This window comes from Anaerobacillus arseniciselenatis (assembly GCF_001865995.1).
Taxonomy (GTDB): Bacteria; Bacillota; Bacilli; order Bacillales; family Anaerobacillaceae; genus Anaerobacillus; species Anaerobacillus arseniciselenatis.
This window is the reverse complement of sequence record NZ_MLQQ01000001.1, coordinates 1-115,343: the sequence shown is the minus strand read 5'-3', so window position 1 is coordinate 115,343 and position 115,343 is coordinate 1. Positions and strand designations below refer to the sequence as shown.

Annotated in this window: 133 protein-coding genes, 1 rRNA gene and 3 other annotated features; of the genes, 49 read left to right on the top strand and 85 right to left on the bottom strand. The window is 36.9% G+C overall.

From position 1 onward, the window contains the following. Positions 1 to 90 precede the first annotated feature (90 nt). Complete coding sequence (locus BKP35_RS00650; protein WP_071311461.1) at positions 91 to 813, top strand: HAD family hydrolase; 723 nt, start codon at positions 91 to 93, stop codon at positions 811 to 813. 150 nt (positions 814 to 963) lie between these two features. Next, on the top strand, positions 964 to 1,329 hold the full coding sequence (locus BKP35_RS00645; RefSeq protein WP_071311460.1) for a group I truncated hemoglobin: 366 nt from the start codon (positions 964 to 966) through the stop codon (positions 1,327 to 1,329). Positions 1,330 to 1,953: 624 nt separating this feature from the next. On the opposite strand, the gene BKP35_RS00640 is transcribed toward BKP35_RS00645, so the two are convergent. Continuing rightward, positions 1,954 to 2,433, bottom strand: a complete 480-nt coding sequence (locus tag BKP35_RS00640; RefSeq protein WP_071311459.1) for a hypothetical protein — start codon at positions 2,431 to 2,433, stop codon at positions 1,954 to 1,956. 156 nt (positions 2,434 to 2,589) lie between these two features. On the opposite strand from BKP35_RS00640, the gene BKP35_RS19280 reads away from it, so the two are divergent. The 7 genes from BKP35_RS19280 to BKP35_RS00605 all read left to right on the top strand — a co-directional run bounded on the left by BKP35_RS19280 (position 2,590) and on the right by BKP35_RS00605 (position 9,354). Continuing rightward, complete coding sequence (locus tag BKP35_RS19280) at positions 2,590 to 2,751, top strand: hypothetical protein (protein WP_169819109.1); 162 nt, start codon at positions 2,590 to 2,592, stop codon at positions 2,749 to 2,751. Positions 2,752 to 3,151: 400 nt separating this feature from the next. Beyond that, the gene (locus tag BKP35_RS00635; protein ID WP_071311458.1) at positions 3,152 to 4,864 is read left to right on the top strand and encodes a DUF2207 domain-containing protein; all 1,713 of its coding nucleotides are present in this window, start codon (positions 3,152 to 3,154) and stop codon (positions 4,862 to 4,864) included. A 228-nt stretch (positions 4,865 to 5,092) separates the two neighbouring features. After that, positions 5,093 to 5,422 carry a chaperone CsaA gene (gene csaA / locus BKP35_RS00625; RefSeq protein ID WP_071312194.1) on the top strand — a complete coding sequence of 110 codons (330 nt, stop codon included), beginning with the start codon at positions 5,093 to 5,095 and terminating at the stop codon, positions 5,420 to 5,422. Between the two features lie 394 nt (positions 5,423 to 5,816). After that, the gene (locus BKP35_RS00620) at positions 5,817 to 6,278 is read left to right on the top strand and encodes a helix-turn-helix transcriptional regulator (RefSeq protein WP_071311456.1); all 462 of its coding nucleotides are present in this window, start codon (positions 5,817 to 5,819) and stop codon (positions 6,276 to 6,278) included. A gap of 99 nt (positions 6,279 to 6,377) precedes the next feature. Further along, positions 6,378 to 7,547 (top strand): PstS family phosphate ABC transporter substrate-binding protein, encoded by a 1,170-nt coding sequence (locus BKP35_RS00615; RefSeq protein ID WP_139192783.1) that lies wholly within the window; start codon positions 6,378 to 6,380, stop codon positions 7,545 to 7,547. 163 nt (positions 7,548 to 7,710) lie between these two features. Beyond that, entirely contained in the window at positions 7,711 to 7,983 is a 273-nt protein-coding gene (locus tag BKP35_RS00610; RefSeq protein ID WP_169819108.1) for a hypothetical protein, read from the top strand. A gap of 360 nt (positions 7,984 to 8,343) precedes the next feature. Then, entirely contained in the window at positions 8,344 to 9,354 is a 1,011-nt protein-coding gene (locus BKP35_RS00605) for an Rpn family recombination-promoting nuclease/putative transposase (protein ID WP_071311453.1), read from the top strand. Between the two features lie 183 nt (positions 9,355 to 9,537). Here the strand turns inward: BKP35_RS00605 and BKP35_RS00600 are convergent, their stop codons facing one another. From BKP35_RS00600 to BKP35_RS00585, 4 genes are all read right to left on the bottom strand, one after another. Then, the gene (locus tag BKP35_RS00600; protein ID WP_071311452.1) at positions 9,538 to 10,488 is read right to left on the bottom strand and encodes an L-threonine 3-dehydrogenase; all 951 of its coding nucleotides are present in this window, start codon (positions 10,486 to 10,488) and stop codon (positions 9,538 to 9,540) included. Between the two features lie 269 nt (positions 10,489 to 10,757). Beyond that, a complete protein-coding gene (locus BKP35_RS00595) occupies positions 10,758 to 11,945 on the bottom strand; it encodes a glycine C-acetyltransferase (RefSeq protein WP_071311451.1) in 1,188 nt (395 codons plus the stop codon). A gap of 464 nt (positions 11,946 to 12,409) precedes the next feature. Further along, complete coding sequence (locus tag BKP35_RS00590) at positions 12,410 to 13,087, bottom strand: NAD(P)H-dependent oxidoreductase (protein WP_071311450.1); 678 nt, start codon at positions 13,085 to 13,087, stop codon at positions 12,410 to 12,412. 171 nt (positions 13,088 to 13,258) lie between these two features. Further along, positions 13,259 to 14,581: a polysaccharide biosynthesis protein gene (locus BKP35_RS00585; protein ID WP_071311449.1), complete on the bottom strand. Its 1,323-nt coding sequence runs from the start codon at positions 14,579 to 14,581 to the stop codon at positions 13,259 to 13,261. Between the two features lie 259 nt (positions 14,582 to 14,840). Here BKP35_RS00585 and BKP35_RS00580 point away from each other — a divergent pair, with 259 nt between their 5' ends. Then, positions 14,841 to 16,193, top strand: a complete 1,353-nt coding sequence (locus BKP35_RS00580; protein ID WP_071312193.1) for an aspartate aminotransferase family protein — start codon at positions 14,841 to 14,843, stop codon at positions 16,191 to 16,193. Between the two features lie 542 nt (positions 16,194 to 16,735). Then, positions 16,736 to 17,905, top strand: a complete 1,170-nt coding sequence (locus tag BKP35_RS00575; protein WP_071311448.1) for a glucose-1-phosphate adenylyltransferase — start codon at positions 16,736 to 16,738, stop codon at positions 17,903 to 17,905. An 819-nt stretch (positions 17,906 to 18,724) separates the two neighbouring features. Here BKP35_RS00575 and htpX read toward each other — a convergent pair. Then, positions 18,725 to 19,639, bottom strand: a complete 915-nt coding sequence (gene htpX, locus BKP35_RS00570) for a protease HtpX (protein ID WP_071311447.1) — start codon at positions 19,637 to 19,639, stop codon at positions 18,725 to 18,727. Positions 19,640 to 19,960: 321 nt separating this feature from the next. Between htpX and BKP35_RS00565 the strand changes: the two genes are divergently transcribed. Together BKP35_RS00565 and BKP35_RS00560 are read left to right on the top strand one after the other, a co-directional pair. Beyond that, positions 19,961 to 20,320, top strand: a complete 360-nt coding sequence (locus tag BKP35_RS00565; protein ID WP_071311446.1) for an ArsR/SmtB family transcription factor — start codon at positions 19,961 to 19,963, stop codon at positions 20,318 to 20,320. Further along, positions 20,321 to 22,432, top strand: a complete 2,112-nt coding sequence (locus BKP35_RS00560; protein WP_084031384.1) for a heavy metal translocating P-type ATPase — start codon at positions 20,321 to 20,323, stop codon at positions 22,430 to 22,432. Between the two features lie 285 nt (positions 22,433 to 22,717). Here the strand turns inward: BKP35_RS00560 and BKP35_RS00555 are convergent, their stop codons facing one another. Further along, complete coding sequence (locus BKP35_RS00555) at positions 22,718 to 23,116, bottom strand: secondary thiamine-phosphate synthase enzyme YjbQ (RefSeq protein ID WP_071311445.1); 399 nt, start codon at positions 23,114 to 23,116, stop codon at positions 22,718 to 22,720. Positions 23,117 to 23,365: 249 nt separating this feature from the next. Between BKP35_RS00555 and BKP35_RS19275 the strand changes: the two genes are divergently transcribed. The 11 genes from BKP35_RS19275 (at position 23,366) to BKP35_RS00505 (ending at position 36,155) form a co-directional block, all read left to right on the top strand. Then, positions 23,366 to 23,527 (top strand): hypothetical protein, encoded by a 162-nt coding sequence (locus BKP35_RS19275; RefSeq protein ID WP_169819107.1) that lies wholly within the window; start codon positions 23,366 to 23,368, stop codon positions 23,525 to 23,527. A 265-nt stretch (positions 23,528 to 23,792) separates the two neighbouring features. Continuing rightward, positions 23,793 to 25,829 (top strand): transglycosylase domain-containing protein, encoded by a 2,037-nt coding sequence (locus BKP35_RS00550; RefSeq protein WP_071311444.1) that lies wholly within the window; start codon positions 23,793 to 23,795, stop codon positions 25,827 to 25,829. 282 nt (positions 25,830 to 26,111) lie between these two features. Beyond that, a complete protein-coding gene (locus BKP35_RS00545; protein WP_071311443.1) occupies positions 26,112 to 26,846 on the top strand; it encodes a DUF2161 domain-containing phosphodiesterase in 735 nt (244 codons plus the stop codon). A gap of 99 nt (positions 26,847 to 26,945) precedes the next feature. Continuing rightward, positions 26,946 to 27,329 carry a GIY-YIG nuclease family protein gene (locus BKP35_RS00540; protein WP_071311442.1) on the top strand — a complete coding sequence of 128 codons (384 nt, stop codon included), beginning with the start codon at positions 26,946 to 26,948 and terminating at the stop codon, positions 27,327 to 27,329. 126 nt (positions 27,330 to 27,455) lie between these two features. After that, positions 27,456 to 27,950, top strand: coding sequence for a L,D-transpeptidase family protein (locus BKP35_RS00535; protein ID WP_071311441.1), 495 nt, complete (start codon positions 27,456 to 27,458; stop codon positions 27,948 to 27,950). A gap of 84 nt (positions 27,951 to 28,034) precedes the next feature. Further along, positions 28,035 to 28,727, top strand: a complete 693-nt coding sequence (locus BKP35_RS00530) for a DUF4386 family protein (protein ID WP_071311440.1) — start codon at positions 28,035 to 28,037, stop codon at positions 28,725 to 28,727. Positions 28,728 to 28,862: 135 nt separating this feature from the next. Then, positions 28,863 to 30,644 (top strand): glycerophosphodiester phosphodiesterase family protein, encoded by a 1,782-nt coding sequence (locus BKP35_RS00525; protein ID WP_071311439.1) that lies wholly within the window; start codon positions 28,863 to 28,865, stop codon positions 30,642 to 30,644. 865 nt (positions 30,645 to 31,509) lie between these two features. Then, the gene (locus tag BKP35_RS00520) at positions 31,510 to 32,013 is read left to right on the top strand and encodes a DoxX family membrane protein (RefSeq protein WP_071311438.1); all 504 of its coding nucleotides are present in this window, start codon (positions 31,510 to 31,512) and stop codon (positions 32,011 to 32,013) included. Positions 32,014 to 32,323: 310 nt separating this feature from the next. Further along, positions 32,324 to 33,298 (top strand): peptide-methionine (S)-S-oxide reductase MsrA, encoded by a 975-nt coding sequence (gene msrA, locus BKP35_RS00515; RefSeq protein WP_071311437.1) that lies wholly within the window; start codon positions 32,324 to 32,326, stop codon positions 33,296 to 33,298. A gap of 183 nt (positions 33,299 to 33,481) precedes the next feature. After that, complete coding sequence (locus tag BKP35_RS00510; protein WP_071311436.1) at positions 33,482 to 35,155, top strand: ribonuclease J; 1,674 nt, start codon at positions 33,482 to 33,484, stop codon at positions 35,153 to 35,155. Between the two features lie 412 nt (positions 35,156 to 35,567). After that, positions 35,568 to 36,155, top strand: a complete 588-nt coding sequence (locus BKP35_RS00505; protein ID WP_169819106.1) for a hypothetical protein — start codon at positions 35,568 to 35,570, stop codon at positions 36,153 to 36,155. 109 nt (positions 36,156 to 36,264) lie between these two features. On the opposite strand, the gene BKP35_RS00500 is transcribed toward BKP35_RS00505, so the two are convergent. Continuing rightward, positions 36,265 to 37,164: a hypothetical protein gene (locus BKP35_RS00500; RefSeq protein ID WP_071311434.1), complete on the bottom strand. Its 900-nt coding sequence runs from the start codon at positions 37,162 to 37,164 to the stop codon at positions 36,265 to 36,267. Further along, positions 37,154 to 37,681 (bottom strand): RNA polymerase sigma factor, encoded by a 528-nt coding sequence (locus tag BKP35_RS00495; protein WP_071311433.1) that lies wholly within the window; start codon positions 37,679 to 37,681, stop codon positions 37,154 to 37,156. The genes BKP35_RS00500 and BKP35_RS00495 overlap by 11 nt, the downstream gene beginning before the upstream one ends. Positions 37,682 to 38,133: 452 nt before the next feature. Between BKP35_RS00495 and BKP35_RS00490 the strand changes: the two genes are divergently transcribed. From BKP35_RS00490 to BKP35_RS00480, 3 genes are all read left to right on the top strand, one after another. Beyond that, complete coding sequence (locus BKP35_RS00490; RefSeq protein ID WP_071311432.1) at positions 38,134 to 38,586, top strand: hypothetical protein; 453 nt, start codon at positions 38,134 to 38,136, stop codon at positions 38,584 to 38,586. A 116-nt stretch (positions 38,587 to 38,702) separates the two neighbouring features. Beyond that, positions 38,703 to 39,389 carry a DUF998 domain-containing protein gene (locus BKP35_RS00485; protein ID WP_084031438.1) on the top strand — a complete coding sequence of 229 codons (687 nt, stop codon included), beginning with the start codon at positions 38,703 to 38,705 and terminating at the stop codon, positions 39,387 to 39,389. Next, complete coding sequence (locus tag BKP35_RS00480; RefSeq protein ID WP_071311431.1) at positions 39,370 to 40,215, top strand: MBL fold metallo-hydrolase; 846 nt, start codon at positions 39,370 to 39,372, stop codon at positions 40,213 to 40,215. Before BKP35_RS00485 ends, BKP35_RS00480 begins: the two co-directional genes overlap by 20 nt. 230 nt (positions 40,216 to 40,445) lie before the next feature. On the opposite strand, the gene BKP35_RS19270 is transcribed toward BKP35_RS00480, so the two are convergent. Then, positions 40,446 to 40,610 (bottom strand): hypothetical protein, encoded by a 165-nt coding sequence (locus BKP35_RS19270; RefSeq protein ID WP_169819105.1) that lies wholly within the window; start codon positions 40,608 to 40,610, stop codon positions 40,446 to 40,448. A gap of 289 nt (positions 40,611 to 40,899) precedes the next feature. Here BKP35_RS19270 and BKP35_RS00475 point away from each other — a divergent pair, with 289 nt between their 5' ends. From BKP35_RS00475 to BKP35_RS00400, 20 genes are all read left to right on the top strand, one after another. Beyond that, positions 40,900 to 41,349, top strand: a complete 450-nt coding sequence (locus BKP35_RS00475) for an RDD family protein (protein WP_071311430.1) — start codon at positions 40,900 to 40,902, stop codon at positions 41,347 to 41,349. Between the two features lie 141 nt (positions 41,350 to 41,490). Then, complete coding sequence (locus BKP35_RS00470; protein ID WP_245741815.1) at positions 41,491 to 42,255, top strand: sulfite exporter TauE/SafE family protein; 765 nt, start codon at positions 41,491 to 41,493, stop codon at positions 42,253 to 42,255. A gap of 112 nt (positions 42,256 to 42,367) precedes the next feature. Beyond that, positions 42,368 to 42,634, top strand: a complete 267-nt coding sequence (locus BKP35_RS00465; RefSeq protein ID WP_071311428.1) for a DUF4190 domain-containing protein — start codon at positions 42,368 to 42,370, stop codon at positions 42,632 to 42,634. A 54-nt stretch (positions 42,635 to 42,688) separates the two neighbouring features. Beyond that, positions 42,689 to 43,309, top strand: coding sequence for a hypothetical protein (locus tag BKP35_RS00460; RefSeq protein ID WP_071311427.1), 621 nt, complete (start codon positions 42,689 to 42,691; stop codon positions 43,307 to 43,309). An 86-nt stretch (positions 43,310 to 43,395) separates the two neighbouring features. Next, positions 43,396 to 43,815, top strand: a complete 420-nt coding sequence (locus BKP35_RS00455) for a hypothetical protein (protein WP_071311426.1) — start codon at positions 43,396 to 43,398, stop codon at positions 43,813 to 43,815. Between the two features lie 391 nt (positions 43,816 to 44,206). Continuing rightward, entirely contained in the window at positions 44,207 to 44,812 is a 606-nt protein-coding gene (locus BKP35_RS00450) for a DUF4304 domain-containing protein (RefSeq protein WP_071311425.1), read from the top strand. Positions 44,813 to 44,935: 123 nt separating this feature from the next. Beyond that, positions 44,936 to 45,520: a hypothetical protein gene (locus BKP35_RS00445; RefSeq protein ID WP_071311424.1), complete on the top strand. Its 585-nt coding sequence runs from the start codon at positions 44,936 to 44,938 to the stop codon at positions 45,518 to 45,520. Positions 45,521 to 45,679: 159 nt separating this feature from the next. After that, complete coding sequence (locus tag BKP35_RS20025; protein ID WP_281244165.1) at positions 45,680 to 45,811, top strand: hypothetical protein; 132 nt, start codon at positions 45,680 to 45,682, stop codon at positions 45,809 to 45,811. 54 nt (positions 45,812 to 45,865) lie between these two features. Beyond that, positions 45,866 to 46,066 carry a hypothetical protein gene (locus tag BKP35_RS00440; protein ID WP_071311423.1) on the top strand — a complete coding sequence of 67 codons (201 nt, stop codon included), beginning with the start codon at positions 45,866 to 45,868 and terminating at the stop codon, positions 46,064 to 46,066. A gap of 221 nt (positions 46,067 to 46,287) precedes the next feature. Continuing rightward, positions 46,288 to 46,947 (top strand): hypothetical protein, encoded by a 660-nt coding sequence (locus tag BKP35_RS00435; RefSeq protein ID WP_071311422.1) that lies wholly within the window; start codon positions 46,288 to 46,290, stop codon positions 46,945 to 46,947. A gap of 126 nt (positions 46,948 to 47,073) precedes the next feature. Next, the gene (locus BKP35_RS00430) at positions 47,074 to 47,466 is read left to right on the top strand and encodes a hypothetical protein (RefSeq protein ID WP_071311421.1); all 393 of its coding nucleotides are present in this window, start codon (positions 47,074 to 47,076) and stop codon (positions 47,464 to 47,466) included. 209 nt (positions 47,467 to 47,675) lie between these two features. Continuing rightward, positions 47,676 to 48,008, top strand: a complete 333-nt coding sequence (locus BKP35_RS00425) for a hypothetical protein (protein WP_071311420.1) — start codon at positions 47,676 to 47,678, stop codon at positions 48,006 to 48,008. 63 nt (positions 48,009 to 48,071) lie between these two features. Then, positions 48,072 to 48,236 (top strand): hypothetical protein, encoded by a 165-nt coding sequence (locus BKP35_RS19265; RefSeq protein WP_169819104.1) that lies wholly within the window; start codon positions 48,072 to 48,074, stop codon positions 48,234 to 48,236. Positions 48,237 to 48,349: 113 nt separating this feature from the next. Then, the gene (locus BKP35_RS19260) at positions 48,350 to 48,514 is read left to right on the top strand and encodes a hypothetical protein (RefSeq protein WP_169819103.1); all 165 of its coding nucleotides are present in this window, start codon (positions 48,350 to 48,352) and stop codon (positions 48,512 to 48,514) included. A gap of 42 nt (positions 48,515 to 48,556) precedes the next feature. Then, positions 48,557 to 48,844 carry a TIGR04104 family putative zinc finger protein gene (locus BKP35_RS20230; RefSeq protein WP_071311419.1) on the top strand — a complete coding sequence of 96 codons (288 nt, stop codon included), beginning with the start codon at positions 48,557 to 48,559 and terminating at the stop codon, positions 48,842 to 48,844. A gap of 98 nt (positions 48,845 to 48,942) precedes the next feature. Continuing rightward, a complete protein-coding gene (locus tag BKP35_RS20225; RefSeq protein ID WP_169819102.1) occupies positions 48,943 to 49,320 on the top strand; it encodes a TIGR04104 family putative zinc finger protein in 378 nt (125 codons plus the stop codon). Positions 49,321 to 49,685: 365 nt separating this feature from the next. Then, complete coding sequence (locus BKP35_RS00415; protein ID WP_071311418.1) at positions 49,686 to 50,084, top strand: hypothetical protein; 399 nt, start codon at positions 49,686 to 49,688, stop codon at positions 50,082 to 50,084. Positions 50,085 to 50,426: 342 nt separating this feature from the next. Next, the gene (locus BKP35_RS00410; RefSeq protein ID WP_245741814.1) at positions 50,427 to 50,954 is read left to right on the top strand and encodes an RNA polymerase sigma factor; all 528 of its coding nucleotides are present in this window, start codon (positions 50,427 to 50,429) and stop codon (positions 50,952 to 50,954) included. After that, complete coding sequence (locus BKP35_RS00405) at positions 50,941 to 51,729, top strand: hypothetical protein (protein WP_071311416.1); 789 nt, start codon at positions 50,941 to 50,943, stop codon at positions 51,727 to 51,729. The genes BKP35_RS00410 and BKP35_RS00405 overlap by 14 nt, the downstream gene beginning before the upstream one ends. Before the next feature lie 12 nt (positions 51,730 to 51,741). Further along, positions 51,742 to 52,251, top strand: coding sequence for an RDD family protein (locus BKP35_RS00400; protein ID WP_071311415.1), 510 nt, complete (start codon positions 51,742 to 51,744; stop codon positions 52,249 to 52,251). Positions 52,252 to 52,378: 127 nt separating this feature from the next. After that, positions 52,379 to 52,711: a sequence feature (16S ribosomal RNA rRNA prediction is too short), on the bottom strand. A 439-nt stretch (positions 52,712 to 53,150) separates the two neighbouring features. Here BKP35_RS00400 and BKP35_RS00395 read toward each other — a convergent pair. Continuing rightward, the gene (locus BKP35_RS00395; RefSeq protein ID WP_071311414.1) at positions 53,151 to 53,381 is read right to left on the bottom strand and encodes a hypothetical protein; all 231 of its coding nucleotides are present in this window, start codon (positions 53,379 to 53,381) and stop codon (positions 53,151 to 53,153) included. Positions 53,382 to 53,531: 150 nt separating this feature from the next. Between BKP35_RS00395 and pdaB the strand changes: the two genes are divergently transcribed. Beyond that, on the top strand, positions 53,532 to 54,290 hold the full coding sequence (gene pdaB, locus BKP35_RS00390) for a polysaccharide deacetylase family sporulation protein PdaB (protein WP_071311413.1): 759 nt from the start codon (positions 53,532 to 53,534) through the stop codon (positions 54,288 to 54,290). A gap of 261 nt (positions 54,291 to 54,551) precedes the next feature. Here pdaB and BKP35_RS00385 read toward each other — a convergent pair whose 3' ends face one another. Next, positions 54,552 to 55,160 carry a KinB-signaling pathway activation protein gene (locus tag BKP35_RS00385; RefSeq protein ID WP_071311412.1) on the bottom strand — a complete coding sequence of 203 codons (609 nt, stop codon included), beginning with the start codon at positions 55,158 to 55,160 and terminating at the stop codon, positions 54,552 to 54,554. Between the two features lie 180 nt (positions 55,161 to 55,340). Here BKP35_RS00385 and gerD point away from each other — a divergent pair, with 180 nt between their 5' ends. Beyond that, positions 55,341 to 55,952: a spore germination lipoprotein GerD gene (gene gerD, locus BKP35_RS00380; RefSeq protein WP_139192781.1), complete on the top strand. Its 612-nt coding sequence runs from the start codon at positions 55,341 to 55,343 to the stop codon at positions 55,950 to 55,952. 96 nt (positions 55,953 to 56,048) lie between these two features. Here gerD and BKP35_RS00375 read toward each other — a convergent pair whose 3' ends face one another. The 73 genes from BKP35_RS00375 to rrf all read right to left on the bottom strand — a co-directional run bounded on the left by BKP35_RS00375 (position 56,049) and on the right by rrf (position 115,009). After that, complete coding sequence (locus BKP35_RS00375) at positions 56,049 to 57,104, bottom strand: Mrp/NBP35 family ATP-binding protein (protein ID WP_071311411.1); 1,056 nt, start codon at positions 57,102 to 57,104, stop codon at positions 56,049 to 56,051. Between the two features lie 170 nt (positions 57,105 to 57,274). Continuing rightward, positions 57,275 to 57,991, bottom strand: a complete 717-nt coding sequence (cwlD, locus tag BKP35_RS00370; RefSeq protein WP_071311410.1) for an N-acetylmuramoyl-L-alanine amidase CwlD — start codon at positions 57,989 to 57,991, stop codon at positions 57,275 to 57,277. 62 nt (positions 57,992 to 58,053) lie between these two features. Beyond that, positions 58,054 to 58,488, bottom strand: a complete 435-nt coding sequence (locus tag BKP35_RS00365; RefSeq protein ID WP_071311409.1) for a DUF2521 family protein — start codon at positions 58,486 to 58,488, stop codon at positions 58,054 to 58,056. Between the two features lie 237 nt (positions 58,489 to 58,725). Beyond that, entirely contained in the window at positions 58,726 to 59,118 is a 393-nt protein-coding gene (gene rpsI / locus BKP35_RS00360; protein WP_071311408.1) for a 30S ribosomal protein S9, read from the bottom strand. 19 nt (positions 59,119 to 59,137) lie between these two features. Further along, on the bottom strand, positions 59,138 to 59,575 hold the full coding sequence (gene rplM, locus BKP35_RS00355; protein WP_071311407.1) for a 50S ribosomal protein L13: 438 nt from the start codon (positions 59,573 to 59,575) through the stop codon (positions 59,138 to 59,140). 160 nt (positions 59,576 to 59,735) lie between these two features. Then, entirely contained in the window at positions 59,736 to 60,479 is a 744-nt protein-coding gene (gene truA, locus BKP35_RS00350; RefSeq protein ID WP_071311406.1) for a tRNA pseudouridine(38-40) synthase TruA, read from the bottom strand. A gap of 88 nt (positions 60,480 to 60,567) precedes the next feature. Next, positions 60,568 to 61,365, bottom strand: a complete 798-nt coding sequence (locus BKP35_RS00345) for an energy-coupling factor transporter transmembrane component T family protein (protein ID WP_071311405.1) — start codon at positions 61,363 to 61,365, stop codon at positions 60,568 to 60,570. 1 nt (position 61,366) lies between these two features. Further along, positions 61,367 to 62,233, bottom strand: coding sequence for an energy-coupling factor ABC transporter ATP-binding protein (locus tag BKP35_RS00340; protein WP_071311404.1), 867 nt, complete (start codon positions 62,231 to 62,233; stop codon positions 61,367 to 61,369). Then, positions 62,209 to 63,054 carry an energy-coupling factor ABC transporter ATP-binding protein gene (locus BKP35_RS00335; RefSeq protein WP_071312190.1) on the bottom strand — a complete coding sequence of 282 codons (846 nt, stop codon included), beginning with the start codon at positions 63,052 to 63,054 and terminating at the stop codon, positions 62,209 to 62,211. The genes BKP35_RS00340 and BKP35_RS00335 overlap by 25 nt, the downstream gene beginning before the upstream one ends. A gap of 376 nt (positions 63,055 to 63,430) precedes the next feature. Beyond that, on the bottom strand, positions 63,431 to 63,793 hold the full coding sequence (gene rplQ / locus BKP35_RS00330; RefSeq protein WP_071311403.1) for a 50S ribosomal protein L17: 363 nt from the start codon (positions 63,791 to 63,793) through the stop codon (positions 63,431 to 63,433). A 132-nt stretch (positions 63,794 to 63,925) separates the two neighbouring features. Then, positions 63,926 to 64,870: a DNA-directed RNA polymerase subunit alpha gene (locus BKP35_RS00325; protein WP_071311402.1), complete on the bottom strand. Its 945-nt coding sequence runs from the start codon at positions 64,868 to 64,870 to the stop codon at positions 63,926 to 63,928. 198 nt (positions 64,871 to 65,068) lie between these two features. Further along, positions 65,069 to 65,461 carry a 30S ribosomal protein S11 gene (gene rpsK, locus BKP35_RS00320; RefSeq protein WP_071311401.1) on the bottom strand — a complete coding sequence of 131 codons (393 nt, stop codon included), beginning with the start codon at positions 65,459 to 65,461 and terminating at the stop codon, positions 65,069 to 65,071. Positions 65,462 to 65,479: 18 nt separating this feature from the next. Beyond that, a complete protein-coding gene (gene rpsM / locus BKP35_RS00315; protein WP_071311400.1) occupies positions 65,480 to 65,845 on the bottom strand; it encodes a 30S ribosomal protein S13 in 366 nt (121 codons plus the stop codon). 22 nt (positions 65,846 to 65,867) lie between these two features. Continuing rightward, entirely contained in the window at positions 65,868 to 65,981 is a 114-nt protein-coding gene (rpmJ, locus tag BKP35_RS00310; protein ID WP_003322638.1) for a 50S ribosomal protein L36, read from the bottom strand. 198 nt (positions 65,982 to 66,179) lie between these two features. Beyond that, positions 66,180 to 66,398, bottom strand: a complete 219-nt coding sequence (gene infA / locus BKP35_RS00305) for a translation initiation factor IF-1 (protein WP_010896341.1) — start codon at positions 66,396 to 66,398, stop codon at positions 66,180 to 66,182. Between the two features lie 4 nt (positions 66,399 to 66,402). Then, on the bottom strand, positions 66,403 to 66,708 hold the full coding sequence (locus tag BKP35_RS00300; protein ID WP_071311399.1) for a KOW domain-containing RNA-binding protein: 306 nt from the start codon (positions 66,706 to 66,708) through the stop codon (positions 66,403 to 66,405). Positions 66,709 to 66,724: 16 nt separating this feature from the next. Further along, positions 66,725 to 67,471: a type I methionyl aminopeptidase gene (gene map, locus BKP35_RS00295; protein WP_071311398.1), complete on the bottom strand. Its 747-nt coding sequence runs from the start codon at positions 67,469 to 67,471 to the stop codon at positions 66,725 to 66,727. Further along, complete coding sequence (locus BKP35_RS00290; RefSeq protein WP_071311397.1) at positions 67,468 to 68,121, bottom strand: adenylate kinase; 654 nt, start codon at positions 68,119 to 68,121, stop codon at positions 67,468 to 67,470. Before BKP35_RS00290 ends, map begins: the two co-directional genes overlap by 4 nt. Positions 68,122 to 68,192: 71 nt before the next feature. Further along, a complete protein-coding gene (gene secY, locus BKP35_RS00285) occupies positions 68,193 to 69,485 on the bottom strand; it encodes a preprotein translocase subunit SecY (protein WP_071311396.1) in 1,293 nt (430 codons plus the stop codon). Then, the gene (rplO, locus tag BKP35_RS00280; protein ID WP_071311395.1) at positions 69,485 to 69,925 is read right to left on the bottom strand and encodes a 50S ribosomal protein L15; all 441 of its coding nucleotides are present in this window, start codon (positions 69,923 to 69,925) and stop codon (positions 69,485 to 69,487) included. Before rplO ends, secY begins: the two co-directional genes overlap by 1 nt. A 26-nt stretch (positions 69,926 to 69,951) precedes the next feature. Further along, the gene (gene rpmD, locus BKP35_RS00275) at positions 69,952 to 70,140 is read right to left on the bottom strand and encodes a 50S ribosomal protein L30 (RefSeq protein ID WP_071311394.1); all 189 of its coding nucleotides are present in this window, start codon (positions 70,138 to 70,140) and stop codon (positions 69,952 to 69,954) included. A gap of 13 nt (positions 70,141 to 70,153) precedes the next feature. Beyond that, positions 70,154 to 70,654, bottom strand: a complete 501-nt coding sequence (gene rpsE / locus BKP35_RS00270; protein WP_139192780.1) for a 30S ribosomal protein S5 — start codon at positions 70,652 to 70,654, stop codon at positions 70,154 to 70,156. Between the two features lie 17 nt (positions 70,655 to 70,671). Further along, a complete protein-coding gene (rplR, locus tag BKP35_RS00265; RefSeq protein WP_071311392.1) occupies positions 70,672 to 71,034 on the bottom strand; it encodes a 50S ribosomal protein L18 in 363 nt (120 codons plus the stop codon). A 31-nt stretch (positions 71,035 to 71,065) separates the two neighbouring features. Beyond that, on the bottom strand, positions 71,066 to 71,602 hold the full coding sequence (gene rplF, locus BKP35_RS00260) for a 50S ribosomal protein L6 (RefSeq protein ID WP_071311391.1): 537 nt from the start codon (positions 71,600 to 71,602) through the stop codon (positions 71,066 to 71,068). Between the two features lie 30 nt (positions 71,603 to 71,632). Next, positions 71,633 to 72,031, bottom strand: coding sequence for a 30S ribosomal protein S8 (rpsH, locus tag BKP35_RS00255; RefSeq protein WP_071311390.1), 399 nt, complete (start codon positions 72,029 to 72,031; stop codon positions 71,633 to 71,635). Positions 72,032 to 72,060: 29 nt separating this feature from the next. Further along, positions 72,061 to 72,246, bottom strand: coding sequence for a 30S ribosomal protein S14 (rpsN, locus tag BKP35_RS00250; RefSeq protein WP_011064535.1), 186 nt, complete (start codon positions 72,244 to 72,246; stop codon positions 72,061 to 72,063). A gap of 31 nt (positions 72,247 to 72,277) precedes the next feature. After that, positions 72,278 to 72,817, bottom strand: coding sequence for a 50S ribosomal protein L5 (gene rplE / locus BKP35_RS00245; protein ID WP_071311389.1), 540 nt, complete (start codon positions 72,815 to 72,817; stop codon positions 72,278 to 72,280). A gap of 25 nt (positions 72,818 to 72,842) precedes the next feature. Then, on the bottom strand, positions 72,843 to 73,154 hold the full coding sequence (gene rplX / locus BKP35_RS00240) for a 50S ribosomal protein L24 (protein ID WP_071312189.1): 312 nt from the start codon (positions 73,152 to 73,154) through the stop codon (positions 72,843 to 72,845). Between the two features lie 95 nt (positions 73,155 to 73,249). Next, positions 73,250 to 73,618 carry a 50S ribosomal protein L14 gene (gene rplN / locus BKP35_RS00235; RefSeq protein WP_071311388.1) on the bottom strand — a complete coding sequence of 123 codons (369 nt, stop codon included), beginning with the start codon at positions 73,616 to 73,618 and terminating at the stop codon, positions 73,250 to 73,252. Between the two features lie 43 nt (positions 73,619 to 73,661). Then, a complete protein-coding gene (rpsQ, locus tag BKP35_RS00230; protein ID WP_071311387.1) occupies positions 73,662 to 73,925 on the bottom strand; it encodes a 30S ribosomal protein S17 in 264 nt (87 codons plus the stop codon). 20 nt (positions 73,926 to 73,945) lie between these two features. Next, complete coding sequence (rpmC, locus tag BKP35_RS00225; protein WP_071307874.1) at positions 73,946 to 74,149, bottom strand: 50S ribosomal protein L29; 204 nt, start codon at positions 74,147 to 74,149, stop codon at positions 73,946 to 73,948. Beyond that, positions 74,139 to 74,573 carry a 50S ribosomal protein L16 gene (gene rplP / locus BKP35_RS00220; RefSeq protein WP_071311386.1) on the bottom strand — a complete coding sequence of 145 codons (435 nt, stop codon included), beginning with the start codon at positions 74,571 to 74,573 and terminating at the stop codon, positions 74,139 to 74,141. Before rplP ends, rpmC begins: the two co-directional genes overlap by 11 nt. 2 nt (positions 74,574 to 74,575) lie before the next feature. Further along, positions 74,576 to 75,235 (bottom strand): 30S ribosomal protein S3, encoded by a 660-nt coding sequence (gene rpsC / locus BKP35_RS00215; RefSeq protein ID WP_071311385.1) that lies wholly within the window; start codon positions 75,233 to 75,235, stop codon positions 74,576 to 74,578. Positions 75,236 to 75,238: 3 nt separating this feature from the next. Continuing rightward, a complete protein-coding gene (gene rplV, locus BKP35_RS00210; protein WP_071311384.1) occupies positions 75,239 to 75,580 on the bottom strand; it encodes a 50S ribosomal protein L22 in 342 nt (113 codons plus the stop codon). A gap of 20 nt (positions 75,581 to 75,600) precedes the next feature. Next, entirely contained in the window at positions 75,601 to 75,879 is a 279-nt protein-coding gene (gene rpsS, locus BKP35_RS00205) for a 30S ribosomal protein S19 (RefSeq protein ID WP_071311383.1), read from the bottom strand. A 57-nt stretch (positions 75,880 to 75,936) separates the two neighbouring features. Further along, entirely contained in the window at positions 75,937 to 76,767 is an 831-nt protein-coding gene (rplB, locus tag BKP35_RS00200; protein ID WP_071311382.1) for a 50S ribosomal protein L2, read from the bottom strand. 26 nt (positions 76,768 to 76,793) lie between these two features. Further along, positions 76,794 to 77,084, bottom strand: a complete 291-nt coding sequence (gene rplW, locus BKP35_RS00195; protein ID WP_071311381.1) for a 50S ribosomal protein L23 — start codon at positions 77,082 to 77,084, stop codon at positions 76,794 to 76,796. After that, positions 77,084 to 77,707 (bottom strand): 50S ribosomal protein L4, encoded by a 624-nt coding sequence (rplD, locus tag BKP35_RS00190; protein WP_071311380.1) that lies wholly within the window; start codon positions 77,705 to 77,707, stop codon positions 77,084 to 77,086. Before rplD ends, rplW begins: the two co-directional genes overlap by 1 nt. A gap of 27 nt (positions 77,708 to 77,734) precedes the next feature. Continuing rightward, positions 77,735 to 78,364 carry a 50S ribosomal protein L3 gene (gene rplC, locus BKP35_RS00185; protein ID WP_071311379.1) on the bottom strand — a complete coding sequence of 210 codons (630 nt, stop codon included), beginning with the start codon at positions 78,362 to 78,364 and terminating at the stop codon, positions 77,735 to 77,737. Between the two features lie 68 nt (positions 78,365 to 78,432). After that, positions 78,433 to 78,741: a 30S ribosomal protein S10 gene (gene rpsJ / locus BKP35_RS00180; RefSeq protein WP_071311378.1), complete on the bottom strand. Its 309-nt coding sequence runs from the start codon at positions 78,739 to 78,741 to the stop codon at positions 78,433 to 78,435. A gap of 708 nt (positions 78,742 to 79,449) precedes the next feature. Then, on the bottom strand, positions 79,450 to 80,640 hold the full coding sequence (tuf, locus tag BKP35_RS00175; protein ID WP_071311377.1) for an elongation factor Tu: 1,191 nt from the start codon (positions 80,638 to 80,640) through the stop codon (positions 79,450 to 79,452). Between the two features lie 121 nt (positions 80,641 to 80,761). Beyond that, on the bottom strand, positions 80,762 to 82,840 hold the full coding sequence (gene fusA, locus BKP35_RS00170; RefSeq protein WP_071311376.1) for an elongation factor G: 2,079 nt from the start codon (positions 82,838 to 82,840) through the stop codon (positions 80,762 to 80,764). A 137-nt stretch (positions 82,841 to 82,977) separates the two neighbouring features. Further along, positions 82,978 to 83,448 carry a 30S ribosomal protein S7 gene (gene rpsG / locus BKP35_RS00165; protein WP_071311375.1) on the bottom strand — a complete coding sequence of 157 codons (471 nt, stop codon included), beginning with the start codon at positions 83,446 to 83,448 and terminating at the stop codon, positions 82,978 to 82,980. Between the two features lie 50 nt (positions 83,449 to 83,498). Further along, complete coding sequence (gene rpsL / locus BKP35_RS00160; RefSeq protein ID WP_071311374.1) at positions 83,499 to 83,921, bottom strand: 30S ribosomal protein S12; 423 nt, start codon at positions 83,919 to 83,921, stop codon at positions 83,499 to 83,501. Positions 83,922 to 84,029: 108 nt separating this feature from the next. Next, complete coding sequence (locus BKP35_RS00155; protein ID WP_071311373.1) at positions 84,030 to 84,278, bottom strand: 50S ribosomal protein L7ae-like protein; 249 nt, start codon at positions 84,276 to 84,278, stop codon at positions 84,030 to 84,032. Positions 84,279 to 84,356: 78 nt separating this feature from the next. Then, complete coding sequence (rpoC, locus tag BKP35_RS00150; protein WP_071311372.1) at positions 84,357 to 87,980, bottom strand: DNA-directed RNA polymerase subunit beta'; 3,624 nt, start codon at positions 87,978 to 87,980, stop codon at positions 84,357 to 84,359. A 39-nt stretch (positions 87,981 to 88,019) separates the two neighbouring features. Further along, positions 88,020 to 91,562, bottom strand: coding sequence for a DNA-directed RNA polymerase subunit beta (gene rpoB, locus BKP35_RS00145; protein ID WP_071311371.1), 3,543 nt, complete (start codon positions 91,560 to 91,562; stop codon positions 88,020 to 88,022). A gap of 428 nt (positions 91,563 to 91,990) precedes the next feature. After that, positions 91,991 to 92,593 carry a class I SAM-dependent methyltransferase gene (locus tag BKP35_RS00140; RefSeq protein WP_071311370.1) on the bottom strand — a complete coding sequence of 201 codons (603 nt, stop codon included), beginning with the start codon at positions 92,591 to 92,593 and terminating at the stop codon, positions 91,991 to 91,993. A 163-nt stretch (positions 92,594 to 92,756) separates the two neighbouring features. Beyond that, positions 92,757 to 93,119 (bottom strand): 50S ribosomal protein L7/L12, encoded by a 363-nt coding sequence (gene rplL / locus BKP35_RS00135; protein ID WP_071311369.1) that lies wholly within the window; start codon positions 93,117 to 93,119, stop codon positions 92,757 to 92,759. Between the two features lie 57 nt (positions 93,120 to 93,176). Continuing rightward, on the bottom strand, positions 93,177 to 93,674 hold the full coding sequence (rplJ, locus tag BKP35_RS00130; RefSeq protein WP_211274576.1) for a 50S ribosomal protein L10: 498 nt from the start codon (positions 93,672 to 93,674) through the stop codon (positions 93,177 to 93,179). Positions 93,675 to 93,724: 50 nt separating this feature from the next. Beyond that, positions 93,725 to 93,861: a sequence feature (ribosomal protein L10 leader region), on the bottom strand. A gap of 43 nt (positions 93,862 to 93,904) precedes the next feature. Next, the gene (gene rplA / locus BKP35_RS00125) at positions 93,905 to 94,645 is read right to left on the bottom strand and encodes a 50S ribosomal protein L1 (protein ID WP_281244164.1); all 741 of its coding nucleotides are present in this window, start codon (positions 94,643 to 94,645) and stop codon (positions 93,905 to 93,907) included. A gap of 208 nt (positions 94,646 to 94,853) precedes the next feature. After that, positions 94,854 to 95,279 carry a 50S ribosomal protein L11 gene (rplK, locus tag BKP35_RS00120; protein WP_071311366.1) on the bottom strand — a complete coding sequence of 142 codons (426 nt, stop codon included), beginning with the start codon at positions 95,277 to 95,279 and terminating at the stop codon, positions 94,854 to 94,856. A gap of 155 nt (positions 95,280 to 95,434) precedes the next feature. After that, positions 95,435 to 95,968: a transcription termination/antitermination protein NusG gene (gene nusG, locus BKP35_RS00115; protein WP_071311365.1), complete on the bottom strand. Its 534-nt coding sequence runs from the start codon at positions 95,966 to 95,968 to the stop codon at positions 95,435 to 95,437. 32 nt (positions 95,969 to 96,000) lie between these two features. After that, positions 96,001 to 96,195 carry a preprotein translocase subunit SecE gene (secE, locus tag BKP35_RS00110; RefSeq protein ID WP_071311364.1) on the bottom strand — a complete coding sequence of 65 codons (195 nt, stop codon included), beginning with the start codon at positions 96,193 to 96,195 and terminating at the stop codon, positions 96,001 to 96,003. A 166-nt stretch (positions 96,196 to 96,361) separates the two neighbouring features. Beyond that, positions 96,362 to 96,511, bottom strand: a complete 150-nt coding sequence (gene rpmG, locus BKP35_RS00105) for a 50S ribosomal protein L33 (protein WP_071311363.1) — start codon at positions 96,509 to 96,511, stop codon at positions 96,362 to 96,364. Between the two features lie 258 nt (positions 96,512 to 96,769). Further along, a complete protein-coding gene (gene sigH / locus BKP35_RS00100; RefSeq protein WP_071312188.1) occupies positions 96,770 to 97,420 on the bottom strand; it encodes an RNA polymerase sporulation sigma factor SigH in 651 nt (216 codons plus the stop codon). Positions 97,421 to 97,664: 244 nt separating this feature from the next. After that, complete coding sequence (locus BKP35_RS00095; protein WP_071311362.1) at positions 97,665 to 98,177, bottom strand: NYN domain-containing protein; 513 nt, start codon at positions 98,175 to 98,177, stop codon at positions 97,665 to 97,667. Beyond that, a complete protein-coding gene (gene rlmB, locus BKP35_RS00090; RefSeq protein WP_071311361.1) occupies positions 98,178 to 98,927 on the bottom strand; it encodes a 23S rRNA (guanosine(2251)-2'-O)-methyltransferase RlmB in 750 nt (249 codons plus the stop codon). After that, a complete protein-coding gene (locus tag BKP35_RS00085) occupies positions 98,924 to 99,346 on the bottom strand; it encodes a Mini-ribonuclease 3 (RefSeq protein ID WP_420534779.1) in 423 nt (140 codons plus the stop codon). The genes rlmB and BKP35_RS00085 overlap by 4 nt, the downstream gene beginning before the upstream one ends. A 5-nt stretch (positions 99,347 to 99,351) precedes the next feature. Further along, positions 99,352 to 100,752: a cysteine--tRNA ligase gene (gene cysS / locus BKP35_RS00080; RefSeq protein WP_071311360.1), complete on the bottom strand. Its 1,401-nt coding sequence runs from the start codon at positions 100,750 to 100,752 to the stop codon at positions 99,352 to 99,354. Positions 100,753 to 100,917: 165 nt separating this feature from the next. Then, a complete protein-coding gene (gene cysE / locus BKP35_RS00075; protein ID WP_071311359.1) occupies positions 100,918 to 101,553 on the bottom strand; it encodes a serine O-acetyltransferase in 636 nt (211 codons plus the stop codon). A 62-nt stretch (positions 101,554 to 101,615) separates the two neighbouring features. Next, positions 101,616 to 101,907 (bottom strand) — a binding site (T-box leader). 11 nt (positions 101,908 to 101,918) lie between these two features. Continuing rightward, a complete protein-coding gene (gene gltX, locus BKP35_RS00070) occupies positions 101,919 to 103,373 on the bottom strand; it encodes a glutamate--tRNA ligase (protein ID WP_071311358.1) in 1,455 nt (484 codons plus the stop codon). Between the two features lie 108 nt (positions 103,374 to 103,481). Further along, positions 103,482 to 103,964 carry a 2-C-methyl-D-erythritol 2,4-cyclodiphosphate synthase gene (gene ispF, locus BKP35_RS00065; RefSeq protein WP_071311357.1) on the bottom strand — a complete coding sequence of 161 codons (483 nt, stop codon included), beginning with the start codon at positions 103,962 to 103,964 and terminating at the stop codon, positions 103,482 to 103,484. Next, a complete protein-coding gene (ispD, locus tag BKP35_RS00060) occupies positions 103,961 to 104,653 on the bottom strand; it encodes a 2-C-methyl-D-erythritol 4-phosphate cytidylyltransferase (RefSeq protein WP_071311356.1) in 693 nt (230 codons plus the stop codon). Before ispD ends, ispF begins: the two co-directional genes overlap by 4 nt. A gap of 120 nt (positions 104,654 to 104,773) precedes the next feature. After that, the gene (locus BKP35_RS00055; protein WP_071311355.1) at positions 104,774 to 105,862 is read right to left on the bottom strand and encodes a PIN/TRAM domain-containing protein; all 1,089 of its coding nucleotides are present in this window, start codon (positions 105,860 to 105,862) and stop codon (positions 104,774 to 104,776) included. Between the two features lie 201 nt (positions 105,863 to 106,063). Then, positions 106,064 to 107,140, bottom strand: coding sequence for a DNA integrity scanning diadenylate cyclase DisA (gene disA / locus BKP35_RS00050; RefSeq protein WP_420534795.1), 1,077 nt, complete (start codon positions 107,138 to 107,140; stop codon positions 106,064 to 106,066). A gap of 1 nt (position 107,141) precedes the next feature. After that, entirely contained in the window at positions 107,142 to 108,515 is a 1,374-nt protein-coding gene (gene radA / locus BKP35_RS00045) for a DNA repair protein RadA (RefSeq protein ID WP_071311353.1), read from the bottom strand. 400 nt (positions 108,516 to 108,915) lie between these two features. Beyond that, the gene (clpC, locus tag BKP35_RS00035) at positions 108,916 to 111,339 is read right to left on the bottom strand and encodes an ATP-dependent protease ATP-binding subunit ClpC (RefSeq protein WP_071311351.1); all 2,424 of its coding nucleotides are present in this window, start codon (positions 111,337 to 111,339) and stop codon (positions 108,916 to 108,918) included. A gap of 20 nt (positions 111,340 to 111,359) precedes the next feature. Next, on the bottom strand, positions 111,360 to 112,436 hold the full coding sequence (locus tag BKP35_RS00030; protein WP_071311350.1) for a protein-arginine kinase McsB: 1,077 nt from the start codon (positions 112,434 to 112,436) through the stop codon (positions 111,360 to 111,362). Then, positions 112,436 to 112,969 (bottom strand): protein-arginine kinase activator protein McsA, encoded by a 534-nt coding sequence (locus tag BKP35_RS00025; protein WP_071311349.1) that lies wholly within the window; start codon positions 112,967 to 112,969, stop codon positions 112,436 to 112,438. The genes BKP35_RS00030 and BKP35_RS00025 overlap by 1 nt, the downstream gene beginning before the upstream one ends. 27 nt (positions 112,970 to 112,996) lie before the next feature. Continuing rightward, positions 112,997 to 113,464 carry a CtsR family transcriptional regulator gene (locus BKP35_RS00020; protein WP_071311348.1) on the bottom strand — a complete coding sequence of 156 codons (468 nt, stop codon included), beginning with the start codon at positions 113,462 to 113,464 and terminating at the stop codon, positions 112,997 to 112,999. Between the two features lie 126 nt (positions 113,465 to 113,590). Continuing rightward, the gene (locus BKP35_RS00015; protein ID WP_245741813.1) at positions 113,591 to 114,310 is read right to left on the bottom strand and encodes an MgtC/SapB family protein; all 720 of its coding nucleotides are present in this window, start codon (positions 114,308 to 114,310) and stop codon (positions 113,591 to 113,593) included. A gap of 583 nt (positions 114,311 to 114,893) precedes the next feature. After that, a 5S ribosomal RNA gene (gene rrf, locus BKP35_RS00010) occupies positions 114,894 to 115,009 on the bottom strand. Between the last annotated feature and the right edge of the window lie 334 nt (positions 115,010 to 115,343).

Genomic DNA, 115,343 nt, shown 5'->3' with positions numbered 1-115,343 from the left:
ACAACTACTTATAGAAACTTAATGGCAATAATATTGAATGATGAAATTCATTAATGTACAAAATTTTAAAAATATGTGAGGCGTTGAAGAATGATTAAAGTGATTTTGTTTGATTTAGATGGAACTTTACTTCCAATGGATACGGATGATTTTGTAAAATATTATTTAAAAGAGCTAGGCCCGAGAGTCGCACATATTATGGATCCTAATGAATTTATAAAAGCGCTTTGGGCCGGAACTGAAGCTATGCTTCGTAATTTAGAGCCTGACAAGACGAATGAACAAGTTTTTGAAGAAACATTTTTGTCTTTAGCAAAGGTACAAAAAGAAGATATTTGGCCGACACTTGATGATTTTTACGAAAAAGTGTTTCCGACGTTCTCTCATCTTTGTACGCCATCGCCGTTGTCTAAAAAAATTGCTGAAGAAGCGATTAACCAAGGGTATCGCGTCGCAGTAGCGACAAACCCTGTTTTTCCGAAGGCGGCGATTTACGAGCGAATTAAGTGGGCGGGTGTTTCAGATATTCCATTTGAAATCATTACCGTGTACGAAGAAAATTCATTTACGAAGCCGCATCGTGAGTATTATCAAAATTTATGTGATCGTCTCGGTGTTAAGCCAGAAGAATGCTTGATGATCGGTAACGATAAACAAGAAGACATGTCAGCTGCTCAAATTGGTATGAAAACTTTTTTAGTTGAAGGTTGGGTCATTGACCGAGGTGAACCACAATACCGAATTGATGATCAAGGAACGTTAGAAGAGTTATACGGAAAGTTGAAGAACGAAGAAGGATTGTTTGTTAAGTAGGAAATCAATTAATGCGTTGTACAATAATAGGCACCATGTATGAAAAAATATAGTATCAATACCTAAAGCTAGTTCTGATTTGTAGAATATAAATTCACACCGTGACAAACAACTATATTGTAAGATTAAATAGTAAGGGAGCTCACGTGAATGTCAGAACAAACACTTTATGAAAAATTAGGTGGAGAAGAAGCGATCGCGAAAGTCGTTGATTATTTTTACTCAGAATTAGTTTTAAAAGATCCCACCGTCCAACATTTTTTTGAAAATACGGATATGGAAAAACAGCGACAACACCAAACGAAATTTATCAGTTTTGCCTTAGGGGGACCTAATCAATATTCTGGAACTTCAATGGCAAAAGCACATGAAGGGATGAATATACAGCCTGAACACTTTAATGCAATTGCCAAGCATCTCGGTAATGCGCTTGCTCATTTCGGTGTTCAAGAAAGAGATATCGAACAAGCTTTAGCTAAAGTTGCTTCATTGAAAGATGATATTTTGTATAAATGAGTGAATTTCATAATTACCAAAAAAGAGCCACATCAGGCAATATATAGTTCGCGAATGAATGGTTTTAACGCAACTATATATTGATCTTAGTGGCGAGAATAATGAATGATGAAATTCATTAAAATAAATTTCCTTTAAATAAAGAATGAACTACATCATAAAAATTAGTCCGCGCCTAAAAGCTGGGTGTGGGCTATTTTAACGCTTTCCTTAAATTAATTCAAAGAAAAGAAGAGCTAGTCAATGCATGATTGACTAACTCTTCGTACCTTACCCATTCATCATATTGCGGTCGTATCGATTACTGTTTCCCACAGACACCTCATTTCAGTCATGTTAATAACATTCTTGAAATTCCAGGACCTTCTGCAAGCTAACCACCTCATTTAAGGTATAATCGAAAAACCTTCCTGTTTAATGTTATATATTTTAACATCATCTAGACGATGGGAAAGGGGTTGTGAGGACTTTGTCGTCCTCAATAAATATGATTACCAAACGTGAACGAAAGTATTTATGAAATTTGTTAAAATGGTTACTCCATATTTTGTGAAGTATATGATTTTTAGTAAAGATATTTATATTACGTGCACAAGCTTTTAACGGTGGGCGAAGAAAAAAACGCTACTTTCGCTTTTCCATGGGCTGGATTTCGACAATTTCTAACTCAGTAAAATCTCGATCATATGAGCGAACAACTAATTGCCCGAAGTAAATTTCATTAATCGCCCCTTCATCGTTGTATCCAATATATTCCATGTGTATGTTCGTATCAAAAGTTGCTTCATCAACATCTTCATATTTAACGGAAATGTATTGTAAATATCCTTCATTAAAAATTGGATCGGTAAATACATCGTAATAACGGATGACGACGTCCTCAGTGATTAGTTTTGGTATATTTAGTTCTTCAAAGCCACGGAAAAATTGCTCGATTTTTTCGTTGTCTTCATTACTCAAGTTTTCAGAATAATTTTCTTCAATAATTTCAAAAATGAAATCTGTCGTATAGTCTTCCACCTCATTATCATCAATAAAAAAGAATGAAGCTACGAAAATAGAACCCATGATTAATATGAAAAGTATGAGAGCAAAATGCTTCAATAAAACATCCCCTTAAACATTATTTAGAGAATAATTATAGCATAATCATACATTTATTGTCCTTACTACTGCCTCCTGTAAAAAGCGTATAAAAAAGCATTATTAAATAAACGATATCATATAAGCAATTCACTAATAAGTAAAGGAGCAAAGAGGATGGTAAATCAAAATTTTGAGAAATTTAATGAGATTCAACAAAAGCATAAATCAGAATATCTTGGTGGAGAAAAACGTGATCGAAATAAATTAACGAATAACAAAAACACAGGAATAAATGCTGGTGCCGAAGGAAGAAAAATTAATAATTTTAAGGATTGAAGATGTAATGTTTGATCGAGGCAGCCAGCCTTAAATCGAGGTGACTTATATGGAAATTTCAAAAAAGCAATATTGCAAGAATTGTAAAGAAGAAACCTCCCATACCATTAGAGAAGATGCCCTTGAAATTGAATACCATTGCAATAAATGTCAACGTGAAGAGCAAGTAGTTAAAACTTTTTTTTGAGTTTTGATCAATACTTCACATGGTGTCAGACACCCCTCGTGGACAAAATGCGAAAATGTCCACGAGGGGTGGACACTTTTCTTTAGAAACAGTGAGTTTAAACCGCCACCACATTTATCTCGCACTTTTCATATAAAAGTAAACTTTAATTCTTTTTGAAACCTTTAACATTGTTTTTACGTAAGTGTAAGATATGAAAGGTTGGTGTAATGTATGAAAAACTACATATTTTTTTTGATAATGATTATGGCTATTTTCTTTATTCCTACACATGTCGCCGCCGTCGATTTTACAATTACAGATGTAAATATTGACGCCTTTTTACAAGATGATGGGGATGTACACGTTCATGAAACGCATACGTATGCGTTTAAAGGCGAGTTTGGTGGAATTATACGGGTGTTGATACCGAAAGAAAGAACGGAAATCGTTAAACTTGAAGCCTTCGAGGGTGACAAGCGATTACAGATTGAAACAGACGGATTTGAGCACCGCATTCACCGCGCTGGAAATGATGAGACGATTACTGTAGATATTTTTTATACGATTAAAAACGGTGTTGACGTCTATGCTGATGTAGCTGAGTTTTTCTGGGCATTTTTTGATAAGAGTAATGAATCGACGTATGAAAATATAACGATCAATGTTTTTCCACCTAAAATGGCGTCAGATGTCATAGCTTTTGGTTATTATGAAGCTTTTGAAAAAGAAAACATCCAAAGCGATGGATCGGTCACATACAATTTAGGCTTAGTTCGTAAAAATCGGAACGGTGACATACGTGTAGCCTATGAAGCCGCACTTTTTCCTCAAGCTACAGTAACGTCTAATCGAGAAATGCGTGAGGAAATTTTAGCAGAAAACGAAAAGTTAATAAATACAGCCATTGTCCGAGCGGAGCGAAAAAAATTGTTAAGTACGATTGGAAACGGGTTGTTACCAACGATGATTTTTATATTTTTATTTTTAGTTGGAAGAAAGATTTCAAGGGCAAAACGTAGAAAAGAAGAAGTTAAACGTGATATCGATGCTGCTAATCAAATCATTCCGAAGCAAACGCTATCTATACCGACAACTATATTTTTCACGAACCATCACCAGCTTTCAGCTCAGTCGATGGCTGCAGCTTTGCTAGACTTAGTTCGTAAAGGATATGTTCGAAATGATGAAGAAAAACGTTTTTATTTATTACATCGTAATGACTTACTCAAGCATGAGGCCATTTTAGTAGAATGGTTATTTGATGAAATCGGTGAAAATGGAGAGTTTAGTTTTGAGGATTTAGCTACTTACACGAATAATGAAGAACATCATGAAACGTATCAGTCGTATCAAGCTAAGTGGGAAGAGGCCGTTAAAGCTGAAATGGATGATGCAAACCTTTATGCGAAAGTTGATAAATTTCGATTAGTTACTGGACTGAGTTGTACGATTATTTTAACGCCATTTTTAATTTTATTTCCAATTTTTGATTTAATCGTCGCATTTATAGTTTCACTAGCATTGGTCCCTGCGTTTGTAGTAATAACGCTTATTTCCGAAAGAACGTTTGAAGGCGAGAAAATTACGTATGAGTGGCGCACCTTTAGAGAAAATTTTAAAAATATAGCCACTGATGCTTGGCAATCTTTGACTGAAGATGATAAAATGCGTGCCTTTATTTACGGGCTAGGTATGAATGAAAAGAACATTCAAAAGAAAAATGAATCATTGATCAATGCTTTTAAAGTTACTAGCAAATCGAAGGAGTATGAACCTTCAACTGTATATTCCATTGATCCTACGTGGCTTGTGATCGCTGCGGTAGCTGCATCGAATTTTGAGTCGGCGAATACTAGTGCTAGTTTGAGTAGCAGTGCTTCCTCTACTACTCCTGGAATTGGGGGAGGACCTAGTGGGGCAGGCGGTGGTTCAGGAGGTTTTTAAAAGAATAGTCTTGAAGGTGCGGGCAAAGTTTTTGAATATAGCTGTGAGGAGAAACTGTAGAGGGTTCGCGTTTCTACAGTACGTAATATATAGTTTGCGAATGGTTTTGACGCAACTATATATTGATCTTAGTGGTGAGAATAATGAATTATGAAATTCATTGAAAATATGATATATTTAATTTTATTAATGGGAAATCGTCCCAATAAACGAGAAGGAGTGTTTCTTTTGGCAACGATCGAAGACTTTTTAAAACTTGATATTCGAGTTGGGACAGTTATGGAAGCAGAAGAGTTTCCTGAAGCAAAAGTTCCTGCGCTAAAATTAAAAATTGATTTTGGCGAAGTCGGTATAAAGCAATCAAGTGCACAAATCACAAAACGTTATGAACCAGAAACTTTAGTCGGCAAACAAGTTGTAGCGGTAACAAACTTTCCACCGCGGCGAATTGCCGGATTTAATAGTGAAGTTTTAGTTATTGGTGGCATACCTGAAAAAGGCGATGTTGTATTGCTTGCACCAGATAGCGAATTACCTAACGGAACACCGATTGCTTAATCGATGTCTATAAGAATTTTGAACAGCAAATCTTTGGTTTGCTGTTTTTTGTCGTTAAAAAGATACTGACGAGAGGGTGTGTGCAAAAAAAATTAGAATGATCGCAAGAAAAATAGGTAGGATCGCAAATAAAATTGTAGAACCGCAAAATAACTGGGAGTAACTTGAGAAAAAGTAGCGCGCACAATAATGTGCGCAAATAAATTGGGAAAATCGCAAACAAACAGGCGACATTCGCATGTAAAAATATAATAATCGCAAGAAAATAGCGATTAACTCAAGATAATGTAGTACGCACAAAAAACTTGGAAAATATCACTTGTAAAATTTAAATGAAAAGTGTAAATTTACACTATAAAGATAAATTTACCAAAAAAAGATATCGGAGGTGCCTATGGATAAAGACAAACTTATTGAGTTGGTATCTAAAAAGATGAAACTAATCCGCACGGAATATGGTTATACGCAAGATAAAATGGCTGATATTTTAGGAGTTTCCAAGAAAACACTCGTTCAAATAGAAAAAGAACGGACCCAGGCTAGTTGGTCAAATGTTATTGCAGTGTGTGTATTGTTTAGACATAGCGAAGTTTTACAAGCAGCATTAAGTAGTGATCCGATAGAAATTGTTGAAACAATCGCCCATGATCGTGTTTCAAGTCCAAAACAAAAAACGTTGGGGGGGAAAGTGTGGTGGAAAGAGGTATTAAAAAAAGACGGCTACCGCATCCAACAAAATTTAGTTAGTCAGCATTTTAGGATCGTAGATAATGAAGATTATCGTTGGTTTAGTTCTTTTAATAAAGAGGAAACGATTGCTCGGTTAGAGGAGTTGTCGTTGAAGAATAGCCACTAGCAGTGAGGGGACTAGAACCATCTCAATGTCCCAATGAACTTATAAAGATTCACGTTAGAACAATAAAATATTTTCACAATAGAATGAAAAATGGGGGGAATGATCGTGGGAGTTGGGGAAAAAGTTATTTCAACTATATTTTTAACAATATCTTTAGTATTCATCGGTTTTATTGCAGCTGTATACGCGTCATTGATGGGGGCGGTAAAGTTTTATACACCATTCGTTATTATCGTTACCGTTGCAGTTATCATATTTAGCATTATGCGCATTTTTAAGCTTGGTTACCCGCGTATCCTTAGAATAAGTGTGATCAGTTTTACTTCGCTATGTATTATTGCGGTTGCCACTTACGAAATTAATCAGGCGTATCACAATAGTTTTGAAACGTTAAATGATGCCGAAGTGAATTTGCGAGAGTATGCTCCTTTTTCTGAAGACTCAAAACTAGTTTCATTGCCTGAAACTGCAACATTAAAAATGGAAGGTCAATTGCCAGTTTTAGATGGTGCGACTGCGCTCTATCCTGTCTATGGTGCATTTGTAGAAGCGACTTATCCAGAAAAAAACTATGATTTTTATCGAAGCGAAGTGATGTGCAGTAAGACCGATCAAGCTTATGAAAAACTTATTAACGGAGACGCAGATATTATTTTTGCTGCCGGCCCATCAAAAAGGCAAATAGACCTAGCTAAAAAGCGAGGTGTTGAGTTAAAACTAACTCCAATCGGTCGAGAAGCGTTTGTATTTTTTGTTAACTCAAGAAATTCTGTGGAAGGGTTAACTATTGAGCAAATTCAAGGTATTTATTCAGGCGAAGTCACTAATTGGAGTGAGGTCGGTGGAAATAGTGCTTCCATTCGTGCGTTTCAGCGACCGGATGATAGTGGAAGTCAAACGGCGTTACAGAATTTGATGGAAGGTAAAACGTTGATGACGCCACTTAAAGAGGATGTTGTCGCTGGAATGGGTGGCATTATTGAACAAACGGCGCAGTATCGTAACTATAACAATGCCTTAGGATATTCTTTTCGCTACTTTTCGACGGATATGATTGAAAATGATGAAATTAGACACTTGAAAATTAATGGCGTTCCTCCTAGTGTGGAAACGATTCGAACAGGTGAATATCCGTTGGCAGCAGAGTTTTACGCAATAACCGCGGGAAGTGATAATCCAAATATTGATGCCTTTATCGAATGGATTTTATCACCACAAGGACAATATATCATTGAAGAAACTGGTTATGTTCCCCTTAATCTCAATTAGACACCAATACACAGAGGCTAAAACGATTCGTTAAAGGCATAATAAAGGAGGTATTTTTATTAAATATTTATGGTTAATACTCACTTTGATTCCCGTACCATTTTTGTTCCACCTCTATGAAACTATGCAACATCTAAGAGGTGAAGAAGCTTCTCTCTTGGTAGTGACTACAATCTTGTTAGTCCATGTAATTATTGTAGGTATATTATCTAGAAGTATTAAATTCTTGTATATTCTTCTTGTAAACCTTGTTACGATTATTATATCTGTGCTATTAGGAGTAGGATTTATAACAGCACCAAACCCTTCATGGTTCAATCCGTTTGGAATGGAATTAGTTATCGTATTCACTGGAATTTTATTGTGGATAGGGCACTTAATCGTTCGTGTAATATCAAACATGGTCTATCGAAAAAAGATAACTCTTGATCAGTAATCCTTTTTTGGTAATTATGAAATTCACTCAATTGAATAATTCATAATTATTTTTTTAGAAAAAACAGAACATACGTTTTCTTTTCGCTCTAATTTTGTTATAATAATTTTAAATATAAAAAGGCAGAATGGGGGAGGCTTAGATGATTGATTAGTTAACAACCACTTTTTACAACTTGAAAATTACATCTTCGGTGAACACACTCCATTTATAACCTCTAAGTAATATAACATGACCCCAGAGTTAAAACCTAAATATTTCAAAACGGCAAACTCTAATGCTTTATCGTAGCTTTAATTTTCAAATAGTCCAAAGTTTATTTAGTGTGTTGAATTTCAGGAAAAAGAAAGGTGATGAATAATGAATATTAACGAATTAATGGATCTAAAAATTGATTATGCGTTTAAGCAGTTATTTGGTAATCCTAAAAATAAAAGAATTACTATTGAGTTTTTAAATGCAATGTTAGAACGCACCGATCGAGAAAAAATTTCAGACGTCCAATTTGAAAACACCCTTTTGAGCAAAGAGCATCTTGAAGATAAGGAATCGAGACTAGATATATTAGCACGCACCACGAATGATGAACTAATTAATATAGAAATTCAGTTTAATAATAAATTCAATATGGTTAAAAGGAGTATATATTATTGGGCAAGAGTTTTTAGTGATCAGCTTCAAAAAGGACAAGGCTACATAAATTTAAGGCCAGTGATCATGATAAATATTGTGAATTATAATTTGTTTCGAAGAGAAACGAAAAAATTTCATACGACATTTCATTTATATGAAGATAAGGATGCTTTCCAACTAACTAACGATATGGAATTTCACTTTGTAGAAATTCCTAAATTACTGGTACAATGGAAGCAAGAAAGATTAAATCCAAGAGATGATTTGTTAGCTAGGTGGCTATTATTATTGGGAACTGTTGATAAAAAAGAAAAGAAAGCTTACAAAGATATTTTATCTGAACTGGAGGCGATTGCTTTGAAAGATGAAGTTTTACGAGATGCTTTGTATAGTTGGGAAGAATTAAGTGCTGATAGGCAGAAGCGATACGAATACGAAGCGCGTTTAAAAAAATACCTTGATGAAATATCGTTTATAGAAGAACAAGAATATCGATACAAGCAAGGGATGGAAAAGGCGCTTAAAGATGGAATGGAAAAAGGTATTGAACAAGGGCTACAAAAAGGAATGCAACAAGGCATTGAACAAGGCATTGAAAAAGGAAAACAACAAGGTGAGAAAGAAGCATTGAAAAAAGTAGCTTTAGGCTTGAGTGAAGAGGGAGTGCCGCTTGAAATGATTGTCAAACTAACAGGTTTGACGAAAGAAGAAGTCGAGCAACTCGTCAAGAATAAATAAACTAAATATATTATTTAAAATGGGGCTGTCCTAATACATAGTGTCAGACACCGTTAGGCACTAAATATAGACGGATAATAAGAAATTAACCGTCTATATTTAGTAAGTATTGCCTGGTGTCAGACACTTATAGGACACCCCTATTTTTCTGTCTACGTCATTCATAAAGTTCTCGTGTTTAAATTACACAGTCACAGGTTTTCTTAATTTCGCTAACATATCAACAGTCATTTTTGAAAGATCATATTCAGCTTTGAAACCCCATTCTTGGTTTGCTGCTGAGCAGTCGATGCAGTTTGGCCAGCTGTCAGCGATCGCCTGTCTAACTGGGTCAACATCATAATCCATGACAAAGTTAGGAATATGCTTTTTAATTTCAGCGGCAATTTGTTCAGGCTCAAAGCTCATTGCCGTTACGTTGAAGGAGTTACGGTGGATCAACTTCGAAGGATCTGCCTCCATTAATTGAATAATGCCATTAAGAGCATCAGGCATATACATCATATCCATATAAGTGCCTTTATCAATATACGATGTGTAGCGGCCATTTTCGATCGCTTTGTAATAAATGTCAACGGCATAATCTGTCGTTCCGCCACCAGGAGGAGTTGCATACGAAATTAATCCTGGGAAACGAAGCCCGCGAGTGTCGACACCGAATTTTTGATAGTAATAATCACATAGTAACTCCCCTGACACTTTATTGACGCCATACATCGTTGTCGGGCGTTGGATCGTGTCTTGTGGTGTTTGATCTTTCGGTGTCGATGGACCGAACGCACCGATTGAACTTGGTGTGAAAAATTGACAATTTTCCTCTCTAGCTACTTCAAGAGCATTTACGAGTCCACCCATGTTTAAGTTCCAGGCAAGAAGTGGTTTAGCTTCAGCTGTTGCTGACAATAGAGCTGCTAAATGGATAATCGTGTCGACTTCGTATTTTTTCGCTAACTGTGACATTGCTTCGCCGTCGGTAACGTCTAAGATTTCAAACTGACCAGAATGAACAACTTCACTGTCATTTTTACGGATGTCTGTAGCAATAACATTTTTCGCACCGTAAATGTCTCTCATTTTTAATGTTAACTCAGAACCGATTTGTCCTAAAGCCCCAGTTACTAATATTTTTTTCATATACAAAACCCCCTATTTTTCTCTCAGTGTAAATGACTTTAAAAAATTAAGAAGTTACATCAATGAATTTCATAATTCATTATTCTCGCCATTAAGATCAATATATAGTTGCGTCAAAACCATTCGCAAACTATATATTGCGTGATATGGCTCATTTTTGGTAATTATGAAATTCACTCACATGTTAGCTTATATTTTTTCAACATAATCAATTGAAAAAATTAATAAGTACTTTATATGCGTCTTATCTATTTTTTTGAACGCGCAGTTTAAATAACTCCTAATTCTTTTCCTATCTTCTTATAAATAGCAATTGCATTATCGAGCATTTCTTTCGTATGAGCCGCTGTTGGCATGTTACGAACACGCCCTGTTCCTTGTGGGACAGTAGGGAATACGATTGATTTTGCATAAACACCTTCGTCATACAATCTCTTACTAAATTGTTGCGTCAGTTTCTCATCGCCGATTATGCAAGGTGTGATTGGTGTTTCGCTATCACCAATATTAAAGCCAAGCTCTTTTAAGCCTTTCTTTAAATAGTCGCCGTTTTCCCAAAGGCGGTCATGAAGTTCTGTGCTTTCCATTAAAATTTCAATCGCTCTTTTAGCAGCTTCGACATCTGCAGGTGGTAGAGCCGTTGAGAATAAGAATGGACGACTTCTCACTTTTAACCATTCAATAAGATCTTTCTTTCCAGCAACATAGCCACCAACAACGCCAATTGCTTTAGATAAGGTTCCGATTTGGAAATCAACTTTATCAGAAAGGCCGAAGTGTTTGACCGTTCCAGCACCTTTTCCTAAAACTCCAGAGCCATGAGCATCGTCGACATACGTAATTAAATCAAATTCCTCAGCAATTTCAACGATTTCAGGAAGCCTCGCAATGTCTCCGTCCATTGAAAAAACGCCGTCAGTAATGACCATAATTTTATTATAAAGTCCTGATTCTTTCGCTTCTTTTGCTTTTGCTCGTAAATCATCCATGTCAGAGTGATTTACGCGAATGATTTTCGCTTTTGATAGACGGCAACCGTCGATGATCGAAGCGTGATTTAGTTCATCAGAAAGAATCGCATCATTTTTGTCCATCACTGCAGATATAGCAGCCATATTACAGTTAAATCCTGATTGATAAGCGATCGCTGCTTCGGTATGTTTAAATTTAGCAATTGTTTCTTCAAGCTTTGTGTGTAACTCTAACGTACCGTTGATGGTACGAACAGCACCTGCACCCACCCCGAATTCTTCAATTGCTTTGTTAGCTACATCTTTTAATCTTTCATCTGTAGCTAACCCTAAGTAATTGTTAGATGATAAGTTAATTAGTTCTTTTCCATCAATTTTAATAATTGGTCCATTTGCACTTTGTAGTGGGTCAATGACATTAAATAAGCCTTTTTCTTTTAAATCATTAAGATTTTCTGTTAAAAAACGATCTAATACTTTTGACACAACATTTCCTCCTTAGTTCTCAAATGAAAACGCTTTTGTGAGCCTCGAAAAGATAAATGTCCACCTGAGACGGACACTTGATTGGTGCTCAATTGCAAGATATCAACGTTCTATAAAACCATATTAACATAGATTTTATAATTTGTTTACCTAGAAAATACATTATTGTTTTTTGAGCTTTAAAAAGATGGATGTCCATGTCAGATGGACAGATTGGGTAAAAGTGATTTATGCTTAGTTTTATCCTAAAATAGTAGTGTTAACAACTTTTTTCTAAATAAAAGGTGACGAGTAAACTTTGTTTATCCGCCAAAAACGTGCAAACAAAAAAGGGGACTGTCCCAAAATAAATGTCAGACACCGTTAGTCAACGAAATATAAACAGATAATAAATCTATACGTCTATATTTAGTAGTAACGCGTGGTGATCTGGCACTAATGGGACAGCCCTACTAGATCTTTTGTTATTTTATCCATTGAACGACTTGATTGATGTCTTTTCTCGTTTTGGGGCGTGGTTCCTCGGCTCGATAACCGAAGGCGACCATTACCGAAATGTCAAAGTGGCCGTTTTCAAGAAGGCCTTCTTCCTTGAAAAGGTTGTGCACGCCATGGTAATCAAATCCTTCAATCGGGCAAGAGTCGATACCAATTTGAGCTGCAGCTGTCATCATATTACCTAAAGCAATATACGTCTGTTTACTAGCCCAGTCGAAGGCGGTCCGCTCACTATCTAAAATATGTAATCCATCTTCTTGGAACTTTTTATAGCGACTTTGGATTTCTGGGATTATCTCGTCAGGAAACTTCTTAACTTCTTTTAGATGGTTGGCAATGTACTCGGAATCATATTTTGTATCTTGTTTCGTCCGAGCAAAAATTGCCACAAAGTGACTTGCGGTAGGCAGTTGGCCTTGAGCCCCCCAAGCAACTTCTTTTAACTTATTTCGCAATTCCTCATTTTGGATAACAACAAACTTCCACGCTTCAATGCCGATCGAACTCGGCGAAAGTCTAGCCGTTTCTAAAATGAAATTAAAATCATCCTCACTAATTTTTTTCGAAGGGTCGAACTTTTTGGTTGCATGTCTAAAATAAAAGGCATCTAAAATTTGTTGTTTGACAGTTTCTTTATTATTCATTACGGTCACTCCTTACTTTTTCATAGGTTCACATTGCAAACTAAATAAAGATACAACCATACTTTACCAATGTCGAGCCTTTCTATCAACAATTGTAATCACTACTTACTAAAGATGGTGACAGGACGTCTCCTTGTTCGTTTTCGTGCTTTGTTTTATTGTTTTAAAATATTATGCGACGCGAAGGTCACGTAACGCTAGCGAGATTTGAATTTTATGGCAAACGGTAACGTAATGCATTAATGTTAATAAAACTATACCAGTGTTCATTCCGATAATAATACCGTGCATTTGTAATGACGGCATCGACCCAAGATAGAACATCATCAAAAATGAAATAAACGTAGACCACACCGCGTGATAGAGTGCATCTTTTGCTAGGCCTAAGCCGATTAAATACGCCTGTAGTGGGATAACGAAAAAATAAAATAAAAAATAAGGCACTAACAGTTGCAAGTAAACGATGGCTGGTGAATCTTTGAAAAAAAGTCCGGTTAAAGGTTCGGCGAAAAAATAAAAAATGAGTACAGAAGGAAGTCCGTAGGCAAAGGTCATTTGCATCACTTTGACGAGTAACTGCTGTAATTTCATATAATCATTTTTTGCATACGCTTCAGCAACCGTTGGGATAAGCACAACTAGTAGTGAATAGGCAATAAAAGCTGGGAAAAAACCGATCGAAAAGGCAACACCAGCTAATTTTCCGAACTGTTCTGTGGCCGTTATTTCTGTTAAACCAGCATTCATTAATGTAGCTTTAATTAAAAACGGCTTCACCGCAAAAGTGATCGAATGGAAAATTCTTACTCCTGTCATCGGGAGTGAAACATTTAATAAACTTTTTCTTACGGTAGCGCCATCCATATGTGTGCTGGGACCGAACTTATTTGACTTCAGCTGAATAAAGAATAAAGTGGCAAGAAAGGCAAAAACGACGAATTCACTAGCAATTAATGTACATAATGCTATAAGTAGGGCAATTTCTTGTTCAAATTGAAAAAGTTGATAGATAAAAACTAGTAAAATTAATTGCAATGCTCTTCTTAAAAAATTTGAAAATGCGATTTTTCCCATCTGTTGGGACCCCATAAAATATCCCCGGAATACAGCAGAAAAAGAAATAATCGGGATAAGTATATAAACGAGTAATTTAACATAAGGGTGGTAACGGTCGAATACAGGTATAAATGGCAGTGTGATCACTGCGACCACTAAAAAGGTTACCGTGATAACTGTTGCAAGTCCAACTGCATGAAGTAACATACTTCGGTGGAATCGCTTGTCTTTTTCGGCAACAAACTTCGAGACCGAAATCGGCAATTCCATACTTGCTAAAACAGCAATGAGCATGATCGTAGGTAGGATCGACATGTACAACCCTAATCCTTTTTCCCCTAACTCTCGCGCTAAAACAATGTTTATCACTAGTTCAAGGCTTTCGCCAATAAAAGCAGCGATCGCTAATAAAATGACCCCACGAAAAAATAATTTCATAACATTTACCCCTAACTATCATAAAAGTTAATTAAGAGTATGAGACAAGTTTAAAGAATATGTATAGTTTAAGGTGTCTGACACCGCCCGTGGACATTTAGCTAATTTGTCCACGAGTGGTGGACAAAAAGCAAAGGCTAACAATTTTTTGGAAAATTACTTATTTATAGCGATTTTTTTACGCTTCTCCATCGAATTTGTTCTAAAAATAAATCACTCATCACATGATGTTGTAAAAGGGAAAAAAGGAGGCGTTGAAATGAAAAAAAATAAACAACAAGAAGCAAAAGCAAAAGATGAAAAATATATATGGCATTCGATGAAGCCGTACAACCCTGAGGGTACGATGGTCGTCACGAAAGCAAAAGGGGCTTGGATCACGGACATTGATGGAAACCAATATTTAGATGGGATGTCAGGACTATGGTGTGTAAACGTCGGGCACGGAAGAGAAGAACTAGCAGAGGCTGCTTATGAGCAATTAAAAGATATGGCGTATTTTCCACTTACTCAAAGTCATCTCCCGGCGATTAAATTAGCAGAAAAATTAAATGAAATGCTTGGCGGCGAATACGTCATCTTTTTTTCAAATAGTGGTTCAGAAGCGAATGAAACGGCGTTTAAGATTGCCCGACAATATCATCAACAAAAAGGGGATCATCACCGTTATAAGTTCGTTTCAAGGTATCGCGCTTATCACGGAAATTCATTAGGGTCTTTAGCTGCTACAGGGCAAGCGCAACGAAAAATCAAATACGAACCTCTAGCAACCGGTTTTATTCATGTAGCTCCACCTGATAGTTACCGTTCGACCGATCAAGATGAGTGCCCACCTCATGAGCTACAATCGGTGCAAAATGTTGATCAGGTCATGACTTGGGAGTTAAGTGAGACGATTGCTGGGATTATTATGGAGCCAATCATTACCGGAGGTGGAGTCCTCCTTCCGCCAGATGGCTACATGAAAGCGATCAAAGAAGTTTGCGAGAAGCATGGAACTCTACTCATTGTGGATGAAGTTATTTGTGGTTTTGGGAGAACTGGGAAGCCGTTCGGATTTATGAACTACGATGTGAAACCAGATATTATAACAATGGCGAAAGGAATTACGAGCGCGTATTTACCATTATCGGCAACTGCTGTTAAAAAAGAAATCTATGAAGCTTTTAAAGGCGAAGAGGAATATGATTACTTAAGGCATATTAATACATTTGGTGGAACACCTGCCGCCTGCGCGGTCGCCCTTAAAAATCTTGAAATCTTAGAAACAGAAAATTTATACGAGCGCTCAAGAATGCTTGGTGAAAAGCTATTAAATCAATTACAACCACTCGTGCAATCACACCCGTATGTAGGTGATGTTCGCGGAAAAGGATTATTACTAGGAATTGAGCTTGTGAAAGACAAAAAGACGAAAGAACCAATAGATGTGCCCGTTATTAATCAAGTTATTGCCTCTTGTAAAAAGGACGGACTTATTATCGGCAAAAACGGCGCCACAGTCGCAGGCTTCAACAATGTGCTAACACTTGCCCCCCCTTTAAATATCGAAGAAAAAGATTTAGAGTTCATTGTAACTTCATTAAAAAAGGCACTACTAGAAATCGTGTAAAAGATGGAAAGCACTTGTCAACTAGGAGACTAGTTGCAAGTGCTTTTTGTTGGTTTGTTGGTTAGTTGTTTGGAGAGCGCTTGGTTTTTACATAAAAGAAATCATGAATGAAATGTGAACATAATTTTGACGAATGAGAAAAATCTTTTAGATGTTTTTTGACAAAAACCTTTTAGAAATCAACAAGAACTTCACGCTTTGTCGCGGTAAATAGAGAGAAAAGATAAACTTTTGTCAAAGTAGCTCGTTAATCGTCAGAATATTTTCATTAGAGAAATCAAAGAGCTGTGATAACATAAATCTCGTTATAGTTTTTATTTATGCTTTAGAAAATTACAACTTTAAATTAGTAAAATCTCATACATACGTCTAATGATGGGGCGATATGTTTTAATGTGAAAAAGAGCAGGAGGAAAATCATGAATCAGGAAAATGTAAGTGTGGATGAGAGTATAGACGATTTCGATGACGAAATCTTTTATAAATTATGGGAAGATGATCGATTATAATTCAAATTACTAACAACAACTTAGGAGGGTATAATGAAAAGAAAACAATGTGTAGCAATGTTATTAGCAGGCGGTAGAGGAACAAGGTTACAGCAATTAACGGATGAGAACGCAAAACCTGCTGTTCCATTCGGTGGAAAATATCGTATTATTGATTTTACTTTGAGCAATTGTCGTAATTCGGGCATCGATACTGTTGGAGTTTTAACACAATATCAGCCACACATATTACAAAACTATCTCGGTAGAGGAGATGCGTGGGATCTATATCAACGAAACGGCGGTTTGACCATTTTACCACCATACCAATGTAAACATACTGACCGGTGGTACGACGGTACGGCACATGCGATTTTTCAAAACCTCCATTTTATTGAACAGTACGATCCCGAGCACGTATTAGTCATTTCCGGTGATCACATATATAAAATGGATTATAATAAAATGCTCGAGCAGCATATAGCAACGAATGCGGATGCTACGATTTCAGTCATGGGAGTACCATGGAAAGAAGCAAGTAGATTTGGAATTATGAATATTGATGAGATTAGTAACCGTATCGTTGAATTCGAAGAAAAGCCACAATTTCCAAGTTCTAATCTAGCATCAATGGGGATTTATATTTTTAAATGGAGTGTTTTAAAAGAATTTTTAGAACGAGAAGAAAAAAATGATTTCTCCTCGAAAGATTTCGGTAAAGATATTATCCCCGCGATGCTCATAAACAATCAATCACTATATTCTTATAAATTTAATGGCTACTGGAAAGATGTCGGAACGCTTGAAAGTTATTGGGAAGCGAATATGGACTTATTAAATAAAGAAACTAATATCTTTTTTACGAATAAAGAGTGGGAAATTTCCACGGTGGAAAATAGTTGTCCTCCGCAATATCTTGATCGCGACGCAGTTGTTAAACAATCATTAACGAGTGGTGGTAATGAAATTTATGGTACCGTCGACCATTCCGTTCTTTTTGGTGATGTAAAAATCGGTAGAGGGTCGTTCGTTAAAAATTCAGTGGTTTTACCAGGAGCAACCATAGGTGAAAATGTCAAAATTGAGAATGCAATTGTTGGTGAAGGGGTTTTTATTCCTGATAACTATTCAGTGCCTAGTGCTGCTACGAAGGAAATTACGCTCATTGGCGAGACGGTCGAAGTGGAGCGTATGTCACTTTCGTCACTTTCCGGTGTTTATTAGATTTTCAAAAACGATAGTGTTTTAATCTTTACTAGCCAAGAGTAGATAAAATTGAAAACGATCAGGGGATTAATTTTAATCAGAATTGATCACCTTTTTTATAAAGGCTCTTTTCGTAAACTTTGTGGCTATTGCCACAAAATACTGTTTTAATATTTAGTATTTTGTTGATTATTCAGTTTAGAGATTAGAAAAGATGCCACCCAAACCTTTTGCAATGTAAAACATACGCTTGAACACAAGGATTGATGCACCAAAATTACAGCATCTGTAAAATTCGCGTATCAATACATGTATTGACGCACAAATGATTTCTCTCCCTAGTTCAAAACCAGAGAAGAGTAATCAAAACACCGGAATGATTACTCTTCTGAGTTTGAGACCAGAGAAGAGAAATCAAAACACTCGAATGATTACTCTTCTCGACTTAAAACCAGAGAAGAGTAATCAAAACGCCGGAATGATTACTCTTCTGAGTTCAAAACAGGAGAAGAGAAATCAAAACGCCGGAATGATTACTCTTCTGAGTTCAAAACCAGAGAAGAGTAATCCAGTGTTAGAAAGAGCGCATTTCTACTGTACAGTCTCCCGTAATACGAAGCAACACGATACTGCGCGCTTCCCCCACACTGTACACCATTCCCATTCTGCTCCATAAATAATGTAATAAGTTTACGATTAGAGGGGGGGACTTACCCACTATAATAAACTCCTATAGTTATAATAAAAGAGAGGTGCAAATTTGCACCTCTCTTTCACACTTTCTACGAAAAACCGAAGTGTATAAATGTAGCATGGTTTTCCGTTTCAATTATCAAATTAACGCTGTTCTAAGCGTGCAATTCGGTCATCTAAATCAGGGTGAGAAGAGAACAGCTTCATCATGCCGCCTTTACCGCTGATCTTCATTGTTTGAATTGCTGAATCGTCAGTATGGTTACTAACGTTTGCACGATCGACGTGCGCTTTCAACGAACGAAGAGCATGAGCCATTTTATCACGGCCTGCTAAATCCGCACCACCTTGGTCAGCATGGTATTCGCGGTAACGAGAGAAGGCCATAACGACAATACTTCCAAGGATTGAGAACAAAATTTGGAAAATGATAATCGCTGCAAATTGAACGATAAATCTCATTTCTTCACGAACGAAGCGTGATACAAGAATCGCTGCAATTCTTGAGAAAAAGACAACGAATGTATTAACAACACCTTGTAATAGCGTCATTGTAACCATATCGCCGTTAGCAACGTGAGCTACTTCATGGGCGATAACACCCTCTACAGCAGCATCATCCATATTGTTTAATAGACCAGATGAAACAGCTACGAGTGAACGTTTTTTTGAAGGACCAGTCGCAAAAGCATTAACCTCAGGAGACTGATAAATTCCGACTTCAGGCATGTGAGCAAGTCCTGCTGCACGTGATAAGCGATGAACCTTTTCAACGACAGAGCGTTCATGTGCAGATAGAGGACCATCTGGGTCTAGTACTTTTACTTTCATCATCTTTTTAGCCATCCATCTAGACATTCCTAAAGAGATAAACGACCCAGCAAAACCAACTAATAAACTAAATACCCCTAGGGAAACAAAATCAATCCCTAAACCAGCACTCCCGTCTTCAAATGACCCACTAATTCCAGTGTAATGTGTGATTAGCGACCAGACGATGATAATCGTCGTCATGACGAGAATATTTGTTAAAATAAAAAATAATATTCTTTTTCCCACTTGATTAACCTCCATTTTCATAAAGCATACTTTACTATTTTACCACGATACTATTTTAATAGAAAAGTATTTTGATTGGAATTCTTTTATTGTGTTCCAATTTATGAAAAGAGGAATGCCAATTTAATGAATTTTATCATTCAAAACCTGGTTAGCAAAAAGGCAGGCGTTGGCAGCTTACTATTATAAACACCTATCTCGGTGTTTTTTTAGTATTTTTGCCTAAATTTCATTATCATTCAAATTTATATTTGAATGTATACAAGCGATAATGATAAACTAGAATCAAACGTTCATTTGAATGAAAGAGGGTTGAGAATAGTGAGTAAAATTGATACTTGTGACATTTATTGTTTTGATGCAGACAAAGTAGAGCAAATTACAGAGGAATTAAATAATGAAGATTTATTAGGCGTTTCGCAATTGTTTAAGGCGTTAGCAGATGAGAAACGTGCAAAAGTTGCTTACGCGTTATGTCTCGAAGAAGAGCTATGCGTTTGTGATATTGCTACCATTATTGGGGCTACTGTTGCGACAGCTTCACATCATTTACGAACACTGCACAAGCGAGGCTTAGTAAAATATCGAAAAGAAGGTAAATTAGCTTTTTACTCATTAGATGATGATCATGTGAAACAACTTATTTTAATTGCTTTAGAGCATCACCAGGAGATGATTTAAATGGGGAACGAACAAGAGAAAACATATCGCGTTGAAGGATTTACTTGAGCAAGCTGTGCGAAAAAGTTCGAGACGAACGTAAAACACCTGGATGGTGTTTTGGACGCAAAAGTAAATTTTGGAGCAGCTAAAATTACGGTATACGGAGAAGCGACCCTCAATGAGTTAGAGAAAGCTGGTGCCTTTGAAAATTTAAAGCTTTACGCTGAGCAAGAGAAAATCGAGCGAACCCCATTTTGGAAACAAAAAGCAAACTTTAAAGTGTATATCGCTGCACTTATTTTAATGATAAGTTTTTTTCTCCGCCTTCATTACGGTGAGGGTCATATCATCCCGACAGTAGGATACGCAGCGGCGATTTTAATCGGTGGTTATTCCTTATTTATTAAAGGTTTTAAAAATTTAATTCGCCTAAATTTTGATATGGCAACATTAATGACGGTGGCCATTTTAGGAGCGGCAGCCATTGGCGAATGGGGAGAAGGAGCAGTTATTGTCATCCTTTTTGCGATTAGTGAAGCATTAGAGCGTTATTCAATGGATAAAGCGCGACAATCGATTGAATCGTTAATGGATATTGCTCCGAAAGAAGCACTAGTCCGGCGTGGAAATAAAGAGTTCATCGTCTCGGTTGACGATATTCAAGTTAACGACATTATGATCGTGAAACCAGGACAGAAGTTAGCGATGGATGGTGATGTCATTGAAGGCGTATCAACGATCAATCAAGCGGCAATTACGGGTGAAAGTGTTCCCGTGACTAAAACGACGGGTGATGAAGTGTTTGCCGGGACATTGAACTGTGAAGGCTTGCTAGAAGTTAAAGTAACAAAGCGGGTAGAAGATACAACTTTATCAAAAATCATTCATTTAGTAGAAGAAGCACAAGCAGAACGGGCACCAACGCAACAATTCATAGATCGCTTTGCGAAATACTATACGCCTGCAATTATCATTTTTGCCTTTTTACTCGTGGTGGTCCCACCTTTATTTTTCGGGGGAGTCTGGAGTGAATGGATTTACCGTGGGCTAGCAGTACTCGTCGTCGGTTGTCCGTGTGCCTTAGTCATTTCTACTCCAGTATCGATTGTTACCGCGATTGGGAACGCAGCAAAACATGGAGTACTCATTAAAGGTGGCATTCATTTAGAAGAAGCAGGTACCTTAAAAGTAATTGCCTTTGATAAAACCGGAACATTAACAAAAGGAGTTCCTGCGGTCACTGATATTATCTCATTTGGAAAAAATGAGCGAGAGTTACTGGCGATCACGGCGGCGATAGAAAAGGGCTCTGAGCATCCACTAGCTTCTGCGATTGTAAAAAAAGCAGATGAGAGCGACATAAGAATAGATGATTTTTCGGTTCAACAGTTTCAATCACTGACAGGTAACGGGGTTAAGGCTAAAGTAAATAATGAGCTTTATTATGTCGCAAGTCCAACCTTTATTGAACAATTACATGGCGAAATGGACAGAGCTAAAAAACAAAAGATGATTGAGCTTCAATTAGAAGGAAAAACAGTCATTGCGTTGGCATCGGAAAATGAAATCCTTTCATTATTCGCAATCGCCGATGAAGTGAGAGAAACATCGCAAGAAGTTATTCAAAAACTTTATCAAACGGGGATTGAAAAAACAGTAATGCTGACAGGGGATAACCAACGAACTGCTAAAACCATCGGCGATAAAGTTGGTGTTACTGACGTAAAAGCGGATTTATTACCTGAAGACAAATTAAAGATGGTTAAGGAACTTAAATCAAAGCATCAAAGTGTCGCGATGGTAGGCGATGGAGTGAATGACGCCCCGGCCCTTGCAGCTTCAACTTTAGGAGTTGCGATGGGGGGAGCAGGTACAGATACAGCATTAGAAACCGCTGATATTGCGTTAATGTCTGATGATTTAAGTAAATTACCTTATACGATTAAGTTGAGCCGAAGAACATTAGCGATTATAAAACAAAACATTACGTTTTCATTAGCCATTAAAGCATTGGCACTACTATTGATCGTTCCAGGTTGGCTAACGTTATGGTTAGCGATTTTTGCAGATATGGGTGCAACATTACTAGTAACGTTAAATAGTTTACGATTGTTGCGGGTAAAAGAGTAGTAGATTTTAGTAAGGGTTTAGTAACACAGTGATTGATGCCAGTATATTACAAATTCTGTAATATAGGAGTAACAAAACGGAGAGTAAAGCATAGGAATGTGCGCGCTCTAACTGAGGGACACATCTACAAAAGGTCACGCAAGATTTTCTTACGTGACCTTTACCTGTCTAGTTTCTACTAAAAGAAGGAACAAGAACTTCGAAAAATCAACTAGGAGACAAACTGCTAAGGACACGCAAAACCTTCTTGTACACACATTTTTCTTATCGAAGCACCTTTAGAGTTTATGATATGAATTTCACATAAAAAGTACGATTCCGCGGGCCGTCAAATTCGCAAAAATAAATTCCTTGCCACGTGCCGAGAAGTAAACTTCCATCGGCAATAATTACGTGCTGTGATGGACCTACCGTACTTGCTTTCATATGGGCCGCTGTGTTGCCTTCTAGGTGCCGATCTGATTTTTGATCCCAAGGATACACTTCATCAAAACGCCGAAGCATGTCGCGTTTCACATCGGGATCGGCATTTTCGTTAATCGTAATCCCAGCCGTTGTATGAGGACAATACACTATTGCAGCGCCGTTTGTAATTTTATTTTCATTAATAAATTGTTGTACTTCATGTGTGACATCTAGCATCTCATCACGAGAATTTGTTTGTAAAGTAAATTTTTTTAGCATCGGTTTCTTCCTTTCTTTGTTTTTCCAAAAAAGTAGTAATTGAATTTTAGCATAGTGGAGCACTATCTGGAAGCAGGAGGGGAGACGTTTCCCGGGAAAGCGCAGGAAAGAACATTTTCCAACATAGTTATTCGACAAATCGATCAGTCATTCATTTCTAGTCTAATCGTAGGGATTCTAATCTTTTTATGAACCATCTTCGCAAAGAAAACATAAAAATAAACAAATGATTTTAAGAGGTGTATACCTATGACTAATCATGCGTCATTAGAAATAGTCGAAGAGGTTATTCAAAGGCGTTTTAATGAAATTTTAGAACATAATGAGAAGGAAAATTTCGATAAGCTCCCTGGACTAGTTGAAAGCTTAAAAATTATTAAAGAGGTCAATAGCGCTCGCAAAAATAAATAATTTAAGCGCCTTTAAATCCTTACTGTTAACAGAAATACTGACGGTAAGGATTTTTTTATTTTTCTAAAAAGTTAAGTAACACCCCCTCTAAAATAATGAACTACATACGTACAGTTCTTTTAGCATGTGTTTTTTTGTTTTTTTCACAAAAAAATTTATAAGAGTGATCGTTAGATAATATAAGAAAACCGAGATTTTGCATGCATTTGCGATAAACCAAGTTTTTCAAATATTATTACTGCGATTAAAGGAAGGTGCTTACACCATGAACGTATTGAATAAGGTGCGTCGGTTAGTTATACCAATATTAATGCTAGTTGTCGTTTTAATGATAGGTGTGGCGATTACTTTAACTAAGTATGTCACCGATGCTTCAAAGTTAGATCTTAGTAAGTTAGAAGAGCCGTTGCCAAAGCCTACGGTTATTATTGATAAAAATAGCGAGGTTGTTTCTGAACTGTCCTCGGCAAGGTTTACGTATGTGCAATTATCTGACATACCTGAAGAAGTCATTCATGCGATTGTTGCTGTTGAAGATCAACGCTTTTTTGACCATTCGGGCGTTGATGTTCGAGGGATTGCAAGATCAGCTTGGCGAAACTATCGAGCGGGTTCCGTTGTTCAAGGCGGGAGTACAATTACTCAGCAGTTAGCGAAAAATTTATTCCTTACTTCAGATCGTACTTACAGCCGAAAGTTTCAGGAGGTTGTTACGGCCTACAGAATTGAACGTGAATATAGTAAAGAAACCATTCTCGAATTGTACTTAAATCAAATTTATTTTGGAGAAGGGACGTGGGGGATTCAAGATGCGGCGAACATTTATTTTGGAAAAGACGTTCAAGACATCACTTTAACGGAAGCAGCTCTTTTGGCGGCATTACCGAAAGCACCGACTCACTATTCACCATTTCAAAATGAGGAGAAAGCGAAACAGCGTCGTGATCTTGTACTCAACTTACTTTACAATCAAGATTACTTGAGTAAAAGTGAATACGAACAAGCGATCAACGAAAAAGTTCATTTGCGAGATTGGGAGCTTGAAGGATTAAGAGGGAAATATCCTAGTTACGTAGATTATGTCATTGAAGAAGCGATTAGTTATGGTTTTAGTGAAGAAGAAATTTTAACGGGTGGTTTGAATATTTTCACCCATTTAGATCCAGCTGTGCAAGAGGCGATCGAAACCGCTTATACGACGGATGAATTGTTTCCAGTAAATAGTGGTGACGAACTTGTCCAAAGTGCATCAGTCGTTGTCGATCCTTATAGTGGTGGTGTTCGTGGCCTTGTCGGCTATCGTGGTAATCATGTGTATCGCGGTTTTAACCGAGCGACACAGTTAGAGCGACAGCCCGGTTCTGCGATTAAACCTTTGGCAGCTTTTGCCCCAGCGTTAGAAAGTGGCATTTCGGCAAATGTCCAGATCGTTGATAGAAGACTAGATTTTAACGGTTATTCACCTAAAAATTTTAATGACCGTTACCAAGGGAGAGTGTCTTTTTATGATGCGTTAGTTCACTCGATTAACGTTCCAGCCGTTGTATTGTTGAATGAAATTGGAATTAGTGCAGGTTTTGAATTTTTACAAAAGTCGGGGATCCCTTTACATCAAGAAGACCGAAACTTAAGTTTAGCTCTCGGTGGCTTAACGAACGGGGTGTCGCCGTTACAAATGGCACAAGCATTTAGTATGTTTCCTAACTTAGGAACGGTAAACGAAGCCCACGCGATTAAAAGAGTAACTTCTAGCTCTGGTGAAATATTATTTGAAGCAAAGCGAGAGAAAGTTCAAGTGATGAAACCAGAAAATGCATATACAATGACACAAATAATGATGGGCGTTGTTGAAGAAGGTACGGGGAGAAATGCAGCCTTAAATCGACCGACTGCCGGGAAGACAGGTACAACTCAATTGCCGTCAACTTCTGCTTTTCAAGGAGTATCAGGGGCGAGAGATGCCTGGTTTGTTGGTTATACTCCGGAGTTAGTGACCGCCGTTTGGGTTGGGTATGACAAACTTGATCCAAACCATGTGATGTCATCGACAGGCGGAAACCATCCAGCGAAAATTTTCCAAGCAATTATGTCAGAGGCTTTACAAAATACAGAAGTACGACCATTTCAAAAACCTGTGAATTATCAAGATGATTTTAAAAATAACCAAAGCAAAGAAAAAGAACAGAAAGAAAAAGAAAAAGAAAAGAACGAAAAAGAGCTGAAAGAAAAAGCCAAAGATGATAGGCCAGGAAAAGGTAAAGGAAGAAACCAAAACAGAGGTAGAGGCAACTCGAGAAATTAATATTTATTATTTTCAGCACAGGAGGCTGGGACAAAACAAAGTGTCAGACACCGCTAGACACTGAATATAGACATAAAATAAATCTTTACGTCTATATTTAGTAGGATCCACGTGGTGTCAGACACTTTTGTCCCAGCCTCTTTAAACTATTTAATAAGGTAAAGAAGGATTTTTAGGAATTTATTTGAATTATTTAATGATCAGCTAACGGCTAGTGCGAAAACTGGAAAACCGTTAGTATAAGGTTAAGCGATAATTAAAACTGGATGGTGTTTTATTTTTATGACCGAAAAAAAGAAATTATATGAATCAGATTTGTATGAACCGATTCAAAAATATTTTATAAAAGATGGCTATGAAGTTTACGGAGAGGTAAAAGGTTGTGATATAGCAGCAGTGAAAGATGATGAATTAGTCGTTATTGAACTAAAACTTACCCTAAGTGTTGATCTTCTCGTGCAAGCAACGAAAAGGCAGCGTCTAACCGACCTCGTCTACATAGCAATCCCAAGACCGAAGTATAGTTTACGATCGAAGCGTTGGAATGACCTTTGCCATTTAATAAGAAGGTTAGAGCTAGGGTTTATTACAGTTTCGATGACAGGGAAACGAAAAAGAACGGATATCATTTTTCACCCTACCCCATTTGACCGAAAAAAAAGTATCCGTCAAAACAAACGAAAAAAAGAAACGGTATTAAAAGAAATCGATGGGCGTAGCGCTGATTTTAATGTAGGGGGTAGCAGTCGGAAGAAAATAATGACCGCCTATAAAGAGAACTGTATCCAAATTGCTTGTTACCTAGAAAAGATCGGTCCGTTATCTCCGAAAGCACTAAGGGATATGGGAACGGGAACGAAAACATCTTCCATCTTAACTAAAAACTTTTATCAATGGTTTGATCGAATTAAAAGAGGGACGTATGTCATTAGTGAAAAAGGGAAACAAGAGCTTGAAGAGTATCCTGATCTTGTAGAATATTATTTAGAAAAGATTACTAACATAGACAAGGATTGAAGTATAAGAGGATGTTCGAAAATAAATAAAAAGAGAACATTGACAAGGTGAATTGATGAAAGAATTAACGATGAAAATATTTAAAAGGATTAAACTTTTATGACGAACCCAATAAACATTGAAGCAGATCATACGCTTTATTCGATAAAAACGATTATGAACGAAGACACGCCGGACATTACGATAGGAAAGTTAGGTACATTTACTTTCCAAAAAGGGATTTATGTCTATGTCGGCAGTGCGAAAAGAAATATTCAATCACGAATTGAAAGGCACATTATTATAGAGAAAAAACAGCGCTGGCATTTTGATTACTTACGACCTTTTGTTGAGATCGTTGAGATTGAAACGTATTCGGGAGATGAAGGAGAATGCCGGCTATTTCATAGGTTAATGAAAGAGAATAAAGCTAGTATTCCTGTTCGGGGCTTCGGCTCATCCGATTGTAAGTGTCGAGCACATTTGTTTTATTTTCATAATTGACCATGTCAATGGGCTTTTCGCAATTGAAGGTTTTCATTTTATTCCACATAGCAGACGTTCTATTCTTTTCTCATAGAATCTCCAATATACATATAACAGATATATGAACTAGGAGGAGATCAACAAATGTATGAACATGTCGTATTGCCAGGTGAAACGTTATGGGGGATTTCTGAGAACTATCGTGTTCCTTTTCAAACGTTAGTTAATGCTAACCTAATAGCAAATCCAGATCTACTTTTTGTAGGACAACGTATTATTATACCAGGGTTGCCTAATCCCGTGACAATTCCATATTCAATCAATGTTTCGATTTCCAATCGCACGTTAACATTGTTTCAAAATGATATAATGATCAAAACGTATCCGATAGCGGTCGGCCGTATTTTGCATGAAACACCGTTAGGAGATTATGTCATCATAAATAAGGCGCCTAATCCTGGGGGACCATTCGGAACGATGTGGATGTCACTTTCAAAAAAACATTATGGTATCCACGGAACCAATGACCCTTCATCAATAGGGCGAGCGGTTTCGAGAGGATGTATAAGAATGTTTAACCATGATGTTGAGGAGCTGGCGAGTATCGTTCCGATTGGTACACGAGTGCGAATTCGTTAAAAGTTTTGGTATCTAATTGTAGAAAAATAGAAAATGGAACCAGCACCTTAAGCCATTGATGAGGTTATTAGGAGGAGGAATAACTTGAACAGTCATTCGTTATCGAAAAAAACATACTTTGCCATGATCTTAGGGGGAACGTTATTTACTATTGTTATTCTGTTATGGCCGATTTTTATGGTTTTGTCAAAAACGACTGGGAATTTACATGATCAACTTTTATCCATTGCTGACAATCCAAGTATGTATATGATTAATTTTGTCATTGCTTCCTTTATTGCACCAGCAACTTCTTTTATAATGATTACCCTTGCGCTATTTATTAAAACGAAAAAGGAAACGCCAATCCTTAATATATTTGGAGTTTTTCTATTAGCTCCATATGTAACTTTGGTTAGTATTGCTTATGCGTCTCAATATACTCTGTTGCAAAGTTACCTCAATGACGCGAATTTTTCCGAGGCTAGTCTATGGTTTTTTGAGAATTCAAATTCAGTTTCTTATTTCTTAAATCAGTTAGGATACACTTTTTTTGCCTTAAGTGCACTACTCATAGGATTTAAACTGTTATTTGAACAAGGTATCCCAAAAGCGGTAGGCGTATTGTTATGGTTATCTGGCTTTTTATCTATAGTAGCCTTTATTGGTTTAACAATGAAAAACGAAATATTAAATTTAAGTACGATTATAAGCGGACTAACAATGGTGCCTATAGGAATTATAGTAATCATCTGGGGAGTTAAACTCGCTCGTCATAAGGAGATATCATATGAATAGAGGAGAAATACCATCCTGTTATTATTCAAGGAGAATATTTTTTAAAGTAAACGTTTCCCCTTTTTAATGATAAAATGTTTTAGTATGAAAATTATTGGGGAAATATTAGTATCGACGATATGGCTAGGTGATTAAATGTTTGACGTTGTAAAATATAGTCTGGATGATTTTAAAGTTTCATATAAAAAATATCTTTCTTTTGCACTACTATATATGCTTTTGACGAGCTTTCTTTTTGTTCCACTTATTTCATTTCTTTTTAATCGGATGTTAAGGATCTTAGGAACGGGATCGCTTTTAAATGCAGAAGTATATACGATTGCGCTTAGCCCAATAGGGGTGATTACGTTAATTTCGATTAGCTTTCTCGCTGTGGTTGTTTTATTGATCGAATTTGGAGTAATGATTTTAATTGCAGCACAAAGGTATTTTTCAAAAACTATTTTCGTGTCTGATGCTTTTGTAACAACGTTGAGGAAATTACCACGGTTAGTTGGATTCGGATTTTTTCAAGTAATTGTTCTTACGTTACTTTTTATCCCATTTATTGAGTTTGCTACGTTCCCTGCTTTGTTAGATTTTAATCTTCCTATTTTTTTAACAAATGTAGTTTATGACGCGTCGTATTTTTCGATTTTTCAATTTTTAGCGATCCTTTTAATAGCACTTTTCGTTTTAATAAGGTACATCTTTACGCTTCATTATATTTTTATAGAAGAGCGTACGATCATAGAAGCAATGAAATGTAGTTGGAATCTTACAAAATACAATAAGTTGCAAATTATTTTAAATTTACTTCTTCTTAATGTAATGATTTTTGTCGTTAGTTTCTTGTTGGTGACCTTACTTTCTTATATTCCTACAGTCGCCGAAACGGCATTATTCGGAAATATCATAAAAGATTATCTCATTACATTTGCTAGTTATATGATGATTTTGTTTTCGCTTCTTTTAATACCGATCAACATCATTATCATCACGAGATTATTTTACGAGTTTAATAAAAATCAAGGTGATGTCGTATTTAATAAGTTAACCATATACAGTAATCATAGGTTGATGACATTTGAAAACGGGATTGTTCGTTTTTTTACAAGGAGAAAATATACGCTGGCTTCAGTCGTTTTTGTTTTTATTACGGGAATGTTTTTTATCAACGACACGTTAAATGATAATATCGTTTATTTACAATGGAATGTTCAAGTTGCGGCACACAGAGGAGACGCGTACAATGCACCGGAAAATTCGATGAGCAGCATTAAGTCAGCGATTGAAAAAGGCGTAGATGCCGTCGAATTCGATGTGATGCTCTCAAAAGATGACGTCGTAATTTTACATCACGATGATACGCTACAACGGGTCGCAGATATTCCCGAACGCGTTCAAGATTTAACGTATGACGAGTTGTCTAAAATTGATATTGGACGTATGTTTTCAGAAGAGTTTATCGGGGAGCGAATTCCAACCTTAGACGAGGTGTTTGAAGAGTTTAAAGAAGAGAATGTTACCTTTATTGTCGATTTAAAGCCGGGAGACTCCAGTGGAAATCTTGCGAGGGAAGTCGTTCGAATCATCGAAAAATACGAAATGGAAGACAAAGCTTACGTTCAAGCGTTCGACTATCCGTCATTGCAAGTCGTTCGAAAGCTAAATAGCAATATAAAAATCGGACAAATTTTATATTTGTCAGCCGGTAACTTAGCTGATTTAGATGTTGATTTTTATACAATTCGCCAAACAATGCTTACTGAACGGTTTATTAACAATGCCCGAGCACAAAACCGCGAAGTTTGGGTCTGGACCGTCAATATCGAAAGGAACATGCGAGAAGTTTTGAAGTACGATATCGACGGAATCATCACCGGCTATCCAGAAAGGGCACAAAATGTATTGGGAATTAATTTTGGTCAGGAGTAGGAAGGTATCGGGCACGTATAGTGGTACGCTTTAAACTTGGTGGAAGCTCTAAAAGCGAGGATGCCCGCACCTTAAAAGAAGAGGTACGCACAGAACTTAGGTAAAATAATGTAGGGTAGCGATTTTAACAGATTGTTTTAGGGAAACCTAGGTTTCCCTAAATAACAGAATATACCTGTATCAAATTGTCTTTGTCATTGCTATAATTTTTTATACAATACAATGAATTTCATAATTCATTATTCTTTCCACTATGATCAATATATAGTAGCGTTAAAACCATTCGTGAACTATATATTGCTTGATGTGGCTCATTTTTGGTAATTATGAAATTCACTCACTAATATATTTAATAACTTTTCTGGAGGTAGTAGGTATGTTCGAAGTTATCTTTCAGTTAGAAGGTCCGCTATTATCTTTATTGAGATTGTTGATTGCTTAGAGATTTTATCGAAATAGTAATAATATAAAGGAGATAATGCCCTATATTGAATGGGGGATTATCTTTTTTTTTACAGTATGTTTTTGGTGCTCTTCCGTTGCTGGCTGCAATGGGGGACGGATTGTACATAAAAAGCACTGTCACAATTTATTCAAGGAAAGGTAACAGAGTTGTCACTATTTGCTCATTCATTCACAAGGTAATGTAATATAATAAAAGTAAGTTAGATAGCGCTAACTAACACAAACAAACAAAACAATAAACTATTAAATTAGTGAATTTCATCATTCAATATTTTCCCCATTAAGTATTATCTGTAGTTCCGTTAAACCGCTCGCAACTACAGATAGATTGATATGGCTCAATTTAGGTAATTATGAAATTCACTCATTAGTAAAAATAAAAACCAGGAGTGATGAGCTTATGTTTATGAACTTTTTAAGAAATAACGTATATGCAGCAGGTATTTTAACATTTTTAAGAATATATTTAGGTTGGCAATGGTTAACTGCGGGATGGGGAAAAGTAACAGGTGATCCATTTAATGCAGGTGGATATTTAAATGGTGTTGTCAATAACGAAACAGTGATGGAAACTTATCCAAGGTATCACGCATTTATTGAAAATTTCGCACTTCCAAATGCAGACTTGTTTAGCATTATGGTTGCATGGGGTGAGTTACTAGTAGGACTGGGCTTAATTTTAGGAGTGCTCACAACAGCTGCAGTGTTCTTCGGTGTCGTTATGAACTTCTCATTCATGTTTGCAGGCACAGTTTCAACAAACCCTTGGATGTTATTACTGTCAATGTTCGTTTTAACAGCAGGATATAACGCAGGGAAATTCGGTGGTGACCGTTGGGTAATTCCTTATTTACGACAAATGGTTGCAAGTAAGTTCAAGAAAAACCAAGCAGATGCAGCATAACTTAATAAAAAGAAAGCTAATGTTGCCGAACCGAAGGATACACGTTCATTTAATTGAATGTGTATCCTTTTTTGTTGGATGGTTAGCTGGTTGGTTGCTTGGCTAGTTGGTTGCTTGGCTAGTTGGTTTGTTGGTTTGGGAATCCTCCCCACATAAGAACAAGTCTATCCATCTATCATACAAAACCCTCATGACGGCGCCGTCACCAATCAACTATCATAAAGTTCGAATTTTTGTAAATCGATAGTTAATAAAATATAATGTTTAGTATCATTCAATTTGATCGAAAAAATAACCGAGGTGACGTTAGATGAATAAACATTTAGAAAAAGCAACGTTTGCAGGAGGATGCTTCTGGTGTATGGTGAAGCCGTTTGATGAATTTCCTGGGATCCATGAAGTTGTATCAGGGTACTCTGGTGGGTCGACTGAAAATCCGTCATATGAAGAGGTAGTATCCGGTACCACCGGGCATCGGGAAGTGATTCAAATTACGTTTGATCCAACGGTTTTTCCTTATAAAAAATTATTAGAAATTTTTTGGCGCAATATTGATCCAACCGATGAAGGTGGTCAGTTTTTTGACCGTGGTGAACAATATAAAACGGCGATCTACTATCATAATGAAGACCAAAAAAAGTTAGCCGAAGAGTCGAAGCGAGCTCTTGAGGCAAGCAACAAATTTTCAAAACCGATCGTAACTGATATTTTGCCGGCAACGCCATTTTACCGAGCCGAAGAAAAACATCAAGACTATTATAAAAAAAATTCTTTCCATTATAAAAAGTATTACGAAGGGTCTGGCCGAAAAGACTTTACGGAAAGCAAGTGGAGAGTAGAAAAGGACCTTAACAAGCTGAAGTCCGAGCTTTCACCGGTGCAATTTGAAGTGACACAAAATAATGGGACGGAAAAACCGTTTGCCAATGAGTTTCACGACCATGACGAGGAAGGAATTTATGTTGATATTGTTTCTGGAGAACCTCTTTTCAGTTCGAAAGATAAATATGATGCGGGATGTGGTTGGCCGAGTTTTACACGACCGATTAGCCACTATCATATTACCGACAAATTAGATAAAGCTCACGGCATGATCCGTACAGAAGTGCGCAGCAAATACGGTGACTCCCACCTTGGTCATGTTTTTAATGATGGTCCGAGAGAAGAAGGGGGTCTCAGATATTGTATTAACTCTGCAGCTTTACGGTTTATTCCGAAACAAGATTTACAAAAAGAAGGTTATGGTGAATATGAAGTGATGTTTAAAGAGGAGGCGTCTGAATGATCCTTAATTTGCAAACTGAAACTGTAGAAACAGCAACGTTTGGAATGGGGTGATTTTGGGGTCCCTGATCAACTGAGTTGGTAAAAATGTTAGGTATGTTGCTCGTTCGCCAAATCCCCTCTCATAAAGAAAACCCGTAAAAGCCATACTACTAATAATATTTAAATTGTGGGAGGGTTTGACTTGAGTGCTAAAAATAATGGATTATCGATTTTTGCTTTAGGTGGCTTAAATGAAATCGGAAAAAATATGTATGCGATCCAATATGAAAATGATATTATCATCATCGATTGTGGTAACAAGTTCCCGGATGAAAGCTTATTAGGAATTGATTTAATCATTCCTGATATTTCCTATTTAGTTGAAAATAAAGATAAGATTAGAGCTTTAATAATTACCCATGGTCATGAAGATCATATAGGTGGAACACCATTTTTCTTAAAAAAATTAAATGTACCTGTTTATGCGACTCGTTTTACGTTAGGGCTAATTGAATTAAAATTAAAGGAACATAAATTGCTAAGGGAATCTGAACTTGTTGAAATTAATCCAGACTCCAACTTAACATTTGGTGATATTAAGGTAGACTTTTTCAAAGTCAATCACAGTATTCCAGATTGCCTAGGGATTGTTTTTAACACACCTGAAGGGAATATCGTACATACCGGTGACTTTAAGTTTGATTTAACCCCTGCAAATGATGAATACTCTGATATTCATAAAATGGCGGAAATCGGTAAGCGTGGTGTCTTACTTCTTTTATCAGAAAGTACAAATGCAGAGCGACCAGGATTGACGCCGTCAGAACAAATGGTAGGAGAACATGTGGAAGAGGCCTTTAAAAAAGCGACACGCAAAGTAATTCTCTCTACGTTTGCTTCAAATATCAATCGTGTGCAGCAAGTCGTCGATGCGTGTAAAGTAACGAACCGCAAGCTCGCGCTACTTGGAAGAAGCATGGTTAATGTCGTTCAAGTCGCGATGGAACGTGGCTATTTAGAGGTTCCTGATGGAATGTTGATTGATCAAGATGAGATTGACGCCATGGATCCTCAGAATGTAGCTATACTTTGTACAGGAAGTCAAGGAGAACCGATGGCTGCGCTTTCCCGATTGTCGACCGGAAGTTTTCGAGGAGTTGAAGTATTAGCGGATGATATGGTGATTTTTGCAGCAGGACCGATCCCTGGAAATGAAAAAGGTGTTTCGAAAATCATTGATAATTTATTTGCACTTGGAGCAAAAGTGATTTACGGATCAGGAAGTTCATCTGGAATGCATGTATCAGGTCACGGCTATCAAGAAGATTTAAAACTCATGTTGACATTAATGAGGCCGAAATATTTCATTCCGATTCACGGGGAATACCGCATGTTGTACCATCACCGTATGTTAGCGGAATCGGTTGGCGTTGAGCAAGGTAATACATTTATTATGAAAAATGGCGATGTTGTTGATATAGAAAACGAGGTTGCCCGCCAAACACGAAAAATCCATGCTGGTAATACGTATGTTGATGGGGTTGGCGTCGGTGATGTTGGAGAGATCGTGTTAAGAGATCGTAAGCAATTGTCTGAAGACGGCATGCTCGTAAGTGTTTTAACGATTAGTAAAGCTGAAGGAAAATTAGTTTCTGGACCGGACACAATTTCACGTGGCTTCGTTTATGGTGGAGATTCCGACGATTTAATCAAAAATGTAAATCGCATAATGACAAAAACGACGAACGAGTTATTAGAAGCGAATGAAACAAAGTGGAATGTGATGAAAAACAGTATTAAAAAATCGGTAGGGCAATATATTTTCCAAAATACGCGGAAAAAGCCGATGATTTTGCCGATTATTATTGAGATTTAAAAATTGGTTGAGAATTACAAAAAAAAGCACGGTCGAGTCGATCGTGCTTTTTTGGATCGATAAGGCGTTGATCGTAAAATTTTTAGAAGATTTTTCGAATTTTCGGCTAAAAGGAGAAATACTAAAGTAGAATGGAAGTATAATAACGAAGGAATTTGTCGAAGGTAAAGAAATTTATACGGATCCTCTAAAACATGCACAATCGTTAACGGTCTTAAAAAGAAGTCACTTATTGAAAACCATTGGTGTTACTTTTTTTGCGGGTATATTATTTTGGTTACAACTAAAAATGCTAAAAAATAATACTATTAGTATTTTTCTTGATAATATAGTTCTACTACAGCTAGTCCTATTTATGTTTTTCTTCTACATTGTATTAAAAATGTATCACGGAGTTTTTTATCTATCAAGATTGAGTAGCAAACTGAAAAGCGGCTATCAGTTTCAAAGAAATAAAGTGACAAAAATAAAGTTTAATAAACTTAGGCTAAAAAGTTTTTTAATGATTACTTTAGGTGTTTTTATACCAGTTATGGATTTACTGTTCTATGGTTCTTATAAACCCATCCCTGAAGAGGAGATTTCGGTTGTAAAGCTATCGGACATTTTAGAAGGGGAGAATTATGAAGATGTTCGATATTCTCAAAACGGAGGTCAATTTTATAAGGAAGGTTCAAGCTTTTTAGTTCCGAGACAATTTGAGTTACGGCAAAGTGCAGAAATTGCACAGGATCCTCTTTATAAACCATCGATTTGGGCAGAACGCTATGAAGTAAGGACTGAAAGTATTGCAAATGCGTTTGTATCCACTTTCGTCAAAGAACGTCAGTATCATGGGGTGTACGAACGAAAGTCTAACCAAAATTTAGATGAACTTTGGACGATCGAGCAGGATGATTTTACATCTTTTATTGCTAGGGACGGAAAAGACGTGTATGTTGTTGATTATTGGGGGATAGAGCCTATTGACACCTTACTTCAGTATAGTGTTGATTTTTGATTTGCTAATTATAGGTCTATAAAAAAATATAAAAACCGGTCCGGCACGAGCAAACGTAACGTCGCCCATGCCGAATCGGCTTTCTAATTATAATTTTTCAATTATTAGCTTATTCATTTTCGTTGATACGGAACACTTTTTGTTCCTCACCGTACATGTCAATCGTTGCTTGATCACTATAAAATTTAACCCAGATGCCTTCACCTTCTTTAAAATAGAAAGTTTTTTCATCATCAATAACGACCGGGTATAACATATACGTTTGTCCTTCGACAGTTACTTCTTCTTTAGATTGTTGCTCATCGTAAGTGAAGAAGGTTTCTTCGATAGGTTCGGCTTCGTCAAGTAAATATTCGATCATCGCTTCTTTCCAGTTATCTAAATGAAGGATTGATTCAATTCTTTCGTAGTCAGCGTCATCAACGACACTGCGGATGATTGTGACCTCGTCTTCTTTTACAGCAAAGAGTTCGTATCTAGTAACGGCGTGTGCTTGATGACCGTAAGCTAACACATAATCGGTGTTTTCACTTTGATAAAACTCTCTTGCTTCACTTAAATAGCTCGGATGATAGAGGTTGTAATCTGAAAAAACATCGTATTTTTGAAGTGGGTTAACGACGTATTCATCTGGATCTTGTTTTTGATCGTCTGATTTTTCATTGCCAGTTTCATCTTTTTTTTGATCAGTAGCGTCTTCTTCTCTTTCGTTAGGTTCGTCTCCAGTAATTTCAGTTTGGTCATAATCCGGTTGAGGCTCGTCACCGACGATATCTAATGTCTCTTCGTTAAGCGAAGTAATAATAAAGAATGCTGCGACAGCTGCAATTGCAACTCCTCCAATACTTGCGGCAAATCGTTTCATGAAAAATCCTCTCCTTTGTTTTTCTTCATATTTCTGACTAAATTCCGTAATTGCTTCGTGCATTTCCCGTTTTTTCTCGTCATTTAAACTAGGTTTTGGCATTTGCTCCAGTTTTTTATCAAAATCATCATGATTATTTTTCACTAAAAACGCCTCCTAGCTCGTGTTCTAACTGTTTTTGTAATGCTTTTTTTGCTCGATGATAAGTAGAGCGGACTTTATTTTCACTCCAGTTTAAAATTGACGATGTTTCGGTTACTGTGAGGTCTTTGATTCCTCTTAAAATTATTACGTCACGATAATTTGGTTTTAACGATTGGATCGCTTCATATAGCTTCTGATTTTCTTCACTCTCTTGAAAGAGTGTATCTGGTGTTTCCTCGGTAACTGGTTCCTGGTTTGCGTCAAAGGTTAAGTAGCTTTTCCATTTGTTTCTGCTTCTTTTTCTTAATTCGTCCAATGCGACATTACGAGCGATGGAAAAAAGCCAAGTTTTAGGTTGAGCATTTCCGTTAAAGGAATCTAGGCCTTTGATTGCTCGAATGAAAACCTCTTGTACCAAATCTTCCACGTCGGTAGAACCCATTCTATAAATTAAAAATTGATAAACATCATCACTATAGTCGTGAAACCAATCAGAGATGATTTGTTGGTTGGACATATAATTTGCCTCCGTTTTTTGTCGTTCTATATAATTAGACGATATGTTTCTCGATTTATCGCACTTTTTTAACAAAAATTATTTATGATTTTACTTTATTAATGAATTTCATAATTCAATATTTCCGCCACTACGATCAATATATAGTTGCGTCAAAACCATTCGCAAACTATATATTGCGTGATGTGGCTCATTTATGGTAATTATGAAATTCACTCTTATAAATGCCCGAAAAAAATCATTTCCATTAATGAATTTCATTATTTAACATTTTAGACATTAAGGTTTTTATATGTAGTTGCGTTAATTCGTTCGTAACTACATATAGTTTGATATGAATCAATTTAGGTTATTATGAAATTCACTCCCATAAGTGAAAAAATGGTTCTTTCCTATTTTAACAGTACATTGTATGATGATAGATGAAAAGCTTAGTAGAGTGAGGGACTTTCATGAAAAAAATCATATTGAGTTTAATCATACTTGGTTTTATTAGTGTAGCAGGATATTACGGCTACAACCATGCTATTAGCTATACATCTGATCAAATGATTGAACATGTTGTGAATGATTTGTTAGATGAACAAATCGTTGAACAACTTTTAAGTGATCCGAAAATTGAGGAGCTTGTTCAAGAATTGGTGTCTCAAGAAAGTAAAAAAACGAGTTCAGAAAAGTTAGAGGAACTACCTTTTACAACAAAAGAAGAAGGTGTAAAAGTAGTATTGAGTAAATTTTCGATTGGAGAAATTACAGCGATCGCTAGTCAAGCTCAAAGTGGTTTAACTGTAGAGCAACAAATGGAAATTGCCGATCAATTTACTGAGCGTTTAACTGAAGAGGAAATAGAAGCATTAATGATTATTGGAGTTGCGGAACTTATGAAGGAATTTAATAATAGATGAGAGGTGCAAACAATCCATTCACAAAGCAAATCGCATGAGTTTTCCGAAGAAAATCACATGCGATTTTTTGTTGTTATGTGAATGAAAATGGAGGGGATAAATTGTTTAGTTTGCGGTTGAAAAGAAAAAAACTAATAAATTGGCTTTGTTTATCGGGAGTAATAAGTTTCGTATTTTACATATTGCATGATGTTGTCGGTGCGATGTATTATCCAGGCTATAATTGGATGAGTCAAGCAGTAAGTGATTTAACTGCGATAAATTCACCATCATTTACTGTAGCAAATGGATTATCTTCTATATACGCATTATTTGCATGTTTGAGTAGTGTATTAGTTTGTCTCATTATTCAAGGTAAAGGAAATAAGTTTTTGCGTCTTGGAATCTATCTTTTTGCAGTAATGAATTGGGTTTCAGCAATTGGATATTCTCTTTTTCCACTATCGGAAAGCGGGTATGGTGGGACTTTTCAAGATATTATGCATGTATTTGTCATAACAACACTCGTCGTCATTTTGTCGATCTTATCACTCGTTTTGATTATAATAGGTGTATTAAAGCATGATAAACAATATAAATCGTTGGCGGTTTTCGCTATGGTTTCATTAGGCATGATGTTTGTTGGTCCTATTGGCATGGTGCTTGTACCACTTGAATATTTCGGAATAGTAGAGCGTTTCAGTGTTTATAGTGCGGTCGTGTTTACCGCTATTTTAGGACTGTATGGTTTTTTCTTTATCGATAGAATTGAAGCCAAAAATAATAAAAAGGGGAGAGATAATCATGTTAAATCAATTAAGTAATTCTATCTATTATTTATCGAACTTAAATGAGAAAGAAAGGCCGACATTAGGGTTAGTTTGTGGTGAAAAATATAGTCTAGTAATAGATGCTGGAAACTCAGTTCAACACGCTAAAGAATTTTTACAAGAAATAGAGGCTTTAAATGTACCGCCAGTCAAATATTTGGTCATTACTCATGCGCATTGGGATCATTTTTTAGGGATGAATGAATATGGAGCTACTATTATCGTTAATAGCCTGACAAATCAGATGCTTAATGAATGGCGAGGCTACTCTTTTGATGATGCTTCCCTTAAAAAATACGTAGATTCTAATAAAATAGCTCCGTTGTGTATGGAAATTATAAAGAATGAAATAACAAATAGAAATTCTTTTAAGTTAACCTCAGCAGATATAATTTTTGAAAAGTCTCTTACGATTGACTTGGGGGGTAAAGTATGTGTGCTTGAAAAAATTAAAAGTACTCACACTGATGATTCAACGATCATTTATATCCCTGATGAAAAAGTCGTTTTTTTAGGAGATAGTGCATATGGGACAACGACAAACTCTTTATTTCATTACAAACAATCGCTATTATTACCAATGATAGAAGATATTCAAAAATATGATGCTGATCATTTTCTGCTAGGTCATGAATCCATTTGTGACAAAGATGAAATGGATTTGTACTGGAAAGAGCTCATCTCAGCAAGTACGGCCACCGAATCTACATCATTGGAGATGGCGCTAAAATGTTTTGAGAGAGAGAATAATAGGAGCGCAAATGATAATGAACGTTTCTTTATAAAAGCATTTGTGAACGACCAAATAATAAATTCTTAATAGAAATAGACGAAATCTCTAGTGGGAAATTGTCGTTGGTTATTTGGCAGGCTTCGATTGATCATACCAGGTTCATGTAGAGTAAAAGATTTATTTTTAGGTATCTCTATTGATGAAAAATGTTCAAAAAAATAAATAAAAAGAAATGTTGAGGGACATACAAGGATGTTAGCCCTAGGATTAAACATTTCGTTTTATTTAAGAATTACTAACAAATGATAAATTAAAGGCTATTTCTTATTTACGCCTTTATCTAAGCTATCAATATGAACAAGAATTGTTTTATGAGCACTATCAAAGCTACTTTCGACTAATTCACAGCCACCATTGCTGTATATCCAAAGAATTTTGTATTCTTTACCTTCAAAATACACAATATCACCTATTTGAAACATTAACCCTCCTGTAAAGACCTAGGGCTAACGGTAATAACTATAAAGTAAATAACAATAATTAGATACAGGTCTAAAGACCTATGTGATGTATATTTCAACTATTAGTAGAAATTTTATTGGTACGTTTTTAAATATAATATACAAACGGAGTCGATAGCAGAACAGGAAAGATTATCAGCGTATAGCATAAGTAATAAAGGTTTAAACCTGATTAAATTTCGTAACATAAAATTGGAAAAATGTGTTATCATTAAATGTACATCATGATTTCAATATGAGGGGGCATTTGATGTTAACAAGTAATCCCGCTGGGTTTTGGATTCGTTTTTTTGCACTTATTTTGGATGGGATTTTTATGTTTATAGTGATAGGAATTATTGCTACGATTGTTTATGGACAGTTTTACATTGAAAGGTTTACGGTCCTCGATACTTTCGATTTTTTATACCATTTGTTATTGCCAGTATTTTGGTACGGTTATACGGTAGGTAAAAAAGTGCTCGGGGTACGTATTGCACGGCTGGACGGTGAAAAGGTAGGTTTAGGAACGATGTTGATGAGAAATGTTGTGGCAGGTCTCGTTTATGCTTTAACCTTTGGAATTGCTGTCATTGTTAGTGCCTTTATGGTGGGGTTACGAGAAGATTCACGTTCTGTGCATGATTTTATTGCGGGAACATATGTGACGTACAATCCTCCTGAAGAACTAGATAATGTATATGGAAACGACCATTATTAAAATAGAGCGTGATAAGTTTTCGGAAAAGAGTTTATTGGGTGAGCGATTTTGTTTGTATTCGCACGCCCATTTTTATTTTTCGTTATTAAGAATGTTGGTGTTGCTGAAGTATTAGATTTATAATTTAATAGATTGTTATAAATGTTTATTAGAGAAAGAGGATTAATTTTTATGCCATATGAATTGTTGTTAATTGTGATCATTATTTTGATCGGTAGTTTTATTCAAGGGGTTAGTGGCTTTGGCTTTGGACTTTTTGCGATGGGGTTTTTGCCGCTTTTTTTTACTGTAAAGGAAAGTGCTTTATTTGTGATGTCGTTGGCGGTTGTCGTCTCGGCTTGCATTATTGCAAGAAACTATAAACATATCGTGTTGAAGGCGGTATTAATACTTTTAGGGGCATCACTTGCCGGAAGGGTTATATCGTTTTTTATTTTAAATGCCTTTGGTGAGATGGATGTTATGAAAAAGTTATTAGGTTTGTTTTTAATTGCGATGGTGATTTATCTTTTCTTTAATAAAAAAGAGCCGTCAGAAGCGATGATGAAAAGACCGATCATACCACTTATTTTCGGATTTTTCGGCGGTTTTATAGGTGGAATTTTTGCAGTTGGTGGACCGTTTTTCGTGTTTTATTTTTTGCTAGTTTTTAAAGATAAATATAAATATAGTGCCAATTTACAAGCTGTGTTTTTTGTGAATAATGCCTTTTCATTAATGCTGCATGGATTTAATGGCGATTTTAACTCTGAGTTTCTTCTTTACTTTTTAGTCGGAGTTGTAACTGTCGTTATTGGATCAAATATTGGGATGAAAATGTTTGATAAGCTACCGCGAGAGACGATTAAAAAGTTTGCGATGTATGTTGTATTAGTTGCGGGGTTAAATTTAATTATTTTCTCGTAAGTGGCCGCTAGCAAATGTTTTTTCTTAAATGGTTACGTTCGAAATGTTATACTAGTTAATGAATTTCATCATTCGATATTTTTAGAAAAATCCCAAAAAAGGAGAAATTTAAATGGCTGAACAACGTCAAACAAATCGCTTAGCGATCATCGCTCTAACACTTGGAATTCTAGCTATATTTTTACCACTGATGGGACTGCCGCTAGGTCTTATTGGTATTATACTTGCTTTAATTGCTAAAAAAGATATCGAAACTAAAAATCAAGCTGGAAGAGGGTTTGCGGTCGCAGGACTTATTTGTAGTTCTGCCGGGATCCTCATTCAACTCATTATAGTTATCATTAGCTTTTTGTCTTTTTTCACAGCACCAGTTGGATAGAATAATCCACTTGTAAAGTTTGACACCAGTTCAAATATTGAGAGGGGTTTGGTCGTGAAAAAAATAGGATTGTTGTTTTTGATTGTTTTATTTGGTGTAATGGTAGGTTGCATCACTAAAGCAGATGTACCGCCTCACGAAGAAGTGGAACGTAAGGCAGAAGAAGTTTTAGGAGTGAACATCTACATCCCAGAACATCCGAAATACGTTATTGGGACATCTGCGATTGGTTACGGTCGTGATCTAAGTAATATTGAAGAATTAAAACGTGGAAAACCGAACAGCATAAGTGTCGAGTTTTTTATCGAAACTGATGATAGAATGGATTTCACCGAGGAAATGATTGCTGAAGTTGAGGAAGCAAATCTCATTGAGTTTATTCATAACGAACAATTTGATGCAGGGAGCATCATTAGCCTTTCCGTTGTTTTAAATTTAAATAAAGAACCAATGTATTTTAAAGAAATTGAGATCGAGGGGAAAACGGTCAACTATGAACATGTGGAGGCTGATGAGAGTGTCTATGAATCTTTGGATTTAGATCCTAATGACGTTGCTATGTTCTTCGTCATATTTGACGACTTTGCTTATGATATCATTTATAGATTAAAAGATGGCAACACATTTGACGATGCGAAACAATTCGTGTCCTCTATCATAAAAGAATTAAATTAATAGAACGATAGCAGCATGGGCTTTGACTTTAGCGACGGCCTTTCAAAGAATATTGAAATCCAGGGGATACGGGGGAAGTTTTAAAAATGAAGTATTTTTTTATGACATTTATTATATTATTTTTAGTCGGTTGCCAAACTGAAAACAGTCCGTTAGATGCGCTAACTGAAATCTACGAAAATGACGGTTACGCAGAAGTTTTGGATGTTTATGAAACGGTTGACGTAGATGAAGGTCGAGTTCTTATTGTTTTCCATGGAGAGTTAAATGGGAAAACCGAAACTTATGTAGCTTATATCATCAAGGAAAGTGGAGTTTGGCAAGTAAATAGTGCGACGAATATTGGTTTGCCAACGAACGGACATTTAAACGGTGGTTTTGGAACCGATGATTTTTCCGCGGGCTATTTTGTTGGTGAACGGCCACAGAACATCGTTAACGAAGATAATGTAGTAATTGCTGAATTAGAAAATAGTGATTATAAAATTTGGATTGAAGTAAACTAAGGTAGCGTTTCATACGGAAACAACGCACAATATATTAAAATTGGAAAAAACTTTAATGGTCCCGTTTTTGAAAGAGGTTGCTGGCAGTACATGTTAAGTGTTGATAGTAGAGTATCTGATCAAGTAATTCCTGAGGTAGTGGTCGAGAACACAAACAAAGAAAATGTAGTTTAATTTGCCTGTCAAATTGTTCGTTAATTTGGTGGGCGTTTTTATTGATAAAAACACAAAAACTTACAAGGGAATTGGTTTTTTATGTTAATATTACAAGGAGTATAACGATAGGTTTGTGAATATTTTCACTTAAACTAACGAAGCAGGATAGTGGAACAAGCTTTATGGAGAAAATAGGTTTAATTAAACTAATATACATTCAAAATGAGGTGGTAAATTGGCTAACCTACAAAAAGAATTAGACCAAATAATAAAAGACGCTATTACCCCCTTAATAAAAACAAAGGGTTTTAAAAAACAAGGGAGAAATTTTTTTAAAGATTTAGGGAAAATTGGATGGTGCTTCAATATTCAATCAAGTTTATATAGCCATCAAGAAAATGTGAATTTTACATTTAACGTAGGAATATTTGTCCCTAGTGCTTATGAAATTTACTATAATGAGCCAATACCTAAGTTCCCTAAAGAATATCATTGTATTGTCCGTAAAAGGATAAGTGAGTTAAAAGATGTTTCTAAGGAAGCGTGGTATTCATATAACGAAAATGTCATCAGTGATAAACTCTTTAAACAGTTGAAAGCAGATATGGAAGGTTATATATTACCGTTTTTCAATATTGATACTATCGATGAACTAATCAACTTTATGTTGGATGGTGAAAGGTGGGGACCACAAGGAAAAGCAATGTTAATTATTATTTTGAAACAAAATGGTTTCGAACAAAAAGCACAGACCCTTTTTGATGAACAGTTCCAATATTCAAATGAACAATATAAAGAGTATCTAAAGGGTTTAGCTAATAGAATTGGATTGGCTTATTGAAGTAACGGATGAGATAGCACAAGAAGTTATCGCTGCTCTTGTTGCACAAACGAAGCAGAATACCTGAACAAGGATAAACAAAATATTAGCATTAGAAACAATTTTATTGGAGGGCTATATTTGATGACTGATAATCTTTTTCAAAAAATTGTTACAAACACTGAAATTGTCGATACACTTTCAAAATACTATGATTTTGAAATAGTAGACCCTGCTACAAACTCGAATGATTACTTTTTCAAAGCTGATGAGGAAATTACTGTAATAGCGGAAGATGCCTCTGGTGGTGTTTTTGCTTTGTTCCATTCTCGGGATGATGATTCATTACCTGTTGTATATATTAGTTCCGAAGGGCAAGCAGGGAAAGTTGGCAGAAACTTCGAGGAATTCCTTAAAATAATGATTGTATGTCCTTATTGGAGAGACTTACTAAAGTTCTCGAATGATGGACAATTATCCGAAATGATAAAGGCTCAACCATTTTTAGTAGATGACACCTTAGAAGATTTCCCCGAAATCATAAGCGTTAAAGATAAGGTTTTATCCGCACTATCTTTAAATGACGTTGTTAATCCAGTTGAAATGCTACACAAATCAATAGTTTCAGAGCCTCGTGTTAGCATTTTTTCTCTTGAAGATGAGAAATTTGAGTCACTATTTAATTCGTTTGTGGTCACAGATAATCCTTTATGGAAAAGGAAAATGTAATTATAAAAAACAGCGTGGCTTTCTTATTCAAGTAACGGAGAGCGATAGCATAATAAAGGTTATCGCCATTTCTTTGTAGAAGTAAAAACTAGCGGTGTAAAGCTGTGAGTATTTTGAAACGTCAACTACTTTGTATAACTGACGGAAAGGGACGATAATATGGAATTTGTTATAGCATTTGGAGTTTTTGTAATAGCAATTTCTTGTCTATCTATTGATGGGAAATTGAGAAAAAACATCGAACAAAACCAAGAAATAATAGAGTTATTAAAAAAGGTTAAAGAAAAATAAGTATCAGTAGCTATTGCACTAACGAGAGCTTTTATTCACAGAAGGGATGGCATTATGGAAAAGGAAAAACTTATAAAATTATTAATTAATGAAAAGATTGATGATGCTACCCGTGATGACTGTGCCATTTACCTTGCCAAGTTCATTGATGATGAAGTTGTTTCAACATTAATTAATGTTGCTAATGATTTAAGAATTGAAGAAATGATAAGAGCAAGTTGTGGTGAAACATTAGCTGAAATTTGGTTGAAATGAATAAAATAAATTACGATGTTCTTAATAGCCTTGAAGAACCTGCTCGTACAGAAGTTCTTGGGTATTTTAAACATAATAAGCCTGAATGGTATTTAGAATTTGAAAAGCGTTATTAAGCTAACGGGTGGCTTTTCTACAATAAGTTGAGACGCAGTTCGCAAAGTTTGAAAGGAGAGATAAAGGCAGCGGAAACAAACTTTTTCTACTAGGGAGTTGTTGAAATGATTGAAAACAAGAAATATTTTTATTGGTCGATAGGTATCATCTTAGTTGTGATTTTCCTCAACTTACCATACCCACATACTCGACCGTTAGCCGAGACTGTTTTGGTGAGCTTAAATGTCCCTTATCGTTTTTTTGGAGGATTTCATTATGTGGGGATTTTTTCGCTCCTTCTTGTCATTATTAGTTTGTTCCTACTGTCTAACTCTTTGAAAAAGTATAGAGGGCGTTTTGTTCTCATCGCATTTGTGGTTATGATGGGTGGACCAGTCTTTTTAGTTAGTATCTATCAACAAACAGTCGCAACTGGTATTCATGCAGTTTCTTATGATCGCCAGGCAAGTAATTGTAATTTTACGATAATTGATGATGAAACATTAGTAGGCTCTTGTAAGCTTCCGTTTGTAAATCATAGTAGAAAGCCAGTTGAATTCACAGTAGAGTTTTATGATCGTTTTCGTTTTGAGGATGACCCTCAAATGCTCACTCTAATGAATCATCACGGGCTACATGAAGTTACTCTTTCTGGGAAGCAAAGAAAAACTGTTTATGTAGAAACCGAAATTGATATCTCAACATTGGAAAACCATATTTGGGGCGGAACAGCTAACGGCGTTGACATCATTCTGAAGTCTGGGAAAAGTAAAAGAGAGTTATAAAATAGTAAACTAGTCAAGGAAAAACCGCTTGTGAAGAAAACTAGTTAAACAAACGGGTGCTTTAGTGAAACAGGCTGTAACAGTCGTTGTGTACGAACGAACAGTTTAGTTTAGGGGAGGGATAATTTGTTATATGTAATTTTTTCTATAGAAATTCCCGATGAAATTTTTCTCTTTTTTATGATTGTTATATTTATAATTTTTGTGATTTATCGTTTTATGAAAAGAAATATCCAATGTGTGAATTGTGAGCAGCAATTTGCGAAAAAAGACATTAGGAGCCCTTTTAGTAAAAAATCGACATTATGTAAAACCTGTGGAACAGAGCATCAGGTAGAAAAGAAATTTATGGATATTATGTTTATCATTTTATTTATTAATTTACCTAGCGTATATGTAATTCCATTATTTGATTTAGATAGATTTTTTAGCTTTTGGGTTTCAATGTTAAGTTCATTATTGTTATTCTTTATCATATTTTATTTCTTTCCTTTTTCAATTAAGAAGAAATCGATGTGATTACAGCCAACCTAAATGTACCACTATTGACGTTCTACAAGTAACGGTGAGCGATTCTTTAATAAAGGATCGCTATTTTTTTACCAAAATAAAGGAAATTAATGTTAATATTGAAATATATTTAACGGTTGATCAACAAACGAAGCAGTGATACTTCAAGAAGGAGTAATTTCTAATAATTAGATTTTCGATAGTAAATAACGAAAGAGGTGAAAAAAATTAATAAACAAATTAGTATTATTAAATTAGCTGTATTATTGATTATTTTAATGCCAATTATGTACGGGATTAGCTATTTATATGAACATACTGGAAGTGCTGGAATAACAATGAGTATGATGACAGAGGAAAAAATTTTAGTTGACGACAAGCATTACATTATTTTAAGAAGCGAAAATGACCCTAATTACAAAATGAAAATTGAAGTACCAGCAACGACTTGGAGTCTTGTAGAAGAAAATGGAAAGTATACAATTAGATACTATAAAAGACTATTTGATAATCATTATAAACTCAAAACCATTGACCATGAAAAGGACTAATTAATTTATCTTACTTTTCACTAACGATAAGCGTTAGTGGAAAAGTGAACGGAGTGTTGTTAAATGAGCCTGGGACGTTATCTCCTTTTTGCGGTGCCTATTTATTTTCTGGTTTTTATCTTTATTGGTTTATTTGTTGAAAATCACACTTTGTACTCTATTTTATTAGGATTAGGTTCAGGTTTAATGTTCTTAATCGGTATGAAGATGAATGTCAATCGTTTATAGTAAACAGTAAAAAACTTTACCGTAACTTAAGCATGTGAAGTACTGTACCTAAACTAACGAGAGTTTAGTGAAATATGTCGCAGTTGTTGTAAGAAATATGGGAGGGAAAATAATTGGAATTAAATATATTAACCTTAGTACTACTATTTTCGATAGGTTTGGGTATAGGTTGGTTGTACAAAATTAGTAAGTATTCCGAATACCAAGTTGAACAAAACAAAAAAATTATTAATTTATTAGAACAACTTACGAACAAACAAAACAATAATGGTGAATGACATTCTTCAACTAACGGGTGGCTTTAATGGAGGAGATAGAATATGAAACTACAAAAATGTAATGTGTGTATGCATCAATTTGGGTGGAAAAAAACTTATAAATCGGTATTTTTCAAGGGATGGGAAATGCAATGTAGTAAATGCGAAACACACTATGTATTAGATTTACGTTCCAAGTGGATTTTCTATTTTACACCCTCTCTTGTAATTATAGCATTAAATAATTTATTCTCCTTTGATTTTTACATTACTCTTTTTGGGACTTTTTTTTCATTAATTCTCATTTCATTTCTCTTTCCATATGTGATGAAGTTTAGTCCAGATATTTAAAAGTTTTTTTACATAATATTTTCTTCAACTAAATGTGAGCTTTACATAAATAACAGAGTTATGAATTCATAAAAACTAATTTACTTGGTTTTATAAAGGTGGTTGGGGAAATTAAACTCAATAAATGCAAAGAGTGTAATCATAAATTTGAATGGAAAAAAATCTATGTATCTCTTTGGTCCAATAGTTGGACCGAAAAATTTATTAAATGCAGTAAATGTGGAACCAAGCATATCTTAACTCCTCGTTCAAGATATGCTCCATCAGCTTTCATACTGTTACTTCCGTTGATGTTATCTAACTTAATAAGAAATTATTATCAAATTCCATTTACGATATTTAATGCTTTTATTATTGTATCTACAGGTCTCATTTTTATAATTTTAGTGTCATTAATCGTTCCATTTTTTGTGAGGTATGAAAGATTAAAAAATATTAATATTGATTTGGAATGTGAAACAAAGCACTTAAAGTAACGGAGGCAAGAGTTTAACAAGCTGTCGCTGCTGTTTCGGTGCTAACGAGCAGGAGTGTAAAAAATGATTTTATAGAGGAGAATGATAATGTTAAGTAATATAGGGCTTCCAGGTTTGATGTTAATTTTATTTATATTAGCAGTAATTGTGGGCGGTATCTCTTTATTTTTTTATTTACTATTTAAAATTGCTAAGAAATAGCATTGTGAAAAAGCACACTTAAAGTAACGAGTGCTTTAGTTGAGGAACTGTTGTAATCGCAGGTCCTACTGTTGAAGTAAAAAGCAGGTTAATTAAACAAGCTCTACTTCTCTTTACGCTAATAATTGAATATAAATTAGTAGGAAATAAAGGGAGGGTATGAATTGAAAAGTTTCTTAATACTTATGCTTATAACAATTGCGTTATCTGCTTGTAATAGTGGGCAACAATTGAAGATGGATGAAGAGGGACAACTTTATATAGGAAGTCCAACCGCTTATGAGATTTTATCCAAGAACAAAAAAGAAGATATTTTCCTTATGAATGAAGTGGTTTACGTTAATGCTGAAAAAATTGATTGGGTAAAAAAAAAAAAGTTGACATTGGGAAATGTAGTTTTAGAAATAGTGAGACAATCAAGTGATGGCGAAGATTTCACAGAAGGTACAGCAACAAAATTACCCGTAGGAACAAAAATCTATAAGCCAATTGAAAAAGGTGATATATATATCGCCATTGTAGAGGGAAGAGAAATAAGATATTTGGGTTTACGTGAAGGATAAGAAGTTTCTTATTGAAGTAACGAAAGCGATTGTGTAACAGGCTGGGACAGTCGTTGTGTCGCTAACGAAGCAGTTTAGTAAAAATTTTGAGTTGCAATGTGCAACTCTTTTTTTATTGCTGTACGTTAAAAAATTTTAATAATAGAAATGCATCACTCGTTTATATTTTTATTAGACTATTTGTTCTAGGGTATTAGAGAATTGTTTTAAAAATAAGTGGTAACCTCATGAGTAACGAAAAAAAATAAAATAAAGTGAAACTTTTTAGATACTTGATCGTCTTTAAAGAAACAATTTTTTATCTAAGACAATAATATGTTGTCCTACAAAGAGGTGAGCAACGTGGATGAGGACTTAAAAAAACAAAAAATTCAAGAATGGTATCAATTATATAGCGATGACATTTATCGTTTTGTTTTGATGATGATTGGTGATCATGATCAGGCTAAGGATTTAACTCATGATACTTACTTAAAGGCTTACAACAGTTTCGAATATTTTCAAGGTGTAACAAGTGACAAAAATTGGTTATATCGGATCGCTCGTAATGTAACGATTGATTATATGCGAAAAAAGAAACCGATTCGTTTTATGATCGAATCATTTTCAACGTTTCCATCCGAGGAGAATTGCCCTGAAAAGATTATGGAACTGGGAGAAAACGAAGAACAACTGTATCGTTGTTTAAAAAAATTGAAACGCTCTTATCAAGATGTCATCATTTTAAGGAAAATTAAAGAGCTCTCGATTCAAGAAACTGCGGAAGTTCTTGAGTGGAACGAAACAAAAGTGAAAAATACACTATTTAGAGGGTTAGCAGCGTTAAAGCAACAAATGGTTAAGGAGGGATATAACCATGAAACCATATAACGATCAAAGTGAATTTGACCGAACTTTTCAACGCCTTGATACCACCAAATTTAACGAGAACGAGAAAAAGGAGGTATTTTCAACGATTATGCATAGTTTAGATCACTCAAAAAGAAAACGAAGGCATACAAATATTTTTAATCACGTATTTTCAACAGTATTCGTAGCATTGTTTGTACTGATTGGAGGATACTTTTTAGTAACTGAAGTCATTTTCGATGGACAACCGAATCAAGGTGCAGTTTATGAAGAAAGAGATGAGTTGGAACAAATTTTAAGTCAGGAATTAAATTCAAACGTATATGTACCTTGGCATGAAGATTTCCCAGCGAAAACAGGTATTGTTAAATACTCGACTGTTTTTCAAGATAATACTCCTACAAAAGGAGAACCAATAAGTGCAACTGTTTATTATTTTGTAGAACAAAATGATGATAATCAATTAACGAAAGAAGAAACATTGCATTTTGAAGAAAGAAACCGAAGCGAAGTTGTTTTTGGAAGTTTATACAGTGAATCCGCTATGGTCACTGTCGATATTTTTACAGGATCAGCACCAAGCATGGAAGATGCCGTGGAAATTAATATTGAAGGCAAAGAGGTACTATACAGCTATATTGAGAGAGAGCCGAATGATACGGCTTGGTTTGCGTTAGAATTTAACGACGTTTGGTATGTTTTCTTGCACAAGTTAGAGGAAGTCACTACGGAAGATGATGCGATGAATTTTGTAGAAAACTTTATTCAACGGCTGAATACATTGGTTATAAATTAGGAGGGGATTATTTTGGATCAAAAGTGGATCGAGAAAATGTTGGACGAGAAACATTATGCAGGGATAGTTAGTCGCTTAGTCGCATTCTTTTATGACCTGGTGGCTTTAGTAGTTACATTTATTGTCGTAGGAAATGTAATGACAATGTGGCTGGTTGTACAAAGTAACTCCCCAATGACAGAAGATGTTTCACCAATGGGAGCACTTAGTGGCGTAAATTTAACAGAGCTTAGGGCTTATATTTATGAACACGAATTTCATCTTATGGTGATTAATTGGATCGTTATAGTCCTAGCTTTGTTGTTAATTCAATATATTTTCCCGATGTTCAAAAGACAAACGATAGGTATGAAAATACTTGGTTTATATTTAAAAGACGAGAAGGCACAAGACATTACGAAAAAACAATATTTAAAAAGGGAATTATTTAAGCTAATTATGTTCCCGACGATCTTTCAAATGTTTGGGAAGGAAAAGAGACCTCTTTATGATCGAAGAGCGAAAGTTTATTTATTGAAGTAGAAAAGTTAAATAGGAATTTACGGGTTATCGCTCTTCTCTTGTTGAAGTAACGGAAGCGCGCGACAAGTTCTGTTATAAACGCTTTCCAGCGTGAAAATACAGGAAGTTTACTAGAAAAACTTCAACTTTACAACTGAGGATTGGAATGAAGGAACCAAGTTTCCTGAAACAATCCCATCAAGACAGTGTGGCCGATCACCCTCTCAGGTCGGCTACGCATCGTCGCCTTGGTAAGCCGTTACCTTACCAACTAGCTAATGCGCCGCGGGCCCATCCCGTAGTGTTAGGTAAACCCAACTTTTACTTTAGAACCATGAAGCTCCAAAGATTATCCGGTATTAGCTTCGGTTTCCCGAAGTTATCCCAGTCTACAGGGCAGGTTGCCCACGTGTTACTCACCCGTCCGCCGCTAAGTTTTAAAAGCAAGCTTTTAAAACTCCGCTCGACTTGCATGTATTAGGCACGCCGCCAGCGTTCGTCCTGAGCCAGGATCAAACTCTCCATAAAAGTGTTTGATAAAGCTCAAAATAAAACATTGACGAGATTTTTATATCTCTTTTAAAGTTTCAGACCTCACTATCAAGTGCTGTCTTCCACCTTTCTTAATCCGCTTGGCTGTGTGTTCAGTTTTCAAAGGACGATTTAATTTCATTCCGTTTCCGGAACGTCGTTGTTACTTTTTTGCAACAAGAATTATATAATAACACCTTATCTCTTGTCAGTCAACAACTTTTTAAAAAATCTTTAAATGTTTACATCGCTCAACAGCGACTTAATTAATGTAACATTTATAAACTTTTAAGTCAATATGTTTTTGAAGTTTTTTTAATTACGTCTCTGTCTGAACAGCGACAAATAATAATATAACAAAATATCAACTTAGTGTCAATAATTTATTTTCACACTTTTTGGGAGCGCTGATTTTTATTCCTAATATATTTATAACACTCATTTGGTGATGCGAAACGCTTATATAAACCAAAAATTATTTTGTACCTTTCTTCCATAGCTCTTTTTACAATCCCATCAATTCTTGAATCTGTTAAATCTAATAGTAACTCCTCTAATTCTCTTTTTAACATATATTCAATTTCTTGCGATTCTTTATAATTTAGCATGACTCCTAACATACAAATCGTCCTTTCAGTTATTGAATAATGAATGAGCGTACAAAAGTTATCTACTCTTGTGAAATTATTTTCTAATTTCACGTAATTTATTCATATCATCTCTAAAAAAGGCATACATATAATGCAAATAAATGGACAAGGAGGTTTAGTATGAACTTTATATGGATTTGGAACGGAAAGAGAATTAAGCAATATATGATTGTTGTAATTGCGGCCTTTTTTACCGCTGGGATCTTGTTTGTGGAAAGAAGTCAAGTTACTGTTTTTTCACCATCAACTGAAACTTCAGCTATTTATAAAGCGGAAATAAAAGAAAAGAAAGTTGCTCTTACGTTTAATATTAGTTGGGGAGAAGAGAAAGCAATACCTATTTTAGATGTACTTAAAGAAAAGGATATAAATAATGCTACTTTCTTTTTATCAGCGTCCTGGGCAGAAAGGCACCCTGATATTGTTGAAAGAATCGTTAAAGACGGACATGAAATTGGCAGTCACGGTTATCGATATGAAAATTACCCTGGCTGGGACGACGATAAAGTTCGTAAAGATATCCAAAGAGCTCACCAAACACTTTACGATTTAACCAACAAAGCGCCAACACTTCTCCGCCCGCCTAACGGTAATTTTGATAAGAGAGTTTTAGAAATTGCTGAAGCGCAAAAGTATAAATTAATCCACTGGAGTGTAAACTCTCACGACTATAGTAACCCAGGCACTGACCAAATCGTAAGCAATGTAATGGACAATGTCAGTGGTGGGGATATTGTTTTATTCCATGCTTCCGATACAGTAAAGCAAACACATAAAGCATTACCTACTATAATCAATCAGCTCAAAAGCAAAGGTTATAAGTTCGTATCTGTATCTGAATTAATCGCAAATACAGACACGAAAAGTGAAGAAATTTAAATAGATGTAAACGAACATGATTTTTCACTGTATGTCAATGAATTTCATAATTCATTATTCTCCCCACTAAGGTCAATATATAATTGCGTCAAAACCATTCTCAAACTATATATTGCGTGATAGCTCATTTTTGGTAATTATGAAATTCACTCATGTAAGTTTAACTTATAAATTCTTCAAAAAAGGTTAGTTTCTACTTAAATTAACGTAATGAGCGAATCGCTTTTCATTACATTATTTTAGTAAAAACTAACCTCTGTTTTATTTGCTTTCCTTTTTTGATATAAGACGGTGCAAAATTAGTAACTGCCAAGTATTAGCTACAATAATTGGTGTTAAGTACACCCATAACCATTTTGGATCATTTACACGTAAAGCAGGTAACCATTCCACCGTTGTTACAACAATAAGGAAAAATAACGCTGGAATAAATGCTCCAAAATTCGTTTGTTTACTTTTAATGTAAGCAATAACTAAACCATAGATAAGTAAAAACAATGGAACTAACGTATACCCTAAAAACGTTTCTCCCTCTGTCGCAAAGGCTGTATAACGGAAATACACAAGACCTTGAAGAACAAAGGCAACTAAAACTATTTGAATCATACTCCACGTTTTCGCAGTTTTAAAAACTCCTAAAGCAAATCGGTGAACCGTTAAATAAGCAAAGAACCCCATCTGGCTTATTAAACTCCACATCGCACCGATACCAAATAACCATACTAACACGAGAATAAAATCAACAAACTCTCCTGCCATTAAACCTTCCCAATATGTTTGAAAATCTAATAATATACCTACAATAAGGCCACTAGTAGCACCTATTAATAACGTTGAAAAAAATAAAAAAACTACCTTTCTTGAATTCACGCTAAGGTTTCCTCCATCTAATATAATTTTCGAATTGATTGTATCAATATAGTAATTAAAAAGCTAGTAATCAGCTTAGCCTATCTATTCATTATTTTTTCAATTCCAACAATACAATGGATAAACTTTGCTCTTTTGTATCATATTAAAACTGAAATGATACGGAAAGGGGCGAATACCTTGAAAAGCTTTATGAAGCTCCTCTTATTAGTAACTATAATTTTAATGGCTAGCTGTGCCACAGTAGAGGATCAAGGAAATCAACCTGACTATGAGAGCACTAAACAGATGATGGTTGATATGCTAAAAACTGATGAAGGTAAAGAAGCAATTCAGGAGATTTTAAAGGATGATGAGGTTAGACAAGAATTAGTTATGGACCAAGCTTTTGTTAAAGAAACGATTCAACAAGTATTAACATCTGAACAAGGTAAAGAATTTTGGGAAGAGGTCATGGAGGACCCTGAGTTCGCGAAAGCTTTCGCCGAAAGTATTCAAGAACAAAACCAAATATTATTAAAAAGTTTAATGAAAGATCCAGAATATCAAGAGATGATGATGGATATTTTACAAGACCCAGAAATGGAAGAAGCCGCTCTCGATTTGATGAAAAGTAAAGAATATCGTCAGCAAGTTATGAATATTATGGCAGATGCGTTTGAAAGTCCTTATTTTAAAGCACGTGTCAATGAAATTTTAGGTAAAGTCGCTAGTGAACAAATGGAAAAAGAGGCAGAGGATGACGAAGACGAGGAAGAGGACGACGATGAAGAAGAAAATGGAGAAGAATAATAATTAAAAGAGGCTTAAGCAAGAAGGGGCTGTCCCAAAGTGTCCAACACTTATGGGACAGCCCCTTTACTGAGCTAGCCTCTTTTTTCACATTTACTACTTATCAATTTTATCAATGACCTTTTGTGCCATTTTCATATAAATTTCTCCGATTGAATGTTCAGGAGCGTAAATCGATGGTGCAAAATCTTCTTCGTCAATTTCAGGTTGTCCAAGTGGAATTTGTGCTAAAATATCTGTTTTTAATTCTTTTGCTAAGCGCTCTCCTCCACCTTGGCCAAAAACAAACTCTTTTTCACCAGTTAATTGGCTTTTGAAGTAAGCCATATTTTCAACGACACCTAAAATTTCATGATCCGTCTTTAATGCCATTACCCCCGCTCTTGCAGCAACGAATGCTGCTGTCGGATGTGGAGTTGTGACAATAATCTCCTTACTGCTAGGAAGCATTTGGTGAACATCTAATGCTACATCACCTGTCCCTGGTGGTAAGTCTAAGATTAAATAATCTAGATCTTCATCCCACTCTACTTGAGTAAAGAAGTTATTCAACATTTTACCTAGCATTGGTCCACGCCAAATGATCGGCGAGTTATCTTGAACAAAGAAGCCCATTGAGATTACTTGAACGCCAAAGCGCTCTACAGGGAAAATTCTCTCTCCTTGAACTTTCGGCTTCTCTTCAATTCCCATCATATCCGGAACACTAAAACCATAAATGTCGGCATCAATTATACCAACCTTTTTCCCTAAACGTGCTAATGACGTAGCTAAGTTTACAGATACTGTTGATTTGCCTACGCCCCCTTTACCACTTGTAACAGCAATAAATGTCGTTTTAACACCTTCGTCTAATAAAGACTTAGGTTGACTTCCTGGAGCTTGTCCTCCATGTTTAGCAACTTCCTCATCTGTCATCTGTTCGAAACGCAAACCAACAGATTCTGCCCCTGCGCCTTTAACCGCATTTACAAGCTGTTGTTGCATCATCATTTGTTCTTGTGTTCCAACTTGAGTAATTGCGACCTTTAAGCTTACTAAATTTTCTTTAATGTTTATTTCTCTTATACCATCAATTTCAACAATGCTTTTATTTACAAACGGTTCTTTTACGTCTTTTAAAGCATCTAATATTTTTTCTTGAGTAAGCAAAGTAAACACCACCTTTATGTATTCGATTACATCTGTTAGTATAACACAGATCACTAAAATTGATTGAATATGTGCCTATGAAATTTATCCCTATACAAGAAAAGCGCAAGCACCTTGGTAAGCCCTGAAAAGCGTCGGCGCCTTGTATAAATAAAAAAGCACCCTCTGTTTTAAGAAGAAGGTGCTGGTTCATTAGTAAAATAACGTAATATTCCTTGGTAAATTGACGCAGCTACTTTTTGTTGATAAGCTTCGGTATTTAATAATTCAGCTTCAGTAGGATTAGACAAAAATCCAACTTCAACTAATGCTCCTGGGATTTGCGCATGTTTTAATAAATAAACACTGCCGATCGGTTTCGCTAACCGATTAGTGTTTTCTAAATTGTCCCGAATCTCTTCTTGAATAAATCTTGCTAATTCTTCATTTTCGGCCGTTGTTCTATTGTAAAATGTTTGCGCGCCCGCCCAACGAGGTGACGGGATCGCATTAAGGTGAAGGGTTACAAATATATCTGCACCAGTATCATTAACGAGTTGAACTCTTCTTTTTAAATCTTGAATTTTTCTATTTCTAACACCCTTAGTTGTTGCATCCGCCAAATCCTTATCTTCTTCTCTAGACATGATGACTAGAGCACCTGATTGCTGTAGGTAATCCCTCAAAATTAAGCTAATATCTAAAGCAACGTCTTTTTCTAAAAGGCCACCTTTTGAGCTGGCTCCACCATCTATACCACCATGCCCCGGATCAACAACGATGATCTTCCCTGATAACGGAAGCGACCAAGTCGACCCAGAGTCTGTACTTATAAATTGATATTGAATAATAAATAATAATAGCACAAAACCAACCGCAAAAGCGCCACCCTTCAACCACTTGCTCATAGCTTTCCCTCCTATCGTCTCCATACATTATATTTGGACAAGGAGGAAAATATGAACGTTATTTAGTGTAACTTCATACGGTAACGCTTTTCACCTTCTTGAAAGCCTTTTTCCCACCAATAATGAATAAAACTTTCACACAAATGATAAAAATGATCATCATGACCATTTTTAAAAACCCAACCAGAAAGCTGGTTATATAAATGATGTATATGCTCATCGTATTCTTGCTTACAACGCTTACGAACCAGTAATTCAGACTCGCCAAAATAGCCAAAACGGCTAAATTCAGCACCTAATAAGTAGGCATCAATAGCAAAATCAACACATGCATCTTCTACAAAACCACTACCTATTTTTTGGTTTTCGAAAATTGAAGGGAAATGGTTATGAACATTGCCTCTTATCGCCGATAAAGAAAGCTTTCGTAAAACTTGTCGCTCAAAATTCCATTGCTTTTTTCTTCTACGATCTTCAAATGTTGTGATCACATTCATTACATCGTCCCTCCTTTTTGTTGTTAGTTTCAAGCAAGAAGGGTTTGTTAATGCTATGGAAATAGCGACTTAAAAGGTAAAAAAATACAAAAATACTATAGCGACACCCCGCCACTATCTAACGTAAAAGTTCGAGCGTGGGTATCCTAACAAACTAGCCACTAACCACCAAACCAACTTTCAAACAAAAAAGACCCCCAAAGCATAGAGCTTTGAGAGCCTTGAAACGTAATGGTATTAACGTTTTGAGAACTGAGGTGCACGACGTGCTGCTTTAAGACCGTATTTTTTACGCTCTTTCATACGTGCATCACGAGTTAAGAAGCCAGCACGCTTTAATGTCGCGCGGAATTCTGGATCTGCTCCTAAAAGTGCACGAGCTACTCCATGACGGATAGCGCCCGCTTGTCCAGTGTATCCACCACCGTCAACGTTTACTAATACGTCATACTTTCCTACAGTTTCAGTTTCTACAAGTGGTTGTTTAACGATAAGCTTTAATGTTTCTAATCCGAAATACTCGTCTAAGTCGCGACCGTTGATCACGATACGTCCATCACCAGGAACTAAACGTACACGTGCAACAGAGTGCTTACGACGACCAGTACCGTAATATTGTACTTGTGCCAAAGAAAACCCTCCTTATATATTAACCGCGAAGTGTGTAAACTTCTGGTTTTTGAGCTTGGTGTGGATGTTCACTACCAGCATATACATGTAATTTCATACCTTGCTTACGTCCTAAAGTGTTTTTAGGAAGCATTCCTTTAATCGCTAACTCAAGCATTTGAGTTGGACGATTTGTGCGCATTTCAAGCGCAGTTCTTTGCTTTAATCCACCAGGGTGGTTAGAATGACGGTAGTAAATCTTATCCGTTAACTTCTTACCAGTTAAATGAATTTTTTCAGCATTAATAATAATTACGTTATCACCTGTATCCACGTGGGGAGTAAACGTTGGTTTATTTTTACCACGAAGGATAGAGGCCACTTCACTAGCTAAACGACCTAAAGTTTGACCTTCAGCGTCGATAACATACCATTTACGATCAGTTTCGTTTGGCTTTGCCATATATGTCGTACGCATGCTTTGTTTCCCTCCTAAAGCTTTCACATTCAAAATTAATATTTTTTCTTTCAACGTGTCTAAAGTAACATTCTACAACCCGGGGCTAGTGGGTTTTAGAAATACCATAGATCATCTTATAACATCTAGAGCACAATGTCAACAAAATGTTACACTAGGATCAGTTGTTATAATTTACTTGCCATAAAAATAAGCCATGACCAGGTGCCGTATGACCAGCACGCTCTCTGTCTTTACTACTTAATACGGCAACAATATCTTCTGAATTTCTTCTTCCCCTACCGACTTCAAGTAGTGTTCCGACTAGGATCCTTATCATATTACGTAAAAAACCATCGCCTACAAAGCGAAACTCTAGTTCATCTTCGTGTTCAATAATATCAATAGAATAAATCGTTCTCACTTTGTCTTCTTTGTCGGTCTTAGCTGAGCAAAAAGACGTAAAATCATGAGTGCCTAAACAATGATTGGCAGCCTTAACCATGTTTTCAACAGATATTTGATAAGGATAAAAATAACGGTAGTGTCGTCGGAAAATATCTATTCGTCTCCCCCGTTGTACGAAATATCGATATTCTTTACTAACAACATCGAACCGGGCATGGAAATCGTCGTTAGCTTCAATTATTTCTATCACAGAGATATCAGCGGGAAGGACCGTTTGAAGGGCATTATGCCATCGTTCCAACGGAATTTGAAGTGGTGTATCAAAATGAAACACTTGTCCTTTTGCATGGACTAACGTATCTGTCCTTCCTGAAGCGTATATTTTTATTTCTGAGCCTTTATGAAGCTTTTTTAAGCCATTTTCAATTTCTGCTTGAACCGTTCGTCCTTTAGGTTGAATTTGAAATCCATTAAAAAAGGTGCCATCATACGCTATTTTACATTTAATTCTTTTCACTTCTACACAATCCTCTCAAGAAAAGCGTAAGCGCCTTAGTGGCTAGGCGTGAAACTAGACCACTTTTTTAAATAAACGCTTACTTAAATTATGACCTTAAAAAAAGTAAGATAAAACCAATTGTAGTGATTGTTAGTACGGCCATAGTATCTTTTTTCATCCATACAAGTTCTCTCAGTTTCGTCCGTCCTTCACCACCCCGATACCCTCTTGCCTCCATCGCTGTGGCTAAATCTTCGGCACGGCGAAACGACTGCATAAACAGTGGAACTAACAAAGGGACAATCGCTTTTATACGCCTTGTAATGGGGCCCCCTGTAAAGTCAACTCCTCTAGCCATTTGTGCCTTCATTATTTTTTCGGTTTCTTGTAATAAAGTAGGAATAAACCGTAAAGATATTGACATCATTAACGCTAATTCATGGACTGGTACATTAAATCTTCGTAATGGACCAAAAATACTTTCTAAGCCATCTGTCATTTGAATCGGTGCTGTCGTTAATGTTAATAAGGTTGTCATCATAATTAATAACAATAATCTAAACGCAATAAATAACCCTTGTATAATTCCGCCTAAATAAACTTCAAACCAACCGATCGCAAATAATAATTCGCCTTCTTTTGTAAAGAAGGCATGAAGAATAAACATTGCAATAACTAACAAAAAAACCGGCTTCATTCCTTTATAAATATAATTTGGAGAGACGTTAGAAACAAGCATTGCCACTAAAACAGCTAGAAATAATATTAAATACGTCAACCAATTATTAGCTAAAAAAACAATTAGAACGAATAAAAATGTTGCTGTTAATTTACTACGAGGATCAAGGTCATGGATAAAAGAATTCCCTGCTACATATTGTCCGATGATTATATTTTGAAACACGTTATATAGTCTCCTTCTTTAATAACATCGTAATTGTATCTACTAAGGCTTCTTTCGTAAAAATATTTTTAGGTAACTCCGTCTTGAAGCTTTCCTCAATCATCATTGCTAATTGTAGCGTTTCTGGAACATTAAGACCTATTTTTTTAAGTTGCTCCGGAAACTTAAATATTTCTTCTGGAGGTCCTTGCATAACGAGAGACCCCTTGTCCATCACCACGACTAAATCTGCATATGCCGCCGCAAATTCCATAGAATGTGTGACTAAGACCGTCGTTAAACTTTCTAATTTATGTAAAGAAGTGAATAACTCCATCATCTGACGCCGCCCAATCGGATCTAGCCCTGCTGTAGGCTCGTCCAATACGAGAACCTTGGGGTGATTTACTAAAACTCCAGCAATTGCGACACGTCGTTTTTGCCCCCCACTAAGGTCAAACGGTGACTTCTGTAGTAGCTCCTGATCGAGTTTTACTAACGGTAGTATGTCACGTACTTTCCTAAAAGCTTCCTCTTTCGTACACCCAAAGTTTAGTGGTCCAAATGCAATATCCTTTTCTACTGTTTCATCAAAAAGTTGGTGTTCTGGGTATTGAAAGACCATACCGACTAATTGACGCAATTTATTAAGTTGTTTATTTTTTTTATTAGCCTCAATGAAGAAATCACCTATTTGAATAGAACCTTTTGTTGGCTTTAATAGTCCATTTAAATGTTGAGCCATTGTTGACTTCCCTGAGCCTGTGTGACCTATAATGGCAACAAACTGTCCTGACTTAATATGTAGATTAATATTATTTAATGCTTGATGTTCAAATGGAGTATTAGGCATATAAACATGCTCTAAGTTTTTAATCTTAATTTCCATAACTCATTCACCAAATCTTCCTTTGTTAAGCATGCATTCGATAATTGATAACCTTTACTTTTTAATTGCTTTTGGACTTCAAGAGAAAAAGGTAATTCTAACCCTGCCCCTATGATCTCTTCGGTCTGTTGAAATATATATCGCGGTGTACCATGAATTTTGATATTTCCTCTATTCATAACGAAAACTATATCAGAGTTTACCGCTTCTTCTAAATCATGGGTGATATTAATTACAGTTATCCCGTCTTCTTTTTTGAGCATTCTAACTGTTTCTAATACTTCTTGCCTTCCTATTGGATCTAGCATTGATGTAGCCTCATCTAGAATAATGATCGATGGGCGCATTGCAAGTATTCCAGCAATTGCTATCCGCTGTTTTTGACCTCCAGACAAACGGTGTGGTTCGTATTCGGTATACCTCTCCATATTTACACGTTTAAGTGCCCATTCAATTCTTGCTACCATTTCTTTAGGTGGAATACCGATGTTTTCGAGACCGAAAGCAACATCATCTCTTACGGTTGTTGCAACCATCTGGTTATCAGGATTTTGGAACACCATGCCAACTCTTTTTCGAACTTCCCATATATTTTCTTCGTTAACCGTATCTAAACCTTCAACCAAAACAACATTTGATTCATTAGGAATAAGAAGCGCATTTAAGAATTTTGCTAAGGTCGATTTACCAGACCCATTATGACCAACAATCGATACCCATTCGCCTTCATGTATAGTCAAATCAACATTACTTAAAACCTCGTCACCGTCTTCGTCATATTTAAAAGATAAACCGTTAATTTGAATTAACTCTTTCTTCATCGAGTCACCTTCTTGTTTAATGTAGAATTTACAATTTAAAATTAAAAAACCGTCACCATCTAAGATGAAAAAGGTAGACACTTTCCCTCACTTCGCTTTGACCTTCTAGCAAATCTCAGAGGCTCGTTCACGAAAGTGTCCACCTTTTTTAATACAAAACGCCGAAGCGATACTACCAAATAATTTTAAATTATGCATTGTATCTTCTCTTTCGAGGGGTTGCTCTCAATAATTCTACATTTTAAATTGTAAATTGTACATTGTCTTCGGAGCATTACTTAATAACTCAACACTCTTCACTCAAAATTCAAAACTAAATAAAAAAGGACGAGACTAAAGAATTTATCTTTGTCTTGCCCTTTAATAGATGTAGTTATTAAACTAGCTCGATGATAACCATTGGTGCACCGTCTCCACGACGTGGTCCAAGTTTTAAAATACGAGTGTATCCACCTTGTCTTTCTTCATAACGTGGTGCAATGTCAGCAAATAGCTTTTGAATTGCATCTTGACCTGATTCTTGATCAGCTACTTCACGACGAACAAATGAAGCCACTTGACGTCTAGCATGAAGATCGCCACGCTTACCTAGTGTAATCATTTTTTCAACGATTGAACGAAGCTCCTTCGCTTTCGCTTCTGTCGTTTCGATTCTTTCGTTAATGATTAAGTCAGTTGCTAAATCACGAAACAATGCCTTTCTAGCAGAGCTATCACGGCCTAATTTTGCGTATGCCATTAGAGATTCCCTCCTTTTTTATTTGAAGTAAGAAGAGATATCGTGCTGTTGTAACTCTTCTGTTCAAGTTATATATATTTTATTAGACAATTCTCAAGCATTTATGAGTATCTATCTATTAGTGAGTAGTGACTACTCTTCCATTCGAAGACCGAGTCCTAGTTCTCCAAGCTTTTCTTGTACTTCTTCTAAAGATTTACGTCCAAGGTTACGAACTTTCATCATATCTTCTTCGGTTTTGTGTGTTAATTCTTGTACAGTATTAATACCTGCACGCTTTAGGCAGTTGTATGAACGAACAGACAAATCTAGTTCTTCTATCGTCATCTCAAGGACTTTTTCTTTCTGATCCTCTTCTTTTTCCACCATTATTTCAGCATTTTGTGCTTGGTCAGTTAAACCTACAAAGATATTTAAATGCTCTGTTAAAATCTTTGCGCCAATAGATACAGCTTCTTCCGGACGAATACTTCCATCAGTCCATACGTCAAGGGTTAGTTTATCATAGTTGGTCACTTGACCTACACGAGTATTTTCCACTTGATAGTTCACTCTAGATACAGGTGTGTAAATAGAATCAATTGGAATTACTCCAATAGGCATGTCTTCTTTCTTATTCCCATCAGCTGGAGCATATCCACGACCACGACTAGCAGTTAAACGCATATGGAAATGAGCACCCTTTGAAAGAGTTGCAATATGCAAATCTGGGTTTAGAATATCAACATCACTATCATGAGTAATATCTGCTGCTGTAACTACGCCTTCACCTTGAACATCTATCTCTAATGTTTTTTCTTCATCAGAGTAAATTTTAAGAGAAAGCTGCTTTAAATTTAGAATGATTGAAGTTACATCTTCTACGACACCTTCAATGGTGGAGAACTCATGGAGTACTCCATCAACTTGGACTGCTGTTACAGCTGCACCTGGTAATGATGATAATAAAATACGACGTAAAGAATTCCCTAAAGTCGTACCATATCCACGTTCAAGTGGCTCAACAACAAATTTGCCATATTTAGCATCGTCACTGATTTCAACCGTTTCTATCTTTGGTTTTTCAATTTCTATCATTAAACAAACCCTCCTTCAAAACGTCGAAACTCCGGCTGACTCCTCGTGTCCAACCGGAATTCCCCATTAGGTAGTTCTGAGCCGTTCATACCTAATTGAGTCAACTACTGTAAGAACCGTACTATAATTAGTTTGAAAATAACTCTTACACATTATTGACAATTCAAGGAAATCTATACAATATTTCGATTTCTTTTTTTATACGCGACGACGTTTTGGTGGACGGCAGCCATTATGTGGAACTGGAGTAACGTCACGAATCATGCTTACTTCAAGTCCAACTGCTTGTAATGAACGGATAGCTGCTTCACGGCCAGCGCCTGGTCCTTTTACAGAAACCTCAATTGACTTCATACCGTGTTCCATTGCTGCTTTCCCAGCAGTTTCTGCTGCCATTTGTGCAGCAAATGGTGTTGATTTACGAGACCCTTTAAATCCTAAACCACCAGAACTTGCCCAAGAAATTGCGTTTCCTTGTGTGTCTGTGATTGTCACGATTGTATTGTTAAAAGTTGAACGGATGTGTGCTACACCAGTTTCAATATTTTTACGGGCGCGACGTTTAGGACGAGTAGTTTTGCCTTTAGCCATTCTATGCTACCTCCTTTACTATTTCTTTTTGTTTGCTACAGTACGACGAGGTCCTTTTCGTGTACGAGCGTTATTTTTCGAATTTTGACCACGAACAGGTAAACCACGACGATGACGAATACCACGATATGATCCAATTTCAATTAAACGTTTAATGTTTAAAGAAATTTCACGGCGAAGGTCACCTTCTACTTTGAAACCATCGACGATCTCACGGATTTTACCTAATTCTTCTTCTGTTAGATCACGAACACGAGTATCTTCTGAAACGCCTGCTTCTGCAAGAATTTTTGAAGCTGTTGTTCTACCGATCCCGAATACGTATGTTAAAGACACAACCACGCGCTTATCACGAGGAATGTCTACACCAGCTATACGTGCCATTTAAACCTGCACCTCCTTATTGTTAACCTTGTTTTTGTTTATGCTTAGGGTTTTCGCAAATAACCATTACCGTACCTTTACGACGGATAACTTTGCACTTTTCACAAATCGGTTTGACTGATGGTCTTACCTTCATGTTTTTTACCTCCCTATTACTACGGAGTGCCTTCACGTTTTTAATATGACGTTCAAAAGTTCCGGGAACGATAGTCTGCGAATTTCTTTGTCAACTCGCTGCTCCGTTACTCACGTATGGTTTTATACGTTCCGTTACTCGCAGCTTCGTTTCCGTGAAATTCTTGCCTCTCGTTGTCCTCATTTTTGAACACTTATTTTATTTATATCGATACGTGATACGCCCACGTGTTAAGTCATACGGTGACAATTCAACAGTTACTTTGTCTCCTGGTAATATACGAATGAAATGCATACGAATTTTACCTGAAACATGAGCTAGTATTTTATGTCCATTTTCAAGTTCTACTCGGAACATGGCATTGGGTAGCGGCTCTATAACCGTACCTTCTACCTCGATTACATCTTCTTTGGCCATGAATTTACTCTCCTTCCATCAGTAAATTATTTTCGTTTATAAACGTGGAAATTGCATAACGCAACTTCGCATTGGTTACACGTCCAGTTTGTTCAATACTATTTTTAACCTCGGGGGATACAAACTCATAAAGTTGTAGGTGGCTGACGTTTTTCTTCTTTGAACGATCCACTTTTCTTTTATCACCATCGGCAATATATACAAAACGGGAACCTTCAATTCCAATGATACATGCAACACCACCAGCATCTCTACCTTTTAATATCCGTACCATTTGACCGACTTGCGGTACCGAAAGGGGATCCATCATAATTAGTCACCATCACCTAGGCTTTCGTTAAAATTTCATACCCTGTGTCCACAATTGCAATAGTATGTTCAAAGTGAGCACACATTTTTCCATCAGTAGTTACAACCGTCCAATTATCAGGAAGAGTACGTACGTATCTTTTTCCTGCATTAATCATTGGTTCAATTGCCAATACCATTCCAGGTTTTAACCTTGGCCCTTTACCAGGTGGTCCAAAGTGTGGAATTTGAGGATCTTCATGTAAGTTTTGACCAACCCCGTGGCCAACATACTCACGAACAACGGAGAAGCCGTTTGACTCAACATATGTTTGGATCGCATTAGATATATTCGACAACCTTTCACCAGGTTTTGCTTCTGCTAAACCTCTGTATAAAGATTCTTCAGTAACATCCATTAGCTTTTGGTTTTCTTCCGAAATATCACCAACTGCATACGTCCATGCCGAATCTCCATGATAACCATTATATTGAGCTCCAATGTCAATACTAATGATATCACCGTCTTTTAAAACTCGTTCTCCTGGAATTCCATGCACCAATTCTTCATTTACTGATGCGCAAATACTTCCGGTAAATCCATTATAGCCTTTAAAAGATGGAATCGCATCATGCTGTCTAATAAACTTTTCAGCAATTGAGTCTAATTCCTTCGTAGTAATACCTGGCTTTATAAATTTCGTTAATTCTTGATGGGTTAGTGCAACGATCTTACCGGCAACACGCATAATGTCTAATTCTCGAGGCGTCTTACATATAATCATGCATTAATCCCTTTCAGTAATTGATCTATATCTTCAAACACTTTACCAATATCTTGGTTACCATTAACTCGTTTTAAATATCCTTTTTCAGAATAGAAATCAAATAATGGTTGTGCTTGTTTTAAATTAACTTCTAAACGATTAGCAACTGTTTCTGGCTTATCGTCGTCACGCTGAATTAATTGACTACCGTCCTTATCACAAATACCTTCCACTTTTGGTGGATTAAACTTCATGTGATAAGAAGCTCCAGATGTAGGAGAAACCCAACGTCCAGTTAAACGTTCAAAAAGCTCATCTTTCGGTACTTCAATATAAAGTACAGCGTCAAGTTGGCGCCCCATTGAAGATAACATTTCTTCTAGTGCTTCTGCTTGTGCAACAGTTCTTGGAAATCCATCAAGTAAAAAGCCTTTTTTACAATCTTCTTCACTTAATCTTTCTCGAACGATACCGATCGTTACCTCATCAGGAACAAGATTTCCAGCATCCATAAATGCTTTTGCTTTTAATCCTAAGTCGGTACCACCTTTAATCGCTGCACGAAACATGTCTCCAGTAGAAATGTGCGGAACGTGATAATTATCAACAATTTTTTCAGCTTGAGTACCTTTACCAGTACCCGGAAGACCCATTAAAATAAGGTTCATTCAAATCCCCTCCATCGTCCTTTTATTTACAACTTGGGCATATGGGAAGGTATTGCTCCCCAATGCCTACATTACTTAATAAATCCTTTATAGTGTCGTTTAATTAATTGACTTTCAATTTGTTTCATCGTATCTAATGCTACACCAACAACAATTAACAATCCAGTACCGCCAATTTGAACTGCCGGTGGTAAGTTCGTTAGTGCTGTAAAGAACACTGGGATGATCGAAATTGTCGCTAAGAAGATAGCACCAACAAATGTTAAACGATACAAAATTCTAGTTAAGTAAACTTGAGTTGTTTTACCGGGACGAATGCCAGGGACATAGCCACCTTGCTTTTTGAGGTTTTCTGCCATCTGCTCTGGATTAACTTGGATGAACGTATAAAAATACGTAAACCCGATGATTAAGCCCGCATAGACAAGCATCCCAAACGGTTGAGTATAATCAAAGTTTGCTGTGATCCAACTAGCTACTGCACTATCATCACCGATAAATCCAGCCACAGTTGGTGGAAATATAAACAATGATAAAGCGAAGATAACTGGTATAACCCCAGCAGCGTTAACTTTTAATGGTAAGTGTGTAGAACCGCCACCTTGTGGCTTTCCTGCAACTAAACGTTTTGCATATTGTACTGGTATTTTTCTCAATGCTTGTTGCACAAAGATCACACCAACAACAATCGCCAACATTACGAGAATTAATAATACGACCGTTACAATCGCTAGGAATAATTGCTCGCCAGCTGTTTCAATTTGAGTTGCGTACACTTGGTTTACTGCATTAGGGATACCTGCTGCAATCCCTGCAAAAATGAGTATTGAAATGCCGTTCCCTACGCCCTTTGCAGTGATTTGTTCACCTAGCCACATTAAAAAGGCTGTTCCTGCAGTTAACACTAATGCAATAAAAATATATTTTGCGACACTCGGATTTGGAATCAAGCCTGGAATGAGTCGGTTAAATCCGATAGACATTCCTATCGCTTGCACAAAGCCTAGTAGAATTGTTCCATAACGGGTAAACTGAGCTAATTTACGTCTTCCCGCTTCTCCTTGTTTTGCCCATTCTGCAAACTTTGGTACGACATCCATTTGTAAAAGTTGCACAATGATGGATGCAGTAATGTATGGCATAATCCCCATAGCGAAAATCGAGAAATTCTCAAGGGCGCCACCACCAAACGTATTTAAGAAACCGAAAGCGTTCATTTGATCCTGAAATTGTAATACTTCTGCATTAGCTCCAGGGACAGGTATAAATGTTCCGATCCTAAATACTATGAGCATTAGCAGGGTGAAAAAGACTTTTCGTCGCAAATCACCCACACGCAAAATATTGGAGATCGTTTGAAACATTAAATCACCTCAGTTTTTCCGCCAGCAGCTTCAATCGCTTCTACTGCAGAAGCAGAGAATTTGTTAGCCTTCACAGTAAGCTTTCTTTCAAGCTTACCATTACCGAGGATCTTAATTCCGTCCTTTGCATTACTTACAGTACCTGTTTCAATAAGTAACTCTGGAGTTACTTCAGTACCATCTTCGAAACGATTTAACTGATCAAGGTTAAGAATCGCAAACTCTTTACGAGTTGGGTTCGTAAAACCACGTTTAGGTAAACGACGGTATAATGGGTTTTGACCACCCTCAAAACCTGGACGAGTCCCACCACCAGAACGAGAGTTTTGACCTTTATGTCCGCGTCCAGCAGTTTTTCCGTTACCAGAAGCAATACCACGTCCTACACGATTACGTGTTTTCCTTGAGCCTTCAGCAGGCTTCAGTTCGTGAAGTTTCATGTGAGCACCTCCTCAATCTATAAAAATTAAGCTTCAATTTCTTTAACAGTTACTAAATGAGATACTTTATTAATCATACCGCGAGTAGCAGCATTGTCATTTTGTACAACTGTTTGATGCATTTTACGTAAACCTAAAGTGTTAACAGTAACACGTTGATCCTCAGGGCGACCAATTAAGCTTCTAGTGAGGGTAATTTCTAATTTCTTAGCCATTTAAGTTCCCTCCTTATCCTAATAGTTCTTCTACGGATTTTCCGCGTAATTTTGCAACATCTTCAGCTCTTTTTAAGTTTTTAAGTCCAGTAACAGTTGCACGAACCATATTAATAGGGTTGTTTGAACCTAAAGACTTAGATAAGATGTCACCAACACCAGCAAGTTCTAGTACTGCACGAACTGGACCACCAGCGATTACTCCAGTACCTTCACTAGCAGGTTTTAATAATACGTTACCAGCACCGAAGTGACCGATGATTTGGTGTGGAATTGTAGTACCTACGATCGGCACTGCAACTAAATTTTTCTTTGCATCTTCAATTCCTTTACGAATTGCTTCTGGCACTTCTTGAGCTTTACCCATTCCAAAGCCAACGTGACCATTTTTATCTCCAACTACAACCAATGCAGCAAAGCGGAAACGACGTCCACCTTTAACAACTTTCGCTACACGGTTGACCGCTACTACTTTTTCTTCTAGTTCCAAAGTATTTGGGTCAATGCGCATTATTTTCCCTCCTTTGTTCTTTAGAATTGCAATCCAGCTTCTCTGGCTGCGTCTGCTAATTCTTTAACACGCCCATGGTATAAGTATCCTCCACGGTCAAATACAACTGTTTCAAAACCTTTTTCTTTAGCACGTTTTGCAACTAACTCGCCAACTTTTTGTGCTGCTTCAATATTTCCGCCGTTTTCAAGATTAAGTTCTTTATCTAAGCTATTAGCACTAGCTACAGTTACACCTGCAACATCATCAATTAATTGTGCATAGATATGCTTAGAAGAACGGAATACATTTAAACGAGGACGTTCAGCAGTTCCAGTGATTGAGCGGCGAACATGTGCATGTCTCTTTTTACGTGCCAGATTTTTACTTGGCTTCGTAATCATTGAACGTCAGTCCTTTCCGTTATCTTATCTATTACTTACCAGTTTTTCCTTCTTTACGACGAACATACTCACCTTCATAACGAATACCTTTTCCTTTGTATGGTTCAGGTAAACGTACAGAACGGATATTTGATGCTAGTGCACCAACACGTTCTTTGTCGATCCCTTTAACGATAACCTTAGTGTTAGCAGGAACTTCTACTTCAAGGCCCGCTTCAGGTTCGATTTCTACTGGGTGAGAATATCCTACATTAAGAACTAGTTTAGTACCTTGCTTTGATGCACGATACCCAACCCCGATAAGTTCTAATGCTCTTTCATAACCTTTCGTTACACCTTCAACCATGTTGTTGATGATACTACGAGTAGTACCGTGTAGCGAACGGTGTTCTTTATTATCAGAAGGACGCTCAACTGTAAGAGTATTTTCTTCTACTTTTACAACCATGTCAGGGTGAATTTCACGAGCAAGCTCACCTTTAGGTCCTTTTACAGTAATATTATTTTCAGCTAATGTAATAGTTACACCAGATGGGATTTCAATTGGTTTATTACCAATACGAGACATTCATTACACCTCCGTTTCTTATCAATCTTCTTACCAAACGTATGCTAGGATTTCTCCGCCTACTTGTTGTTGACGTGCTTCTTTATCAGTAAGAATTCCGTTAGAAGTAGATACGAGAGCAATTCCTAAACCACCAAGAACACGAGGTACTTCAGTAGCTTTTGCATATACACGTAAGCCTGGCTTACTGATACGCTTTAAACCTGTGATTACACGCTCATTGTTCGCACCGTACTTTAAGAAAATGCGGATAATACCTTGCTTGTTATCTTCAATAAACTCAACATCGCGAACGAATCCTTCACGCTTAAGGATTTCAGCGACTTCTTTTTTCAAGTTTGATGCAGGTAGCTCAAGCTTTTCGTGACGAACAGTGTTCGCATTACGAATTCTAGTAAGCATGTCTGCAATAGGATCTGTCATGACCATCTATTTTACCTCCTTCCCGTACTTGGAAATTACCAGCTTGCTTTTTTAACGCCAGGGATTTGACCTTTATATGCTAATTCACGGAAACAAATCCGACATAATTTGAATTTACGAATGACTGAGTGAGGACGACCACAACGTTCGCAACGAGTATACTCTTGCACTTTGAACTTTTGAGGGCGCTTCTGCTTTGCAATCATAGACTTTTTCGCCAAAGTTTTCACTCCTTCTTCTAATATTTATCGATTATTTTTGAAATGGCATACCCATTTGAGTTAGTAACTCACGAGCTTCTTCATCAGAATTTGCTGTTGTAACAACAACGATATCCATTCCGCGTACTTTATCAACTTTATCGTAATCGATTTCTGGGAAGATTAATTGTTCTTTAACACCTAAAGTGTAGTTTCCACGACCGTCAAATGCTTTTTTAGAAATTCCACGGAAGTCACGTACACGCGGTAAAGATACTGCGATTAATTTATCTAAGAACTGATACATACGCTCGCCACGAAGTGTTACCTTCGCACCAATCGGCATACCTTCACGAAGCTTAAAGCCAGCGATCGACTTTTTAGCTTTTGTGATAAGTGGTTTTTGACCAGTAATTTGAGTTAGTTCTTCTACTGCTTTATCTAAAGCTTTCGCGTTAGAAACGGCATCACCAACACCCATATTTACAACGATTTTTTCGATCTTTGGTACAGCCATAACAGAGCTGTAGTTAAATTTCTCTACAAGAGAAGGGACGATCTCGTTTTGGTACTTTTCTTTTAAACGATTCATGTGATTGACCTCCTTTCAGACCTGACTACTTATCTAATGCTTCGCCAGATTTTTTTGCAATACGTACTTTTTTACCGTTCTCTACTTTATATCCTACACGTGTAGGTTCACCTGTTTTTGGATCGATAGGCATAACGTTAGATGAAGCAATTGGCGCTTCTTGGTTTAAGATGCCACCTTGTGGGTTCGCTTGTGATGGTTTCGCATGCTTTTTCACCATGTTTACTCCCTCAACAAGTACACGACCTTTACTTGGGAATGCTTCTAAAATAACGCCTTGTTTACCTTTATCTTTTCCAGAGATCACTTTTACAGTGTCACCTTTTTTAACATGCATTTTAGGTGTTGACATAATCGCACCTCCTTAAAAGGCAATAAATTTCTATATAAAATCCGTCCTTAAATTTTCAAAATAAGCGTCGAATTTCTTTATTAAAGAACTTCTGGAGCTAGTGAAACGATCTTCATGAATTGTCTTTCACGTAATTCACGAGCAACAGGTCCGAAGATACGAGTTCCACGTGGACTCTTATCGTCCTTAATAATTACTGCTGCATTTTCATCAAATTTGATATATGAACCGTCATTACGACGCGCACCACTCTTTGAACGAACAATTACAGCTCTAACAACGTCACCTTTCTTGACAACGCCTCCTGGTGTTGCTTGTTTCACCGAGCAAACAATTACATCACCGATATTAGCTGTTTTGCGGCCTGAACCACCTAATACTTTAATACATAGCACTTCACGTGCTCCTGAGTTATCAGCTACTTTTAAACGAGATTCTTGTTGAATCATGCGATCTTACCTCCCTTCGGAAACAATACCAGATCTATCTTTATTAGATAATAACTGCTTCTTCTACGATTTCTACTAAACGGAAACGCTTATCTTTCGATAACGGACGAGTTTCCATGATTTTTACGATATCGTTGATTTTTGCAGCGTTGTTTTCATCATGTGCTTTAAACTTTTTAGAGTACTTAACACGTTTGCCGTACAACTTATCAGTTTTGTAAGTTTCTACTACTACCGTAATTGTTTTATCCATTTTATCAGATACAACTTTACCAGTATATTCCTTACGTCGATTACGCTCAGTCATTGTGGAAACCTCCTTTCAATTTATTCGTTAGTTATTCCTAGCTCTCTCTCACGCAATACTGTTTTTGCACGAGCTATTGCTTTACGAACTTCACGAATGCGGGCTGGATTGTCTAACTGTCCAGTCGCTAATTGAAAGCGTAGGTTGAATAACTCTTCTTTAAGTGACTTTGCTTTCTGTTCGATCTCGGCAGTGGTTAAGTTACGAATCTCATTAGCTTTCATTTGCGTCACCACCCACTTCTTCGCGTTTTACAAATTTACATTTTACAGGTAATTTATGAGAAGCTAAACGTAACGCTTCACGAGCTACTTCTTCAGAAACCCCAGCAATTTCAAACATAACTTTTCCAGGTTTAACAACTGCTACCCATCCTTCAGGAGCACCTTTACCGGAACCCATTCGCACCTCAAGAGGTTTTGCAGTGTAAGGCTTTGATGGGAAAATTTTAATCCAAACTTTACCGCCACGTTTCATGTAACGAGTCATCGCAATACGAGCAGATTCGATTTGACGGTTTGTGATCCATGAAGCTTCTGTAGCTTGAAGACCAAACTCACCAAAATGTACTGTAGTTCCACCTTTTGCACGTCCGCGCATTTTTCCTCGATGTTCACGACGGTATTTAACACGTTTAGGCAATAACATAATTATTTTCCTCCTTCCTCTTTTTTCGTTCCTTTCGTTGGAAGGACTTCACCACGATAAATCCAGATTTTAATTCCTAGTTTACCATAAGTAGTGTCAGCTTCTGCTGTTCCGTAATCAATATCAGCACGTAAAGTGTGAAGTGGAACAGTTCCTTCGTTATAATGTTCAGAACGAGCGATATCCGCGCCACCTAAGCGACCAGATACTTCAGTTTTAATTCCTTTAGCTCCAGCGCGCATAGTGCGTTGGATTGCTTGTTTCATTGCACGACGGAATGAAATACGATTTTCTAATTGACGAGCGATATTTTCTGCTACTAATTTAGCGTCCATATCTGCTTGTTTGATTTCAAAAATATTAATATGAACTCGCTTGTTTGTTAGTTGGTTTAATGCTTTACGTAAAGCTTCAACTTCCGAACCACCTTTACCAATAACCATTCCAGGCTTGGCAGTATGAACAGTTACGTTCACGCGGTTAGCAGCGCGTTCGATTTCAATTTTAGATACAGATGCATCTTTAAGGCGCTTCTCAATATATTCACGGATTTTGATATCTTCGTGTAATAGATCAGCATAGTCCTTTTCAGCGTACCATTTTGACTCCCAGTCACGGATTACTCCGACACGAAGTCCGATAGGATTTACTTTTTGACCCACGCTTTATCCCTCCTTCTTTTCTGAAACAACGATAGTAATATGACTAGTGCGTTTGTTTATTCTACTTGCACGTCCCATAGCACGAGGACGAAATCTTTTTAATGTTACTCCCTCATCAACAAATGCTTCACTGATAACTAAGTTATTAACGTCCATTTCATAGTTATGTTCTGCATTTGCAATTGCAGAGTTCAACAGCTTTTCAACGACTGGAGAAGCTGTTTTTGGTGTGTGGCGAAGGATCGCTATCGCTTCACCGACTTGCTTGCCCCGAATTAAGTCTACAACTAGACGTACTTTACGAGGAGCAATACGCACTTGTTTAGCAACTGCTTTTGCTTGCATATAGAGTACCTCCTCTCCTATTAGCGTCTTGTTTTTTTGTCATCTGCAGCATGGCCTTTATAAGTTCTAGACGGTGCAAATTCACCTAACTTATGACCAACCATATCTTCAGAGATGTATACCGGTACATGTTTACGACCATCATATACAGCGATTGTGTGTCCGATAAATTCTGGGAAGATTGTTGAGCGACGTGACCAAGATTTAATCACTTTCTTGTCACCTGTTTCGTTTGCTACAACAACTTTTTTCATCAAGTGATCATCGACAAAAGGTCCCTTTTTTAAGCTACGACCCATGAGTGTACCTCCCTTCGTGATTGACCTACGGCTCCATTGAACCGTAGCGCAACCCCGTTATTTTTTACGACGACGTACGATGTACTTGTCGGAATGTTTGTTTTTCTTACGAGTTTTGTATCCAAGAGTTGGTTTACCCCATGGAGACATTGGTGATTTACGTCCGATTGGCGAACGGCCTTCACCACCACCGTGTGGGTGATCGTTAGGGTTCATTACAGATCCACGAACTGTAGGTCTTTTACCTAACCAACGAGAACGTCCAGCTTTACCAATGTTCACAAGTTCATGTTCAAGGTTACCAACTTGACCAATTGTAGCACGGCAAGTAGATAGGATCATACGAGTTTCGCCTGAATTTAGACGAACTAATACGTATTGACCTTCTTTACCTAATAATTGAGCTTCAGTTCCTGCAGAACGAACTAATTGTCCTCCACGACCAGGTTTTAACTCAATATTATGAATAACAGTACCAACTGGAATGTTAATAAGCGGTAATGTGTTACCAACTTTAATATCAGCATCAGGTCCACTCATTAATTCCATACCAACTTTAAGTCCTTTTGGTGCTAGAATGTAACGCTTTTCTCCATCAGCATAGTTAATTAATGCAATGTTAGCAGTACGGTTTGGATCGTATTCGATCGTAGCAACGCGTCCTGGAATTCCATCTTTGTTACGCTTGAAATCAATTACACGGTATTGACGCTTGTGTCCACCACCTTGGTGACGAACTGTCAATTTACCTTGGTTATTACGTCCGCCTTTTTTATGATTCGGCGCTAGTAATGATTTTTCCGGCTTATCAGTTGTGATCTCTTGGAAGTCTAATACAGACATACCACGACGACCAGCTGAGGTCGGTTTATACTTTTTAATCGGCATTGTTATTTCCCTCCTTCACTTAAAACTTAAACACCTTCAAAAAATTCTAATTCGTTGCTTTCAGCAGTTAACGTAACGATAGCTTTTTTGCGACGAGGCGTATATCCAGAGTGACGTCCAAATCTTTTGAACTTACCCTTGTAATTCATCGTATTTACGTTAGCAACTTTTACTCCAAAGATTTCTTCAACAGCATCTTTAATTTGAGTTTTGTTTGCACGAACATCTACTTCGAAAGTATATTTCTTCTCAGACATTAAGTCAGTAGAACGTTCTGTAATCACGGGGCGCTTAATGATGTCACGAGCGTTTTCCATTACGCTAGCACCTCCTCTACCTTTTGAACGGCTTCTTTAGTAATTACTAATTTATCATGCTTTAATACATCAAGAACGTTAATTCCATCTGCAGTAACGAATGTTACTCCAGGGATGTTACGAGCTGATAATGCAACATTATCATTGTAATCAGCAGTAACTACTAACGCTTTATGTTCAGCTGATAAACCGTTTAAAATTGACACCATTTCCTTTGTTTTAGGAGTATCTAAATTTAACCCTTCAAGTACTACAATTTCTTCAGCTTGCACTTTCGATGCTAAGGCTGATTTGATTGCTAAACGACGTACTTTCTTTGGTAATTTGTAGCTGTAGCTACGAGGTGTTGGTCCGAATACTACACCACCACCAACCCACTGAGGTGATCTAATAGAACCTTGTCTCGCACGTCCTGTTCCTTTTTGACGCCATGGTTTACGTCCACCACCACGTACTTCAGAACGTCCTTTTACATCATGTGTACCTTGACGTAAAGAAGCTTGCTGCATTACAACAGCATCATGTAATACACTATTGTTTGGCTCAATACCGAAAACAGTATCTGCTAACTCGATATCGCCAACTTGCGTTCCGTTTTGGTTATATAATGCAACTTTTGGCATGAGGTATCCTCCTTTCCCTTCTGTTGATTAGTTCGCTTTAACAGCGCTCTTAATAGTAACGTAACTCTTTCTAGCACCCGGTACATTACCTTTGACTAAAAGCAAGTTGCGCTCTGTATCAACTTTTACAATTTCAAGATTTTGTACAGTGATTTGCTCTCCACCCATACGTCCAGGTAATAATTTACCTTTGAAAACACGGTTTGGAGCAACTGGTCCCATTGAACCAGGACGACGGTGATAACGTGATCCGTGAGACATAGGTCCACGAGATTGGTTATGACGCTTAATAGCACCTTGGAAACCTTTCCCTTTAGATGTACCTGTTACGTCTACTACGTCACCTTCGCTGAATGTATCTACTTTGACTTCTTGACCAACTTCGTAAGCAGCTAAGTCATTGCCACGAATTTCCTTCATGAAGCGCTTAGGAGCAGCTTCAGCCTTTGATGCATGGCCTTTCGCCGGTTTTGTTACACGAGAAGATTTCACATCATCAAACCCTAATTGAATTGCTTCATAGCCATCCGAGTCAACAGTTTTCTTTTGAAGTACTACGTTAGCAGCCGCTTCAATAACTGTTACAGGTACTACATCACCTTTTTCTGTGAAAACTTGAGTCATACCTAATTTTTTCCCTAAGATTCCTTTGGTCATGAGTCACACCTCCTGATAAAATAAATTTATTTGTTTTGCCATTATTTTTTGCTTGGTCTTCTTAGTTACTAAAGTTTGATTTCAATATCTACGCCTGACGGTAAGTCTAAACGCATTAGGGCATCCACAGTTTGTGGAGTTGGGTTCACAATATCAATAAGACGCTTATGTGTGCGCATTTCAAACTGCTCACGAGAGTCTTTATACTTATGAACCGCTCTTAAAATCGTGTAGATTGACTTCTCTGTAGGAAGTGGGATCGGTCCAGAAACTTGAGCACCTGAACGTTTAGCTGTATCTACGATTTTTTCAGCAGATTGATCTAGAATTCTGTGATCATAAGCTTTTAAACGAATGCGAATTTTTTGCTTTGCCATTTGATAACCTCCTTTATCGTCCATTTTATAAACAGACATACTCCGTGAAAATTTCCTCACCTTCACCATGGCAACGGGCTCGGGTGTGTCAGCAACCTTCCACATCATCGCTGTCAACGACCAACGTTTTCTATTATATACATTCATATAAAAGAAATCAAGTATTTTTTCACTTGCCGGTCGCACTTTTACTATTATATAGACTTCTTTCTCCTATTGCAAGTGTTGACCATTAATTTATTCATTTATACTGTATATAATTTTTTCCAACTTTAGTGTTGAGTTTTGAATGTTGAGTTTTGAGTTGCTGTGGGTATCGCGTTGAAGACCCTATTAAGACATTTTGATAATTAATTAAGTAGGATTTTAATAATCTATTTCTACACCTAGCGCTCTAAAATTAGTTTTATTTGTAGAAATACTTCGGAATACAAACATTCGACTAGAAGAGACTTAACTAATCACGAAAGAATGCTTCGGAGCATTAACTCACAACTAACTCAACACTCTTCACTCTTCACTCGTAACTCATAACTCATAACTCAAAACCTACATCTTATATAGAAGAAACTTAAATTATTACCTCAGAACACTTCGCAGCATTAACCCTCAACCAACTCATAACTCTTCACTCATAACTCAAAACTACAAACAAAAAGGCAGCACCGAATTGATCGGTACTACCTTTATAAAAAGTAATTTTAAAAATTACTCAGTGATTGAAGCTACAACTCCAGCGCCTACTGTACGGCCACCTTCGCGGATTGAGAACTTAGTTCCATCTTCGATAGCGATTGGAGCGATAAGTTCTACAGTCATTTCAATGTTATCTCCTGGCATTACCATCTCAACGCCTTCTGGAAGTTGGATAATTCCAGTTACGTCAGTTGTACGGAAGTAGAACTGTGGACGGTAGTTAGAGAAGAATGGAGTGTGACGTCCACCTTCTTCTTTAGAAAGAACATAAACTTCTGATTTGAATTTAGTGTGCGCTTTAACTGTTCCTGGCTTAGCAAGAACTTGTCCACGTTGGATGTCCTCACGAGATACACCACGAAGTAATGCACCAATGTTGTCTCCAGCTTCAGCGTAGTCAAGAAGCTTACGGAACATTTCAACTCCAGTTACTGTTGTTGATTTAACTTCTTCTTCTAAACCAAGAATTTCAACAACGTCACCAACTTTAACTACTCCACGCTCAACACGTCCAGTAGCAACTGTACCACGACCAGTGATTGAGAATACGTCCTCAACTGGCATCATGAATGGCTTGTCAGTGTCACGTTCTGGAGTTGGGATATAAGAGTCAACCGCATCCATTAATTCAAAGATTTTAGCTTCCCAGTCAGCGTCTCCTTCAAGAGCTTTAAGAGCAGAACCTTTGATTACTGGTACATCGTCACCAGGGAAGTCGTACTCAGAAAGAAGGTCACGTACTTCCATTTCTACTAACTCAAGTAACTCTTCATCGTCTACCATGTCACACTTGTTCATGAATACAACAAGGTATGGTACACCTACTTGACGAGAAAGTAAGATGTGCTCACGAGTTTGTGGCATTGGGCCGTCAGCAGCAGATACTACTAAGATCCCGCCGTCCATTTGAGCAGCACCAGTGATCATGTTTTTTACGTAGTCAGCATGTCCTGGGCAGTCTACGTGTGCGTAGTGACGAGAATCAGTTTCATACTCAACGTGTGCAGTAGAAATTGTGATTCCACGCTCGCGCTCTTCTGGAGCACCATCAATTTGGTCATAAGCCATTGCACTACCTTTACCAGACCTCTTATGAAGAACTGTAGAGATAGCAGCAGTTAGTGTAGTTTTACCATGGTCAACGTGTCCGATTGTACCAATGTTAGCATGCGTTTTCGAACGATCGAATTTTTCTTTAGCCATTTGGAAATTCCTCCTTAAAATAAATGAAAAATAGTTTTATATTTGTAGGAAAAGCGAATTTTAAAAATCGCCTTTCTTAGATTACAACAAAATTAAATCAGATACAATAATCTTTAGAAAATTATTGTCCTGTTTGCTTTTTAATAATTTCTTCAGAAATACTCTTTGGTACTTCTTCATAGTGATCGAAGTGCATAGAGTAAGTTCCACGTCCTTGTGTACGAGAACGTAATGATGTAGCGTAACCAAACATTTCAGATAGTGGAACCATCGCACGAACTACTTGTGCATTTCCGCGAGCTTCCATTCCTTCAACACGGCCACGACGACTTGTTACATCACCCATGATATCTCCCATGTACTCTTCAGGAACAACAACTTCTACTTTCATCATTGGTTCAAGAATTGCTGGGTCACAATGCGCTTTAGCATTTTTAAGTGCCATTGAACCAGCGATCTTAAACGCCATTTCATTTGAGTCAACGTCATGGTATGAACCATCAAAGATTCTAGCTTTAAGGTCTAATAACGGGTAACCTGCAAGCATACCATTTTGCATTGATTCTTCGATACCAGCTTGTACAGCAGGAATGTATTCACGAGGAACTACCCCACCAACAATTTTGTTTTCGAATACGAAACCAGCGCCTTCTTCAAGAGGTTCGAATTCAATCCAAACGTGTCCATATTGTCCACGTCCACCAGATTGACGTACAAACTTCCCTTCAACTTTTGCTGATTTACGAATTGTTTCACGATAAGCAACCTGTGGCGCACCTACGTTTGCTTCCACTTTAAACTCACGTTTCATACGATCAACAAGGATATCTAAGTGAAGTTCACCCATACCAGCGATGATTGTTTGACCAGTCTCTTCATCCGTATGCGTTCTGAAAGTTGGATCTTCCTCAGCTAATTTCGCTAAAGCCATACCCATCTTATCTTGGTCAGCTTTAGATTTCGGTTCAACCGATAAAGAAATTACAGGTTCAGGGAATTCCATAGACTCTAAGATAACTTGGTTTTTCTCATCACATAGAGAGTCACCAGTTGTCGTATCTTTAAGTCCAACACCAGCTGCAATATCACCTGCATAAACAGTAGAGATTTCTTCACGCGAGTTAGCGTGCATTTGAAGAATACGTCCCATTCTTTCACGCTTACCTTTTGTAGAGTTAATAACGTAAGAACCAGAGTTAACTGTACCCGAATAAACACGGAAGAACGTCAACTTACCAACATAAGGGTCAGTCATAACTTTAAATGCAAGCGCAGAAAAAGGCTCTTCATCACTAGAATGTCTAAGTACTTCTTCACCTGTATCAGGTAATGTACCTTTAATTGACTCAACATCTGTTGGAGCAGGTAAGTAATCTAGAACAGCGTCTAATAATAACTGAACACCTTTATTTTTGAAAGCTGACCCACAAACTACTGGGTAGAATTCAACGTTAGTCGTACCTTTGCGGATTGCCGCTTTAAGCTCGTCCGTCGTGATTTCTTCGCCTTCTAAATATTTCATCATTAGATCTTCATCTAATTCAGCCGCACCTTCAATTAATTTTGTACGCCATTCTTCAGCTAATTCCTTATGAGTATCTGGAATTTCTTTAGCTTCAGTACGAGTACCTAAATCATCTTCGTAGTAGTACGCTACATTTTCTACTAAATCGATGATACCTTCAAACTCATCTTCTGCACCAATTGGTAACTGGATTGGATGCGCATTTGCAGCCAAACGGTCACCTAAAGTACCTACAGAATATAAGAAATCAGCACCGATTTTATCCATTTTGTTAATGAAAACTACACGAGGAACACCATATGTAGTTGCTTGACGCCAAACTGTTTCAGTTTGTGGCTCAACACCTGATTGTGCATCAAGTACTGCAACTGCACCATCAAGTACACGTAAAGAACGTTCAACTTCAACAGTGAAGTCTACGTGTCCTGGTGTATCGATAATGTTGATACGGTAACCTTTCCACTGAGCAGTTGTAGCAGCAGAAGTGATTGTAATTCCACGCTCTTGCTCTTGTTCCATCCAATCCATTTGTGAAGCTCCTTCATGAGTTTCACCAATTTTATGGATACGGCCTGTATAGAAAAGAATACGTTCAGTACAAGTTGTTTTACCAGCATCAATGTGAGCCATGATACCGATATTACGAGTCTTTTCTAAGGAGAACTCTCTTGCCATAGGTTCTTTCTCCTTCCTATTCTTGAAAGTTATTTTTGTAAATATAGCAGAGTGAGCCCGGCGATAGACGTTCAGTTGAATATCTAAACGCCCGGCCGACCTCTTTCACTATATTAATATTATAAGTTCTTATGATCTTACCAACGGTAATGAGCGAATGCTTTATTTGCTTCAGCCATCTTATGCGTGTCTTCACGCTTCTTCACAGCCGATCCAGTGTTGTTTGCAGCATCCATGATTTCGTTAGCTAAACGCTCTTCCATCGTTTTTTCTCCACGAAGACGAGCATAGTTAACTAACCAACGAAGTCCTAAAGTCGTACGACGCTCAGGTTTAACTTCGATCGGCACTTGATAGTTAGCACCACCTACACGACGAGCTTTAACTTCAAGTACTGGCATGATGTTCTTAATTGCTTGTTCAAAAACTTCCATTGGATCATTTCCAGTACGTTCTTGAACTAGATCAAAAGCTTTATATAAAATCGTTTGTGCTACCCCTCTCTTCCCATCAACCATAATACGGTTAATTAGACGAGTTACCAACTTTGAATTATAAAGTGGATCAGGTAATACATCACGACGAGTTACAGGTCCTTTACGAGGCATTATTTCCCCTCCTTTCAATCATTAAACCTTTTTCTGGTTTTTTAAGTTTATTATTTTTTTGCTTCTTTAGGTCTCTTAGTACCATACTTAGAGCGACCTTGCATACGATTTTGTACTCCAGCTGTATCTAACGCACCGCGAACGATGTGGTAGCGTACCCCCGGTAAGTCTTTTACACGACCACCACGGATTAGAACAACACTATGCTCTTGCAAGTTGTGCCCTATACCTGGGATGTATGCCGTAACCTCAATGCCGTTTGTTAAACGTACACGAGCATACTTACGTAATGCTGAGTTTGGCTTCTTAGGTGTCATTGTACCAACACGAGTACATACACCACGTTTTTGAGGTGAAGACTGGTTAGTTTGAACCTTTTTAAAGCTGTTATAACCTTTATTTAACGCAGGAGAGTCAGACTTTTTCACTTTGTCTGTACGTCCTTTACGAATTAATTGGTTAATTGTAGGCATTTGAATTCCTCCTTTCTTGTAACATTTTAAAGACCACTGAGCCAGGTGGTTCATAATTTTCCAAAAGTAACGTTTTTGCCAAAGGGATTACCTTTAGCAAAAACGTATTTACTTTACTATCGCTACAGTGGCTGCTGAAACATCAATTCCACAAGCTTTTCCAAGCTTTTTCATTGATTGAACCTTTATTGTAGGGACGTCTTTTTTCTCCGCCAGAGCTGCTACTTTATAAATCACTTTATAATCAGCATCACTTGCAATATAGAGTTCTTCTACGACCCCATCTTCTAAAGCCTTCAATGTCTGTTTCGTGCCAATAACTTTCTTGTTAGCCTGTGCTACTTTTTCATAAGACATGTTTCAATCCTCCAAAGTATCAGGTATCTTTGACGCACTTAGATATGATAACACCGTTGTTCGTCACTGTCAACATTTTTAGTCATGAATAACAATTTCTTTTTCAGATTCTTGTTCTTCGACTTCTAATTCTTCTTGACCTTCCATCTCTAAATCAATGTTACGGTAGCGATTCATACCAGTTCCAGCTGGAACAAGTTTACCGATAATAACATTTTCTTTAAGTCCAAGAAGTTCGTCACGTTTACCTTTGATCGCATCATCTGTTAAGACGCGTGTCGTTTCTTGGAACGAAGCTGCTGATAAGAATGAATCTGTTTCAAGAGACGCTTTCGTAATCCCCAGGAGGACAGGACGTCCTGTTGCCGGTTGACCACCATTGATCAATACATTCTTGTTAGCCGCATTAAATTGTTGTATCTCGATCAATGATCCTGGAAGAACTTCTGTGTCACCAGCATCTAATACACGGATTTTTCTTAGCATTTGGCGAACCATCACTTCTACGTGTTTATCACCAATTTCTACCCCTTGCATACGATAAACTTTTTGTACCTCTCTAAGTAGATACTCTTGTACACCGTTAATTCCAGATACTTTCAGCAATTCTTTTGGATCAATTGAACCTTCTGTTAATTCCATCCCAGCTTGGACTTCTTGACCTTCAACAACTTTTATTCTTGAACCGTAAGGGATTGGATAATTTCGAGATTCTATCTCACCTTGAACCGTCACTTCCCTTTTCTCACTGGCATCATTAATGTCAATTACTTTACCATCAATCTCCGAAATAACAGACTGACCTTTCGGGTTACGAGCTTCAAATAATTCCTGAATACGAGGTAAACCTTGAGTGATATCGTCCCCTGCAACCCCACCGGTATGGAACGTACGCATCGTAAGCTGAGTACCAGGCTCACCGATTGATTGTGCTGCGATAATTCCTACCGCTTCACCTACTTCAACGTCAGAACCTGTCGCTAAGTTACGTCCGTAACACTTCTTACATACACCGTGTTTAGTATCACAAGTAAATGCAGAACGAATAGTTACCATTTCGATACCAGCATCTATAATTTCATTAGCAATGTCTTCAGTAATTAACTCGTTTTTAGCAATTATTACCTCGTTTGTTTCTGGGTGATATAAAGTTTTAAAGATTACACGACCAACTAATCGATCATATAAACCTTCAATTACTTCAGTCCCCTCTTTAATTGCAGCAATATCTAATCCTCTATCCGTACCACAATCATCATCACGAACGATGACATCTTGAGCTACGTCTACAAGACGACGAGTTAAGTAACCTGAATCGGCTGTTTTTAAAGCTGTATCAGCAAGGCCTTTACGAGCACCGTGAGTAGAGATAAAGTACTCTAATACAGTTAAACCTTCACGGAAACTTGATTTGATCGGTAATTCAATAATACGACCAGACGGGTTCGCCATGAGACCACGCATACCAGCAAACTGCGTAAAGTTCGATGCATTACCACGGGCACCAGAATCACTCATCATAAAGATTGGGTTTAACTTATCAAGAGTTCCCATTAACTTATCTTGAATGGTATCTTTTGCTGCACTCCAAATAGAAATGACACGGTCGTATCTTTCTTCCTCCGTAATTAAACCACGGCGGAATTGTTTTACAACTCTATCGACTTTCTGATCGGCTTCTTCTAAAATTTCCTTCTTCTCAGCTAATACAACGATATCTGCTACCCCAACGGTAATACCAGCTTTTGTAGAGTATCTGAAACCTAAACCTTTCATTTTATCAAGCATTTTTGATGTCTCTGAAATTTTAAAGATTTTAAATACTTCTGCAATGATATTTCCTAAGAAACCTTTCTTGAACGGAGTTACTACGTCACGCTCTTGGAAAATTTCTTTCACATTCGAGTGAAGAGGTACAATGTACTTTTCTGGTGTTGCCACTTGAAGGTTTGTCATCGTTGGTTCATTTATATACGGGAACGTTTCAGGTAAAATTTCATTAAAGATTAATTTACCTACAGAAGTCAATAGTAATTGACCTTGCTGTTCTTCAGTAAACGTCGTTTTCTTTAAAGATGCGACCGGAATTGCCACTCGACTATGCAAATGAACATAACCATTTTGATATGCAATAAGCGCTTCGTTAGTATCTTTAAAAATCGCACCCTCTCCAACAGCATCCTTACGTTCTAGTGTTAAGTAATAGTTACCTAGTACCATATCCTGAGACGGTGTAACAACTGGTTTACCATCCTTAGGGTTTAAGATGTTTTGCGCTGCCAACATTAAAATTCTAGCTTCCGCTTGCGCTTCTGCTGATAAAGGAACGTGGACCGCCATTTGGTCACCGTCAAAGTCAGCATTATACGCTGTACAAACAAGTGGATGTAATTTAATCGCTCTACCTTCAACAAGAGTTGGTTCAAAAGCCTGAATACCTAAACGGTGAAGTGTCGGTGCTCGGTTTAATAAAACCGGATGCTCTTTAATCACTTCTTCTAAAACATCCCAAACTTCTGGCTGTACTCTTTCAACTTTTCGTTTCGCACTTTTAATGTTATGAGCTATCCCTTGGGCTACTAACTCTTTCATTACGAATGGCTTAAATAACTCAAGAGCCATTTCCTTCGGTAAACCACATTGGTACATTTGTAAATGCGGTCCTACTACGATAACAGAACGACCAGAATAGTCTACACGTTTTCCTAGTAAGTTTTGACGGAAACGACCTTGTTTACCTTTAAGCATATGTGATAAAGATTTTAACGGACGGTTACCAGGACCAGTAACAGGGCGGCCACGGCGACCATTATCAATTAATGCATCAACCGCTTCTTGTAGCATCCGCTTTTCATTTTGAACAATAATGTTCGGCGCTCCAAGATCTAATAAACGCTTTAGTCGATTATTTCGGTTAATTACACGACGGTATAAGTCGTTTAAGTCCGATGTTGCAAATCTTCCACCATCTAGCTGAACCATCGGACGAAGTTCTGGCGGAATCACCGGTAAAACATCGAGAATCATCCATGAAGGGTCATTTCCCGAATGTCTAAACGCCTCTAAGACTTCTAGACGCTTTATCGCTCTCGTTCGGCGTTGACCTTGAGCAGTCACTAATTCTTCTTTTAATAAATCTACTTCTTTATCAAGATCAATATCTGCAAGAAGCTTTCTAATTGCTTCTGCACCCATATTTGCCGAGAAACCTTTTCCGTATTTTTCACGGTACGTCCGATACTCTTTTTCCGATAAAAGTTGCTTAGTATCGAGCGGCGTTTCACCTGCGTCGGTTACAACATAGGAAGCAAAATAAATAACTTCTTCTAATGATCTCGGCGACATGTCTAATACTAGACCCATTCTACTTGGTATTCCTTTGAAGTACCAAATGTGAGAGACAGGGGCAGCTAATTCAATATGCCCCATACGCTCACGACGAACTTTCGCTCTCGTAACTTCTACTCCACAACGATCACAAACTACACCTTTGTAGCGAACACGCTTATACTTCCCACAATGACATTCCCAGTCTTTTGTAGGCCCAAAAATTCTTTCACAAAACAAACCGTCTTTTTCTGGCTTTAATGTACGATAGTTAATTGTTTCTGGCTTTTTTACTTCACCACGAGACCAAGAACGAATTTTATTCGGTGAAGCAAGGCCAATTTTCATATATTCAAAATTGTTTACATCTATCAAAGGGTCAACCTCCCTTTCGGCTTTCAGGTTCTACGATTATTATCCGTTAGATTCCGTTGTTTCAACATTTAAATTAAGCTTTTCATTCGTTTGATCTTCTTCATCATCAAGATCACGCATCTCAATTTCTTCTTCGTTGCTCGATAACATCTTGACATCCATACCCAAACTTTGAAGTTCTTTAATTAATACTTTAAACGACTCTGGAACACCAGGTTCAGGGACATTTTCACCTTTAACAATCGCTTCATACGTTTTCACACGACCAATGACATCATCTGACTTAACTGTCAGAATCTCTTGCAATGTATATGCTGCACCGTATGCTTCAAGTGCCCATACTTCCATCTCACCGAAGCGTTGTCCACCAAATTGTGCTTTACCGCCTAGTGGCTGTTGCGTAACTAGTGAGTATGGCCCTGTAGATCTCGCATGAAGTTTGTCATCAACCATGTGAGCTAGCTTAATCATGTACATGATACCGACAGATATACGGTTATCAAACGGCTCTCCTGTTCTTCCATCATAGAGAACTGTTTTACCGTCTCTTGCCATTCCTGCTTCAGCAATGGTTCCCCAAACATCTTCCTCACTAGCACCATCAAATACAGGAGAAGCGACATGAATTCCAAGCTTTCTTGCAGCCATTCCTAAATGTAGCTCAAGCACTTGTCCGATGTTCATACGCGAAGGTACCCCAAGTGGATTAAGCATGATATCGATTGGCGTTCCATCAGGTAAATAAGGCATATCTTCTTCTGGCATAATTCTAGAAATAACACCTTTGTTACCGTGACGTCCAGCCATTTTGTCACCTTCATGAATTTTACGTTTTTGAACGATATAAACACGAACTAGCTGATTTACACCAGGCGGAAGCTCGTCACCATCTTCACGATTGAAAACTTTCACATCTAGGATGATCCCATCTCCACCGTGAGGCGCCCGAAGTGAAGTATCTCGGACTTCTCTTGCTTTTTCACCAAAAATTGCATGTAAAAGACGTTCTTCTGCTGTAAGTTCTGTTACCCCTTTTGGTGTTACTTTACCTACAAGAATGTCTCCATCTTTTACTTCTGCACCGACTCTGATAATACCTCGCTCATCTAAGTTACGTAGAGCATCTTCACCGACGTTAGGGATGTCGCGAGTAATTTCTTCAGGTCCAAGCTTCGTATCACGAGCCTCAGATTCATATTCTTCAATATGAATAGACGTATAAACATCGTCTTTTACTAGACGCTCACTTAAAATAATCGCATCCTCATAGTTGAAACCTTCCCATGTCATAAATCCGACAAGAACATTACGTCCAAGGGCAAGTTCACCTTGTTCCATCGATGGGCCATCTGCTAAGATTTCACCTTTTGTAACGACATCTCCTTCACTTACGATAGGTCGTTGATTATAACAAGTTCCTTGGTTAGAACGGATATATTTTAAAAGGTTATATTTATCAAGGTCACCTTTCACTTCTTTTCCATCTACTTCTAAAAGACGACGTACATGAACTGACTTAGCTGATACACGTTCTACAATCCCATTATACCTAGCTACAACTGCTGCACCTGAGTCTTTTGCAGAAACGTGTTCCATACCCGTTCCTACTAGCGGTGACTGTGGTTGAAGTAATGGCACTGCTTGACGTTGCATGTTCGCACCCATAAGAGCACGGTTTGAGTCATCATTTTCTAAGAACGGAATACAAGCAGTTGCCGCAGAAACAACTTGTTTTGGTGATACATCCATATAATCGATACGATCACGCTTAACAATCGTGTTTTCTCCACGGAAACGCGCAATGATATTTTCATCTATAAATGAACCATCGTCAGCTAATTTCGCGTTCGCCTGTGCAACTACATAGTTATCTTCTTCGTCCGCAGTTAAGTAATCCATGCGTTCAGTTACTTTTCCGGTTTCAGGGTCAACACGACGATAAGGTGTTTCCATAAAACCAAATTGATTTACTTTTGCATAAGAAGAAAGTGAGTTAATCAACCCAATGTTCGGTCCCTCTGGCGTCTCAATTGGACACATGCGACCGTAGTGTGAGTAGTGAACGTCACGAACTTCAAAGCCTGCGCGCTCTCTCGTTAAACCACCAGGCCCTAATGCAGATAAACGACGTTTATGAGTTAACTCTGCTAACGGGTTTGTCTGATCCATAAATTGAGAAAGCTGAGAGCTTCCAAAGAACTCTTTAATAGAAGCGATCACCGGACGAATATTAATTAACGCTTGTGGTGTGATCATATTCGCATCTTGAATACTCATACGCTCACGTACCACTCTCTCCATTCTTGAGAGCCCAATTCTAAATTGGTTCTGTAACAATTCCCCTACTGAACGAAGTCGGCGGTTACCTAAATGATCAATATCATCTGTATCTCCAATTCCGTGTAGTAGATTGAAGAAATAGTTTATAGAAGCAATAATATCGGCTGGGGTGATATTTTTAATCGAATTTTCTACATTGCCGTTACCGATCACATTAATCGGTTCATCTTCTTCTTTCTTATTCGGTGAAAATACTTTAATCGATTGTAAAGCAACTTCACCTTCTTCAATTACACCATCACGCAAGGTTACATTTCTAAAACCAACATTATTCTCCAAATAAGGAAGTAAGCGATCGAGTAGACGTCTATCGATAATTACTCCTTCTTCGGCTAGTACTTCCCCTGTTTCAGGATCAATTAGCGTTTCAGCTAAACGTTGATTAAAGAGACGATTCTTAATGTGTAATTTTTTATTAATTTTATAACGCCCTACACTTGCTAGATCATAACGCTTCGGATCAAAGAAACGCGATTCTAATAAGCTCTTTGCATTATCAACTGTAGGAGGTTCTCCAGGACGAAGTCGCTCATAAATTTCTAAAAGAGCTTTCTCCGTTCCGTCAGTATTGTCTTTATCCAATGAATTTCTTAAATATTCATCTTCGCCTAATAGATCAATGATCTCTTGATCAGACCCAAATCCTAAAGCGCGTAATAGAACTGTTACAGGAATTTTCCTTGTACGGTCAATTCGGACATAAACTACGTCTTTTGCATCTGTTTCTAGCTCTAACCATGCTCCACGGTTTGGAATTACAGTTGCTGTAAAACCACTCTTTCCGTTTTTATCGATTTTCTTACTATAATAAACACTTGGAGAACGAACAAGCTGTGAAACAATAACACGTTCCGCACCATTAATAACAAAAGTACCTGTATCTGTCATTAGTGGGAAGTCACCCATAAAGACTTCTTGTTCTTTTACTTCTCCCGTTTCCTTATTAATTAGACGCACCTTTACTCTTAGGGGAGCTGCATATGTAACGTCTCGTTCTTTCGACTCTTCTACAGAGTATTTAGGCTCACCTAAACTGTAATCAATAAACTCCAAAATTAAGTTTCCTGTAAAATCTTGAATCGGAGAGATGTCTTGAAACATTTCTCGTAAACCCTCATCAAGAAACCATTGATAAGAAGCCGTTTGAATCTCAATAAGATTAGGTAATTCTAATACTTCCTTAATCCTAGCGTAACTTCTTCGTTGGCGGTGTCGTCCATACTGAACTAGTTGACCTGTCAACTGATTCACCCCTTAAATCTATATTAGAAAAACTTGGCTTTTCGACAATTGAAGATTGCCGAAATCCTTAGTTTTGCTTATACTGTAATCCTTTTACAAAGCTATATCGTTAAAAGGTTTGTTTAGTTTTTCTTTTCTTTTTATGAAGATAAAAAGAAAAAGGGTTTTACTAAAAAACCACAATTCATAAAGGCCTTTTAATATCAAAAGACCATTTGTTTTAAACAAGTTCATCCATTTCGGCAAATCTGAAATATTTCCCTATTTTTAAGAAAGTATCCAAAAGCCGATAAAAGACATTTTTAATTGTATAAGTCTACCCTAAAAAATGGCTTTATATACAAAAAAATATAGTTGACTTTTTGGAGAACTAGTGTAAAACGGCATTCATACGCATTAAATAACACTACCACAAACGATTTTCAAAGTCAACATTTTTTTGCCTTGATGATATAATAACCTTTGGATTTCTTCTCAACAGTCACTTCATTAAACAGCGTCTTTAATTTTTCTAACGCTGAAGGAGCACCTTGTTTTTTTTGAATAACGATCCAAAGCTCACCACAATCCTCTAGACAATTGCACGCTTCCTCAAATAATTGGTGAACCACTTTTTTCCCGGCTCTAATCGGAGGATTAGATAATATTGAAGCAAACTTCTCTTCTTTTACTTCACTTAATAAGTCACTTTTTTTCACAGTAACATTCTCAACCTTATTTAACTCCGCATTTAATTTAGACAACTCTAGTGCTCTCTCATTAATATCAATTAAAGTAAATTCCCAGTCTGGCTTTTCCTTCGCTAGCGTCAAACCGATTGTTCCATATCCGCAACCAATATCCAAAATTTTTCCGCTCTTTTCAGGAAAAAGATAATAGTCTAGTAATAACCTTGAACCAAAATCAACTTCATTTTTTGAAAAAACACCAGCATCTGACGTAAACGACATTTTTCGTCCTCTTAAATCGACTTCCCAATTTCTTCGTGAACTTTCGACAGAAGGCTTTTCTGAATAATAATGATCAGACATCTTTAATCACACCTTTTCTATGTACACCAATATTCATTATTACTTAAATTACTAAAACATATACGAGTTTTGAGTTACTCTCAGTATCACTTCGAAGATATCATTCGACTATTAGCTAAAACTAAAATAAAAAGCTCGCATAAATGCGAGCTTTTTTTCATTATTACTTAACTTCTACAGAAGCTCCCGCTTCTTCAAGCTTACCTTTGATTTCGTCAGCTTCTTCTTTAGAAGCACCTTCTTTAACTGGAGTTGGAGCACCATCAACTAATGCTTTAGCTTCTTTTAATCCTAAACCAGTGATTTCACGAACAACTTTAATTACGTTGATCTTAGATCCACCAGCAGACTCTAGAATTACGTCGAATTCAGTTTGCTCAGCAGCTTCAGCAGCACCGCCGCCACCAGCTACAGCTACAGGAGCAGCAGCAGTTACACCAAACTCTTCTTCGATCGCTTTTACAAGATCGTTTAATTCTAAAACTGACATTTCTTTAATCGCTTCAATGATTTGATCTTTACTCATTTTATATTTCCTCCTAATAGTAAGTTAATTTTAATTTTTTATTTCCGTTAAACTAGATTAAGCACCTTGTTCTTCTTTTTGATCAGCAACAGCTTTTGTAGCCAATGCAAAGTTACGCATTGGAGCTTGAAGAACGCTAAGTAACATAGATAATAATCCGTCTCTTGAAGGAAGCTCTGCAAGTGCTTTAACATCTTCAACAGAAGCAAATCGTCCTTCAATAACACCAGCTTTAATTTCTAACGCTTCATGCTTTTTAGCAAATTCGTTAATAATTTTAGCTGGAGCGATTACATCATCGTTACTAAACGCAATTGCGTTTGGTCCAACTAACACTTCATCAAGCTCAGTTAATTCAACCTCTGCAGTCGCACGACGTGTCATCGTATTTTTATAAACTTTGAAATCAACATTCGCTTCACGAAGCTGCTTACGCAACTCAGTAACCTCGGTTACGTTTAACCCACGATAGTCAACAACTACAGTTGATTTACTTTCACGAAGTTTACTAGCGATTTCCGATACTACTTGTTGTTTTTGTTCACGTACGCTCATAATTTACACCTCCTATGATTAATAAAACCATACCGCACAAAATGAGGTGACCCTTCATATAAAAAACCTCCATGTTTAGACACACAGAGGTAATTGTTATAGTGATTAGATCAACTTTTAACAAACCTCGGTAGGAGATTAAGCACTGGCGTGCACCTACTGTCTACGGTATGAACTATTCAATTCACAACGGTTAGTATATCGAGTTATTACATTAGAGTCAACTGTTATTATTTAACAGCTGAAGCTACGTTAACTTTTACACCAGGTCCCATTGTTGATGCTACTGCAATATTCTTCATGTAAGTTCCCTTTGCAGCTGCTGGCTTAACTTTCATTAAAGTGTCAACAACTGTTGAGAAGTTTTCAATTAACTTTTCAGTACCAAAAGAAACTTTCCCAATAGGAGCATGAATATTTCCAGCTTTATCTACACGATATTCAATCTTACCAGCTTTGATTTCATTAACAGCTTTTTCTACTTCGAAAGTAACTGTTCCTGTTTTCGGGTTTGGCATTAAACCTTTAGGACCTAATACACGTCCAAGTTTACCAACTTGTCCCATCATGTCAGGAGTTGCTACTACTACATCAAACTCAAACCAACCTTGTTGAATTTTGTTAATGTAGTCTTCGTCACCAACATAGTCCGCGCCAGCAGCTTCTGCTTCTTTCGCTTTTTCGCCTTTTGCGAATACTAACACACGTTGAGTTTTACCTGTTCCGTGTGGAAGAACAACCGCTCCACGAATTTGTTGGTCAGCTTTCTTAGGGTCAACCCCTAATCTAACTGCGATTTCAACTGTTTCATCAAAAGATGCTGATGAAGTCTTTTTAACTAATTCTAATGCTTCTTCTGCAGAGTAAACTTTTGTACGATCAACAAGCTTTACAGCTTCTTGATACTTTTTACCTTTTTTAGCCAATTTTATTTCCTCCTTGATTGTGGTTTTAGCGGTAGTACCTCCCACTAAGAAAAGCGCAAGGCGCCTAGCGCCTGTTCCTGCGCCACTTCGCTTGCTCGTCGCAAAACTGCTATGAAGTATCTCATGATGCAGTCTTGGAGCTAGACAGCTTTCCAGGTTCAGAACTAAATTTGTTCTTAAATAAAGGTTGCGAGTCTAAATAAATAGACCTAATCGCAACCTCGCTCATTACCTTCTTGCAAACTGATAGGAATTAGTCTTCGATCGTAATTCCCATGCTGCGTGCAGTACCTTCTACCATACGCATAGCTGCTTCTACATCAGCTGCGTTAAGGTCTGGCATTTTCGTTTCCGCGATTTCGCGTACTTTATCACGCTTTACTGTTGCTACTTTATTACGGTTTGGTTCACCAGAACCACTCTCGATACCAGCTGCTTTTTTAAGTAAAACCGCAGCAGGTGGAGTTTTCGTAATGAATGTAAATGAACGGTCTTCAAATACCGTAATTTCTACCGGGATAATTAAACCAGCTTGATCAGCAGTACGAGCGTTAAACTCTTTACAGAATCCCATAATGTTAACTCCCGCTTGACCTAATGCAGGTCCAACTGGCGGTGCTGGGTTTGCTTTACCAGCAGGAATTTGTAATTTTACCATTTTAATAACCTTTTTAGCCACGCGACACACCTCCTTAAGTCCGTGATGTGGTAACCGGATCTTAATATTAGATCCTCCCACTCGATAGCTCTTTGTTTAAAAGCTATGTTCAAAACTCGCGTTAAGAACATAAAAATTCTATCACTTTAAAAAACAAATAGCAAGTTTTATTTTGATTACAATTTTTCAACTTGTGTAAACTCTAGTTCTACCGGTGTTTCACGTCCGAACATATTTACATGAACTTTTACCTTTTGTTTATCAACTTGAATTTCTTCAATGGTACCAACGAAGTTTGCAAACGGACCTTCTTTCACCTTAACTGACTCTTTTAACTCAAAGTCAATTTCAGCACGAGGTTCTTCAACGCCCATTTGGCGAAGAATAGCTTCTACTTCTTCAGGTAAAAGCGGTGTCGGCTTTGAACCCGCTCCAGAGGAACCGACAAAACCAGTTACCCCTGGTGTATTTCTAACAACATACCAAGAATCGTCAGTCATTACCATTTCAACAATTACGTACCCCGGGAACACTTTCTTTACAACAGATTTAGATTTTCCGTTTTTCACTTCTGTTTCTTCTTCAACAGGAACGAGCACACGGAAGATTTTGTCTTCCATATTCATAGACTCGACACGCTTTTCTAAATTTGTTTTTACTTTATTCTCATAACCTGAGTAAGTATGAACTACATACCAATTTTTCTCCATAATGAATAGGACTATTTCGTCCTTCCCTCCAATTATCCTAAAATTAAACGCACTAGACTAGAAATTCCCATATCAACAACCGCAAAGTAAATTGCGATAAATATAACTGTCGCAACAACTACTCCAGTATATCTAGTTAGTTCTTTACGAGTAGGCCAAGATACCCTTTTTAATTCTTTGACTACATCTCGCAAAAATTCACTCGTTCTTTTAACAGCTCCAGACATTAAAGCCACCTCCGCCCTTTAAGATAGATACTACTTTTAAAGCGAACCATTTATCTTTTAATAACAAACAAAGATTAAAGAAATATAATAACTCAAACTCCTCTGCCAGTTTTGGCGATTAGCAAAGTTTTCTAACCGTTTGTTATTATAGCTTGTACAAAATGATTTATTTCGTTTCAAGATGCAGGGTATGCTCGTTACACACTTTACAAAACATTTTCATTCCGATTCGTTCTTCATTATCAGACTTTTTCTTTTCTGTTGTGTAATTCCGAGACTTACATATGCTACATGCAAGAACTGCTTTTTTTCGCATAGTTATACTACCCCTATCATGAAAATGATAATATTCACACACTAAATAAACATATCATAGGGCTATGACAGTGTCAATATACTGTACAATTGTATCCATAATTAGCCATTCCAAAACCCTTTTCTTAATTTACAATTTACAATTCACAATTAAAAATTGAAAATTATTGCAAGCTAATGCTTCGGAGCCTTTACTTTCACCAACTCAACAATCAACACTCTTCATTCAAAACTTAAAAAACAGGGTTTCCCCTGTTTTTTAAAGACTTACACCTTTTAATTCTACATACCGTTCTAGCTTTCGTTTCACTCTTTGTAAGGCATTGTCAATTGACTTTACGTGTCTATTTAAGTCAACGGAAATTTCTTGATATGATCTACCATCTAAATAGAGCATTAACACTTTCCGCTCAAGATCACTTAATATTTCTCCCATTTTTAATTCAATGTCATCAAACTCCTCTTGATTAATGAGAAGTTCTTCAGGGTCAGTCACACGATTCCCACAAATAACATCTAGGAGTGTTCGGTCACTTTCTTCATCATAAATGGGTCTGTCTAACGAAACATAAGAGTTTAAAGGAATATGCTTTTGCCTAGTTGCAGTTTTTATCGCAGTAATAATTTGCCTAGTAATACACAGTTCTGCAAATGCCTTAAACGATGATAGCTTGTCCCCTTTAAAATCACGAATTGCCTTATAGAGGCCAATCATTCCTTCTTGAACAATGTCTTCATGGTCTGCACCAATCAGAAAATACGATCTAGCTTTCGCTCTAACAAAGTTCTTATATTTATTAATAAGATACTCAAGAGCTCCACTGTCTCCCTCACGGACATATTCAACTAAATATTCATCTTCCATTTCTTCAAAATCAGCATTTGTGATTTCCTTGAGGTCTATGCTCACCATAATCCCTCCGCCTTTGATGAATTGTGTTACGTTTAAAAAGGGGGTCATTAACATTTAACAAAAATGTCACTGCAATAACTTCAAACTACAAATGGCGTGAACTTTTCATTGTTGTTAATTTTCACTTACACAACTACCTATAATATAAGGTGATAGTGTGACAATATGTACCTTTTTAAACAAAAAGAATTGTCTAAATATAGGAACATTATATAGCATTCATTCGAGTAGCGTCAACCACTCACATGTCGCCTCGACGCCATTTTTCAAAAATTTCTGCCATTTCGTCAGATATCGGGATTTTTGTTGATTTTCTCTCTTTTTTCGACTTTTTTACTTCACGCTCTATCCCTTGCTCAACTACCCTCATCTCTGTTCTTAATTCTCTGGCAGATTTTCGTAATGCTCCATAACCAAAAGTGACCGATTGCTCGACAAAGTCAGAAGTCGCCACATACACTCGCGTATTAACATTTTTTAATTTTTTTACTAGTCTTTCGATCCGTTCATCCGCCGTTTCATTTTCCTTTGTGTAAACAATTTCTAGTCGATAATTTTTGTATTTCTTACCTATCCCAGGCACCATATGCGCATCAAAAATAATAATGACTTTCATGCCACTATAAGCTTGGTATTCAGCCATCTTTTCAACTAGTTGATCCCTGGCGCCTTCCAAGTCATTTACTTTCAACTGTTTTAATTCCGGCCAATCTCCGATAATGTTGTAGCCATCAACGAGAAGTATATCCCCCATTTACTTCATTCCTACAGGGGTACGCTTCCTAAGAACTTCATACATCAACAGACTAGCAGCTACCGATGCGTTTAAAGAAGTAACCTTTCCGAGCATCGGAACACTTAGTAAAAAGTCACACTTTTCTTTGATTAAACGACTCATTCCTTTTCCTTCACTACCGATGACAAGTCCAATCGGTAAATCGAAACTCGCTTCTCTAAAATCGGTATCACCTTTAGCGTCGGTTCCCGCAAACCAAAGGCCTCGCTTTTTCAGCTCGTCCATTGTTCGAGCTAAGTTTGTAACACGTACCACAGGCACATATTCAATGGCTCCTGTTGAAGCTTTTGCTACTGTAGCCGTTAAACCGACAGCGCGGCGTTTTGGGATGATGACACCATGCGCCCCAGCTGCATCTGCAGTTCTTAAAATCGATCCTAAATTATGGGGATCTTCAATCTCATCTAAAATTAAAATAAAAGGATCTTCACCTTTTTGTTCTGCTTTTCTGAACACGTCATCAATATCTGCATATTCATATGCTGCTACTGATGCTACAACCCCTTGATGGTTTTTGGTATCTACTAATGTATCTAACTTCTTTTTCGGAACAAATTGAAACTGAATTCCATTTTCTTTTGCAAGGTCAAGAACTTGGTTTACTTGCCCTTTTTGTGTTCCCTCACCTATCCATATTTTGTTGATTGTATGACCGGAACGTAGCGCTTCTAAAACAGGATTTTTACCAACGATGAATTCACTACTCACTTTTTCTCACTCCCTTCTTCTAAAATTTTAAACGTTTGTCCAATAACTTCATCTAGTCTTTCATATTTATCGAGTAAGTATAAGTAACCAATCAATGCTTCAAAAGCTGTACTTAGGCGGTACGTTTGTAGATCGGTGCTTTTACGAACATTTCCAGGCTTTGCATTCCTGCCACGCATCACCACTGCTGTTTCTTCTTCTGTTAAAAAACTAGAATTTAGCAGGCAGTTTACAACGACTGCCTGCGCTTGAGCTGAAACATATTTTGTAGCTTTTTTATGCAGTTCGTGAGGCCTTACTTTTCCTGATGCAATTAAACGATATCGTACATACGTATCTAAAATAGAATCACCCATGTAAGCTAACGCTAGAGCATTTAATTGTTTTAAATCAATGGTTGGTTTTGTTAGTTTCATCATAGCAACTATTCCCTCTTCCAGCGTACCCCTTGTGGTGTATCTTCTAATATAATGTTCATATCTTTTAAATCATCTCTAATTTTATCTGCTAGGGCAAAATCTTTATTTTTACGTGCTTCATTTCTTTGTTCAATTAACTTTTCAATTTCCTCATCAAGTAGTTCTTTTGGCGAAGATAACTGCAATCCAATAACATCAGCTAACTCATTAAAAGTTTCTAAAAACTTCTGTAACACAACTTTTTGTGTATGGTCTTCACGTAAATACACATTAGCTAACTTTGCTAAGTCAAAAAGGACCGCTATAGCGTTAGCACTGTTAAAATCATCATCCATTTCACGGATAAACTTTTCTTTTTCAGCGTCAATTTTAGCTACCCATTCACTTTCATTTTTACCTAAATCGGCTGTTTCTTCGAGGCGATATTCTAAGTTTTGAACAGCATTTTTCAAACGCTCCAGGCCAGTACCCGCACTATTTAAAAGCTCGTCATTGAAGTTAATCGGACTTCGATAATGAGCCATTAACATAAAGAAACGTATAATTTCCGGATCATACTTTTTAAGAATGTCATGAACTAAAATGAAATTCCCTAAAGACTTCGACATTTTTTCATTATCTATATTAATATACCCGTTGTGCATCCAATAATTTGCCATCGCTTTACCTGTCATCGCTTCTGATTGAGCAATTTCATTTTCATGGTGCGGAAAAGATAAATCTTGACCTCCAGCATGGATATCGATCGTCTCACCTAAATATTTCTTTACCATTGCTGAGCATTCAATGTGCCAACCTGGCCTTCCTTTTCCCCAAGGACTATCCCACGAGATTTCTCCTGGTTTCGCCACTTTCCAAAGCGCAAAATCTAAAGGATCTACCTTTTGTTGCTCAACTTCAATTCTTGCACCTGACTGTAAAGCATCTATCGATTGTTGTGAAAGTTTTCCGTAATTTTCAAATTTCCTTGTACTAAAATAAACGTCGCCATTGACCTCATAAGCGAAGCCTTTCTCTATGAGCCCATTAATAAATTCAATGATTTCAGTCATTGTTTCTGTCACGCGAGGGTGGGCATCTGCCGAACGAACTCCTAATGCACCAACGTCTTCAAAATAAGCTTTAATAAACCGCTCAGCTATTGTCGGTACATCCTCACCTAACTCTTTTGCTGCTTTTATGAGCTTGTCATCGACATCCGTAAAGTTTGAAACGTAATTGACGTCATAGCCACGATACTCAAAGTATCTCCGTACCATATCAAAAACGATCGCAGGCCTTGCATTACCAATATGGATGTAGTTGTATACGGTTGGACCACAAACATACATTTTTACTTTTCCCTCTTCAATTGGCTTAAAAATTTCTTTTTGTCTCGTTAACGTATTATAAATTTTAATTGCCACTTATTTTTACACTCCTTTTTTTTAGTTTTGAGTGTTGAATTTTGAGTGTTGAGTTGTGTGGGTAGCGCTTCGGAGCTCCTCTATCTTTGTAAAGAAAAAATTATAGAAAGCAAGGAACTTCGGAGTGATACTTTCACCAACTCAAAACTCAACACTCTTAACTCTTCACTGTTTCAATTTTTCCATTTCCTCTTGAAGGTGTTTAATCTCTTCTTCGAGTTCTTTTAATTTATCTGCTACTGGATCGGGTAAATTAATATGATCTAAGTCTCTACTAATTTTCACTCCATCTTGCATAACGATCCGCCCCGGAATTCCGACTACTGTCGAATTAGGCGGTACTTCTTTTAGAACTACGGAACCGGCACCTACTCTTGAATTTTTACCAATCGTCATTGATCCTAACACTTTAGCGCCTGAGGCTATCAAAACATTATCTTCAATTGTCGGGTGTCGCTTACCTTTTTCTTTACCTGTTCCTCCTAGTGTAACCCCTTGATAAATCGTTACATTATCACCAATTTCACATGTTTCTCCGATAACAACCCCCATCCCGTGGTCGATAAATAGACGTTGACCAATCACTGCACCTGGGTGAATTTCAACACCTGTAATAAAGCGCGAGATTTGCGAGATTAGCCTCGCTAAAAAAAACATTCGTTTTTTCCATAAGAAGTGTGCAAATCTATGTCCCCATATCGCATGGAGGCCCGAATAAGAAAAAATCACTTCTAATTTATTTCTTGCTGCTGGATCTTGCTCAAAGACAACATCAATATCATTTCTTAATGTTTTTAACAATTCCCTCTCCCCCTTCGATGTCTTCATTTCAAAACCAAAAAAGCGCCTCTGTGCCAACTTAGCACAGAGACGCTTTTAGCGCGGTCCCACTCTGTTTGAGTATTATCTACTCCTCTTAACTCGTTAACGGTGAGTACCGCCTATACTTACTTAACTTTGAAAGGAATTTTAAACTCACACTGTACGGAATTTTAAAAAGTCCGGTAATCAGGAGGTTTAAAACTTCCATTTAAAGTTTTTTAGTATAGGACTCAGAGGGGCATTTCAAAAGGTATTTCTTAAGCTGCTTTCAGCCAAGACAGCTCTCTCTATAAAGAAAATACTCCTTTTACTTCTCCTCTTCAACGTTTATCTATTTACTTTTACTAAAGTAAAGCGGTTAGTCTGTTTAAAATAACTTCTTTACCTAATAAGCTGATTGCTTGTGGTAAATCAGGGCCATGCGTTTGCCCTGTAGTTGCTACTCGAATTGGCATAAAGAGCTGTTTTCCTTTTTGACCTGTAGCTTTTTGCGTTGCTTTTGTCGCTGCTTTAATATCTGCTGCATCAAACGATGTTAAAGCTTCTAATTGATTTTTAAATTCAGAAATAACTGCAGGTACTTGTTCTCCACTTAAAACTTCCTTTGCTTCTTCATTATACTCAATATCGGTCTTAAAGAACAACTCTGTTAACTTAATAATTTCTGCTCCATAACTCATTTTTTCTTGGTGTAACAAAATTAAGTCTCGAGCCCAAACTAATTGTTCTTCTGACATGTTCTCTGGCAGTTTACCACTCTCTACTAAGTGTGGCAATGCGAGTTCAACTACTTTTTCACCATCAACCTTCTTCATATATTGATTATTCATCCACTCTAATTTTTGTGTATCAAAAACGGCTGGAGCTTTTGAAACTCTTCCTAAACTAAATTGTTCAATTAGTTCATCTTTAGTAAATATTTCTTCCTCTCCGACCGGAGACCAGCCAAGAAGAGCTAAAAAGTTAACGAGTGCTTCTGGTAAATAACCTAACTCACGATACTGCTCAACAAATTGGATAATTGACTCGTCACGTTTACTCATCTTTTGACGATCTTGGTTTAAAATTAATGAAGCATGCGCAAACTTAGGCGCTTCCCAACAAAATGCTTCAAATAACAACACTTGTCGCGGAGCGTTTGATAAATGTTCTTCTCCACGAATCACATGAGTAATCTCCATTAAATGATCATCAATGACAACCGCAAAGTTGTACATAGGAATACCATCGCGTCTCGCAATAATGAAATCACCAATTCCATCAGTTTCAAAAGAAACAGTTCCTCTAATAGCATCATCAACTACTACTTGTTTTCCCTCTTGAACACGGAAACGAACAACAGGAACTCTACCTTCTTTTTCATAAGCAGCACGCTGTTCTTCAGTTAAATCGCGATCTCTACCACTATATTTAGGTGTTTCTCCACGAGCGAGTTGTTCTTCACGTTCTTTTTCACTTTCTTCTTCACTCATGTAACAGTAATAAGCTTTCCCTTCATCAATTAAAGTTTGAATATACTTTTTATAAATATCTACTCTTTCCATACAACTATAGGGACCATATTCGCCACCAACATCAATACTTTCGTCCCAATCTATTCCTAACCACTTCATGCTTTCTAAAAGCTTTTCTTTAGCTGTATCAACATTTCTTGCTTGATCTGTATCTTCAATTCTAACAATAAATTTTCCACCTTGATTGCGGGCAAATAAATAATTAAAAAGAGCAGACCTCGCTCCACCAATGTGTAAATGCCCCGTTGGACTTGGAGCAAACCGAACTCGTACTTGCTTTGACATATGTAACATCCTTTCGTTTCTTGAGTTTTGAGTTTTGAGTTTTGAGTTTTGAGTTTTGAGTTTTGAGTTCAGTGCTTCGAAGCTTTACTTACACTAACTCATAACTCTTCACTCAACACTCTCAACTAATAAAACAACCGCCTGGGTGGCAATTCCTTCTTCTCTACCACAAAAACCTAGTTTTTCTGTTGTCGTTGCTTTAACATTGACTTGATTTTCATCACCCTCTAGCAAATCGGCAATCCGCTTTTTCATTTCCGGAATATGCGGGGCCATTTTAGGCTTCTGGGCAATAATTGTACAATCAATATTTCCGAGTTTATAGCCTTTTTCCTTAACGATTTCCCAAACATGGGAAAGTAGCTTTGCAGAATCTGCGTCTTTAAAAGTAGGATCAGTATCAGGAAAATGCTTTCCGATATCACCTTCAGCAATTGCTCCTAAGCATGCATCTGCAACCGTATGTAATAAAACATCAGCATCTGAATGACCTAATAATCCTTTTTCATGAGGGATTTCAATTCCACCGATGATTAACGGCCTTCCTTCAATTAATTGATGTACATCATAGCCTTGTCCTATTCTCATCATGATTTTTCTCCTCGTTTCAATCGTAAAATAGATTCAGCAAAAACGATATCCTCTTTCGTCGTTAGCTTAATATTAAAATAATCTCCCATGACAATCGAAGTCGGTTTGTTTAACTTTTCTAATAAACTTGCTTCATCTGTTCCTAAAAATTGATTTTTTTCTGCCCAATTATGCGCCTCTACTATAGTTTGTAAACGAAACGCTTGAGGTGTTTGTGCACTCCATAAATTCAAACGGTCAACGGTATGTGAAATCGTTCCTGCTTCACTTTTTTTGACGGTATCTTTGATCGGTACAGCGAGTATTGCAGCCTGTGATTGTTTTGCTTCCTCAACTAAGTGGTGAATTTGCTCTTTTTTTATAAAAGGACGAGCACCATCATGAACGAGCACAATTCGATCACCATTCAATGCCTTCAAGCCGTTCCGAACACTATGTTGCCGCTCAGTTCCACCTGGTACTATTTTTTTTACCTTGCAAATGTTATATGTAACTGTTAACTGTCGAATTTCTTCGATTTCTTTTTCGTTGGCAACGAGAATAATTTCATCACACCAACTGTCTTCTTGAAAAACTTCCAGTGTATGAATGATTACCGGTTTATTTTCTAAAAGAAGAAATTGTTTATTTTTCCCTAAATTCATCCTTTTACCTTGTCCAGCTGCTGGGATCACTACACAATATTTCATTTAGGACGCTTCCCCCATCACTTTTATCTTTTGACTATGATTATTATAGCGAACTCAAGACAAAAAGGAAACGTCAGGCAAGCATTTTGCCTACCTAACGTTTATATCTAAGCTATAAATTTATAATGCCTTCTCAAGTAGTTTCGGTTTCGCAAAAATCATTCTACCAGCAGACGTTTGAAGAACACTCGTTACAATAACATCAATATGCTTACCGATATAATCTCTTCCACCTTCAACAACGATCATCGTACCATCATCTAAATAAGCAATTCCTTGATTATGCTCTTTTCCATCCTTAATTACTTGTACATGTAATTCTTCACCAGGTAAAACAATCGGTTTAACCGCATTTGCTAAGTCATTAATATTTAGTACAGGAACACCTTGAAGATCACAAACTTTATTTAAATTAAAGTCATTTGTTACGACAAGACCCGATAAAATTTTAGCAAGCTTTACTAATTTACTATCGACTTCTTGAATATCCTCAAAATCACCTTCATAAATTTCAACATTTATTGATAATTCTTTTTGAATTTTATTTAATATATCTAGTCCGCGACGTCCTCGATTTCTTTTTAACACATCAGAAGAATCTGCGATATGTTGTAATTCTTCTAAAACAAATTGTGGGATAACTAAAGTACCTTCTAAAAAACCAGTTTGACAAATATCAGCTATTCGTCCGTCGATAATGACACTCGTATCTAAAATTTTCAATTCGACACCGTGTCTCTCTTTTACCACTTCTTCAATCTCTTTTTTCTTATCGCTTTTTCTCGAAAATAAATTAATTAATTCGTCACGCTTTTTAAACCCAACCTGAAAACCTAAATAACCTAATAATAATGTCAAAAAGATCGGCAAAACCGAGCTAAAAACTGGAATATTAATGGTATTCAACGGTAATACGATTAAAAATGCAACGATTAATCCAAAAATAATCCCCATTGTTCCAAAAAGAACGTCTGTTGCCGGTGCCTTTACTAATTTTTCTTCTACTAAACGAATTAAACCGACAATATAATCTGCAACCCAAAATGAAATTAAATATAATATAAGTGCGCCAATTCCTGCTCCTACGTAAGCATTTGTTGCCCAATTCGGTAAGCCAAAATTTAAAATTTTGATTAGGTCTGGAACATATAAGTATCCTAATGTTCCTCCTAAAAAAACAAAGAACAGTTTTACTACCCATCTCACCATATATTATTTCACCTCCTTTATCATTATAGACAATCAGTAAAATTTGAAACGTAATTTTTAAAAAAATAACGAAATTTTCTATATTTATTAAAGTGTATTCAAATTTTTCATAGTTTAAAAATAACAAAGTCATAGTAGGTTGTCAATTTTAACAAAAGTTTTCATTATAACGTCAATACAATTATACGTCAAGAAATTTCTTTAAATATGTCGATCTATGAATAATTGTTCTTGGATTCGTGATAACCCTTCTTTAATCTTTCTAGCTCTCGCTTCACCAATCCCATCAACTTCATCCAGTTCTTGTATTGAAGCTCTCATAATATGATTAATATCTTCAAACTTCTCAATAAGGTTATCTACAACCAACGGTGGTATACGTGGTATTTTATGGAGTATTCTATACCCTCTTGGATTTACCGTATGCTCGGACAAATTAATATTTTTAGAAAAACCTAATAACTTAACAATAATATTGTCGTCAAGTAATTCATCATTAGATAATTTTTTCAACTGTTTTAAAATATGAAGCTCATCTTGATTTGGATCTTTTGCATAATCTTTAATTAACAGCCTTGCTTCTTTTTCAGTTTTTGAGACAAGTTCTTCTAGCTGCATTGAAATTAGCCTTCCCTCATCACCAAGTTCATTAACATAGTTCAATATTTCACGTTTAATTCTAAGCACCATCTCGACACGATGAATGACTTGAGATACCTCTTGAAACGTAACTAACTCTTCGAACTCGAGTGCTCCTAAGTTAGTGATCCCTTGGTCAAGAACAGATTTATATTTTTCAAGCGTTTGAATCGCCTGGTTGGCCTTTGTTAAAATCACACCAATATCCTTTAAAGAATAACGACACTCTCCTTGGTAAAGAGTTATTACGTTCCTTCTTTGCGAGATTGAAATAACTAAATTATTTGTCTGTCTCGCTACCCTTTCTGCTGTTCGATGTCTTATTCCAGTTTCACTTGAAGCAATTGACGGGTTAGGTACTAGCTGTGTATTTGCATATAAAATACGGTCGCCTTCCTCATTTAATATAATGGCTCCGTCCATTTTAGCAAGTTCATAAAGGTAAGCAGGCGAAAACTCACAATTAATAAAGAAGCCACCATCGACAATGTTCATCATTTCATTGTTATAACCTAATACAATTAGTCCTCCTGTTTTCGCCCTTAATACATTATCGATCCCTGCCCTTAGTGGCGTTCCAGGAGCAACTAATTTTAAGACATCATTAATAAATGCTGTTTTACTACTATGATCCAAAATCTTAACCTCCCATCAAAATATCTAACGCCTCTCTCACCGTTGAGACACCTAACACTTGAATGCCATCAGGGATCGTCCAACCACCGAGGTTTTGTTCAGGAACAATGACACGTTTAAAACCTAATTTAGCCGCTTCTAACACTCGTTGTTCAATTCGCGAAACTCGTCGTACTTCTCCAGTTAAACCTATTTCGCCAATAACAACGTCTGTTTGATTTGTTGGTTGGTCTCTAAAACTAGACGCAATACAAATCGCAACTCCTAAATCTATTGCTGGTTCATCTAGTCGCACTCCACCAGCGACATTTAAATAAGCATCTTGATTTTGTAGTAACATCCCAACTCGTTTTTCTAAAACTGCCATTAATAATGAAACTCGATTATGATCTATTCCTGTTGCCATTCGCCTTGGGTTCCCAAATGTTGTCGGTGAAATTAGCGCTTGAATTTCTACTAATACAGTTCTTGTGCCCTCCATTGAGGCCACGACAATCGAACCGGATGTTGCTTCAGAGCGTTCTTCTAAGAAAATCTCTGATGGGTTTAACACTTCTTCAAGGCCAATTTCTTTCATTTCAAAAATACCTATTTCATTTGTAGAACCGAAACGGTTTTTAACCGCCCTTAATATCCGAAACGTATGATGACGTTCACCTTCAAAGTATAGAACTGAATCAACCATATGTTCCAACAGTCTTGGTCCAGCAATCGCCCCTTGTTTCGTTACGTGACCAACGATAAATATTGCGATTCCTTTCGTTTTTGCAATTCGCATTAAAGCAGCCGTACTTTCGCGAACTTGTGAAACACTTCCAGGCGCAGAAGTTACATCGGCCATATAAACTGTTTGAATAGAATCAATAATTACTAAAGCTGGATTAATCTCTTCAATCGCTTTTTCAATAAACTCTAAATCCGTTTCCGCTAAAACATATAAATTGTCTGAAGTGACATTAAGCCTATCAGCACGAATTTTTGTTTGCTTCACTGATTCCTCACCAGAGATATACAATACCTTATGGTTATTTTGTGCTAGTTTCGCTGACACTTGTAATAGCAATGTCGACTTTCCAATACCTGGGTCACCACCAACAAGAACGAGTGATCCCGGTACAATTCCACCACCTAAGACACGATTAAGCTCAATCATATCCGTACTTAATCTTTGCTCTTGGTCTCTTTCTATCGTTGTTATCGGTTGTGGCTTTTTAGAAGACGAAACTCCTGAAGTGACAAAACCTCGCTTTTTACTTTGTTGCTCTTCAAACTCTTCAGCCATCGAGTTCCAACTTTGACAACCTGGGCATTTTCCCATCCACTTTGTTGATTCATATCCACATTCTTGACATACAAATTTAGTTTTCCTCTTTGCCATAAAAATCCCCTATCTAAAGAAAAGCGCAAGCGCCTTGGTAAGCCCTGAAAAGCGTTGGAGGGCCAGCGACGGTTTATCACCTCTTGAGATGCATCACCGAGTAGATAAACATCGATGGATCGAAACGCTCGAAGGGCTAGGCGCTGGAGCTAGACACCTTTCCAAGTTCAAAAAATTTCACTTTCTTCTTTTTCAAGAAAAGCGCAAGCGCCTTGGTAAGCTTTATAAATATAATCTTATTTCATTTCATCAGCTATATTTTAACATAAATTACAAAAATACTTATAGCATGAAGGGTAAAATTGCCCTTACTTAGTTTTAAGTTAATATTATGCAGTTCTTTCAAAACTAGAGGCTGACATTTATAACTATGCCAACCTCTTTGTTCGATTTGATTTTTCTATTTTGCTTCTACTGTGAATTCTTTATTTTTTACATCTAGCTTTACCTTTTGACCTTTTTGAATATTTCCCTTTAACAACTCTTCAGAGAGACGGTCTTCTACGTGTTTTTGTAATGCACGACGAAGAGGTCGGGCTCCATATTCAGGGTCATATCCTTCATCCACAATTTTTTCTTTCGCCGATTCTGTTAAATCAAACTCTATTTCATGCTCTAACAAGCGCTTTTTTAATGTTTCTGCCATTAATGAAACAATTTCTGTAATATGCTTCTTCTCTAACGAGTGGAAGACAATAATTTCATCGATACGATTTAAAAACTCAGGACGGAAGCTCTTTTTAAGCTCACCCATTACTTTTTCCTTCATATCTTTATATTCTTGACCTTCTGACTGAGTTGTAAATCCTAAGAATTTATTTCTTCTTAATTCACTTGCTCCAACGTTTGAAGTCATAATCACAGCCGTATTTCTAAAGTCAACAACTCGACCTTTAGAATCAGTCAAGCGTCCATCTTCTAACACTTGAAGTAAAATGTTAAATACTTCAGGGTGCGCTTTTTCAATTTCATCGAAAAGAATAACAGAATACGGTTTTCTTCTTACCTTTTCTGTTAGCTGACCTCCGTCGTCGTGTCCAACATACCCAGGAGGCGAACCAACGAGCCTTGATGTTGCATGCTTTTCCATATATTCGGACATATCGATGCGAATTACTGCGTCTTCATCCCCAAAGAGTGTTTCAGCTACAGCTCTTGCTAATTCAGTTTTACCTACTCCTGTTGGACCTAAGAAGATAAATGAGCCAATTGGGCGTTTCGGGTCTTTTAACCCTGCTCTTGCTCGGCGAACGGCTTTGGATACCGCCTTCACAGCCTCATCCTGACCAACTACACGTTTATGCAAGATTTCTTCCATTTTAAGAAGTCTTTCTGTTTCTTCTTCCGCTAATTTAGATACTGGAATCCCCGTCCAACTTGCCACAACTTGGGCAATATCTTCAGTCGTGACTTCTGTATTTTCTTGTCCTTGTTTTTCTTTCCATTCTTTTTTCATTGTCTCAAGCTCTTCGCGTAGTCTTTGTTCACTATCACGTAACGATGCCGCTTTTTCAAACTCTTGGCTTTGAACAGAAGCATCTTTTTCTTTTCGTGTTTCCTCAAGCTTTTGTTCAAGTTCTTTTAAGTTTGGTGGGATCGTATAAGAGCGAAGTCGCACTTTAGAAGCTGCTTCGTCGACTAAGTCAATGGCTTTATCCGGTAAAAAACGATCAGATATATAGCGATCAGAAAGTTTTACCGATTCTTCAATCGCTTCGTCTGTAATTGTGACCCGGTGATGAGCTTCATAACGATCTCGTAGTCCTTTTAAAATTAAGACAGATTCTTCGATTGATGGTTCATCGACTTGTATTGGTTGAAAACGTCGTTCTAATGCTGCATCTTTCTCTATATATTTACGGTACTCATCTAATGTTGTCGCTCCGATACATTGCAGTTCGCCTCTAGCTAAAGAAGGCTTTAAAATATTCGAAGCATCAATTGCTCCTTCTGCTCCACCAGCTCCAATGAGCGTATGAAGTTCATCAATGAAAAGAATGACGTTTCCTGCTTGGCGAATTTCGTCCATCACTTTTTTTAGACGATCTTCAAACTCACCTCTGTATTTTGTACCAGCGACTACGGTTCCCATATCAAGAGTCATTACTCGTTTTCCACGAAGAGTTTCAGGAACTTCATTGGCAATGATTTGTTGAGCAAGACCTTCAGCAATTGCCGTCTTACCAACACCTGGTTCACCAATTAGTACTGGATTATTTTTCGTTCTACGGCTTAACACTTGAATTACTCGTTCAATTTCTTTACTACGGCCAATGACAGGATCTAAACCTTCTTCTTTTGCCATAGCTGTTAAGTCTCGAGCTAAGCTATCTAATGTCGGGGTGTTAACGTTTGAAGCTGCACCTTGTTGGCTCCCACCTGATGTTTCATTACTGCCTAACAGCTGTAACACTTGCTGACGTGCTTTATTTAAGCTTACACCTAAATTATTTAATACACGAGCAGCTACACCTTCACCTTCTCTAATTAGGCCTAGTAAAATATGTTCTGTTCCTACGTAGGAGTGACCTAGTTTTCTCGCCTCATCCATCGATAGTTCAATTACTTTTTTTGCTCTTGGGGTATAATGAACTGTTTTAGACCCTTCTTGGCCTTTTCCGATTAATGTTTCAACTTCATTTTGGATTTTATCAGAACCTAGTCCTAAGCCTACTAATGCTTTAGCTGCAATCCCTTCCCCTTCTCGAATTAAACCTAACAATACATGTTCAGTTCCAATATTGTTATGTCCTAAACGAATGGCTTCTTCTTGGGCTAAAGCCAAAACTTTTTGTGCTCTTTCAGTAAATCTACCAAACATCATAATAACTCCACCTCCACAGATTAGTTAAACTTTTCTATTTCTAAATTTAGTCGTTCTCTTATTAATGCAGCCCTTCGTTCGTCACGTTGATCTGCGGATAAAATTTCACCCGCATATTGTTGTAAAAAGCCCGGTTGTGTAAGAATCATCAGTTCATTTAGGATACTCGCTGATACTCCTTTTAAAATCTTCATATCAATCCCGAGACGAACATCAGACAGCCGTTGGGCAGCTTCTTTAGATTCAAGTGTTCTAGCATATGCTAGTATTCCATACGATCGATACACGCGATCTTCTAAAAGAAGCTTTGAAGATTGAAGTAACATTTCTCTCGCCGCTCTCTCTTGGTGAATAAGTTGAAGCACAACCCCTCTAAGATCTTCTACGATATCTTCTTCAGACTTTCCAAGAGTAATTTGGTTTGAAATTTGAAAGAGGTTTCCTAAAGCTTCGCTACCTTCCCCGTAAATTCCTCTTACAACGAGTCCTAATTGATTAATGGCGGGTAAAATTTTATTTAATTGCTTAGTAATGACCAGCGCAGGTAAATGCATCATTACCGATGCTCGTAACCCTGTACCTACGTTCGTTGGACAGCTAGTTAAATATCCTTTCTTTTCATCAAAAGCATAATGTAATTTACTCTCAAACCAATCGTCAATCCCACTTGCTAAAACAAGACCTTCATTTAATTGAAACCCTGAGAATAAACATTGTATTCGTAAATGATCCTCTTCATTCACCATAATACTAAGGGATTCATCTGAACTTAATAAAACAGCACCCTTTTTAGACTCATCCGCTAGCTGTGGGCTAATGAGATGCTTTTCGACTAATACCTTTTTTTCAATAGGTTTCATATCATCCATTTCAAGAAGTTCAAACGGACCATACTTATCATATTTCTGCTCTTCAAAATGTTCTTTAACTTGTTTGACAACTAAGTTAGCTTCTTCAGTCGTTGCAATAATTGGAAACGAATAATTTTTTAAGTTTCGCGCTAAGCGAATTCTACTGCTTAAAACGATGTCTGATTCAGAGCCTTCATTTTTCATCCAAGGGCTAATTGCCTCACTAATAAATTTTTCTAGTGACATCAATCTTCCCCCCCACTTTGTTCAGCTAATTTCTCTAAAGCTCGTATTTCATCTCTTAACTTTGCCGCTTCCTCAAACTCTTCTTTAGAGATGTGTTGTTGTAACTGTTTTTTTAATTGTTCAATTTGACGTTGCAACTGTATATCAGTACCAATTCTTTTTGGAATCTTTCCTATATGAACGGTATTACCACTATGAACCCTTTTTAACATTGGATCCAGTTTAAGGTTAAACGTTTTGTAACACTCTGCACAACCAAACCTGCCAGCACGTGCAAATTGGTGAAAGCTCATTCCGCACTTTTTACATTGCTGTTCACTTTGAAGCGACCGACTTGGAGAGTTTTGTATCGGTTGTTCAAAGTTTAGTAAGCCAGATAACAGTTGATGTATCGAAAAACCGTTTGAACCTGGCAAATATTCACCTTTTTCTCTAGCACATTGATCGCATAAGTGGATTTCCATTTTTTCTCCATTGAGAATTTTTGTGAAATGTAGTGTTGCTTCTCTTTTGTTGCATTCATGGCATAACATAATACTGAACTCCCCTCCTCAATTTAATCATTGGTATTTATACTTCAGTGTAGAGATAATTGCCCTTAATATATTTGCTCTTAGTTGATCACGATAAGGTAGTTGGACATTCAATACTGAACGGTCAATAGTACTATGAATAATGTCGGCTTCTCTTTTTGTAATTACTTTTTCATCATAAAGGCGATATAAAATATCCTCACCACCACTTTGGGATATTTTATCACCTATAAGAGTCAGCATTTGATCAAATAATTCTGCTTTATTATGAGCTTTTATTTTAATAATTCGAATGAAGCCGCCGCCACCACGCTTACTTTCTACTAAGTATCCTTTTTCAACAGTAAACCTAGTACTAATTACATAATTAATTTGAGAAGGAACACATTGAAACCGCTCGGCTATTTCACTCCGCTTTATTTCAATTAGATCACGGTCACTGTCATTCATAATGCTTTTTAAATAATGCTCAATGATATCAGATACATTTTTCACCAAATCCCTCCTCTCATTACTATATGTTTGACTTTGACTATATTTGACTTTGTTTTTATTATATCCATTTTATCGAATTTTTCAACTATCTGACACTCATTATTGCCATCTCATTTTTTTTAATTCCTATAACGAATATACTTTATGAACTTGTTTCAATTTATATAACTCGTCAATCGAGGTTAGTTTTACTTTTTCGTTTGGATAAAGAACTTTTAGCTGATATCTTAATAACTCTTCTTTTTCAGAGGTATTGTCCCTCTCGACCATCACCTTTTTTACTTTCACTTTATGTTGTTCAAAAATATCAATGATTGAAAGTAAGGTCGTATCTTTCGGTTCCGCATGAATAACGATTGACTCAAGTTCACTTTTTTTTCTAACTCTAAAAAATGATTCGTCTACTTTATTTAAAAAGATTAAGCTTAAAATGACGATAAGCGTTGTGAATAGGCCCGCAATATACATACCAGCACCTACTGATAATCCTATACCCGCTACAACCCAAATTGAAGCAGCTGTTGTTAAGCCACGAACTGTATAACCTTGAACTAAAATCGTTCCAGCCCCTAAAAACCCAATTCCACTAACCACATATGCCGCTAAACGTGACGGATCAAAGTTAACAAATTCCGGGTTAGCTTCCATGTAAGTTTGAAAACCGAACATTGATAATAACATGATTAAACATGCACCTACACATACAAGCAAATGCGTCCTAAAACCTGCCGGATGTTTATTATATTCTCTTTCAAACCCAACAAGTCCACCTAGTGCTGCTGCGATAACTAACCGAAACATAATAGTTGTTGTTTCATCTGTAAAAATTGTTTGGATAATGTCCACTATAACCACCCCTGTTACTTATTTCATGATCGTTTAGTTATTATTTGTTTGATTTGACTACGGATAGTGATTAGTAGTAAAAGACCCCTACTTCAACCCGAGAAAGTAGGGGATTAATTATTTTAAAACATTATATGCTTGTATATCGAGCATTATAATATATTTACCATCATATGCCTTGAATCCTTCTTAGTTAGCAAATTTAATTGATAAGTAATATTGAAGTATATGTAAATATTCATGTTTAATTACGTTGATAAAGGGAGTAACACAGGAAATACATGCTTTATAAAAGAGGTATGCAAAAATAATCGGATAAACGCAAAAGGAAACGGTGAGATTGCAAAATTATCTTTTTTTGCAAGTAAATCGGGGATGATGACAAAATTATTGGATTATCGCAAAAATAATCTTATTAACTCAAAAAACATCGCTCAATAAATGTTTTTTTCTTGCACCTTTGCGACGAGGAAGCCTACTGCGAAGCAAACCTAGGAGACGCAGGGACAGCTTCACAGATTATTGTAGTAACCATTAATTCTTTATAACTAAAAAAACACACTCCGATTGGAATGTGTTTTTCACCTAGCAACGTCCTACTCTCACAAGGGGAAACCCCTAACTACCATCGGCGCTGAAGAGCTTAACGATCGTGTTCGGCATGGGAACGAGTGTGACCTCTTCGCTATCGCCACTAGATTATTTAGTTTTGAATTATGAGTTTTGAGTGTTGAGTTACTTGTAAGCGTCTCTTGGAGGCTCACTAGCATCAATCTTCATATCCATAATTCATTGAAAGATTGTTCTTTCAAAACTAGATAACATACATAATTAAGTTACTTGAGTATTTCATTCATTTCATTTTTGAGCTTCATCTTTCGATGTTTGTGTTTTGCTTCTTTGAGGTACTTTCATAACTCAAAACTCAACACTCTTCACTCAAAACTTATTTTTAGGATAAGTCCTCGACCGATTAGTATCTCTCAGCTCCACGTGTCGCCACGCTTCCACCCGAGACCTATCAACCTCATCA

Bases quoted from the DNA above. Each gene is read 5' to 3' on its own strand.
- BKP35_RS00620 (WP_071311456.1), top strand. From the start codon at position 5,817: ATGGATAAAGACAAACTTATTGAGTTGGTATCTAAAAAGATGAAACTA.
- BKP35_RS20230 (WP_071311419.1), top strand. From the start codon at position 48,557: ATGAAACTACAAAAATGTAATGTGTGTATGCATCAATTTGGGTGGAAA.
- BKP35_RS00025 (WP_071311349.1), bottom strand. From the start codon at position 112,969: ATGTTATGCCATGAATGCAACAAAAGAGAAGCAACACTACATTTCACA.
- BKP35_RS00365 (WP_071311409.1), bottom strand. From the start codon at position 58,488: ATGAATGTGATCACAACATTTGAAGATCGTAGAAGAAAAAAGCAATGG.
- rpsH (WP_071311390.1), bottom strand. From the start codon at position 72,031: ATGGTCATGACAGATCCTATTGCAGACATGCTTACTAGAATTCGTAAT.
- BKP35_RS00465 (WP_071311428.1), top strand. From the start codon at position 42,368: ATGGCTGAACAACGTCAAACAAATCGCTTAGCGATCATCGCTCTAACA.
- rplL (WP_071311369.1), bottom strand. From the start codon at position 93,119: ATGAGTAAAGATCAAATCATTGAAGCGATTAAAGAAATGTCAGTTTTA.
- BKP35_RS00645 (WP_071311460.1), top strand. From the start codon at position 964: ATGTCAGAACAAACACTTTATGAAAAATTAGGTGGAGAAGAAGCGATC.
- rpsG (WP_071311375.1), bottom strand. From the start codon at position 83,448: ATGCCTCGTAAAGGACCTGTAACTCGTCGTGATGTATTACCTGATCCA.
- rpmD (WP_071311394.1), bottom strand. From the start codon at position 70,140: ATGGCTAAGAAATTAGAAATTACCCTCACTAGAAGCTTAATTGGTCGC.
- rplD (WP_071311380.1), bottom strand. From the start codon at position 77,707: ATGCCAAAAGTTGCATTATATAACCAAAACGGAACGCAAGTTGGCGAT.
- BKP35_RS00435 (WP_071311422.1), top strand. From the start codon at position 46,288: ATGATTGAAAACAAGAAATATTTTTATTGGTCGATAGGTATCATCTTA.
- BKP35_RS20025 (WP_281244165.1), top strand. From the start codon at position 45,680: ATGGAATTTGTTATAGCATTTGGAGTTTTTGTAATAGCAATTTCTTGT.
- rpmG (WP_071311363.1), bottom strand. From the start codon at position 96,511: ATGCGAAAAAAAGCAGTTCTTGCATGTAGCATATGTAAGTCTCGGAAT.
- fusA (WP_071311376.1), bottom strand. From the start codon at position 82,840: ATGGCAAGAGAGTTCTCCTTAGAAAAGACTCGTAATATCGGTATCATG.
- msrA (WP_071311437.1), top strand. From the start codon at position 32,324: ATGAATAAACATTTAGAAAAAGCAACGTTTGCAGGAGGATGCTTCTGG.
- rpsJ (WP_071311378.1), bottom strand. From the start codon at position 78,741: ATGGCAAAGCAAAAAATTCGCATTCGTTTAAAAGCTTATGATCACAGA.
- BKP35_RS00590 (WP_071311450.1), bottom strand. From the start codon at position 13,087: ATGAATAATAAAGAAACTGTCAAACAACAAATTTTAGATGCCTTTTAT.
- BKP35_RS00395 (WP_071311414.1), bottom strand. From the start codon at position 53,381: ATGTTAGGAGTCATGCTAAATTATAAAGAATCGCAAGAAATTGAATAT.
- secY (WP_071311396.1), bottom strand. From the start codon at position 69,485: ATGTTTCAAACGATCTCCAATATTTTGCGTGTGGGTGATTTGCGACGA.
- BKP35_RS00470 (WP_245741815.1), top strand. From the start codon at position 41,491: ATGTTTATTAGAGAAAGAGGATTAATTTTTATGCCATATGAATTGTTG.
- BKP35_RS00535 (WP_071311441.1), top strand. From the start codon at position 27,456: ATGTATGAACATGTCGTATTGCCAGGTGAAACGTTATGGGGGATTTCT.
- tuf (WP_071311377.1), bottom strand. From the start codon at position 80,640: ATGGCTAAAGAAAAATTCGATCGTTCGAAAACGCATGCTAACATTGGT.
- rplR (WP_071311392.1), bottom strand. From the start codon at position 71,034: ATGATTACGAAGCCAAGTAAAAATCTGGCACGTAAAAAGAGACATGCA.
- BKP35_RS00140 (WP_071311370.1), bottom strand. From the start codon at position 92,593: ATGTCTGATCATTATTATTCAGAAAAGCCTTCTGTCGAAAGTTCACGA.
- ispD (WP_071311356.1), bottom strand. From the start codon at position 104,653: ATGAAATATTGTGTAGTGATCCCAGCAGCTGGACAAGGTAAAAGGATG.
- rplO (WP_071311395.1), bottom strand. From the start codon at position 69,925: ATGAAACTTCACGAACTGAAGCCTGCTGAAGGCTCAAGGAAAACACGT.
- BKP35_RS00495 (WP_071311433.1), bottom strand. From the start codon at position 37,681: ATGTCCAACCAACAAATCATCTCTGATTGGTTTCACGACTATAGTGAT.
- rpsQ (WP_071311387.1), bottom strand. From the start codon at position 73,925: ATGACTGAGCGTAATCGACGTAAGGAATATACTGGTAAAGTTGTATCT.
- BKP35_RS00580 (WP_071312193.1), top strand. From the start codon at position 14,841: ATGAAAAAAAATAAACAACAAGAAGCAAAAGCAAAAGATGAAAAATAT.
- BKP35_RS00300 (WP_071311399.1), bottom strand. From the start codon at position 66,708: ATGATGGATCCCCTTTCGGTACCGCAAGTCGGTCAAATGGTACGGATA.
- BKP35_RS00600 (WP_071311452.1), bottom strand. From the start codon at position 10,488: ATGAAAAAAATATTAGTAACTGGGGCTTTAGGACAAATCGGTTCTGAG.
- BKP35_RS00635 (WP_071311458.1), top strand. From the start codon at position 3,152: ATGAAAAACTACATATTTTTTTTGATAATGATTATGGCTATTTTCTTT.
- rpmC (WP_071307874.1), bottom strand. From the start codon at position 74,149: ATGAAAGCTAATGAGATTCGTAACTTAACCACTGCCGAGATCGAACAG.
- BKP35_RS00650 (WP_071311461.1), top strand. From the start codon at position 91: ATGATTAAAGTGATTTTGTTTGATTTAGATGGAACTTTACTTCCAATG.
- radA (WP_071311353.1), bottom strand. From the start codon at position 108,515: ATGGCAAAGAGGAAAACTAAATTTGTATGTCAAGAATGTGGATATGAA.
- rplC (WP_071311379.1), bottom strand. From the start codon at position 78,364: ATGACCAAAGGAATCTTAGGGAAAAAATTAGGTATGACTCAAGTTTTC.
- rplX (WP_071312189.1), bottom strand. From the start codon at position 73,154: ATGCATGTTAAAAAAGGTGACACTGTAAAAGTGATCTCTGGAAAAGAT.
- BKP35_RS19265 (WP_169819104.1), top strand. From the start codon at position 48,072: ATGAGCCTGGGACGTTATCTCCTTTTTGCGGTGCCTATTTATTTTCTG.
- BKP35_RS00615 (WP_139192783.1), top strand. From the start codon at position 6,378: ATGATCGTGGGAGTTGGGGAAAAAGTTATTTCAACTATATTTTTAACA.
- BKP35_RS00095 (WP_071311362.1), bottom strand. From the start codon at position 98,177: ATGGGGGATATACTTCTCGTTGATGGCTACAACATTATCGGAGATTGG.
- BKP35_RS19280 (WP_169819109.1), top strand. From the start codon at position 2,590: ATGGTAAATCAAAATTTTGAGAAATTTAATGAGATTCAACAAAAGCAT.
- rplE (WP_071311389.1), bottom strand. From the start codon at position 72,817: ATGAATCGTTTAAAAGAAAAGTACCAAAACGAGATCGTCCCTTCTCTT.
- BKP35_RS00605 (WP_071311453.1), top strand. From the start codon at position 8,344: ATGAATATTAACGAATTAATGGATCTAAAAATTGATTATGCGTTTAAG.
- rplB (WP_071311382.1), bottom strand. From the start codon at position 76,767: ATGCCGATTAAAAAGTATAAACCGACCTCAGCTGGTCGTCGTGGTATG.
- BKP35_RS00490 (WP_071311432.1), top strand. From the start codon at position 38,134: ATGAAAAAAATCATATTGAGTTTAATCATACTTGGTTTTATTAGTGTA.
- BKP35_RS00440 (WP_071311423.1), top strand. From the start codon at position 45,866: ATGGAAAAGGAAAAACTTATAAAATTATTAATTAATGAAAAGATTGAT.
- BKP35_RS00445 (WP_071311424.1), top strand. From the start codon at position 44,936: ATGACTGATAATCTTTTTCAAAAAATTGTTACAAACACTGAAATTGTC.
- BKP35_RS00480 (WP_071311431.1), top strand. From the start codon at position 39,370: ATGTTAAATCAATTAAGTAATTCTATCTATTATTTATCGAACTTAAAT.
- rplQ (WP_071311403.1), bottom strand. From the start codon at position 63,793: ATGGCATACGCAAAATTAGGCCGTGATAGCTCTGCTAGAAAGGCATTG.
- BKP35_RS00520 (WP_071311438.1), top strand. From the start codon at position 31,510: ATGTTTATGAACTTTTTAAGAAATAACGTATATGCAGCAGGTATTTTA.
- BKP35_RS00405 (WP_071311416.1), top strand. From the start codon at position 50,941: ATGAAACCATATAACGATCAAAGTGAATTTGACCGAACTTTTCAACGC.
- rplV (WP_071311384.1), bottom strand. From the start codon at position 75,580: ATGCAAGCAAAAGCAGTTGCTAAACAAGTGCGTATTGCTCCTCGTAAA.
- BKP35_RS00030 (WP_071311350.1), bottom strand. From the start codon at position 112,436: ATGTCACTAGAAAAATTTATTAGTGAGGCAATTAGCCCTTGGATGAAA.
- BKP35_RS00525 (WP_071311439.1), top strand. From the start codon at position 28,863: ATGTTTGACGTTGTAAAATATAGTCTGGATGATTTTAAAGTTTCATAT.
- BKP35_RS00475 (WP_071311430.1), top strand. From the start codon at position 40,900: ATGTTAACAAGTAATCCCGCTGGGTTTTGGATTCGTTTTTTTGCACTT.
- rplN (WP_071311388.1), bottom strand. From the start codon at position 73,618: ATGATTCAACAAGAATCTCGTTTAAAAGTAGCTGATAACTCAGGAGCA.
- BKP35_RS00585 (WP_071311449.1), bottom strand. From the start codon at position 14,581: ATGAAATTATTTTTTCGTGGGGTCATTTTATTAGCGATCGCTGCTTTT.
- BKP35_RS19270 (WP_169819105.1), bottom strand. From the start codon at position 40,610: ATGTTTCAAATAGGTGATATTGTGTATTTTGAAGGTAAAGAATACAAA.
- BKP35_RS00545 (WP_071311443.1), top strand. From the start codon at position 26,112: ATGACCGAAAAAAAGAAATTATATGAATCAGATTTGTATGAACCGATT.
- BKP35_RS19275 (WP_169819107.1), top strand. From the start codon at position 23,366: ATGACTAATCATGCGTCATTAGAAATAGTCGAAGAGGTTATTCAAAGG.
- cwlD (WP_071311410.1), bottom strand. From the start codon at position 57,991: ATGAGCAAGTGGTTGAAGGGTGGCGCTTTTGCGGTTGGTTTTGTGCTA.
- BKP35_RS00085 (WP_420534779.1), bottom strand. From the start codon at position 99,346: ATGATGAAACTAACAAAACCAACCATTGATTTAAAACAATTAAATGCT.
- rpsL (WP_071311374.1), bottom strand. From the start codon at position 83,921: ATGCCTACAATTAACCAATTAATTCGTAAAGGACGTACAGACAAAGTG.
- ispF (WP_071311357.1), bottom strand. From the start codon at position 103,964: ATGATGAGAATAGGACAAGGCTATGATGTACATCAATTAATTGAAGGA.
- rpsM (WP_071311400.1), bottom strand. From the start codon at position 65,845: ATGGCACGTATAGCTGGTGTAGACATTCCTCGTGATAAGCGCGTGGTT.
- BKP35_RS00335 (WP_071312190.1), bottom strand. From the start codon at position 63,054: ATGAAGAAAGAGTTAATTCAAATTAACGGTTTATCTTTTAAATATGAC.
- BKP35_RS00540 (WP_071311442.1), top strand. From the start codon at position 26,946: ATGACGAACCCAATAAACATTGAAGCAGATCATACGCTTTATTCGATA.
- nusG (WP_071311365.1), bottom strand. From the start codon at position 95,968: ATGGAGAAAAATTGGTATGTAGTTCATACTTACTCAGGTTATGAGAAT.
- rpmJ (WP_003322638.1), bottom strand. From the start codon at position 65,981: ATGAAGGTAAGACCATCAGTCAAACCGATTTGTGAAAAGTGCAAAGTT.
- BKP35_RS00555 (WP_071311445.1), bottom strand. From the start codon at position 23,116: ATGCTAAAAAAATTTACTTTACAAACAAATTCTCGTGATGAGATGCTA.
- BKP35_RS00575 (WP_071311448.1), top strand. From the start codon at position 16,736: ATGAAAAGAAAACAATGTGTAGCAATGTTATTAGCAGGCGGTAGAGGA.
- BKP35_RS00055 (WP_071311355.1), bottom strand. From the start codon at position 105,862: ATGGTGAGATGGGTAGTAAAACTGTTCTTTGTTTTTTTAGGAGGAACA.
- secE (WP_071311364.1), bottom strand. From the start codon at position 96,195: ATGTCTGGAGCTGTTAAAAGAACGAGTGAATTTTTGCGAGATGTAGTC.
- pdaB (WP_071311413.1), top strand. From the start codon at position 53,532: ATGAACTTTATATGGATTTGGAACGGAAAGAGAATTAAGCAATATATG.
- BKP35_RS00325 (WP_071311402.1), bottom strand. From the start codon at position 64,870: ATGATAGAAATTGAAAAACCAAAGATAGAAACGGTTGAAATCAGTGAC.
- rplM (WP_071311407.1), bottom strand. From the start codon at position 59,575: ATGCGTACGACATATATGGCAAAGCCAAACGAAACTGATCGTAAATGG.
- map (WP_071311398.1), bottom strand. From the start codon at position 67,471: ATGATTATATGTAAGACGCCTCGAGAATTAGACATTATGCGTGTTGCC.
- gltX (WP_071311358.1), bottom strand. From the start codon at position 103,373: ATGTCAAAGCAAGTACGAGTTCGGTTTGCTCCAAGTCCAACGGGGCAT.
- rpsS (WP_071311383.1), bottom strand. From the start codon at position 75,879: ATGGGTCGTAGCTTAAAAAAGGGACCTTTTGTCGATGATCACTTGATG.
- rplF (WP_071311391.1), bottom strand. From the start codon at position 71,602: ATGTCTCGTATTGGTAATAAACCAATTGAAATCCCATCTGGTGTAACT.
- infA (WP_010896341.1), bottom strand. From the start codon at position 66,398: ATGGCCAAAGAAGATGTAATCGAGGTAGAAGGTACGGTTATAGAGCCG.
- BKP35_RS00550 (WP_071311444.1), top strand. From the start codon at position 23,793: ATGAACGTATTGAATAAGGTGCGTCGGTTAGTTATACCAATATTAATG.
- rpsK (WP_071311401.1), bottom strand. From the start codon at position 65,461: ATGGCTAAAGGCAAAACTACTCGTCCTAAACGTCGCGCCCGTAAAAAT.
- BKP35_RS00340 (WP_071311404.1), bottom strand. From the start codon at position 62,233: ATGGAAATTAAGATTAAAAACTTAGAGCATGTTTATATGCCTAATACT.
- rplP (WP_071311386.1), bottom strand. From the start codon at position 74,573: ATGTTATTGCCTAAACGTGTTAAATACCGTCGTGAACATCGAGGAAAA.
- clpC (WP_071311351.1), bottom strand. From the start codon at position 111,339: ATGATGTTTGGTAGATTTACTGAAAGAGCACAAAAAGTTTTGGCTTTA.
- BKP35_RS00290 (WP_071311397.1), bottom strand. From the start codon at position 68,121: ATGAACCTTATTTTAATGGGTCTTCCGGGTACTGGTAAAGGTACTCAA.
- BKP35_RS00155 (WP_071311373.1), bottom strand. From the start codon at position 84,278: ATGTCTTATGAAAAAGTAGCACAGGCTAACAAGAAAGTTATTGGCACG.
- BKP35_RS00455 (WP_071311426.1), top strand. From the start codon at position 43,396: ATGAAGTATTTTTTTATGACATTTATTATATTATTTTTAGTCGGTTGC.
- rplW (WP_071311381.1), bottom strand. From the start codon at position 77,084: ATGGAAAACGCTCGTGACATCATTAAGCGCCCCGTGATTACAGAACGT.
- rplJ (WP_211274576.1), bottom strand. From the start codon at position 93,674: ATGAGCGTACGTGAACAAAAACAACAAGTAGTATCGGAAATCGCTAGT.